The organism is Parahaliea mediterranea (assembly GCF_003402235.1).
Lineage (GTDB): Bacteria > Pseudomonadota > Gammaproteobacteria > Pseudomonadales > Halieaceae > Parahaliea > Parahaliea mediterranea.
On sequence record NZ_QEWO01000008.1, the window covers coordinates 1 to 115,343 of the forward strand.

The 115,343-nt window shown below is 65.6% G+C and carries 93 protein-coding genes, 1 tRNA gene and 1 pseudogene (1 of these 95 running past the window's edge); 48 read left to right on the forward strand and 47 right to left on the reverse strand.

The window, feature by feature from the left end; genetic code table 11:
• Positions 1–349 precede the first annotated feature (349 nt).
• Together DDZ17_RS22545 and DDZ17_RS19930 are read right to left on the reverse strand one after the other, a co-directional pair.
• The gene (locus DDZ17_RS22545) at positions 350–502 is read right to left on the reverse strand and encodes a transposase (RefSeq protein ID WP_157976756.1); all 153 of its coding nucleotides are present in this window, start codon (positions 500–502) and stop codon (positions 350–352) included.
• Positions 503–695: 193 nt separating this feature from the next.
• Positions 696–1,352, reverse strand: a complete 657-nt coding sequence (locus DDZ17_RS19930) for a PEP-CTERM sorting domain-containing protein (protein WP_116368758.1) — start codon at positions 1,350–1,352, stop codon at positions 696–698.
• 551 nt (positions 1,353–1,903) lie between these two features.
• Here DDZ17_RS19930 and DDZ17_RS19935 point away from each other — a divergent pair.
• From DDZ17_RS19935 to DDZ17_RS19955, 5 genes are all read left to right on the forward strand, one after another.
• On the forward strand, positions 1,904–2,344 hold the full coding sequence (locus DDZ17_RS19935; RefSeq protein WP_206613605.1) for a MarR family winged helix-turn-helix transcriptional regulator: 441 nt from the start codon (positions 1,904–1,906) through the stop codon (positions 2,342–2,344).
• Between the two features lie 10 nt (positions 2,345–2,354).
• Positions 2,355–3,416: an HlyD family secretion protein gene (locus DDZ17_RS19940; protein WP_116368759.1), complete on the forward strand. Its 1,062-nt coding sequence runs from the start codon at positions 2,355–2,357 to the stop codon at positions 3,414–3,416.
• Positions 3,413–4,906: a DHA2 family efflux MFS transporter permease subunit gene (locus tag DDZ17_RS19945; protein ID WP_116368760.1), complete on the forward strand. Its 1,494-nt coding sequence runs from the start codon at positions 3,413–3,415 to the stop codon at positions 4,904–4,906. The genes DDZ17_RS19940 and DDZ17_RS19945 overlap by 4 nt, the downstream gene beginning before the upstream one ends.
• Before the next feature lie 192 nt (positions 4,907–5,098).
• A complete protein-coding gene (locus tag DDZ17_RS19950; protein ID WP_116368761.1) occupies positions 5,099–7,228 on the forward strand; it encodes a TonB-dependent receptor in 2,130 nt (709 codons plus the stop codon).
• A gap of 4 nt (positions 7,229–7,232) precedes the next feature.
• A complete protein-coding gene (locus tag DDZ17_RS19955) occupies positions 7,233–8,834 on the forward strand; it encodes a BCCT family transporter (protein ID WP_116368762.1) in 1,602 nt (533 codons plus the stop codon).
• An 87-nt stretch (positions 8,835–8,921) separates the two neighbouring features.
• Here DDZ17_RS19955 and DDZ17_RS19960 read toward each other — a convergent pair whose 3' ends face one another.
• Positions 8,922–9,404 (reverse strand): thioesterase family protein, encoded by a 483-nt coding sequence (locus DDZ17_RS19960; RefSeq protein WP_116368763.1) that lies wholly within the window; start codon positions 9,402–9,404, stop codon positions 8,922–8,924.
• A 94-nt stretch (positions 9,405–9,498) separates the two neighbouring features.
• On the opposite strand from DDZ17_RS19960, the gene DDZ17_RS19965 reads away from it, so the two are divergent.
• From DDZ17_RS19965 to DDZ17_RS19980, 4 genes are all read left to right on the forward strand, one after another.
• Entirely contained in the window at positions 9,499–10,467 is a 969-nt protein-coding gene (locus DDZ17_RS19965) for a GlxA family transcriptional regulator (protein WP_116368764.1), read from the forward strand.
• Between the two features lie 874 nt (positions 10,468–11,341).
• Positions 11,342–12,223 carry a beta-keto acid cleavage family enzyme gene (locus DDZ17_RS19970; protein WP_116368765.1) on the forward strand — a complete coding sequence of 294 codons (882 nt, stop codon included), beginning with the start codon at positions 11,342–11,344 and terminating at the stop codon, positions 12,221–12,223.
• A gap of 12 nt (positions 12,224–12,235) precedes the next feature.
• A complete protein-coding gene (locus DDZ17_RS19975) occupies positions 12,236–13,207 on the forward strand; it encodes a 3-hydroxyacyl-CoA dehydrogenase NAD-binding domain-containing protein (RefSeq protein WP_116368766.1) in 972 nt (323 codons plus the stop codon).
• A 19-nt stretch (positions 13,208–13,226) separates the two neighbouring features.
• Positions 13,227–14,825, forward strand: coding sequence for an alpha/beta hydrolase family protein (locus DDZ17_RS19980; RefSeq protein ID WP_116368767.1), 1,599 nt, complete (start codon positions 13,227–13,229; stop codon positions 14,823–14,825).
• A gap of 31 nt (positions 14,826–14,856) precedes the next feature.
• On the opposite strand, the gene DDZ17_RS19985 is transcribed toward DDZ17_RS19980, so the two are convergent.
• From DDZ17_RS19985 to DDZ17_RS20000, 4 genes are read right to left on the reverse strand one after another with little or no spacing between them, the layout of a single operon-like run.
• Positions 14,857–16,086: an AI-2E family transporter gene (locus DDZ17_RS19985; RefSeq protein ID WP_241505977.1), complete on the reverse strand. Its 1,230-nt coding sequence runs from the start codon at positions 16,084–16,086 to the stop codon at positions 14,857–14,859.
• The gene (locus DDZ17_RS19990) at positions 16,083–16,346 is read right to left on the reverse strand and encodes a hypothetical protein (RefSeq protein ID WP_116368768.1); all 264 of its coding nucleotides are present in this window, start codon (positions 16,344–16,346) and stop codon (positions 16,083–16,085) included. The genes DDZ17_RS19985 and DDZ17_RS19990 overlap by 4 nt, the downstream gene beginning before the upstream one ends.
• Entirely contained in the window at positions 16,343–16,807 is a 465-nt protein-coding gene (locus DDZ17_RS22550; protein ID WP_157976757.1) for a hypothetical protein, read from the reverse strand. Before DDZ17_RS22550 ends, DDZ17_RS19990 begins: the two co-directional genes overlap by 4 nt.
• Positions 16,804–17,103, reverse strand: a complete 300-nt coding sequence (locus tag DDZ17_RS20000; protein ID WP_116368769.1) for a hypothetical protein — start codon at positions 17,101–17,103, stop codon at positions 16,804–16,806. Before DDZ17_RS20000 ends, DDZ17_RS22550 begins: the two co-directional genes overlap by 4 nt.
• 142 nt (positions 17,104–17,245) lie before the next feature.
• On the opposite strand from DDZ17_RS20000, the gene DDZ17_RS20005 reads away from it, so the two are divergent.
• Together DDZ17_RS20005 and DDZ17_RS20010 are read left to right on the forward strand one after the other, a co-directional pair.
• Positions 17,246–18,430 (forward strand): NnrS family protein, encoded by a 1,185-nt coding sequence (locus tag DDZ17_RS20005; protein WP_116368770.1) that lies wholly within the window; start codon positions 17,246–17,248, stop codon positions 18,428–18,430.
• 3 nt (positions 18,431–18,433) lie between these two features.
• Positions 18,434–18,805 (forward strand): SirB2 family protein, encoded by a 372-nt coding sequence (locus DDZ17_RS20010; protein ID WP_157976758.1) that lies wholly within the window; start codon positions 18,434–18,436, stop codon positions 18,803–18,805.
• Positions 18,806–18,832: 27 nt separating this feature from the next.
• Here DDZ17_RS20010 and DDZ17_RS20015 read toward each other — a convergent pair whose 3' ends face one another.
• From DDZ17_RS20015 to DDZ17_RS20025, 3 genes are all read right to left on the reverse strand, one after another.
• Entirely contained in the window at positions 18,833–20,119 is a 1,287-nt protein-coding gene (locus DDZ17_RS20015; protein ID WP_116368772.1) for a TetR/AcrR family transcriptional regulator, read from the reverse strand.
• 203 nt (positions 20,120–20,322) lie between these two features.
• Positions 20,323–21,390, reverse strand: coding sequence for a metallophosphoesterase family protein (locus tag DDZ17_RS20020; RefSeq protein WP_116368773.1), 1,068 nt, complete (start codon positions 21,388–21,390; stop codon positions 20,323–20,325).
• 9 nt (positions 21,391–21,399) lie between these two features.
• Positions 21,400–23,580: a TonB-dependent receptor gene (locus tag DDZ17_RS20025; protein ID WP_206613606.1), complete on the reverse strand. Its 2,181-nt coding sequence runs from the start codon at positions 23,578–23,580 to the stop codon at positions 21,400–21,402.
• 224 nt (positions 23,581–23,804) lie between these two features.
• On the opposite strand from DDZ17_RS20025, the gene DDZ17_RS20030 reads away from it, so the two are divergent.
• Positions 23,805–24,434: a TetR/AcrR family transcriptional regulator gene (locus DDZ17_RS20030; protein WP_116368774.1), complete on the forward strand. Its 630-nt coding sequence runs from the start codon at positions 23,805–23,807 to the stop codon at positions 24,432–24,434.
• A 61-nt stretch (positions 24,435–24,495) separates the two neighbouring features.
• Here the strand turns inward: DDZ17_RS20030 and DDZ17_RS20035 are convergent, their stop codons facing one another.
• Both DDZ17_RS20035 and DDZ17_RS20040 read right to left on the reverse strand, forming a co-directional pair.
• Complete coding sequence (locus DDZ17_RS20035; RefSeq protein ID WP_116368775.1) at positions 24,496–25,278, reverse strand: sulfite exporter TauE/SafE family protein; 783 nt, start codon at positions 25,276–25,278, stop codon at positions 24,496–24,498.
• Entirely contained in the window at positions 25,271–26,161 is an 891-nt protein-coding gene (locus DDZ17_RS20040; protein WP_116368776.1) for a heme-dependent oxidative N-demethylase family protein, read from the reverse strand. Before DDZ17_RS20040 ends, DDZ17_RS20035 begins: the two co-directional genes overlap by 8 nt.
• Positions 26,162–26,299: 138 nt before the next feature.
• On the opposite strand from DDZ17_RS20040, the gene DDZ17_RS20045 reads away from it, so the two are divergent.
• Entirely contained in the window at positions 26,300–28,186 is a 1,887-nt protein-coding gene (locus DDZ17_RS20045; protein ID WP_116368777.1) for an AsmA family protein, read from the forward strand.
• A gap of 5 nt (positions 28,187–28,191) precedes the next feature.
• On the opposite strand, the gene DDZ17_RS20050 is transcribed toward DDZ17_RS20045, so the two are convergent.
• Entirely contained in the window at positions 28,192–29,007 is an 816-nt protein-coding gene (locus DDZ17_RS20050) for a hypothetical protein (RefSeq protein WP_116368778.1), read from the reverse strand.
• Between the two features lie 133 nt (positions 29,008–29,140).
• Between DDZ17_RS20050 and DDZ17_RS20055 the strand changes: the two genes are divergently transcribed.
• Both DDZ17_RS20055 and DDZ17_RS20060 read left to right on the forward strand, forming a co-directional pair.
• On the forward strand, positions 29,141–29,803 hold the full coding sequence (locus tag DDZ17_RS20055) for a Fe2+-dependent dioxygenase (protein WP_116368779.1): 663 nt from the start codon (positions 29,141–29,143) through the stop codon (positions 29,801–29,803).
• A gap of 194 nt (positions 29,804–29,997) precedes the next feature.
• Entirely contained in the window at positions 29,998–31,434 is a 1,437-nt protein-coding gene (locus DDZ17_RS20060) for an autotransporter outer membrane beta-barrel domain-containing protein (protein ID WP_157976760.1), read from the forward strand.
• A 49-nt stretch (positions 31,435–31,483) separates the two neighbouring features.
• Here DDZ17_RS20060 and DDZ17_RS20065 read toward each other — a convergent pair whose 3' ends face one another.
• Positions 31,484–33,190, reverse strand: a complete 1,707-nt coding sequence (locus DDZ17_RS20065) for an acetolactate synthase large subunit (RefSeq protein ID WP_116368781.1) — start codon at positions 33,188–33,190, stop codon at positions 31,484–31,486.
• Between the two features lie 202 nt (positions 33,191–33,392).
• On the opposite strand from DDZ17_RS20065, the gene DDZ17_RS20070 reads away from it, so the two are divergent.
• The 5 genes from DDZ17_RS20070 (at position 33,393) to DDZ17_RS20090 (ending at position 41,150) form a co-directional block, all read left to right on the forward strand.
• Complete coding sequence (locus tag DDZ17_RS20070; RefSeq protein WP_116368782.1) at positions 33,393–35,348, forward strand: flavin-containing monooxygenase; 1,956 nt, start codon at positions 33,393–33,395, stop codon at positions 35,346–35,348.
• A gap of 70 nt (positions 35,349–35,418) precedes the next feature.
• Entirely contained in the window at positions 35,419–36,564 is a 1,146-nt protein-coding gene (locus DDZ17_RS20075) for a helix-turn-helix transcriptional regulator (RefSeq protein WP_116368783.1), read from the forward strand.
• A 47-nt stretch (positions 36,565–36,611) separates the two neighbouring features.
• A complete protein-coding gene (locus DDZ17_RS20080; protein WP_206613607.1) occupies positions 36,612–37,592 on the forward strand; it encodes an NADP-dependent oxidoreductase in 981 nt (326 codons plus the stop codon).
• Positions 37,593–37,798: 206 nt separating this feature from the next.
• Complete coding sequence (locus tag DDZ17_RS20085; RefSeq protein WP_116368785.1) at positions 37,799–40,288, forward strand: TonB-dependent receptor; 2,490 nt, start codon at positions 37,799–37,801, stop codon at positions 40,286–40,288.
• A gap of 13 nt (positions 40,289–40,301) precedes the next feature.
• Positions 40,302–41,150 carry an SDR family NAD(P)-dependent oxidoreductase gene (locus DDZ17_RS20090; protein WP_116368786.1) on the forward strand — a complete coding sequence of 283 codons (849 nt, stop codon included), beginning with the start codon at positions 40,302–40,304 and terminating at the stop codon, positions 41,148–41,150.
• Between the two features lie 33 nt (positions 41,151–41,183).
• On the opposite strand, the gene DDZ17_RS20095 is transcribed toward DDZ17_RS20090, so the two are convergent.
• Entirely contained in the window at positions 41,184–42,824 is a 1,641-nt protein-coding gene (locus DDZ17_RS20095; protein ID WP_116368787.1) for an amidohydrolase family protein, read from the reverse strand.
• Positions 42,825–42,932: 108 nt separating this feature from the next.
• Here DDZ17_RS20095 and DDZ17_RS20100 point away from each other — a divergent pair, with 108 nt between their 5' ends.
• From DDZ17_RS20100 to DDZ17_RS20120, 5 genes are all read left to right on the forward strand, one after another.
• A complete protein-coding gene (locus DDZ17_RS20100) occupies positions 42,933–44,102 on the forward strand; it encodes a D-2-hydroxyacid dehydrogenase (protein ID WP_157976761.1) in 1,170 nt (389 codons plus the stop codon).
• A 227-nt stretch (positions 44,103–44,329) separates the two neighbouring features.
• On the forward strand, positions 44,330–45,163 hold the full coding sequence (locus DDZ17_RS20105; RefSeq protein ID WP_116368789.1) for an extracellular medium-chain-length polyhydroxyalkanoate depolymerase: 834 nt from the start codon (positions 44,330–44,332) through the stop codon (positions 45,161–45,163).
• Positions 45,164–45,240: 77 nt separating this feature from the next.
• On the forward strand, positions 45,241–45,873 hold the full coding sequence (locus DDZ17_RS20110) for a TetR family transcriptional regulator (RefSeq protein ID WP_116368790.1): 633 nt from the start codon (positions 45,241–45,243) through the stop codon (positions 45,871–45,873).
• Positions 45,874–45,984: 111 nt separating this feature from the next.
• Positions 45,985–46,830, forward strand: a complete 846-nt coding sequence (locus DDZ17_RS20115; RefSeq protein ID WP_116368791.1) for an alpha/beta fold hydrolase — start codon at positions 45,985–45,987, stop codon at positions 46,828–46,830.
• Complete coding sequence (locus DDZ17_RS20120) at positions 46,814–49,057, forward strand: TonB-dependent receptor (RefSeq protein ID WP_116368792.1); 2,244 nt, start codon at positions 46,814–46,816, stop codon at positions 49,055–49,057. The genes DDZ17_RS20115 and DDZ17_RS20120 overlap by 17 nt, the downstream gene beginning before the upstream one ends.
• Before the next feature lie 355 nt (positions 49,058–49,412).
• On the opposite strand, the gene DDZ17_RS20125 is transcribed toward DDZ17_RS20120, so the two are convergent.
• The 4 genes from DDZ17_RS20125 to DDZ17_RS20140 all read right to left on the reverse strand — a co-directional run bounded on the left by DDZ17_RS20125 (position 49,413) and on the right by DDZ17_RS20140 (position 53,517).
• Positions 49,413–49,853, reverse strand: a complete 441-nt coding sequence (locus tag DDZ17_RS20125; RefSeq protein ID WP_157976762.1) for an IS110 family transposase — start codon at positions 49,851–49,853, stop codon at positions 49,413–49,415.
• Positions 49,854–50,014: 161 nt separating this feature from the next.
• Positions 50,015–51,433, reverse strand: a complete 1,419-nt coding sequence (locus DDZ17_RS20130) for a hypothetical protein (RefSeq protein ID WP_116368794.1) — start codon at positions 51,431–51,433, stop codon at positions 50,015–50,017.
• 27 nt (positions 51,434–51,460) lie between these two features.
• The gene (locus tag DDZ17_RS20135; protein ID WP_116368795.1) at positions 51,461–52,306 is read right to left on the reverse strand and encodes an SDR family NAD(P)-dependent oxidoreductase; all 846 of its coding nucleotides are present in this window, start codon (positions 52,304–52,306) and stop codon (positions 51,461–51,463) included.
• Positions 52,303–53,517, reverse strand: a complete 1,215-nt coding sequence (locus DDZ17_RS20140; RefSeq protein ID WP_116368796.1) for a sulfotransferase family protein — start codon at positions 53,515–53,517, stop codon at positions 52,303–52,305. Before DDZ17_RS20140 ends, DDZ17_RS20135 begins: the two co-directional genes overlap by 4 nt.
• 176 nt (positions 53,518–53,693) lie before the next feature.
• On the opposite strand from DDZ17_RS20140, the gene DDZ17_RS22735 reads away from it, so the two are divergent.
• Positions 53,694–54,332, forward strand: coding sequence for a TetR/AcrR family transcriptional regulator (locus DDZ17_RS22735; protein ID WP_206613608.1), 639 nt, complete (start codon positions 53,694–53,696; stop codon positions 54,330–54,332).
• A gap of 3 nt (positions 54,333–54,335) precedes the next feature.
• Here DDZ17_RS22735 and DDZ17_RS20150 read toward each other — a convergent pair whose 3' ends face one another.
• From DDZ17_RS20150 to DDZ17_RS20170, 5 genes are all read right to left on the reverse strand, one after another.
• Entirely contained in the window at positions 54,336–56,204 is a 1,869-nt protein-coding gene (locus tag DDZ17_RS20150) for an N-acyl-D-amino-acid deacylase family protein (RefSeq protein WP_116368797.1), read from the reverse strand.
• A gap of 65 nt (positions 56,205–56,269) precedes the next feature.
• Complete coding sequence (gene arsB / locus DDZ17_RS20155) at positions 56,270–57,298, reverse strand: ACR3 family arsenite efflux transporter (RefSeq protein WP_116368798.1); 1,029 nt, start codon at positions 57,296–57,298, stop codon at positions 56,270–56,272.
• Positions 57,299–57,312: 14 nt separating this feature from the next.
• Entirely contained in the window at positions 57,313–58,068 is a 756-nt protein-coding gene (arsH, locus tag DDZ17_RS20160; RefSeq protein WP_116368799.1) for an arsenical resistance protein ArsH, read from the reverse strand.
• A complete protein-coding gene (locus DDZ17_RS20165) occupies positions 58,068–58,538 on the reverse strand; it encodes an arsenate reductase ArsC (RefSeq protein ID WP_116368800.1) in 471 nt (156 codons plus the stop codon). Before DDZ17_RS20165 ends, arsH begins: the two co-directional genes overlap by 1 nt.
• Positions 58,539–58,547: 9 nt before the next feature.
• Positions 58,548–58,874, reverse strand: a complete 327-nt coding sequence (locus DDZ17_RS20170) for a metalloregulator ArsR/SmtB family transcription factor (protein ID WP_116368801.1) — start codon at positions 58,872–58,874, stop codon at positions 58,548–58,550.
• A 231-nt stretch (positions 58,875–59,105) separates the two neighbouring features.
• Between DDZ17_RS20170 and DDZ17_RS20175 the strand changes: the two genes are divergently transcribed.
• Positions 59,106–61,142 (forward strand): COG1361 family protein, encoded by a 2,037-nt coding sequence (locus tag DDZ17_RS20175; protein ID WP_170150246.1) that lies wholly within the window; start codon positions 59,106–59,108, stop codon positions 61,140–61,142.
• 11 nt (positions 61,143–61,153) lie between these two features.
• Here DDZ17_RS20175 and DDZ17_RS20180 read toward each other — a convergent pair whose 3' ends face one another.
• From DDZ17_RS20180 to DDZ17_RS20205, 6 genes are all read right to left on the reverse strand, one after another.
• Positions 61,154–62,227 (reverse strand): TIGR03617 family F420-dependent LLM class oxidoreductase, encoded by a 1,074-nt coding sequence (locus tag DDZ17_RS20180; RefSeq protein WP_116368883.1) that lies wholly within the window; start codon positions 62,225–62,227, stop codon positions 61,154–61,156.
• A gap of 19 nt (positions 62,228–62,246) precedes the next feature.
• A complete protein-coding gene (locus tag DDZ17_RS20185; RefSeq protein ID WP_157976763.1) occupies positions 62,247–63,077 on the reverse strand; it encodes a TIGR03619 family F420-dependent LLM class oxidoreductase in 831 nt (276 codons plus the stop codon).
• A 196-nt stretch (positions 63,078–63,273) separates the two neighbouring features.
• Positions 63,274–66,411, reverse strand: coding sequence for an efflux RND transporter permease subunit (locus DDZ17_RS20190; protein ID WP_116368804.1), 3,138 nt, complete (start codon positions 66,409–66,411; stop codon positions 63,274–63,276).
• A complete protein-coding gene (locus DDZ17_RS20195) occupies positions 66,404–67,741 on the reverse strand; it encodes an efflux RND transporter periplasmic adaptor subunit (protein ID WP_116368805.1) in 1,338 nt (445 codons plus the stop codon). The genes DDZ17_RS20190 and DDZ17_RS20195 overlap by 8 nt, the downstream gene beginning before the upstream one ends.
• A complete protein-coding gene (locus tag DDZ17_RS20200) occupies positions 67,738–69,144 on the reverse strand; it encodes a TolC family protein (protein ID WP_116368806.1) in 1,407 nt (468 codons plus the stop codon). The genes DDZ17_RS20195 and DDZ17_RS20200 overlap by 4 nt, the downstream gene beginning before the upstream one ends.
• Positions 69,145–69,281: 137 nt before the next feature.
• The gene (locus DDZ17_RS20205) at positions 69,282–69,671 is read right to left on the reverse strand and encodes a hypothetical protein (RefSeq protein ID WP_116368807.1); all 390 of its coding nucleotides are present in this window, start codon (positions 69,669–69,671) and stop codon (positions 69,282–69,284) included.
• 230 nt (positions 69,672–69,901) lie between these two features.
• Here DDZ17_RS20205 and DDZ17_RS20210 point away from each other — a divergent pair, with 230 nt between their 5' ends.
• The 5 genes from DDZ17_RS20210 (at position 69,902) to nhaA (ending at position 76,745) form a co-directional block, all read left to right on the forward strand.
• Positions 69,902–70,105: a hypothetical protein gene (locus tag DDZ17_RS20210; protein WP_157976764.1), complete on the forward strand. Its 204-nt coding sequence runs from the start codon at positions 69,902–69,904 to the stop codon at positions 70,103–70,105.
• Between the two features lie 111 nt (positions 70,106–70,216).
• Positions 70,217–71,692: a protein adenylyltransferase SelO gene (locus DDZ17_RS20215; protein ID WP_116368885.1), complete on the forward strand. Its 1,476-nt coding sequence runs from the start codon at positions 70,217–70,219 to the stop codon at positions 71,690–71,692.
• A 251-nt stretch (positions 71,693–71,943) separates the two neighbouring features.
• Entirely contained in the window at positions 71,944–73,548 is a 1,605-nt protein-coding gene (locus DDZ17_RS20220) for an AMP-binding protein (protein ID WP_116368809.1), read from the forward strand.
• 165 nt (positions 73,549–73,713) lie between these two features.
• Positions 73,714–75,333, forward strand: coding sequence for a tRNA-dihydrouridine synthase (locus tag DDZ17_RS20225; RefSeq protein WP_116368810.1), 1,620 nt, complete (start codon positions 73,714–73,716; stop codon positions 75,331–75,333).
• A gap of 68 nt (positions 75,334–75,401) precedes the next feature.
• On the forward strand, positions 75,402–76,745 hold the full coding sequence (nhaA, locus tag DDZ17_RS20230) for a Na+/H+ antiporter NhaA (RefSeq protein ID WP_116368811.1): 1,344 nt from the start codon (positions 75,402–75,404) through the stop codon (positions 76,743–76,745).
• A 7-nt stretch (positions 76,746–76,752) separates the two neighbouring features.
• Here nhaA and DDZ17_RS20235 read toward each other — a convergent pair whose 3' ends face one another.
• From DDZ17_RS20235 to DDZ17_RS20250, 4 genes are all read right to left on the reverse strand, one after another.
• Positions 76,753–78,675, reverse strand: coding sequence for a patatin-like phospholipase family protein (locus DDZ17_RS20235; protein ID WP_116368812.1), 1,923 nt, complete (start codon positions 78,673–78,675; stop codon positions 76,753–76,755).
• Between the two features lie 12 nt (positions 78,676–78,687).
• Positions 78,688–79,509, reverse strand: a complete 822-nt coding sequence (locus tag DDZ17_RS20240; RefSeq protein ID WP_116368813.1) for an acyl-CoA desaturase — start codon at positions 79,507–79,509, stop codon at positions 78,688–78,690.
• Entirely contained in the window at positions 79,506–81,056 is a 1,551-nt protein-coding gene (locus tag DDZ17_RS20245; RefSeq protein ID WP_116368814.1) for a B12-binding domain-containing radical SAM protein, read from the reverse strand. The genes DDZ17_RS20240 and DDZ17_RS20245 overlap by 4 nt, the downstream gene beginning before the upstream one ends.
• Before the next feature lie 110 nt (positions 81,057–81,166).
• Positions 81,167–84,613, reverse strand: a complete 3,447-nt coding sequence (locus DDZ17_RS20250; RefSeq protein ID WP_116368815.1) for an AAA family ATPase — start codon at positions 84,611–84,613, stop codon at positions 81,167–81,169.
• 363 nt (positions 84,614–84,976) lie between these two features.
• Between DDZ17_RS20250 and DDZ17_RS23065 the strand changes: the two are divergent.
• Positions 84,977–85,102 (forward strand): annotated as a pseudogene (locus tag DDZ17_RS23065) (hypothetical protein); the annotation flags it as partial.
• Positions 85,099–85,440 carry a type II toxin-antitoxin system HicB family antitoxin gene (locus DDZ17_RS20260; RefSeq protein ID WP_116368816.1) on the forward strand — a complete coding sequence of 114 codons (342 nt, stop codon included), beginning with the start codon at positions 85,099–85,101 and terminating at the stop codon, positions 85,438–85,440. The pseudogene DDZ17_RS23065 and the gene DDZ17_RS20260, both read left to right, overlap by 4 nt.
• Before the next feature lie 201 nt (positions 85,441–85,641).
• Here DDZ17_RS20260 and DDZ17_RS20265 read toward each other — a convergent pair.
• The 11 genes from DDZ17_RS20265 to DDZ17_RS20315 all read right to left on the reverse strand — a co-directional run bounded on the left by DDZ17_RS20265 (position 85,642) and on the right by DDZ17_RS20315 (position 96,014).
• Positions 85,642–85,718, reverse strand: a tRNA-Val gene (locus tag DDZ17_RS20265).
• A gap of 40 nt (positions 85,719–85,758) precedes the next feature.
• The gene (locus DDZ17_RS20270) at positions 85,759–86,772 is read right to left on the reverse strand and encodes a PrsW family glutamic-type intramembrane protease (RefSeq protein WP_157976765.1); all 1,014 of its coding nucleotides are present in this window, start codon (positions 86,770–86,772) and stop codon (positions 85,759–85,761) included.
• A gap of 103 nt (positions 86,773–86,875) precedes the next feature.
• Positions 86,876–87,649 carry an anti-sigma factor family protein gene (locus tag DDZ17_RS20275; RefSeq protein WP_116368818.1) on the reverse strand — a complete coding sequence of 258 codons (774 nt, stop codon included), beginning with the start codon at positions 87,647–87,649 and terminating at the stop codon, positions 86,876–86,878.
• Positions 87,642–88,196: an RNA polymerase sigma factor gene (locus tag DDZ17_RS20280; protein ID WP_116368819.1), complete on the reverse strand. Its 555-nt coding sequence runs from the start codon at positions 88,194–88,196 to the stop codon at positions 87,642–87,644. The genes DDZ17_RS20275 and DDZ17_RS20280 overlap by 8 nt, the downstream gene beginning before the upstream one ends.
• Positions 88,197–88,271: 75 nt before the next feature.
• Positions 88,272–88,571, reverse strand: coding sequence for an STAS domain-containing protein (locus DDZ17_RS20285; protein WP_116368820.1), 300 nt, complete (start codon positions 88,569–88,571; stop codon positions 88,272–88,274).
• The gene (locus tag DDZ17_RS20290; protein WP_157976766.1) at positions 88,564–88,977 is read right to left on the reverse strand and encodes an ATP-binding protein; all 414 of its coding nucleotides are present in this window, start codon (positions 88,975–88,977) and stop codon (positions 88,564–88,566) included. Before DDZ17_RS20290 ends, DDZ17_RS20285 begins: the two co-directional genes overlap by 8 nt.
• Positions 88,978–89,064: 87 nt before the next feature.
• The gene (locus DDZ17_RS20295; RefSeq protein WP_116368822.1) at positions 89,065–89,832 is read right to left on the reverse strand and encodes a PP2C family protein-serine/threonine phosphatase; all 768 of its coding nucleotides are present in this window, start codon (positions 89,830–89,832) and stop codon (positions 89,065–89,067) included.
• The gene (locus DDZ17_RS20300) at positions 89,822–91,546 is read right to left on the reverse strand and encodes an amidohydrolase (RefSeq protein WP_116368824.1); all 1,725 of its coding nucleotides are present in this window, start codon (positions 91,544–91,546) and stop codon (positions 89,822–89,824) included. Before DDZ17_RS20300 ends, DDZ17_RS20295 begins: the two co-directional genes overlap by 11 nt.
• Positions 91,547–91,638: 92 nt before the next feature.
• A complete protein-coding gene (locus DDZ17_RS20305; RefSeq protein WP_157976767.1) occupies positions 91,639–93,357 on the reverse strand; it encodes a hypothetical protein in 1,719 nt (572 codons plus the stop codon).
• A complete protein-coding gene (locus tag DDZ17_RS20310; protein ID WP_116368827.1) occupies positions 93,350–94,318 on the reverse strand; it encodes a glycosyltransferase family 2 protein in 969 nt (322 codons plus the stop codon). Before DDZ17_RS20310 ends, DDZ17_RS20305 begins: the two co-directional genes overlap by 8 nt.
• Before the next feature lie 58 nt (positions 94,319–94,376).
• Entirely contained in the window at positions 94,377–96,014 is a 1,638-nt protein-coding gene (locus tag DDZ17_RS20315; protein ID WP_157976768.1) for a hypothetical protein, read from the reverse strand.
• A 519-nt stretch (positions 96,015–96,533) separates the two neighbouring features.
• On the opposite strand from DDZ17_RS20315, the gene DDZ17_RS20320 reads away from it, so the two are divergent.
• From DDZ17_RS20320 to DDZ17_RS20350, 7 genes are all read left to right on the forward strand, one after another.
• Positions 96,534–97,088 carry an NAD/FAD-utilizing enzyme gene (locus tag DDZ17_RS20320; protein WP_116368830.1) on the forward strand — a complete coding sequence of 185 codons (555 nt, stop codon included), beginning with the start codon at positions 96,534–96,536 and terminating at the stop codon, positions 97,086–97,088.
• A 114-nt stretch (positions 97,089–97,202) separates the two neighbouring features.
• Positions 97,203–98,555, forward strand: coding sequence for a cytochrome c oxidase subunit II (gene coxB / locus DDZ17_RS20325; protein ID WP_116368832.1), 1,353 nt, complete (start codon positions 97,203–97,205; stop codon positions 98,553–98,555).
• A gap of 13 nt (positions 98,556–98,568) precedes the next feature.
• Positions 98,569–100,329, forward strand: coding sequence for a cytochrome c oxidase subunit I (locus tag DDZ17_RS20330; RefSeq protein ID WP_116368834.1), 1,761 nt, complete (start codon positions 98,569–98,571; stop codon positions 100,327–100,329).
• On the forward strand, positions 100,326–101,000 hold the full coding sequence (locus DDZ17_RS20335; RefSeq protein ID WP_116368836.1) for a cytochrome c oxidase subunit 3: 675 nt from the start codon (positions 100,326–100,328) through the stop codon (positions 100,998–101,000). Before DDZ17_RS20330 ends, DDZ17_RS20335 begins: the two co-directional genes overlap by 4 nt.
• A gap of 2 nt (positions 101,001–101,002) precedes the next feature.
• Entirely contained in the window at positions 101,003–101,680 is a 678-nt protein-coding gene (locus DDZ17_RS20340; protein WP_116368838.1) for a heme-copper oxidase subunit III family protein, read from the forward strand.
• Between the two features lie 8 nt (positions 101,681–101,688).
• Positions 101,689–102,009, forward strand: a complete 321-nt coding sequence (locus DDZ17_RS20345) for a cytochrome C oxidase subunit IV family protein (protein WP_116368840.1) — start codon at positions 101,689–101,691, stop codon at positions 102,007–102,009.
• Positions 102,010–102,017: 8 nt separating this feature from the next.
• Positions 102,018–102,710, forward strand: coding sequence for an SCO family protein (locus DDZ17_RS20350; protein WP_157976769.1), 693 nt, complete (start codon positions 102,018–102,020; stop codon positions 102,708–102,710).
• A 31-nt stretch (positions 102,711–102,741) separates the two neighbouring features.
• Here DDZ17_RS20350 and DDZ17_RS20355 read toward each other — a convergent pair whose 3' ends face one another.
• Complete coding sequence (locus tag DDZ17_RS20355; RefSeq protein WP_157976770.1) at positions 102,742–104,346, reverse strand: metallophosphoesterase family protein; 1,605 nt, start codon at positions 104,344–104,346, stop codon at positions 102,742–102,744.
• Between the two features lie 759 nt (positions 104,347–105,105).
• On the opposite strand from DDZ17_RS20355, the gene DDZ17_RS20365 reads away from it, so the two are divergent.
• The 7 genes from DDZ17_RS20365 (at position 105,106) to DDZ17_RS20395 (ending at position 114,445) form a co-directional block, all read left to right on the forward strand.
• A complete protein-coding gene (locus DDZ17_RS20365) occupies positions 105,106–106,773 on the forward strand; it encodes an HAD-IB family hydrolase (protein WP_116368846.1) in 1,668 nt (555 codons plus the stop codon).
• Positions 106,774–106,776: 3 nt separating this feature from the next.
• Positions 106,777–109,191, forward strand: coding sequence for a glycerol-3-phosphate 1-O-acyltransferase (locus tag DDZ17_RS20370; RefSeq protein WP_116368848.1), 2,415 nt, complete (start codon positions 106,777–106,779; stop codon positions 109,189–109,191).
• Positions 109,188–110,192, forward strand: coding sequence for an NAD(P)H-dependent glycerol-3-phosphate dehydrogenase (locus DDZ17_RS20375; RefSeq protein WP_193940637.1), 1,005 nt, complete (start codon positions 109,188–109,190; stop codon positions 110,190–110,192). The genes DDZ17_RS20370 and DDZ17_RS20375 overlap by 4 nt, the downstream gene beginning before the upstream one ends.
• A gap of 168 nt (positions 110,193–110,360) precedes the next feature.
• Positions 110,361–111,188, forward strand: a complete 828-nt coding sequence (gene pbpG, locus DDZ17_RS20380) for a D-alanyl-D-alanine endopeptidase (protein ID WP_116368850.1) — start codon at positions 110,361–110,363, stop codon at positions 111,186–111,188.
• Positions 111,189–111,320: 132 nt separating this feature from the next.
• Positions 111,321–112,253 (forward strand): aldo/keto reductase, encoded by a 933-nt coding sequence (locus DDZ17_RS20385; RefSeq protein ID WP_116368852.1) that lies wholly within the window; start codon positions 111,321–111,323, stop codon positions 112,251–112,253.
• On the forward strand, positions 112,250–113,566 hold the full coding sequence (locus tag DDZ17_RS20390) for an NTP/NDP exchange transporter (RefSeq protein ID WP_241505978.1): 1,317 nt from the start codon (positions 112,250–112,252) through the stop codon (positions 113,564–113,566). Before DDZ17_RS20385 ends, DDZ17_RS20390 begins: the two co-directional genes overlap by 4 nt.
• 249 nt (positions 113,567–113,815) lie before the next feature.
• Positions 113,816–114,445: a PEP-CTERM sorting domain-containing protein gene (locus DDZ17_RS20395; protein WP_116368854.1), complete on the forward strand. Its 630-nt coding sequence runs from the start codon at positions 113,816–113,818 to the stop codon at positions 114,443–114,445.
• 52 nt (positions 114,446–114,497) lie between these two features.
• On the opposite strand, the gene DDZ17_RS20400 is transcribed toward DDZ17_RS20395, so the two are convergent.
• Positions 114,498–115,343 carry the 3' portion of a TonB-dependent siderophore receptor gene (locus DDZ17_RS20400; RefSeq protein ID WP_116368856.1) on the reverse strand. It continues 1,335 nt past the right edge of the window, so the window shows 846 of its 2,181 coding nt (coding positions 1,336–2,181); its start codon lies beyond the right edge, outside the window; the stop codon is at positions 114,498–114,500.

Consider the following 115,343-nt stretch of genomic DNA (forward strand, 5'->3'; position numbering starts at 1 on the left):
CCCTGTCACCGATTGCGAAGGAGTCTGACTGACGGTAAACAGGTCGAACCGGCACTGGCAAACCCCGTGTCCCCCGAAGGGTGGTAAACCCGTCTAAACGTTTGGGAGCCAGCGCGCGAACAGCCCATCAAGGCCCCGTGGCACTCTGTGGCACGAATATGAGGCCGAATACACGTGAGCAATCGATCCTACTGCCTGACATCAAACCCCTTGCAAACGAGGAGGAGTCCATACACGGGGAACGGGCTTCCGGCTCTACCCATACACGGGGAACGGACATCCATCCGCCGGTAGGTCTCGGACAGGCCCATGACGACGATCTGCACGTTGCCGCGATCCTTCAGACCCTTCAAATAAGGGGGTAGACTCGTTCCGAGCGCCCCAGCTTGACATCGAATACCCGGCGCTTGCGCAGGTCCACGAAAGTGGTGGCATAGCCCTTCTTGAGGGTGAAAAAGTGCTCATCGATGCCCAGTACCCGGGGGCAGGGGCGGTTGGCCATCTCGTAGCGCTTCCATCCCAGGTGATGCTTATACCAGTTCCACGCTTCCTGCCCACGGTCGGTCGCCCTTCCGTAGTTGCGCTTGACTTCGTTTGCGGTGGCCAGCTTAAGGGAGGACTTTCAACTCCAGAAGTGCACCCGGCACGGGCGCACAAAGAAAGCCCGCACCTGCGGACTTCAATGCACGCCCCAATTAAGCGCGTTTGCTACGTGAACGACCGAGACCAGCGAGGCCAGCAAGGCCAAGGCCGAAGAGGGCAAGGGTGGCAGGTTCGGGTACAGCGCTAATGCTCTCACCGATTTGATACGTTATTGACTCTTGTGTGGCGGCATCTGCGATGGTGTAAGTACCGGCGGTCAACCCAAGACTGGCGAATGTCCCCGTGGTCGCCCACGACACGTTCGGCGTCCAGAGCGACCCAACGAGATCGGAAGCAGCTATACCAATACCGGGCGTGATCTCAGGGTTGCGGTAATAAGTAGCGAACTGGGTCGTCCCTGTCGAAGCCCAATCACCAAAGAAGTCATTGGTACTTATAGTGAAAGGGTTGTCGACAACCCAAGCGCTCAAATCGGTGCCTGCGCTGAATCCAAACCAAGTATCTACTTGCCCCATGGATGTGTCGCCCATGACGTCAGACTCAACGGTGGAGTCCAAGCCCGTGCCTCCCCAAGTTGAGAATCCTTGCGGTACCACGCTGACCAAGTTCGCAGTGTTCAGCACCCCTGAAGAACTCATGAGGACGTTTCCACTTGACTCTGTAAAAGAAAAAATAACACCTGCACGCGCCTGCCCTACAGCCGCTGTGAGCACCACCACGATGCTTACCAATTTAACGAATTTGCGCATTTTCAATCCCTTGGTTAGGCAGTCTAGCTAACGGAGCAATTAACATGCCACAAAAAAAAGCTTTGAAAAAACAACAAGTTTTATGTATTCCGAGAATTATCACATCTGCACATGGCCCTGGATGTAAAAATTTCTGACACATGGCTAGGGTTTCCTCGCTAGCGGCATGCGGTGCAACAGTATGAACACTCAGTGATGTATTTTTTGCTCTTCAGCAGGCAGAAGTGGACGAGAACTTTGTTCTCCAGACTGCTGACAAACCCCGGTTATTTAGCCGGGGTTTGTCGTTTTGGGGATCGTAGATAAAGTGCCGTCGTTTGAATCGGCCGGCCACTGCAATGGCATCACCCAAGCGGAATAGATGGGCACATACGACGGACTCTTTCCGAGTCAGCTTGAAGTGGCACGCAATATAGGACGCAGAGGGTAGCTCCCAAGCAGACCTTTCTTTGAGGATCACCACATCCCAATGCCAAAAACTGCTACTCCCCACCCTTGCTTATTTAATAAGCATACTTATAATACGCCAGCACAAATTACGGAACCTTCCTATGATCAAGAGCGACGTCGAAGCCCAGATGAGCTTCGAGCTGCATTCGGCCGCCCGCCTGCTGCGCCGCAATTTCGATCGCCGCGCCCGTGAGCACGGCCTGACCCGCTCGCGCTGGCAGGTGCTGTGGCACCTGGCCCAGCGCGAGGGAGTGAAGCAGGCGGAGCTGGCGGAGAGTATGGATGTGGCCCCCATCAGCCTGACGCGGCAACTGGACAACCTCGAGCAGGAGGGGCTGGTGGAGCGGCGCCGGGACGATAACGACCGGCGCTGTTTTCGTATTTATCTCACCGAGGCGGCGCGGCCGGCACTGGCGGTACTGCGGGATCTGGCCCAGGCAACGCGGGCGCAGGCGCTGGACGGGCTGTCTGCCCGGGAAGTGGATCAATTACAGAAACTGCTGGGTCGGGTTCGCCAGAACCTGAGCCGCGACGAGAAGTAAGGTGGTAACGATGAATCATGGCACAAGACGCCGGCTCGGTTTTGGCGCCGGCATACTCACCGCGGCGGCGGTGGTGGCCTGGCTGGTTTTTGGTGGCCAGGGCAGCGTGCACAGCGACAATGCCTATGTGAAAGCCGACAAGTTGGCCCTGGCCACGGATGTGGGCGGCATTGTGGCGGAGGTAGGGGTGCGCGCCAATCAGCCGGTGCAGCGCGGGCAGTTGCTGGTGCGCCTGGATGACACGCCTTTTCGCCTGGCGGTAGAGGAAGCCGAGGCCCACCTGGGCCAGGTGCGCAACCAGTTGCAGTCGCGCATTGCCGATTACGCCGAGGCGGAAGCGGCCCTGGAGCAGGCCCAGCGCGACGCCGATTATTACCAGCGCCAATTGCAGCGCAACGAAAAGATGGGGCCGGTGGCAATTTCTGAATCGCAGCTGGATGAGGCCCGCCAGGCCCTCAGCCGCGCCCGCTCGCAGATCGCCATCAACCGCCAGAAGCTGTCCAGCCTGGCGGCGGAGCTGGGTGGGGGCATCGACGCCCCGCTGGCGTTGCACGCCGACATCAAGGTGGCCCAGGCCCAGCTCGACCGCGCCCGCTATCAGCTCTCGCGCACTGCGGTGTATGCGCCGGTGGATGGCATTGTGGCCAACGAGGTGCCCCAAGTGGGCGAGATGGTGCCCTCCGGCATGACGCTGGTGTCCATGCTCAGCAGCGAGGGCACCTGGGTGGAGGTGAACCTGAAGGAAACCCAGCTCGCCGGCGTGCAGCCCGGCCAGCGCGCGCGGGTGGAGGTGGATGCCTACCCCGGCGTGGAGTGGGAGGCGGTGGTCGACAGCCTGAGCCCCGCCAGCGGCTCTGAATTTGCGCTGATTCCGGCCCAGAATGCCAGCGGCAACTGGGTGAAGGTGGTGCAGCGTGTTCCGGTGCGCCTGCACCTGACCGCCACCCGAGCGGATCAGCCGGTCCTGCGCGCGGGCATGAGTGCCGAAGTACACATCGATACCGTCCCCACGCCCCAGGCCGGCGCCACGGTGGTGGCCGGCGGCCCCGGCGCGAATAACACCGCGCAATGAGAGAACGCGGCGGCAGCATTCTGATGGTGACCGCCAGCACCATGCTGGCCACCATCATCCAGGTACTGGACACCACCATCGCCAATGTGGCCCTGCCCCATATGCAGGGCAGCCTCGGCGCGGGCAGCGACCAGATCACCTGGGTGCTCACGTCCTATATTGTTGCCACCGCCATCATGACCCTGCCGGTGGGTTATTTGTCCCAGCGCTTTGGCAGGCGCAACATTTTCCTCTGGTCGGTGGCCGGCTTTACTATTTCCTCCATGCTGTGTGGCCAGGCCAGCTCGCTACCGGAGATGGTGCTGTGGCGCATGCTGCAGGGCGTGTTCGGGGCGTCACTGGTGCCGCTGTCGCAGGCCACGCTGCTGGACACCTTCCCCCGGGAAAAGCTCGCTTCGGCCATGAGCATCTGGGGCATGGGTGTGATGCTCGGCCCCATTCTCGGGCCCTCGCTTGGGGGTTGGCTCACCGATAACTACTCCTGGCGCTGGGTGTTTTACATTAATGTGCCGCTGGGCATTGCCTCGCTGGTGGGTATTTATCTGTACCTGCCCGACACGCCACTGCGCAAACAGCGCTTTGACAGCTGGGGCTTCGCCTTTATTGCCCTTGCCGTGGCCTGCCTGCAGTTGCTGCTGGATCGCGGCGAGCACGTGGAGTGGTTTGAGTCACTGGAAATCCAGCTGTACGCCGTGATCGGGCTGCTGGGGCTGTACCTGTTTATCAACCACTCCGTGGGACGCGAGGATAAGTTCTTTTCGCCGGCCCTGTTCCGCGACCGTAACTTTCTGGCCGGCACTATCTTCATTTTTATTGTGGGCATTGTGCTGCTGGCCACCATGGCCCTGCTGCCGCCCTTCCTGCAGCAGTGGAAGGGCTACCCCGCCGTCACCACCGGCCTGGTGCTGATGCCGCGCGGCGTTGGCACCATGGTGTCCATGCTGCTGGTGGGGCGCCTTCTGAAGTTCATCGACCCGCGCACGGCCATCCTCACCGGCATGGGGCTGGTAACCCTGTCGCTGCACATGATGGCCGGCTTTAACATGGAAGTGGGGCAGCGGGAGCTGGTGATTACCGGCGTGTTGCAGGGGCTGGGCCTTGGGCTGGTGATGGTGCCAACGTCCACCCTGGCCTACGTCACGCTGCCCCCCAATCTGCGCGACGAGGCCACCGGCCTGTTCAGCCTGGCGCGCAACCTGGGTTCCAGCATCGGGGTGTCCATTGTAATGGCAGTGCTGTCGCGCAGCCTGTGGATCAACCAGCAGGAGATTGGCGCCCGGGTGCAAATGTCGCCGGACCTGGCCGGCGCCCTGCACAATACTGGCAGCTTGATGGCCATGCCGGCATCGGTGCTGCAGGAGGTGAGCCGCCAGGCGGCGGAGATCGCCTACGTGAATGACTTCCATCTGTTGATGCTGATCAACATGGCCGCCATGCCGCTGGTGCTGCTACTCAGCAACCCCGACTTCAAGGCCAGCGCCAAAGCCTGAGTTGGCAGCGGCCAGGGTGCCCTGGCCGGCGAGGGCAATTACTATTAGTGTTCAAAACCTTTTATGCTTCGGTTTTTGAGCATTTTTGTTCGTATTTTGGCAAATAAAGGCTGATCCACTCCGTATCATACGCGTCATTCATTTTGAGTTCTGTCTATTTGGCACTGAAACGAGAAGGAGTGAAGAGACGTGATGGAAACGACCCGCAACCGACAGCCCCGCCCCAAATACCCCCTGCTGCGCCTGGCCGGCGCCGGCCTGCTGGCCACTAGCGCCCTGCCCGCGACGGCCGCACTGGAAGAGGTGATTGTCACCGCCCAGAAGAAGGCCGAGAACCTGCAACAGGTGGCCGTGGCGGTTTCCGCCTTCAGCGAAGACACCATCCGCAACACCGGCATTCTGGACATTGGCGATGTTACCGCCCAGACGCCGAGCTTCTCCATCTCCAGCTACAACCCCACCACCCCGGCACCCTATGTGCGCGGCGTGGGCACCAACTCCAGCAGCGTTGGCGACGATGCCTCCGTTGGCGTGTTCATCGACGAGGTGTACGCCGGGCGCGCCGGCGGCTACAGCGCCGACATGTTCGACGTGCAACGCATTGAGGTGCTGCGCGGCCCCCAGGGCACCCTGTACGGCCGCAACGTGGCCGGCGGCGCCATGAACATCATCACCAACAACCCCAGCAATGAGCTGGAGGGCCGCGCGGAGGTGACCGTGGGCAACTACAACCTGCTGGGCATCAACGGCATGTTGAGCGGCCCCCTGAGCGACGACGGCGGCGTGCGCGGCCGCATCGCCGTCTCCAGCCGCGAGCGCGATGGCTGGGTGGACAACGTGAACACCGGCAACGAGCTGAAAAACGTGGACAACATCAGCGGCCGCGCCAAACTGGCCATTGACCTTGGCAGCAGCGCCGAGCTGCTGCTGTCCGCCGACTACGGCAAGGACGACGACCTGCGCGGCCCCGCCGCGCGCAGCACCATCAATGTGCTGCCGCCCTTCCCCGGCGAGCCCAATGACAAGGTATCGCTGGATTTCGACGGCTTTACTGAACGCGAGCTGTGGGGCACCTCCGCCACCCTCAACTGGGACCTGGGCCCCGGTACGCTCACCTCCATCACCGCCTATCGCGCCAATGAATATTCGTTCCTCGATGACCTCACCGGCACCTGGCCGGTGCTGTCGCTGACCAACGACGCCGAGGAGGACTCCTCCCAGTTCTCCCAGGAATTGCGCTACGCAGCCGAAGCAGAGCGCTTTGGCTACACCGTGGGGGCCTACTACTTCAACGAGGAAGTAGACCGCCTTGAGTCCTTCGACTCCTCCGGCAACCTCGGCGTGCCCGGCACCTCCCGCCCCCTGTGGGACGCCGAGATGGACAGCACCAGCGCATCGCTGTTCGGCGAGGCCACCTGGTATGTCACCAGCCAGCTCAGCCTGATCGCCGGCGGCCGGTACACCTGGGATGAAAAACAGTTCAGCAATGTCACCAACAACCCGGACCTGCTGGGCTACCTGCTGGAAGCCTACCGCGTTGACGAGGAAGAAACCTGGAGCCGCTTTACGCCCAAGCTGGGCGTGGAATACCAGCTGAACGACGACATCATGCTCTACGCCACCTGGGCCGAGGGCTACAAGGCCGGCGGCTACAACGGCCTGGCGGCCACCCTGGCGGAGGCGCAAAAGCCCTTTGACCAGGAGATCGTGTCCAGCTACGAGGCCGGCTTCAAATCCGACCTGCTGGACAAGACCCTGCGCATCAACGCCAACGTGTTCTACAGCGACTACCAGGACCTGCAGAATTTCTTTGTGGATGTGGCCACGTCCGAGGTGATCACCGCCACCGCCGATGCCGAAATGCAGGGCCTGGAGCTGGAAATCTGGTGGACCCCGCTGGAGCGCCTGGACATCTTCCTGGCCGGCAGTGTGATGGATACCGAGTACACCAAGTTCCCGGCCAACCCCGCGGTGGAGGGCAACCAGCTGATGCGCGCGCCCGAGACCAGCGGCTCGCTGGGTGTGCAGTATGTGCAGCCGGTGAGCGACTGGGGCGACCTGCTGCTGCGCACCGACGTAACCTACACCGACGAGATGTACTTCAGCACCGCCAACGATATCAACAGCGGCGCCGAGAGCTATTCGCTGGTTAACGCCCGCGCCGCCCTGCGCATGTACAACGGCTGGGAATTTGCCCTGTGGGGCAAAAACCTCACCGACGAGGACTACGTGGTGCACAGTTTCAGCGCTGGTGCTGGCGACGGCCACCCGATCTACGGCAACCCCGCCATGTGGGGCCTGACTGCCTCCTACGCGTTCTGAACGCATGACTGAGGTGCCCCCCACACTGCCCGCCGGCAGCCCGCGCATCGACTGGGCCGTTTTTTTGCCCTCGCTCGTTGTGGTGCTGCTGGCGGGCGGTTATTTGAGCCTGTTTCCGGAGCAGGCTGAAGCCAGCGCCCGCGCCGCCATGCACTTCGTCACCAGCCGTTTTGGCTGGCTGTTTGTACTGGTAGGCTTTTGCGCCTTTGTGTTCGCCCTGTGGCTGGCCTTTGGCCGCTATGGCCAGGTCAAGCTCGGCAAGGCCGGCGATACGCCGGAATTTCGCGAGATTCCCTGGGCGGCGATGATGTTCAGCGCCGGCATCGGCATTGGCCTGGTGAGCTGGGCCTTTGTGGAGCCGCTGTACTACCTGTCTGCACCGCCCCTTGGCATTGCCGCGCACTCCAGTGCGGCGGTGGAATGGGGCCACATGTACGGGCAGTTCCACTGGGGCTTTATCCCCTGGGCGCTGTACGCCATCCCCTCGGTACCGGTGGCCTACATGCTCTACGTGAAGGAGCGCCACGCCCTGCGTATATCCGAAGCCTGCGAGAGCGTGCTCAACACCCCGGCGCGCCAGCGCTTAAAGCCAGTGATCGACACCCTGGTGATCATCGGCCTGATCGGCGGCGCCGGCACCTCCCTGGGTCTTGGCGTACCGCTGGTGTCGGCCTTTGTCGGCGAACTGTTTGGCATAGCCGACAACCTGCTGACCCGCCTCGGCGTGCTGGCCTTCTGGACGCTGCTGTTTGGCGCCAGTGTCTACCGCGGCCTGCACAGGGGCATCAGTATTCTCAGCGACATCAACATTGGCCTTGCCATGGCCATCCTGCTGTTCATCCTGTTCGCCGGGCCCACGGTGTTCATCCTGTCGCTGAGCGCCAACAGCCTGGGCCTGATGCTGGACAACTTCACCCGCATGTCCTTCTGGCTGGACCCGGTCGATCGCGGCGGCTTCCCCGAGGCGTGGACCCTGTTCTACTGGGCCTGGTGGGTCAGCTATGCCCCCATGATGGGCCTGTTTTTTGGCCGCATCTCCCGCGGCCGCACCATCCGCCACCTGGTGCTGGGGGTGATCGGCTGGGGCAGCCTGGGTTGCTGCTCCTTCCTGGCCATTTGCGGCGCCTTTGCGCTGGATTTGCAGCTGAGCGGCACCCTGCCCGCGGTGGACCTGCTGGCCGAGCAGGGCATTCCCGCCACCGTGGTGGATATCGTGGGCCAGATGCCGCTGGGCGGGCTGATGATTGCGGTGTACACCTTCCTCAGCTTTATCTTCCTGGCCACCACGCTGGATTCCGCCGCCTATGTGCTGGCCAGCATCAGCAGCCACGCCCTGCGCGGCGACCAGGAGCCGGCGCGCCGCAACCGCCTCACCTGGGCCTTTGCCCTGGCATTCATCGCGGTGGGTTTGCTGATTGTGGGCGGGCTGAAAACAGTGCAGTCGCTGACCATCATCACCGCCCTGCCCCTGATTCCTGTGCTGCTGTTGCTGTGCGTGGCGCTGTTGCGCTGGCTGAAGCAGGACTTTGGCGCGGCGGTACAACAGCCGGTGCTCACCCTGCCGGCCGGGGATGACCAGGCACAAGCAGAGCGCCGCGAATCCTAGCGGCGCCTGCGCCTTGGCTGGGACTGGGACTGGGACTGGGACTGGGGGCGTGCGGTAACCGGGCAGCGCTTTCAGCGCGGCCGCGCGCTAGCGGCGGGGAATGGCGATGCGCCGCCCCAGATCATCCGCCTCGGGGCGGGCGCTCCAGCGGTCCTTGAAGCGGGCGATCTGTGCGCCCACCGCCGCCGGGAAGTCGGCCGAGCGGCCGCTGGCGGTATCGATGAACATCAGCATCAATTCGCTGCTGGCCAACACCTCGCCGCTCTCTTCGTGGCGCATGGCGTGGTACACATGCAGACGCTTGTGATCGGAGTCCACCACACTGGTGTGCACCGTCAGCGGCGCTCCCTCGCCCACTTCACGCAGATAACGCACATGGGCTTCCAGCGTATACAGCGAGCAATCGTGGCGTGCGCGCCAGGTCTCGTCGATGCCGATGGCGTCCATCAGGGCATCGGTGGCGTAGCCAAACACCAGCACGTAGAAGGCCTCGCTCATGTGGCCGTTGTAGTCGATCCACTCCTCCCGCACCGGGGTGCGATAGGCGGAAAAGGCATTGCTGAAATCCATGGCGAGCTCCGGTATCGATACTGCCGCCCCATAGTAAGCGAGAAGCGTGTAGACTTATGCGCATTTCCGACGGGAATATGCCGGAATTCGCCTGATGTTTGGAGATGCACCGTCCACCAGCCCCCAGCGTATCGGTTTTCTGATCCTGCCGGGCTTTTCCATGATCGGCCTGTCGGCCATGGTAGACCCCCTGCGCTGGGCCAACACCCTGGCGCGGGAGGCGCTTTACGACTGGCAGATGCTGTCACTGGGCGGGCGCCCCGTGCGCTCCAGCAACGACATCAGCCTGATGGCCGACAAAGCCGTGGAGACCGTAAAGGGCATCGACACCCTCATCGTGTGCGCCGGCTTTCACCCCCAGAAACACTTCAACAGCAAGCTGGCCAGCGCCCTGCGCCGGCTGGCCGCCGTGGGTGTCGACCTGGGCGGCCAGGATACCGGCAGCTACCTGCTGGCGGCGGCAGGCCTGCTGGAAGGCTACAGCGCCACCATCCACTGGGAAAACCACGACAGTTACCGCGAGGCATTTCGCAACGTGCGCGTGGTGCCGGAGCTGTTCGAGATCGACCGCAACCGGTTTTCCTGCTCGGGCGGGCTGTCTGGCCTGGACATGATGCTCTACCTGGTACAACAGCAGCACGGCGCCGACCTGGCAGCGGCCATCTCTGACCAGTTGATTTACCATCAGGTTCGCGAGGGCAGCGACCCCCAGCGCCTGTCGTTGCAGTCGCGCTACGGGGTGTCCAACGCCAAGCTGCTGGAGACGATTGAGAATATGCAACGGCATTTTGAGCACCCGCTGCCGATACCGGAGCTGGCGCGGCGGGTGCATGTGTCGGAACGTGAGCTGGAGCGCTTGTTTCGCAGCCATATGCAGACCACGCCGCTGACGTTTTATCGCCGGCTGCGGCTGGAGAAGGCCCAGCTGTTGCTGCAGCAGACGAGTTTCAGTGTGACGAATATTGCACTGCGCTGTGGCTTTGGCTCGACTTCGCATTTTTCCCGCAGTTATCACCGGCATTTTGGGTATCCGCCGCGGGAGGAGCGGCAGCGGCCTGGGTGACGGGCTGGTGCTCTGGCCTTTTCGCTCTGGCCTTTTCGCTCTGGTTTGAGGCGGCCTTGCGGCCGCTGCATCGCCGCCGTCATGTGAAACCCTTTTGCTACATTCCAGGCGTTCGGTGTGCCTTCCTGTTGTTGTTTTTACCTCGTTAGTTGCAAACGGCTTTGGTCTAGGCATAGGTGTGCACAGTATCTGCGGCACGTTGATCGGCCTTAAGTTCGGCAGTGCCCTTCGCGATGCTTGGAGACGGGGTAAGCGCAGACCGAGCCCACAGCCGCCGCCTTCCAAGTCCGCAAAAGGGTTTCACCTGTCGACGTCCATGCGGGTGCCAGGGGCAGGGGCGTCACTGCGGGCGGAGAGAGTCGATGCTGTGGGCTTAGTGAGCTTAGTGGCCTTTGTAATCTCCTATACGTTCCACCCGCCTTGCTTCGACTCCCCACCAAAAACAAACCCGTGTGACGCTGCATCGCCTACCCGACGCGTTGCCGGTGAACAGGTGAGTCTTTTACGGACTTGGAGGGCGTCGGATGCGAACTCGGTCTTCACTTACCTCGTCTCGCGGCATCGCGAAGGGCACTACCGAACTTCAGAACGATCAACGTGCCGCAGATACTGTGCACTCATATGCCACAACCAAAGCCGGCTGCAACTAACGAGGTAAAAAACAACAACAGGAACGCGCACCGCATGCGCCCGTAATGGAGTAAAAGAGCTCACCTGATCGCCGGCAGCGCAGCGGCCGTAAGGCCGCACGACGAGCGAGCCGCGCAACAAACCCCCACCCCCACCCGTCGCATTCCGACAAACACTCTTCGCATAAGCTCAAAACCTTTTCCCGCACTCCGGTACCGTGGGCCGCAACCGTCAAGGAGAGCCCATGAACAAAGACACCATCATCACCTGCGCCGTCACCGGCGCCGGCAACCCCGGCAAACACCCCAACTTCCCCATTACCCCACAGCAGATCGCCGACGCCGCCGTCGAGGCCGGCCGCGCCGGGGCCGCAGTGGCCCATGTTCACGTGCGCGACCCAAACACCGCCGCCCCGTCCCGCGACATCGCCCTGTACCGCGAAGTGGTGGAACGCATTCGCGCAAGCGACTGCGACATCATCATCAACATCACCGCCGGCATGGGCGGCGATTTTGTGCCCGGGGACGACAATCCCGGCATTGGCGGCGAGGGCACGGACATGATCAGCGCCGCCGAGCGCATTGCCCACATCGAAGAACTCAAGCCGGAAATCTGCACCCTGGATTGCGGCAGCATCAACTTCGGCGACGATTACGTGTACATCTCCACCCCGCCGATCCTGCGGGAGATGGCCGAGCGGGTGAAAGCCGCGGGTGTTAAACCGGAGCTGGAAGTGTTTGAGCTGGGCCACCTGGCCTTTGCCAACCAGATGCACGCCGACGGCCTGCTGGAAGCGCCGGCCCTGTACCAGCTGTGCCTGGGCATTCCCTGGGGGGCGCCCGCCAACACCACGGCCATGAAGGCCATGGTCGACATGCTGCCGGCGGGCTGCAACTGGGCCGGCTTTGGCATCGGCCGCCTGCAAATGCCCATGGTGGCCCAGGCCACGCTGCTGGGCGGCAATGTGCGGGTGGGGCTGGAGGACAACCTCTACCTGGAGCGCGGTGTATTCGCCAGCAACGGTGAGCTGGTGGAAAAAGCCGCCGGCCTGATTTGCGCCATGGGCGGCAGCATCGCCACCCCCGAGCGGGCCCGCGACATTCTCGGCCTGCGCGGCACCCAGTAAGGAGACACACCAATGAGCACACAACGCCCCCAACCTGAACACGTGCAAACGGTCGGCATTCTCGGCACCGGTGTGATCGGCGGCGCCTGGGCGCTGCACTTCCTGCGCATGGGCAAGGACGTGCTGGTGTGGGACAGCGCTCCCGGCGCCGAACAGCGCCTGCGCGACAAAGCGGCCGAAAAGTGGCCCCTGCTGGAGCAGCTTGGCCTGCGCGAGGGCGCAGACCTGCGCCGCTTGCAGTTTGCCGACTCACTGGAGAACTTCTGCCAGAGCGTCGATATCATCCAGGAGAGCACGCCGGAAGACCTGGCCCAAAAGCAGGCCCTGTTCGCCCAGCTCGATGCCCTGACCCCGGCCCACGTGGTGATTTCCTCCAGCACCTCCGGCCTTTTGATGACCGACATCCAGAAGGACTGCGCCAACCCCGGGCGCACGGTGGTGTGCCACCCCTTCAACCCGCCCTACATGATTCCCTTCTGCGAAGTGGTGGGCGGCGAGCAATCCGACGACGACGCCGTGGACTGGGCCGCCGCGTTCTTTCAATACAACGGCAAGCAGGTGGCGCGCATGCAGCGGGAGCTGCCGGGCTTTATCGGCAACCGCCTGCAAGACGCTATCTGGCGCGAAGCCCTGCACATGGTGGACAACGGCGAGTGCAGCGTAGCGGACATCGACAAGGCCATCAGCTACGGCCCCGGTTTGCGCTGGGCCATCATGGGCCCCTGTGCCAACATGGCCCTGTGCGGCGGCGAAGGCGGCATGCAGCGCATGCTGGACCACTTCGGCCCCTCGCTGAAAGAGCCCTGGACCCGGCTGGAAGCGCCGGAGCTGACGGACACGCTGTACCGCGACATGATCGACGGCTTCAACGCTTCAACCGGCGGGCGCAGCATGGCCCAACTGGCCGAAGAGCTGGATGACTGCCTGATCCGCATCCAGCAGGTGCTGCGGGAATACCGCGAAACCCACGGCATCGAACGATAACCCGAGAAAAGGACGCCCCATGCCCACACACTCTCTCCGCCACACCCGCATGGCCAGTCTGCGACTGCGCCTGCCGTTGCTATTGGGCCTGTTGCTGGGCCTGGCCGCCTGCCAGTCGGACGCGCCGCCGGCCGCCCAGGCGGCGGGCCAGGCCGCAGCGAACACCGCCGATAAAACAGCCGACACGGGCCGAACCAGCGACGAGCCAGGCGAGTACGCGGTGGGCTCCAGTACCTTTTTCATTCACGACGACAGCCGCCCCTTCGATGCCGTGGCCGGCGTTGACAGTGGTGTGCGCAGCCTGATCACCGAGATCTGGTATCCGGTTGACCCGCAAACGCTGGACGAGAGCAGCCGCCACCCCACCTGGGGCGACTACGTGTTTGGCGACCGCGACATACACCAGCGCATGATGACCGCCACCACCTTCTTTCACCTGACGCCGGATTCGGTGCGCGAGGGCGTCAGCCAGGCGCAGATCGATGATGCCATCGACGAGCTGTTTGCCCGCGAGCGCCCCAGCTACCGCAACGCGGCACCGGCTGAAGGCGATGCCCCCTGGCCGGTGGTGGTGATGTCCCACGGCGACGCCGGCAGCCGCTACAACATGGCAACCACCGCCCTGGCGCTGGTGCGCCGGGGGTATTTTGTGATTGCCGCCGACCACACCGGCAACTCGCCCTACGCCATGGTGGGCCGCGACCCGGCCCTGGCCCGGGACAGTGGCGACGCGGACAAGGGCGACGCCAGCTTCCGCGCGGCCATGCAGGAAGTGCTGCCGCTGCTGGATGAACACGGCGTTTACGGCCGTGCTGAAACCTACGGGCAGTCCTACGCGCCCTCCGGCGGCGGCTTTTCGCCGGCGGGTTTTGGCAAGCTGGATCAATCCCTGGTGCAGCGGGTGAATGACCTGCGCGCGGTGCTGGCAGAACTGGAGGCCATGAACCGCAGCGGTCGCTTTGCCCAGCGCCTGGACCTGTCGCGCATCGGGCTGATGGGGCGCTCCTTTGGCGGCGCCACAACCCTGGCGGGGCTGATGCTGGAGGACCGTTTTGTCGCCGGGTTTGCCGTGGTGCCGCCGTCCATGCCGGATGTGCGCGCCGGCCTGCCCCCCGAGTTGCTGGTGAGCGCGCCGGGCGAATCCGCCATTCTCGCCGCCGAGGGGCCCTTTGCCCTCAACAGCCTGCACAAGCCCACCTTCATCCTGAGCGGGGGCGAAGACCGGCTGATACTGGGCCTGGGCGTGCAACTGGCCAAGGCCACCGGCGCCCAGGCGCCCTCGGCCGACAACCCCTACCCGGTGCTGGGCAGCGCCGTGCAACAAGCGACGGTGCCCGCCGCCCTGGCCGTGGTGCAAAACACCAACCACGGCAGCTTCGGTGTATCCGGCCCCTACTGGTGGCCACAGTTAAAGCCGGATACCTTCCCGCGCTTTTTTGACCCGCAGACAAACTACACCCTGCTGGAAGCCGATACCGCGCACCGGGTGCAGGCAGAGATGGCCACGGCCTTTTTCGACCTGACCCTGCGCGGCGACAGCGACGCACTGGCGACCCTCAAGGCCAACCCCTGGGCGGCGTTTGGCACGACGTTATCGATGCAGGGTTTTGAGCAGTAACACGAAGCGCCAGGCCTGAATGCCCGGGCATTCAGGCCCGGGTCTCAATCAGGCGCACCCAGTATTCCATCACCCCCAGCTGCTGGGCGGCCAGCTTCAGGCACACCAGCAACGGCACCGCCAGCAGCACGCCGGCGGCGCCCCACAACCAGCCCCAGACGATCAGCCACAGCACCAGCACCAGCGGGTTCAGGCGCATATTGCGCCCCAGCACCAGGGGCGTGATCAGCTGGGCCTCCAGCAGGTTGATGGTGAAATAGGCCAGCACCGGAATCAGCGCGGCGCCCTCCAGCCCGTACTGCACCAGCCCCGCCAGCGCCAGCACGCACACCGCCACCAGCGGGCCCACGTAGGGGGCAAAGTTCAACAGGCCCACCAGGGCACCCCACAGCAGGGCATCTTCCACCTGCAGCAACCACAGCGCCGCCGCGGTGGTCACACCGAGCCCGATGTTGATCAGGCTGACGGTGAGGATGTAGCGCGACAGCTCCCGCTGCACCCGGGCCACAATCAGGCTGGCCTGGCGCTTGTCCCGCACCCGGGGGAAGATCTCAATGGCGCTCTCCCACAGGCGCGGGCCAAAGCTGAGCTGGAACAGCACCAGAATGACAAAGGTCAGCAGCTGCACCAGCACAAAAGGCGCCGCACTGACAAAGGAAATCACCAGCTCCAGCCCGCCCTGCATCAGGCGCTCGGTGACCGCGCCCTGGGCCTGCTGTTGCTCCTGCGGGGTCGGTGCCGGGGAGGTGGCCTTTGCCGGCTCGTCGTCATCGAACCAGCCAAACCAGTTAAAACCCCTGGCCTCGGGGGCCGGGGCGGGCGCTGGCAGGGGGGCCTGGGCGGGCTGCTGTGGTGGTTTCAGGGATTCGGTGAGGGAGTCCAGCTCCTCGGTGAGCTCCATGCCGATTTCCGGCAGGCGCTTGGCCCACTTCTGGGCCGGTTCGGCCAGCTCCATGCCGAGCAACGCGATGGGCCCGCCAATGCAGGCCAGCAACACCATGGCGGAAATACTGCGCGGCACGTGAAAGCGCTTCAAGGTGTTGACCAGCGGGCTCAGCAGCAGCGAAAACAGCAGCGCCACCACCACCGGAATCAGCAGGCTGCTGGCGAAGTACAGGGTGTACAGCACAGCCAGCGACGCCAGCACGGCCAGTGCAACACCCCCCGGGCTATGGTTGTGGGTGCGGGCAGTGGCCGTGTTACGGGTGCGCGGGCGGCCCAGCAGCGATGGCGCCGCGGGCTCTTCAGGGGGTGCGTTCACAGTTCCGGTACCTGGGGCTCCAGCAGGCCGCGCAGCAGGGTCATGACGGTCAGGCTGCGGCGCGCCGCGCGCAGGCTTTGCAGGCCCCCGCCACGGCCGGCCAGCACGCCGGCGGCAAAGCCGCCCAGCGGCCAGGCCCAGGGGGGCAGGCCCGCCATCTGCCGGGCCACCTGGCGATGGGCCCGGTGCACCGCCGGCTGGCGGGCTTGCAGCCGGGCCTCTAACGCGGCGATGTTCGCCTGTAGTTCGGCGCGGCTCATGCGGCAGGCCCTCGCTCCAGAGCCGCTCCCAGGGCTTTTACCTGCTCCCGCGTGCGCGGCAGGCTCAGGCTGCGCCGGTAACGCAGCCACAACAGGCACAGCAGGGCCAGCGCGGCGAGCTGGATACACAGAAACACCGCCGCCGCCTGCACCAGCGAGCCACTGGCCTGATACAGCGCCAGGGCCGGCAGCAGGCTGAACCCCAGCCAGATCAGCAACGCCAGCGGCAAAAACAGCAGGGCCAGCACCACCATGCGCCCCAGGTTCTGCGCCGCCAGGCGCAGCTCCAGCAGGGTCAGCTGGCCGAGGTCGGCGCCGGTGTCCGCCAGTAGTTGGAACAGCTCCAGCGGGGACTGATCGCGCGGCTGTGGCGGCGACGAGTCCGGCGGCGCACCGGGGCCCGTGGCCGCATCAGGGCCTGTAGCGGCGTCGCTGTGCGCGGTTATCGACTGGGGGTTCATCGTCGGCCGAAGACCACCGCCAGGATATATCCCGCCAGGAATGCCATGCCCAGGCTGGCCAGCGGCTTTTCGCGGGTGTAGCGCGTGGCCTCATCGGCCAGCTCAGTGGCGCGGGCCTTGCCGTGTTCCAGTTGCTGCATGGCCTCGTCTTTCAGGTCCATGCCGGCGGCTTCTGCCGCCTGGCGAAAATGCTGGCGCGCTTCCAGCAGCTTTTCATAGGCCGCAAGAGCCGCCTCTTTGCTGGCGGCCAGTTCATCTTCCCGCTTTTTGCCCTGTGCATCTGTTGCTGCCGACATCACTTACCTCCAGCTACAAAACCGTCGCTTGCCACTAGCCTAGTTCATGTTTCGCCGCGAACCAAACCCGCGAAGCAAACTCATTGCCAGGGCGGAAGGCCGCTGGCTATCATGGTTTGCCTCGTGAAACTGGAGACCCTGCATGGAACGACAAGTTCACAGCAGCGCCCTGTTTGCCTTCCCCTTCCGCCCCTTTTTCCTGCTGTGCGCTGCCTACGGTGCGCTCTCGGTCGGCCTGTGGGTGGCGGCGGTGACCGGCCTTGGCAACCCCCTGCCCGCCCTGCCAAGCCCGCAGTGGCACGCCCACGAAATGCTCTACGGCTTTGTGCCCGCCGCCATTGCCGGCTTTTTGCTGACCGCCATGTGCAACTGGACCGGGGCCCGCCCGCTGGCCGGGCCGGGCCTGGTGGCGCTGGTGCTGCTGTGGCTGGCCGGGCGCCTGGCCATGTGCCTGCAGGGGGCGCTGCCCTACGCCCTGGTGGCAGCGCTGGACGGCGCCTTTCTGCCGCTGCTGGCGCTGTACGCCGGCACCGTGTTGTGGCGCTCGCGCAACCAGCGCAATTACGGCCTGGTGGCGGTGCTGCTGGCGCTGGCTGTTGGCAACGGCCTGATGCACGCCGCCGTTGTCGCCCGGCAGCCCGCGCTGGCCGCCACCGGCCTGGCCCTGGGGCTGGACCTGATCGCGCTGCTGATGGTGGTTGTGGCGGGCCGCATCACACCGGCCTTCAGCGCCAACTGGCTGCGCGGCCGGGGAGGCAGCACACCGGCGCCGGCGCCGGCCTGGGTTGCCTATGCCGCCATCGGCAGCCTGGCGGCCATGGCCCTGGCAGACCTGCTGCGGGCACCGGCGGCCATCACGGGCACCCTCGCCCTGCTGGCCGGGCTGGCCAATGCCCTGCGCCTGCTGTACTGGGCCGGCTGGCGCACGGTGCGCGAGCCCCTGCTGTGGATACTGCACCTGGCCTACGGGTTTATTGCCCTCGCCCTGCTGCTGCGCGCGGCCTTGCAGTTCGGCCTGCTGCACAACCCCTCGCTGTGGCACCACAGCCTGGGGGCCGGTGCCATCGGCATCCTGATTCTGGGGGTAATGACGCGGGTCAGCATGGGCCACACCGGCCGCCCCCTGCGCCTGCTGCCGGGCGGGCTGCTGATTTTTATGAGCGTGATTCTGGCCGCCCTGCTGCGCCTGGCGGTGGCCGCCGGCTGGTTGCCCTACCAGGGTGGCCTGTGGGCCTCGGCGCTGGCCTGGATTGGCGCCTATGTGCTGTTTGTGCTGCTGTACGGCCCGGTGCTGTGGGCACCGCGCCCCGACGGCAAGCCAGGCTAGGTGATGGCTCACCTCTACCCCTGGCTGAAACTTGCCCACATGGCGCTGGCCGCCACGTCGGTGGGCCTGTTCACCCTGCGCCTGTTGCTGTGGGAATGGCAGGGCGCCCGGCCCGGCGGCTGGCTGCGGGTAGCGCCCCATGTGGTGGACACCGCCCTGCTGCTGACCGGCATAGCCCTGGCGGTGCTGTGGCAACTGTCGCCCTTTGCCCTCAACTGGTTTGGCGTGAAGCTGCTGCTGGTGCTGCTGTACATCGCCCTGGGCTTTGCCGCGCTGCGCTTCAGCCGCAGTGCCGCCGGGCGCCGGGCCGCGGGCGCCGCCGCCCTGCTGACGGTGGCGGCGGTGGCCGCCCTGGCGCGCTTCAAGCCTTTCTAACCCGGCTTTCAAACCCGGCTCGGCAGATCATGCGGCGCGGAAGAAGCCCTGGCATACGGTGGCGGCATACAGCTCCACCGCGTCTTCCATGTCCTGGCGCGCCGCCCAGTCGCGCAATTCAAAGGCGGCGTTGAGCATGCACATCAGCACCTGGCTGGCGATCAATGGATCCACGGCGCGCACGCTGCCTTCGCTGATGCCGTCAATCAGCATGCCGGCAAAGCGCCGGGCCATGCGGTCGGAGCGGGCCAGCACATCGCCGCGCACCTCGTTGGGCAGGGCCTGCAGGGCGGTGGTGCGCAGCAAAGGGTCCTCGCCGCGCAACTGGCTGTGCAGCAGGGCCGCCATGGTGGACTGCAACTGCTGCCAGTGGCTGCCGCCGGATGCCCGGGCCGCCCGCTGCAGGCGGGATACGCGGCCGTAACTGCGGCTGAAGCACTCCAGCACCAGATCGTCCTTGGCTTCCAGGTGGTGATAAAAGCTGCCCTTGGTGACGTTCAGCTCGGCGGCAATGCGCTCCACCGACACCCCGCGGTAGCCCAGTTGGTTGATCAGCCGGGTGGCCACGCGCATGAAGTTGTCCGGCATGCCAGCGCCGTCGCTGCCAAGCCCGTTGCTGCCAGCGCCCTGCGGTGCCAGGGGCCGTGGCTGCCAGGCGGGGCTGTCGTCCGGCGCCAGCCCCTGGGCCAGCACTTCCCACAGGCGCTCGCCCACCCGCGGGTAGTCGCCCACCGAGTACTGGCGCAGCCACACCGGCAGCCAGAACAGGCTCTCGGACAGCACATGGGTCTGGGCGGTCTGGCGCAGTTTGTCCCGCGTGGAGCCTGGCGGGCCAAAAAAATGCCGAACGGCGCGAAACAGGTTGTTGTAGCGCTCGATCAACGCCTCCCGGTGCGGGGAGGCCAGGGCGCGGATATCCGACAGGGAGGCCAGCGGCCGCTCTTCACCCAGGCGGCGGCCGGCAAAGTGGCGAAAGTGCAGCTCAATGTAATGGCGCACCCGCAGCTCGGCAGACCCCTGCGCGGCGGCCTCGGCCACCATTGCTTCCAGGCGCTCGATGGAGCGCTCCAGCACGGCCGCCGCAAGCTGTTCCTTGCGCTTGAAGTAGTAGGTGACGCTGGTGGTGTTGAGGCCGACGATGTCCGCCACGCCCACAAAGGTCATGCCCTTCAGGCCATGGCGGTTGATCAGCACGGTGGCGGCATCGAGGATGCGGTCGCGCTTTTCTTCAAAGCGCCGGGTGCGCTTGTCGAGGGCGGCTTTGTCAGCCTTGTCGGCTTTGTCGGTTTTGTGAGATGTGTCGGCTGGGGCCACTGCAGGTACCGGTTGGAATCGTTGGCGCTGCGGGGCAGCGTTCAGGAGCAACCAGCGCCTTCCCGCCGCCGCGGGGCATGCGCAGGTTACGCGAGAGTAGCGTGAAAGGCGAACCCCGCTCAAGCCGGTTGCCTTCGCCCGCCTAGCCCTTGCTGTGCCCGCGCTGCCCTCGCCGCCGCCCTCGCCGCCGCCCCGGCCGTCGGTCACGGCGCCGGCTGGCGCACCTGCTGCGGGCCGCTGCGATCGAACAGGCCATCCAGCGCGATATTGGCAATGTGCGGGCCGTCGGCGCCCATGGTCACCCACATCAGGTGGTCGAGGGTGCCCGGCCCCGGAGGGTGGGTGCGCTGGGTGCCGCCGGTGGTGCCCATCTGGATGTAGTCGCGGCCAAAACGCTGCTCGCGGCTGTAGTAGTGAAAATGCCCGGCCAGCACGGTGTAGGGCCGCGACTGCAACTGCGCCTCGATGCGCGCAAAGCCAGGGGCGTCGTACTTCCAGGCCGGCTTGTGCATCAGCACAAAGGTCCAGCGCACATCCGCGTTGGCTGCCAGGGCGTCGCTCATATAGCTCACCTGGGCATCGCTCAGGGTGGCGCTGTCGCCGCCGGCCAGCGCGGCGGCAATGGTAGCCAAGCGCGGGTTGGCGGCCACCGCCGCGGCCACCTGGGCCGGCTCGCCCTGCAGGGTCTTCACGGCCTGGCGGTATTCATCGGCGCTCACCCCAAGCTCTTCCATCAAGCGCTTTTTGTTGCTGGCGGTGGGTGGGTCTTCGGTGGACAGCACCAGAAACAGCACATCGCGGTAGCGGAAGTGATAGTAGTCGCGCCCCAACTGCGCGCGCCACGCCGCCAGCATCACCGGGTTGGAGATGTCGTGGTTGCCCGGCACGTAAAAATACGGCAGTTGCAGGGTGTCGATATGGCTCTGCACGTCGCGCCAGCGCGCGGCAATGGCGTCTTTATCGTCGCTGTAGCCTTCGATGTGGTCGCCAACACTGAGCACAAACTCCGGCTGCAGCAGGTTAAGTTGCCCCATGGCGCGCGCGAACACGCCGGGGCGGTGGCCGCCGGTGCGATCGCCCACCACGGCGAACTGGAAGTGCTCGGGGCGATTGGCGAAGGGCTTGTTGCTCACCGCCACGCCCTGGGCGCGCAACGCAGCGGCATCGGCAGGCGCCGCCGGCAGCGGCGCCTGACTGGTGGTGCCACTGCAGGCACCCAGACCGGCCGCCAGCAACGCGGCCGTAATGCAGTGTTGCCAGCGAAAGGTCATGGCGCTTCCTCAGTACTCGTAGATCACGTCGATGCCGTAGGTGCGCGGCTCGCCGAACATGGCCGTGGGCACCCCGCCGTTGAAGTGGGCGATATAGTACACCTTGTCTTCGAGGTTCTTGGCCCACAGGGCAACGCGCAGGTCGCCGGTGGGGATGAACGGGATGTCGGACAGGGACAGGCGCGCATTCAACAGGCCGTAGTCACCCACGATAAATTCGCCGGACTCCGCGGTGGAGCCGGTGAACTTGTCGTCCTGCCAACTGTAGCCGACATTCGCCCGCAGGGTGCCGATGGGCAGTGCCGGCAGGGTGTAGTCCAGGTCGGCGGTGACGGTGTGGCGCGGGCTCTGGGTGAAGCGGAAGATGTCCTTGATGTCGTTGCCGGTGGCATCGACGATCTCATCGTAGGACGCGTCCAGGTAGCCGTAGCGCACGCTGGCGCTGAAACCCTCGAACAACAGGGCAGTGGTATCCAGCTCAAAGCCGCTGATGGTCGCCTGGCCGGCGTTCAGCACATCGGTGACGGAGACGTCATTGGGGTCGGACTGAACGTTGATCTGGATGTCGTCGTAGTCCGCCTGGAAGGCAGCGGCGTTGACGCGCAGGCGGCGGTTCCACAATTCCATCTTGGCGCCCACTTCGTAGGACACCAGGGTCTCTTCGCCAAAGCCGCGCTCGAAGGACTCAATGCTGCTGGAGCGGGTGTTGTAGCCGCCGGTTTTGTAGCCGTCCACGATCTTGGCGTACACATTGATGTCGTCACTCAGGTCGTAGGCCACAATCAGCGAGGGGCTGGTGTTGGTGTAAGTGTTGTCACCGGCGCCGGCGCCACGGGGAATCACCAGCTCGGTGCCGATCGGGGTGATGCTCTCGGCCTTGGACGCCTTGCGCTGGTCTTCAGACCAGCGCAGGCCGAGGGTCAGGTGCAGGCGCTGCGCCAGCGCGTCCGGGGTCCAGGTCACCTGGCCGAAGGCGGCGATGGCCTCGTTGCTGATATCGCCTTCGTTCAGGCTGTGGATGCCGCTGGAGGGCACCAGGGTGTCGCTGTAATAGCTGCCGTCCTCGTCAAAGTAGTACAGGCCGGCAATGTACTGCAGGCCGCCATCGGCGGTCTCGCCCAGCAACTGCAGCTCCTGACTCCACTGCTCCTGCTCAATGTCGCTGCTGGTGCGGAAGATCGGGAAGGGGCCATACACGCCGGTGTGGTAATCCATGTTCTGGAAGTTTTCCAGCGAACGGTAGGCGGTGATGGATTTCAGGCTCAACAGGGGGTTGATCGCCCAGTTGGCGATCAGGCTGTGGCCGTCGGACACCACGTCGTTGGCCTGCACATTGCGCACATCGGGGCTGCCCGCGCTGGGGCGATCCGCCATTTGCGGGTACAGGGGCACCGCGGCGGAGTACACCGGGGTATCGTTGATGCCGGAGCGGTCGTAGGCGTAGCGCACATCCAGGCTGTCGAGCGCCTGCCACAGCACATCCACCCGCCATGCATCGCGGTCGCGGTCGCCGAAGCGGTCCTCGCCGGTGCCGAGGTTGTCGACAAAGCCGTCCTGGCGGGCGGTCACATAACCCAGCCGGGCCGCCACGCTGTCACCCAGCGGCACGTTGACGGTGGTTTTGCTGCGCAACAGGTCGCGGCTGCCGGCGGTGAACTGCTGCTTGAACTCCCACTCGCCGATGGCCGGGTCGGTGGTGATGTAGTTGATGGCCCCGCCGGTGGCATTGCGGCCGTAAAGCGTGCCCTGGGGGCCGCGCAGCACTTCGATGCGGGCGATGTCCGCCGCCTCCATGGCCAGACCCTGGGTGCGCGCCAGGTAGACGCCATCCATGTACACCGCCACGCTCGGGTCCTGGGTGATCTGGTCGTCGCTGTTGCCGATACCGCGCACGTAAATGCGCGCCGTGGCGGCGCTGTTGGGGTGCGGCGTCAGCTGCAGGTTGGGCACCACGCTGCGCAGGTCGGTGAGGTCCTCGATGCCGCGGGCCTCAAGTTCATTGCTGCCGAGGGCGGCCAGGGAGATGGGCGTATCCTGCAGGGATTCCACCCGCTTCTGGGCGGTCACGACAACTTCTTCCAGCATCGGCTGGGCCAGGGTAACCGATGGAGCGACCGGAGCGAGCGCCAGGCAGGCACAGGCCAGCGGCTTCATACGCGCGATAAGGGGCAGCTTGCGGGCTGTGTTCATGGGGCTAATCCTCACTTGTGGTGTCGGGGCCAGGCGCGGGTACTGCGCAACCCACCCCGATGGCGGAACCGGTGTTGTTATCTGCTGCGCTCATTTATCTACCTTCGCGCAGGTAGGCAAAAAACTACCTGCAAGCAGGTAGGAAAACAAGCCAGCAAGCGTTACAGTTCTGTCCAGTTAGCGGACCTGAGTGCGCGCAAACCGTCGAAACCAGGGGACAATCCATGGATAACAAGACCCACCGCCGGGGCGAACAGACCCGCCAGCGCATTCTCGATGCCGCCGAGGCGCTGTTCGCCGAGAAGGACTACTCCGCCGCCCGGCTGGAGGACGTGGCCCAGGCCGTGGGCATCCGGCGGGCCTCCATCGTCTATTATTTTGCCGGCAAGCAGGAGCTGTACGAGGCGATGGAGCAGCGCATTTTCAGCGCCATGATGGCCCACACCCAGCGCGCCGAGCGCCCCGACGCCCCCGCCATGGACCAGTTGCTGGCCCTGCTGGACGGCTGGCTGGACTTCCTGGTGGGGCGCCCCACCGCCGCCCGCATCCTGCTGCGCATCAGCGCCAACAGCTACAGCGACAGCAGCGCCCCGGTACGCAATTCTTTCGTTGCCCTGGGGGCCTGGGAAGACATCATCCGCCGCGGCCAGGCCAGCGGCGAGTTTGTCGCCGCCAGCTCCGCCCACCTGCTGCACCTGCTGGGGGCTGGCACCATCTACTACAGCGCCACCGGCCAGCTGCTGGGCGATGAGCGCAACTACAACCCGGCGGCCCCGGATCAACTGCAGGCCTTCCGCCGCCTGATGCACCGCAGCGCCCGGGCCCTGCTGAGCCCCGGCCAGGGCAGAAGCTAACGCCGCTCACCACTGATAGAGCCTGGGGCGCCTAGACAGAGCCTGGGGCGCTCCAGCCGCCTCAGGCGCCCGTGCCGGCCACCAGCAGCCGCAGCAGGCCCGCCAGGCTCACCACCAGCAGGCCGCCGCCCAGCACCCGGAAGAACACACCGGTATCGGCGCGCAGGGTATAGCGATGGAAGCGCAGGCCCAGCAGATGGCCAATGGCGGCGCAGGGCAGCAGCAACAGAGCCCCGCGCCACTGCAGGTCGACGCCGGTCCAGGCGAAGGCCGCCAGCTTGATGGCCACCAGCACAAACCACAGCACAAACAGGGTGTCGCGCAGCTCGTGCTTTTGTACCCGGCTCGCCGCCACCGGCACCACCAGCGGCGCGGCCACCAGCGAGGTGCCGCTGACATAGCCCCCGAGCAGCATGAACAGGGCGTCCACCGTGCGGCTGTTGCTCTTGAAGGGCTTTTGCAGCAGGTAACTCACCGCGTAGATGGACACCACCACAAAAATGAACCCGCTCACCACGTTGGTGGGCAGCGTGAGCACGCCGGCCACCCCAATCAGCTTGGGCACCAGCATCAGCGCAAAGGCATAGCGCAAAAAGGGCCAGTTGACGGTGTTGTCACCGTGTCCCTCGCGGGCGCGAAAGTGCGCGGTGGCAATGGTCAGGAAGGAGAAGAACAGCAGGTGCATGGCGATAATGGGCAAAAACACCAGCGGCGCGTTATCCACCATCAACAGAAAAGGCAGGGTGAGCACCGCGCCGCCAAAACCCAGCCCCGAGCGCACAAAACCACTCCACACAAACAGCAGGGCAATGGCAAGGTACTGCCAGGTGTGCAAGTCAGCCATTGCGGCCCTCCGCTGCCTGCTGCCGATAGGCGGCCAGCGCCGCGGCAAAGCGCTCAAAGCCCTTGTACTGTTGCATGCCAACCGGATTGGCATCGATGGCCCGCAGCAGCGCCGGCAGCGCGCCATCGACATCCGCCAGCTGGGTGAGCGGATGCAGGTAGACGCGAATGGTGAACACCACCGCGCCGGTTTGCGGCAGCCGCCGCAGGGACTGGCGCTCAACCCGGTAGTACAGCGGCTCGCCGGCGCCGCCTTCGCTGCCCGGGCGCCGGTTCAGGGTGTGGCCGTGCTGCAGGCTCCAGTTGAAGCGCACCACCGGGTGGGCGGGCTTGAGGTGGTGAAAAAAGCGCTCGACCCTGGGCAGCAGGGCCTGGTCAAAACCCGGAATCACCGCATGGATGGCCGCCAGCGAGCCCCCGAACTTGTCTTCCAGGCGCCACTGGCTGGCGGCGCAGAGGCTGGCGGCGGTCAGCGCATAGCTGTCGCCGCGCGGCTCCATGATCACCAGATCGTCCGCCACCCACAGGGAGGCATTCCACAGCACCTCTTCATGGGCCAGCGGCACACGAAAGCCACCTGGCATGCAATACAGCTGCTGGGCCTGACGCTGGCTATGACGTTGAAAGACATCCGGATGACTGTGCAGCAGGTGCTCCAGCAGCAGGCTGGCCAGCTCCCGCTGCGCCGGTAGCGAGGCCGGCAGCGCCCGGTACACACAATCGCCCAGGCGGGCGCGCTGGGCCAGCTTGTTCAGGTGATAGCGCCCGGCCTCCCGGTCCGGCTCTATCCACTGCGCCGGGGGCATGGGCGCCAGGCCCATCTGCAACAGCTCGGCGTGGTCCAGGTGAGGGAAATATCGCGGCTGGCGGTGGTCGAAGAGCATCACAGGGCATTCGAACGACGGGCCGCTCACCTTACCGCAAAGCCGCCGCGGCGCAAGCGTCCGGTGGCCCGCACCTAACACCGGTGGTGCCGTCGCTCTGCTACCCTAGTAAGCCCATTCGCTGACCAAGGAGCCTCCATGCGCCGATTTCTGCTCTTTCTTCTACTCACCCCAATCCTGCTGATAGCGGCTGCGGCCCTGCTGGTGCCGTTGTTGGTCGATGAGGAGCGCCTACTGGCCATTGCCGCAGAAGCGTTGGAAGAGAAAACCGGCGCCACCCTGTCGGTCGGCGGCGAGGCCAGCCTGCGCCTGCTGCCGCGTATCGCCCTCAGCATGGAACAGGTGGAGCTGACCCTGCCCGGAGAGGGCCAGCCGGATCTCAGCGCCGGCCGCCTGGATATCGGCGTCAAACCGCTGCCGCTGCTGTCTGGCGAGGTGCAAATCCAGCGCCTGGCCCTGGAGCGCCTGCTGGTGACCGTGCCCGCCGGCCCGCCAGCGCCGAGCGTGGATACCAGCGACCTGAGCGACGCCCAGCTGGACGCCTTCTACCGGGAGCGACGCAAGGCCATTAAAGCCGCTGGCGAAGGGGCGGGCCTGGCCCTGGCCGCGCCCATGGCCCTGGAGGTGGCCGAACTGAACCTGCGCGATTCGCGCCTGGTGTTGATGGCGGATGCAGGCCAGCCGGATCGCATTGTCGAGATTAAATCCTTGAACGCCACGGATCTGAACCTGGCCGGGCGCCCGGTGCCCCTGTCGCTGGCCCTTGCGCTGCCGGCCAACGAACCCGGGGGCACTCCCGTGGCCCTGCAACTCAATGCCACCCTGCGCCTGGACCAAAACAGCCAGCAACTCGCGCTGGATCAGTTCCAGGCCCAGGTGCGCGGCGCCACCGCCAAGCCCCTCGACCTCACCGCCACCGGCACTGTTGACCTGCAGCGGGTGGTGGCCGACCTGGACCTGGGCCTGACCCTGGGCAGCGCCCGCGGCGAGGGCACACTGCGCTTTGCCAGCTTCGAAAGCCCCCAGATCGACGCCGACCTGCACCTGAATGAATTCACCCCCGCCCTGCTGGCACTGGCCGGCCCCGAGGCGGCGGCCACCAAACCTGCCAGCAGTGATGGAGCCACCAGCGAGGGCGAGCGCGAAGATGCGGGCGATGCGCCCCTGCCCCTGGCCCCGCTGCGCGCCATCGACACCCGCGCGAAGCTTGCCATCGACAGCGCCCGCTTTGGCAATCACGAGGTGAGCGAGCTGCGCGCCCAGCTGCGGGCCGTGGATGGCGTGCTCACCCTCAACCGCCTCTCGGGCCAGGTACACGGGGGCACGTTAAGCGCCAGCGCCACCCTGGACGCGGCCCACAACCAGGCCCGACTGATCACCAGCGGCAAGCTGGACGGTGTGGACCTGCCACAACTGCTGGCGGCGCTGGAGGCCGAGCCCAAGCTCAGCGGGCAGGCATCGCTGAACTGGCAGCTGGCCACCGAGGGGCGCAGCAGCAACGCCCTGCGCGATGCCCTGAACGGGCCGGTGAAGATCCACACCCAGGATCTGGTGCTGAAGGGCTTGGGGATTGAGCGCATGCTGTGCCAGACGGTGGCGCTGGTGAACCGGGAGCAACTGGCGGCGGAACTGCCCGCCGACAGCGCCTTTGAGGCGCTGACCGTGGATGTGCAGCTGGCCGACGGCAAGGCCCGGCTGGCGCCCCTGCGCGCGGAGCTGGCCAACATACAGCTCACCGGCAAGGGTGCCGCCCAGCTCGACAGCCTGGATTTCAAGGCGGATTTTGCCGCCCGCCTGGACCCGGGACTGGCCGAGGTAGACCCGGCCTGCCGGGTGAACGAGCGCTACACCGCCATCGACTGGCCGCTGGAGTGCAAAGGCAACCTGAACGGCGACGCCGGCGACTGGTGCCGTGTGGACAGCGGCGAGATTCTGGAGGACCTCGGCAAAAACGAGGTCCAGCGCAAGGTGAAGGAAGAGGCGGGGCGCCTCTTCGACAGGCTACTGAAAAAGCAGGACGATTAGGCCAGTTACAGGCTCAGCGCGGCAATTTCAATCCGCGCCGCGGCGCCGTAGAGCGACGACGCGTCGGCGCTGACCGTATCCGGCGGCATGATGCCGGGCCACAGGTTGGCGTCGAACAGGCCCTGGATGAGGGCGTTCACGCGGTCCTGGGTGGCCGCCAGGTCGGCGTCATCGCCGGCATCCATGTTGGCCACCAGGCTCTGGGCGGTGCGGGTGAAACCGTAGGCATCCTGGTATTCGTGGCCGTTCACCACCTTGCCATCCACCACGCCAATGGCGTACTCCTCACCAGCGGTGCGCAGCAATTTAACCACTACGCCCAGGCGCGTGGCCGGCGGCAGGGCGCCCACCCGGGCCTCGGCGGCGCTGATGCCCTCCAGCACTGCGGCGTAGGCGGCCTCCACCGCCTCGGCGCTGCTGTCATCGCTCTCCACGGCCTTGGCCAGGGTAGTCAGCTGATCGGCAAAGCCGGCGCTGCCACGGGCCTTGAAGGCCGGTTCCATGTCGGCGTACAGCTCGCTCTTGGGGTGCTTCATGTGCATGCGGGCGTGGTCGATATGGCCCTCCCGGTACAGGGCCAGCCCCACCAGCAGGTGGCCGCGCATCAGCCCGAGCTGAGCCAGGTAGGCCACGTTGTCGGTGGCCGGGTCGACGTTCTGGGCCAGACCCTCGCCCTCGCCTTCGCCGCCAGCGGCCGTTGCCTGCCCGGCATCGGCAGCCGCGGCGGCCTGCAGTTCGTCAGCGGCGGCCGCGCCGAGGGTGGTGCCGCCAACCAGGGCGGCCAGGCTCAGGCTGGACCACAATTTGGTGCGTTTGTGCATGTTGGCAAATTCCTTGTGTCATCATGAGGCTGGCCAGTTATAGCAAAGCAGAGAGCTTTTTGAAAATGATTCTTATTAAGCAGCCGCCCAGCCAAGGCGGCCAACAGCCCCCTTACGCCACCGGAACCGGCCCGTGCTGACCTGCATCGACGGCCTGCTGGACGCCCCCACCCTTGGCGCGGTGCGCGAGCAACTGGCCGCCAGTGACGACTTTGCCCCGGGCGAGGCCACCGCCGCCGGGCGCGCCCGGGCGGTGAAGTACAACCTGCAGGGCATCAGCGCCGCCCCGGCCATTCGCGGCATCACCCGCCTGCTGGAGCAGCAGCTGATGGCGCACCCGGTGTTTCGCGCCGCCGCCCGCCCGCGCCAGTTCGCGCGCCTGCTGATCAGCCGCTACGAGGCGGGCATGGGCTACGGCACCCACATTGATGCCCCGGCTATCGACGGCGTGCGCACAGACGTTTCCTTTACCCTCTTCCTCAGCGAGCCGGGCGATTACGAAGGCGGCGAGTTGGTGATTGAATCCGGCGCCGGCGAAGATGCGGTAAAACTGCCCGCCGGCGCGCTGGTGTGCTACCCCGCCAGCTACCTGCACCGGGTGAACCCGGTGCGCAGCGGTTCGCGGCTGGTGACAGTGGGCTGGCTGCAGAGCGAGGTGCGCTCCACCGAGCAGCGCAGCCTGCTGTTTGCCCTGGACAGTGCCCTGGCCACCCTGCAACAGGAGCCTGGCAACCGCGCCGCCCTGGACCAACTGGCCAACGCCCGCGCCAACCTGCAGCGCATGTGGATGGATTGATTTCCCACCTGCCGCTGGCGCGTTGCGGGCGGCGGGTCTATGCTCGCGGAGCTACACAGCAGTACTAACAACACCAACAACATTGATCTGCGGGCCGGTAGCCCGGCGCTGCCACCGCCCGCCTGTGTATTAGGGGACATGACATGCTCGGGGCTTGTAACAGGGGCGCTCGCCGCCTATGGGTGGGAGCGGCTGTGGTAGTGCCGTTGTATCTGGCGCCCTGCCATCTGGCCGGCGCATCACTGCTGGATTTGGCCGGCCAGTACGCCAACAGCGTGGAAGAATCCGCCGCCGTGGCCAACCAGGCCACCTACGAGGCTCTGCTGGATGACAACGGCGGCCCCTGCGCCGCCCTCCAGCGTCAGGCCAGTGCCCGTTGCAGCGGCCAGACATTTCAGCTGTTCGACAATGCCCGGGAGCTGGTGCACACCGCCAATGAACTGACCGGACAGGGCCCCACGGCCTTCAGCCTGGGCACCGACCTTGCCGGCCTTGGCACCTCACTGCGCTGGACGGCGGGCGAAGAGTTTGCCGCCCAGGAATCGCTGACCAGCGAGTTTGTGGGCGGTCAGCTCGCCTCCCTGGCCAGCCGCATTTCAGCCCTGCGCGGCGGCGCCACCGGCTTTTTCCTGGCAGGCACACCCGCCGCGCCCCTGGGCCTTGGCGCCAGCGCCGACAGCACAGGCGGCGAGCGCTACAGCCCCTGGGGTGGTTTTTTTAACGGCAGCTATGGCAGTGGCGACAAGGACGGCACAGGCAACGAGGACGCCTTTGAATTTGACGGCTATGCCGTCAACGCCGGCATCGACTACCGCTTCAGTCCACACTGGGTGGGCGGCCTTCTCGCGGGCACCACCCAGCGCGACGTTGACTTCCAGCAGGAGGGTGCGCTGGTTGTGGACGGCGACATCGAGACCGACGGCTACAGCCTGATGGCCTTCGCCCTGTACTTTCACGACCAGTGGTACGCAAGCCTAGGGGGCGGCTTCCAGCGCCTGGATTTCGCTATTGACCGAGCCATTCAATATCCCTCGCTGAACCCGGCGGTGCAGCGCACCGACACCCGCACGCTCAGCGACACCCGCGGCGATACCTGGACCCTGAACGCGGCGGCCGGCTACAACCTCGCCTTGACCCCCGCGCTGAACCTGGAGCCCTACGGCCGCCTGGACTTTGCCGATACCCGTATCGACGCCTTCCGCGAACGGGACATCAACAACGACGCGTTTGAACTGCGGGTGGACCGGCAGGACTTCCGCTCGCTGGAGGCCATTGCCGGCCTCAGCCTGCAATACACGGCCACCCCATCCTTCGCCGTGCTGATTCCCTTTGCCAGCGCGGAATACCACCACCAGTTTGAAGACGATGCCCGGGAGATCAGCGCCGCCTACGGTGCCGTCTCCGCCGACCTGGGCCCAAACGCGCGCTTTCGCGTTGCCACCGACCCACTGGATGAAGGCTACGCAGTGCTGTCAGTGGGCCTGTCGGCGGTGCTGCGCGGCGGCCGCCAGCGCACAGTCGATGGCGAGATTCACGGCGGCCTGCAGGGTTTCGTCAGCTACCGTTCCATCCAGGGGCTTGAGGATTACAGCCACAACGTGTTCAGCGCGGGGCTGCGCTACGAATTCTAGGGCCGGCGCGGACTTGCCCGGCGCCGCCCGTGTTTTGGCAGCCTGACGCTCAGATCGCCGCGCTCAAGCGGCGAATGGTGTTGTTCAGGATTTCGTCGTTCTCGGAGTAATCCACCGGGCAGTCGATCAGGTGCACGCCCTCGCTGTTCAGGCACTGCGCCAGCAGCGGCGCCAGGCCGGCGCTGCTTTCTACCCGGTGGCCGTTGGCCCCGTAGGCCTCGGCGTATTTCACAAAGTCCGGGTTGCCGTATTCCAGCCCCCAGTCATTAAAGCCCATGTTGGCCTGCTTCCAGCGGATCATGCCGTAGGCAGAGTCGTTGAGGATGAGGCAGGTCAGGTTCATCTTCAGGCGCACGGCGGTTTCCAGCTCCTGGCTGTTCATCATGAAGCCGCCGTCGCCGCAGATGGCCATGACCTTGCGCCCGGGGTTGACCAGGTGCACCGCCATGGCCGAGGGCAGGCCCGCCCCCATGGTGGCCAGGGCGTTATCCAGCAGGACGGTGTTGGAGCCGTAGGCCCGGTAATTGCGGGCAAACCAGATTTTGTACACGCCGTTATCGAGGCAGATGGTGCCATCGTCCGGCATGGCCTTGCGCACCTCGGCCACCAGGCGCTGGGGGTAGATGGGGTAGCGCTCGTCATCGCTGCCCTCGGCGATATTGGCGTCGTGGTGTTCCTTCACCGCCATCATGCGCGAGAAGTCCCAGTTCGGGCGCTCGCGCTCGGCCAGGCCGTTGTTCATCTGCCAAATGGCGTTGGCGATATCGCCGATCACTTCCAGCTGGGGGAAGTAAACCGGGTCCACCTCCGCCGAGCGGAAGGACACATGGATGACCTGGGTGCCGGCGGAGACTTCCACCGGGTTGGTCTCGTGGTGGTCTGTGCCCTCGTTCATGCGCCCGTGCTGCATGAAGAAGGGCGGCTTCTCGATCACGTCGTGGCCGACGTTGATGATGAGGTCCGCCGCCTCAATGGCCCGGTGCACAAAGTCGCCGGCGGAGAGGGCGGCACAGCCCAGGTACAGCGGGTGCCGCTCGTCGATCACCCCCTTGCCGAGCTGGGTGGTAACAAAGGGAATGCCGTAGTCGTTCACCATCTGGGTCAGCATTTTGCTGGTGAGCTTGCGGTTGGCGCCGGCGCCAATCACCAGGATGGGCGATTTGGCCTCAGTGATGCGATCCACCGCAAAGCGGATGGCCTTCTCCTCCGCCACCGGACGGCGCACGATGGACGCGGGAATGGGGTACTGGGCGGTTTCCTCGTCGGCAATGTCCTCGGGCAGCTCCAGGTGCACCGCGCCGGGCTTTTCCTCCTCCGCCAGGCGCAGGGCCTCGCGCACCCGGCTGGGGATGTTGTCCGCCGACACCAGCTGGTGGGCGTACTTGGTGATGGGGTTCATCATCTCCACCACGTCAAGAATCTGGAAGCGCCCCTGCTTGGACTTTTTCACCGGCTTCTGGCCGGTGATCATCATCATCGGCATGCCGCCAAGCTGGGCATAGGCGGCGGCAGTGGTGAAGTTGGTGGCGCCGGGGCCGAGGGTGGACAGGCACACACCGGCCTTGCCGGTCAGGCGGCCGTAGGTGGCGGCCATAAAGCCCGCCGCCTGCTCGTGGCGGGTCAGGATGAGCTGGATCTGGTTCGAGCGCGACAGGGAGTCCAGGAAATCCAGGTTCTCCTCGCCGGGAATACCAAATACATAGCGCACGCCCTCGCGCTCCAGTGCCTGTACAAAAAGATCCGACGCCTTGGTCATGTCCCCGCCCCCGATTCCTTGGATAGTTCAAGGATGCTAGCACAGGCTGAAAAAATGACACGCCCCCGGCGCGGTTCATCTATTTGGAGGATGTGAGCCGGCGCACGGCCCGACACTATCCCCCCCACGATTACCAGCTCGCAGTTGGCCAATGACTGTGGGATAAGTAGCACCATAACAAAAGAACACTGGAGACATTGCCATGCTCGACCACCTGAAAGCCTCGGTGGAACCCATCACCGAAAGCGATGCGGATATCCGCGAAAAACTGTGGGAACTGAACGTGCCCGCCCTGCTGATGAGCATTGTGCACATGAGCGGCGACACCAGCGTGCTGTCGCGCTACCCGGCGCCGCGCATGATGGATGTGGTGGCGGCCGGCGCCAGCGGCGAACAGCTGCTGGAGGGCGGCTACACCCGCGAGCAGGCCGCGCAGATTCACGAAGAAGTGCTGGCCGCCATTGCCGCCTACCAGGCCCGGGGCAACCAGCTGCCGGAACTGGATGACACCGTGGTCAGCGAGCTTTACACCTTTATGTGCGGCCACGAGCTGGACGAACGCTACGAAAACTTCATCCGCGAGGAAATCGCCCTGGACGGGGTGGACCATCGCGGCCTGAACCTGGACAGCGAGGCACTGAAGGCCGCCGGGGCCGACTTCCCGGTGGTGATCATCGGCGGCGGCATGGGCGGTGTGCTGGCCGGCATCCGCCTGGGGGAGGCCGGCGTTCCCTACACCCTGATCGAGAAAAACCCCGGCCTTGGCGGCACCTGGTTCGAGAACCACTACCCCGGCTGCCGGGTGGATGTGCCCGGCCACAGCTACAGCTATTCCTTCGAGCCCAACCACGAGTGGACCTGCCACTTCCCGCTGGCGGACGAGATTCGCGCCTACTTCGACCGCTGCGCCGCCGACTACGGCGTCAAGGCCCACACCCGCTTCAATACCGAGGTGGAAAGCGCCCAGTGGGATGACGCCAGCGCCACCTGGCGCGTTACCGTGGTGGATGCCAACGGCCAGCGCGACACCCTCACCGCCCGCGCCGTGATCAGTGCCGTGGGCCAGCTCAACCGGCCCAAACTGCCGGAGATCGAAGGCATCGACAGCTTTGCCGGCCCCCTGTTCCACTCCGGCGCCTGGCCCGAGGGGCTGGACTTGGCTGGCAAAAAAGTGGCGGTGATCGGCTCCGGCGCCAGCGCCTTCCAGATCATTCCCGAGATGGCCGACACCGCCGGCGAACTCACCGTGTTCCAGCGTTCGCCAGCGTGGATGTTCCCCAACCCCGGCTACCACGTGGAAGTGGGCGAGGGCCAGCGCTGGGCGCTGAAGAAGCTGCCCTACTACAGCAAGTGGTACCGCTTCTGGCTGTTCTACACCTCCATTGAAGGGGTGTACGACAAAACCCTGGTGGACCCCACCTGGCAGGACAGCCGTTCGGTGAGCGCCGCCAACGACGAAATGCGCCAGGCCCTGACCGCGTGGATTGAATCCCAGGTGCAGGACCCGGCCCTGCTGGAAAAAGTGCTGCCCACCTACCCGCCCTTTGGCAAGCGCATCCTGCAGGACAACGGCTCCTACCTGGCCGCCCTGCAAAAAGACAACGTGACGCTGGTCACCGAGGGCATTACCGCCATTGAGCCCGCCGGCGTGCGCACTGCCGACGGCGTGCTGCATCAGGTGGACGCCATCGCCTGCGCCACCGGCTTTTACGCCGACCGCTTCCTGTTCCCCATGCAGGTTACCGGCCGCGACGGCGTCAACCTCAACGACCAGTGGGGCGACACCAACGGCCGCGCCTACCTCGGCATCACCGTGCCCAACTTCCCCAACCTGTTCTGCATCTACGGCCCCAACACCAACCTGGTGGTGGCCGGCAGCATCGCCCACAACGCGGAGTCGCAGGTGAATTACATCCTGCGCAGCATTCGCCTGCTGCTGGAAGGCGGCCACGCCAGCATGGACGTGCGCCAGGACGTGCACGATGCCTACAACAACGAGGTGGATCGCATCAACGCCGACACCGCCTGGGGCTGGGAAGGGGTGAGCAACTGGTACAAAAACGACGCCGGTCGGGTAACCGCCAACCTGCCCTTTCGCATTATCGACTACTGGCAAATGACCAAGCAGCCGAAGCCGGAGGATTATCGCTTCGGCTGAGGCCGCCGGCTCCAGCGCGAGCCAGTGGCTAGGGTATCCTTGGGCGATACCCCCAGCAACGAGACCCGCCATGTTACCGAGCCTGGATGACTTCAATCGCCTGGTGGCCGCCCTGTACCACGGCCACCAGGAAGACGCACCCTGGGAGAATTTTCTGGAACAGCTGTGCGCCATGAGCGCCGCCCGGCTCACCGTGCTGGGCTTTACCCGCCCGCGCCCGGGTGACCCCGGCGTGTTGTTTATCGGCGGCATGCAGTTTGACGCGGCCAACCAGCGGCAGTACGCGGACCGCTTTGGCGCCTTCGATCCTTTCGTCAACCTGCCGGATCGGCAGGCGGTGACACTGGAGGAGATGCTGCCCCTCACCCAGCTGCGGGAGACCGTGTACTACCAGGAGTTCATGCAGCCCTACGACTGCGTGCAGGTGCTGGGCGTGGACGTGCAGCGCCAGGGCCGTACCGGTGCCTTCCTGCGCGCCCTGCGCGGCGAGCAGGAAGCGCCCTTCAACGATCACGACAAGGCGCTGTTCAACCTGCTGGTGAGCCACCTGCCACAGCTGCTGGACTTGCTCGACCACGACACCCACCACGCCTTTGAAAGCCGTCTGTACAACGACATTGCCCAGCGCCTGGAAATGGGCACCATCCTGCTGGATGCCGAGCAGCGCATCGTGCACAGCAACCCGGTGGCCCGCCACCTGCTGGAGCAGGGCCTGGGCCTGCGCGAGCGCAACCACACCCTGGTGGCCACCCACCCGGGTGATAACCGCCGCCTGCAGGCACTGCTGCGGCAGTACCAGGGTGACACCCCGAACCAGCCAGCCATCACCAGCGCCATGCCCCTGACCGGCGACGACCCGGCGGCGCGGCGCATGCTGCTGATCAAGCCCCTCACCAGCGCCGCCGGCATCATTTTGCCGGCCACGCCCCAGGGCAGCGACCGCCGCCCCACCCTGGCCATTTACATCAGCACGCCGGAAAACCTGAGCGGCGAGCAGCAGGGCTTGCTGCAGCAACTGTTCGACTTCACCCCCAGCGAAGCGCGCCTGGCCATTGCCCTGGCCAATGGCCGCAGCCTGGAAGAAATCGCCGAAGACCTTTCCGTCAGCCGCAATACCCTGCGCACCCACCTGCGCGGCGCCTTCCAGAAAACCGGGGTGAACCAGCAATCGGCCCTGGTCAGCCTGGTGCTGCGCAGCGTGGCGGGGCTCGGCTGACGCGCGATTTGACACCCCAATTTGCCAACCCAACCTGAGGAAACACCATGCACGCGATGCTCATTCGCCAGACCGGCGGCCCGGAAGTGTTTGAATACGCCGAGATCGACACCCCCGAACCCGGCCCGGGAGAGGTGCTGATCAAGGTCAGCTATGCGGGCGTCAACCCCGCCGACTGGAAGAACCGCCAGGGCTACCTGGAGCAGTACCGGCCCTACGTCTTCCCCTACATTATCGGGTTTGACGCCGCCGGCACCGTGGCTGGTGTGGGCGCGGGCGTGAGCGGCTTTGCCATTGGCGATCGGGTGTTCACCCCCACCAACCACGGCCAGGGCGGCCAGGGCAGCTACGCCCAGTACACCCTGGCCAACGCCGACCGGGTGGCCCACATTCCCGCTGGACTGGACGAGCGCGACGCCGCCGCCCTGCCGGTGGCGGCGCTGACCGCCTGGCAGGGCCTGTTTGATCGCGGCGGCCTGCAGAGCGGGCAGACCGCCATGATCCACGGCGGCTCCGGTGGCCTCGGCAGCTTTGCCGTGCAGTTTGCGCGCTGGGCCGGCGCGCGGGTGGCCGCCACCTGCTCCAGTGCCAATGTCGACTACCTGCGCGAACTGGGCGTGGAGCGCGTCATCGACTACCGCAAGGAAAACATCGCCCAGGCCATTGCCGAGTGGGCGCCAGGCGGGCTGGACTACCTGATGGACGCGGTGGGGGTCAGCACCCTGCCCAACGGCCTGGACCTGGTGCGCACCGGCGGCACCTTCGTCAGCATTCCCACCCTGGTGGACGATGGCGATATTCCCGGGGCCATGGGCGCCGCTGCAGAAAAAGGTGTGAACCGCGTGTTCTCGGTGATGGACGATAACGACTGCGCCACCACCCTGGCAAAAATTGCCGGCCTGCTGGCGGCGGGCGACATCCGCCTGCCGCCGGTGCGCGAATACCCCCTGCAGGATGTTGCCGAGGTTCACCGCCAGCTGCAGGAAGGGCACAACCGCGGCAAGATGGTGTTGAAGGTGGACGCTTAAGCGCGGGCGCCCAACACCCGGCCATTCGCTAGCCACCCCGCACCCGCGCCGCCCGGCGCGTTCTCCCCCGCAACCGGCAACGGTTCAACAAGCCAACCGGCGCCCCGGCGCCGGTTGCGATTCATCCATATGCATGAAGCTTGCGGCGAAACCGCTCTCCTAGAATCCCGGGCCCGAACATAACAATACCCATTAGAGGTTCCGCCATGAAAGCACGCCCGGCCCCAACCGGATTCCCCCTGACTGCCCTGTCCCTTGCCGTTGCGCTGGCCAGCGCGCCCGCCCTGGCCCAGGACGGCAGCCGCGCCACCGCCCTGGAAGAAGTGGTGGTCACCGCGCAGAAGCGGGAGGAATCCCTGCAGGATGCGCCCATCGCAATCTCCGCGTTTTCCCCCGCGGCCATTGAGAGCATGGGCATCGAGCAGGTAACGGATGTCACCCACTTCACCCCGAATATGTCCATGCACCGCCAGTCGGCCTCCAACGCCACGGTGAACTTCGCCATTCGCGGCATTACCGAGCCGGAGCCCTCCATGAGTGTGGACCCGGCGGTGGGCGTTTACATGGACGGTATCTACATGGCGCGCAACAACGGCCTGGCCTTCGACGTGGTGGACCTGGAGCGCATTGAAGTGCTGCGCGGCCCCCAGGGTACCCTGTACGGCCGCAACAGCACCGGCGGCGCCATCAACATTGTGACCGCCAAGCCCAGCGGCGAATTTGAATTCCAGCAAAGCCTGAGCGTGGGCAACTACGATCGCCTGAAGGCCCACACCATTGTGGATTTGCCCACCTTCGCCGGTGTCTCCGCCAAGCTGTCCTACCTGTACGACACCCGCGGCGGCTGGGTGGACAACGACACCACCAACTTCCAGCAGGGCAAGGCCGACGACTTCGGCGAGCAGGACAACGACGCTTGGCACGTGGCCCTGAACTGGGCGCCCACCGACACCCTGAGCTTTGACTACAGCTACGACGGCACCAAGGGCACCGGCACCCCGGCGGCCTTCCAGCTGAGCCACGCCGAAGCAATGCCGGCCTCGGTGTTTGGCGCCAACTTCGACCCGACCCTGACCTTCGGCCCCGGCGCCAACGACGGCGGCATTGCCGACTCGGTGCTGCTTGGCACCTACGCTGCCTTTGGCAACCAGCCGGTATCCGGCGCCTGCTCTACCGACCCGTCCTGCGTGGCCTTTGCCAACACCGCCAACCCGGCCTTTGGCGGCGCCAGCCCGGCCCAGGCCCAGCTGGGCACCTTCCTCGGCGTGTACAGCAATGCCGTGGCGGCGGCCGACGAAGACCGCAAGGACGCCCTGAACATTCCCTACGCCGGCGAAGAGGAGATGGACATCCAGGGCCACAGCCTGACTGGTGCCTGGGACATCACCGACTACCTCACCGTGAAGTCCCTCACCGGTTACCGCGAAATGGAACTGCGCCACCGCACCGGCCTGTCCGGCGGCGGTTTCCTGGACACCGGCAACAGCGTGGTAACCCTGTTTGCCGCCGGCGCGCCCAACCGCAAGTCCCACGAACAGTTCTCCCAGGAACTGCAGTTTCTGGGCGACGTAGGCCAGTTCCAGTACCTGGCGGGCCTGTACTACTTCAATGAAAAGGCCACCGAAGTCACCCGCGAGCAGACGCCCTTTGTGTTCGGCAGCTTCGGCACCGCCCGCAGCTACGACACCGACAACTCCGCCTGGGCGGCCTTCGGCCAGCTCACCTGGACCCCAGCTGCCCTGGACGAGCGCCTGGATGTCACCCTGGGCCTGCGCTACACCGAGGACGAGCGTGAGATTGTCATTGAAGAAACCCTGGCGGGCATGCCGGCCAGCGGCAGCTTCGATACCTCCTTCGAGAACACCAGCGGCAGCCTGACCGTGGACTACGCCTTCACCATCGACACCACCGGCTACTTCCGCATTGCCACCGGCTACAAGGCGGGGGGCTTCCTGTCGCGCACCTCCATCGCCAACCAGCGTCCCTTTGATGCCGAGACGCTCACCTCCTACGAGCTGGGGCTGAAGTCCCAGTGGCTGGACAACCGCCTGCGCCTGAACGGCGCGGTGTTCTACAGCGAATACGACGACAAGCAGGTAACCCAGTTTGTGCCCACCGCCACTGGCGCCGAAAGCACCGTGCAGAACGCCGCCGCGGCCAGCTACCAGGGCCTGGAACTGGAACTGCTCGCCATTCCGCTGGAGGGCCTGACCCTGAATGTGAGCTACGGCTACCTGGACCCGGAGTACGACGAGTACACCTTCTTCGACCCCACCGGCCAGTTCTGCGGCGCCCCCGGCACCACCTGCGATGTGAGCGACCGCGGCGTGTTCGCCAACGCGCCGGAAAACACCGCCTCCGCCGGTGTGCAGTACGACTTCCCCTACTTTGGCGTTGGCCAGCTCAGCGCCCGGGTGGACGTTGCCTACAGCGACGGCTACACCTATGGCACGGTGAAAGGTCGCTTCGACGAGTACGTGCGCAACGACCCCTTCACCCTGGTGAACGCGCGGATGATTCTCTCCGACATCAGCCTGGGCGACGCCGGCGACCTCACCGCCACTCTCTGGGGCAAGAACCTGACCGACGAGTTCTACCGCCAGAGCGGCATCGGCGCCTTTGAATCGCTGGGCTTTGCCGGTGTGGTCTACAACCCACCGCGGATGTACGGTATCGACCTCGACTACCGCTTCTGAGGGGGCAGCTGCCATGACAGACAAGCAATCGCTTCAGGGCCAGTCGGCCCTGGTGACCGGCGGCGCCGGCGGCATTGGCGCCGCCTGTGCCGCGCGCTTGGTGGCCGATGGCGCCGCGGTGACCCTGATGGGCCGCCGGCAGGACAAGCTCGAAGCCGCCCGCGCGGCCATTCTGGCCAGTCATCCAGACGCCGAGGTTGCCCTCTGCGTGGGCGATGCCCAGGTAGAGGCGGACGTAAAGCGCGCCGCCCAGCAGGCCTTCGAGGTGCGCCAGCGGCTGGATATCGTGGTGCCCACGGTGGGCGGCGGTGGTTTCATGCCGCTGATGATGCAGAGCCTGGACGGGTTGATGCAGGAGCTGCAGATCAACATCGGCACGGCCTTTCTTGCCATTCGCCACTGCGCGCCGCTGATGGAAAAGGGCGGCGCCATCGTCTGCATTTCCTCCACCACCGCGGCCATGCCCTTTCCCTGGCTGTCGGCCTACTGCGCCGGCAAGGCGGGGCTGGAGGGGCTGATCAAGTCAGCGGCGGACGAGCTGGCCAGCGCCGGTATCCGCATTAACGCCGTGCGCCCAGGCCTGACCCGCAGCGAGGCCACCGGCCCCATGTTTGCCAGCGAAGACACCCTGGCCGCCTTCGACGAGCAGATCCCCCTGCGCCGCACCGGCGAGGGGGAGGATATCGCCGAGGGCGTGCGCTACCTGGCGGGCCCCGAGTCCAGCTGGGTGACGGGCCAGTGCTACAACATCGATGGCGGCCAGGGCCTGCGCCGCCACCCCGATATGACCGAGGCGCTGGCGGCGGCCTTCGGCGAGGACGCCCTGGCGGCGATCACGGCGGGCAAGCCCTTTCCCGCCTGATTTGTTTTCCCTCTTTCGGCGAGCCGGCCCTGTTCAGGGGCCGGTTTTCGCCGCCTTTTCCGCAGCTTTCTGCGCTGCCACCAGCTCGCGCACATCCTCCAGCAGCTTGTTCTTGTCGAACACAATGCCGTCGCGAATGACATAGCGAATACCCTCGGTGCGCTCCAGGGTGTGCGTGTCGTCGTTCAGTTTGAGGTGGCCAGTGCCGTAGAGCACTTTGAAGTTGGCGACGGGGTTTTCGTTGACGATCACCAGGTCGGCCTTCTTGCCGATCTCCACGCTGCCGATGTCCTCGGCCATGCCCAGTAGCTCGGCACCGTTCAGGGTGGCGGACTTCAGCACCTCCAGCGGGTGAAAGCCGGCCTCCTGCAGCAACTCCAGCTCGCGCACGTAGGCAAAGCCGTAGATTTTGTAGATAAAGCCCGCGTCGGAGCCCGCGGTCACCCGGCCGCCGGCGTTTTTGTAGTCGTTCACGAACTGCATCCAGCGCTGGTAGTTGCGCTTCCAGGCCACCTCGTCGGCGGTGGTCCAGTCGAAGAAGAACGACCCGTGCACCTCGGGGCTCGGCTCGAAGGCGCGCAGGATGTAGGGCATGGTGTAGTCGGCGTGCCAGGGGGCGTTGCGCGCGCGCATTACATCCCGGGCGGCCTCGTAAATGGTGAAGGTGGGGTCGAGGGTGAAGTCCAGGGCGATCAGCTCGTCGATGGTGGCCTGCCAGCGTTCTGAGCCGGGGGCCGCCGCCTGCAGCCACAGCCGGCCGGCCTCGCCGAAGCGGTCCTGTTCGTTGCTGTAGTTGTAGTCGTAGGGGTAGTCCTGGATCACCCGGTCCTCGAACATGGCCTCGGGCAGGCCGTACCAGTGCTCCATGCTGTCCAGGCCCATGCGCGCGCTGTCCAACACGTTGGTGCCGGTCACAGAGAGCTGGGCGTGGTGGTAGGCGGTTTTCATGTCCAGCTTTTGCGCCTCATCCATGGCCGCTTCGATCAGCGCCGGCGATGCGCCGAGAAACTTGACCCCGTCCGCGCCGCGCTTGTTGACCGCACGCACCCATTTACGCGCGGCCTCGGGCGAGGCCATGCTCTCGGGGAACATGGAATGCACCACCATGCGCGGGGCGCTGATCTCCCCTTTTGCGCTGCGCTGCTTGTGCTGCACCGTCCAGCCCAGCCCCATCATGGCGCCCACATCGCGCACGGTGGTCACCCCGTGGGCCAGCCACAGCTTGAGCACATACTCCGGGTCGGTGAGGGCGCCGGCGGCGGCGTGGGAGGGCGTGCCCAGGTGGGCGTGGGCGTCAATCAGCCCGGGCAACACGTACTGGCCGCTGGCGTCGATCACCCGCGTATTGCTGCCCCAGGAGTTGTCGCCGCCGTGGATGCCGGCGGTGCCGCCGCCGCGAATGTCCACAATGCGGTCGTTCTCGATCACGATGCTGACCGGCCCCCGGGGTGGCGCGCCGGTGCCATCCACCAGGTTGGCGTTGGCGATCACCAGGCGCTGGAAAGGCCCCTCGGCCTCATCGCCCCGGGGCGGCGCCATGCGCGGTGGGGCGATGCCCCGGGCCAGCACGGTACTGATCGCCTCCTCCCCCGGGGTGACATCGGCCGCCTGCACGGTGCAGGCCAGAAGGGCGCCAAGGCCCGCGTGCAGAAGGAAGGAGGGGCGAAGTGTCATGGTGGTGGTCCCGCTGGAATGTGGCCCTGACTATAGCACTGCCCCTCGCGCTAGCGGCAACGAGTGCCTATGCTTTACATCAACGCCGTCAATTGCCAGGGAGTTGCCATGCTGCGCCGCCTTCCATACCTGTTACGCACAGGCTGCCTGTGCCTGATCGCCACGGCCAGCGCCATTGCCAGCGCAGCCAGCCCCGCAGCCAATCCCGACACTATCAGCAACGAGGTGGCGGCCGTTGTGGCCGCGCAGGGCCTGGAGGGCGCCGCCCGCGCCCTTCGCGAGCAGCCCGGCTGGCAACCGCGCAAAGTGGTGGTGGCCCTGCCCCCCGCCTTTGCCGACGCCCTGCCCAACATGGAACAGCGCCTGCACGAGGCGGCGGGAGAGGTGGAACTGGTGCTGGACCGCTCCGGCGGCTGGCAGATCGACCCGGCCCTGCTGCCCGGCGCCGATGGCGTGATCGGCTTTTGCACCGCCGCCACACTGGCAGCGGCCAAGGACCTGTTCTGGCTGCACAGCTACACCGTCGGCGTAGACCGCTGCTCCGATGCAGACCCGGTTTTGTTCCAGGGCCGGGTATTTTCCAACAGCAAGCGGCTGTCTGGCCCCACCATCGCCGAGCACAGCATTGCCATGCTGATGAGCATTGCCCGGGCGCTGCCCGCCTACCAGCGCGCGCAGGACAGCAGCGATTGGAACCGCGCCATTGCCGGGCAGGAACGCTTTGGCGAGCTGGCCGGCAAAACCCTGCTGGTGGTGGGCCTTGGCGGCATTGGCACCGAGGTGGCCCAGCGCGCCCACGGCCTGGGCATGCGGGTGATCGCCACCCGCAACTCATCGCGCAGCGGGCCGGACTACGTGGACTACGTGGGCCTGGCGGATGAGCTGGGCGCGCTGTCCAAGCAGGCCCACGTCATCGTGAACGCCCTGCCCCTGACCGACGACACCCGCGGCCTGTTCGACAGGGACTTTTTCGCCGGCGCCCGCCCCGGGGCCATTTTCATCAGCGTGGGCCGCGGCGCCAGCACCGTTACCGACGACCTGGTGGCGGCGCTGCAGTCCGGCCAGTTGTACGGCGCCGGCTTGGATGTCACCGACCCCGAGCCCCTGCCCGCCGACCACCCACTGTGGCAGATGGAGCGGGTTGTCATCACTCCCCATGTCGCCGCCAGCGGCGGCGATGCCCGCTATCGCTCGGCCCTGATTGCGGTGGAGAACCTGCGCCGCTACGTGGCCGGGGAGGCCCTGCTGAACCCGGTGGATATGGCGCGGGGCTATTAAGGGGCACTTATAGGGTGCACTTGTAGGCACGCGCTTATAGGGGCCGCACTGCGCTGTAAACCCCCGTTCGGCTGAGGGAAAACCACACCCTGCTCCGCCGACACAAACCACGTTATTCAGGCCTGCCACGTGTTGCTGCGGCGAGCCCAACTTGACGCATTAACGGAATCGGAATATATATACCGATAGGGAAGCACCCACCGACAATAACAACAGGAGGTTCCACCATGCGCATTCGCACCCTAATCACCCTGTGCAGCCTGCTCTTTTTGCCGTCCACCTGGGCCGATGCCAACTCGCGCTGCACCGAGCAGGCCCGGTCGTGGTTCTCCCCGGCCAGCATCAGTTGCAGCTATCGCAGCCTGTCGCTGCCTTCGGGGCCGCACACCAGCCGGGAAATACACTACGAACTGCCCCTGGGCACGCCGCCGCCGGGGGGGTGGCCGGTGGCCCTGCTGTACCAGGGCTCCATCTTCCCGGTGGCGTTCACGCGTGATGGCAACGCGCCTTTTGGCGGCCTGTACGAAGCCAAAACGATCAAGACCCTGCTAGATGCGGGCTACGCCGTGCTGGCGCCCCGGGCGCCCCTGGAACTGGCCTGGCTGACCAACTCCGCCGGGCCTGCCACGGTCTATAACATCACCACCGACTACACCTTCCTCAGCAACGTATTCGCCCATATTGCTAGCGGCGGCTTTGGCCCCCTCAACCCAAACCGCAAATACGCCACCGGCATTTCCAGCGGCGGCTACAACACCAGCCGCATGGCGGTCTCCTTTCCCGGTGAATTTCGCGCGCTGGTGGTGCATTCCGGCAGCTACGCCACCTGCCTGGGCCCCGCCTGCGTGGTGCCGCTGAGCCTGCCGACGGATCACCCGCCAACCTACTTCATCCACGGCTTTGCCGACCTCATTGTGCCCTGGTGGAGCATGGACAATTACTACGACCGCCTGCTGTGGCACGGCATTGAAACCGGCCGCCACACCGACCTGACGGCCGGCCACGAATGGCTGCCGCAGTCCGCGCAATTGGTGCTGAACTGGTTTAACGCCCACCCCTGAGCCACCGGCAGGCGGGCATCCAGCAGGCACCCGATGGCGTGCTATGATCAGCCGCTCTCATTCGGGGCAACAAGCACATGGATGTATTCAAACCTCTGGTCAGCGTGCCCATGCCGGCCCAGGCGCGCAGCCAGCAGGCACTGGAGCGCTTCCTTGCCGCCGGCGAGGGCCTGCTGGCGGCCAACCGTTTTGAAGAGGCCGGCGTGGCGGAGATCGCCCGGGAGGCAAAGTCCTCCGTGGGCACCTTCTACCGGCTGCTGGAAGACAAGGAACGGCTGCTGCTGCTGTTATTGCAGCGCTTTTTGATGAATGTCGAGCAGATTGTGGACGAGAAGTTCGACCCCGACGCCTGGGCGGGCGATTCCCTTGAGGCCGTTGCCGAAGGGCTGGTCGGGTTTTTCGTGCAATTGTATCGCGGCCGCCGCGGAGTACTGCGCGCGCTGATTCTGCGCGCCTCCCGCGATACCCTGGTGCGCGACCGCATCCATGTCACCAACGATTTTGTGTCACGCAAAACCGCCGCCGTGCTCCAGCGCCACCTGAGCGAGATTCACCACCCCCGCCCGGAAAAGGCCGCCCGTTTCATCTCGCACATTGTGCTGGGCGCGCTCAACCAGCACACCGTGACCGGCAGCCTGGGCAACACCAGCCAGCGGGAACTGGTGGAAGAACTGAGCCGCGTCTTTCTGTCCTACCTCAGCCTGAAATAGCCCTCGAGCGGCACAGCCGGGCCAGCCGCTGCTTTTACGCTCACCCCTATTGTAATCGGAATTCGGATTCCATAATATGGCGCCATTACAAGCCATAAGAACCCCAGCGCCATGCCCCACCGCCAGCCGCCGAGCATCCACTTCCAGCGCCATGGCACGGGCGCGCCCGTACTGCTGATTCACGGCCTGGGCTCGCGCGGCAGCGACTGGGATTTCCAGATACCCGCCCTCAGCGCCGACTACCAGGTGATCACCGTCGACCTGCGCGGGCACGGCGCCAGCCCCCTGGGGCCTACCCCGATGAGCATTCCCGCTATGGCGGCGGAGCTGACCGCCCTGCTGGATACGCTGGCGCTGGCGCCGGTGCATGTGGTGGGGTTTTCCCTCGGTGGCATGGTGGCGCAGGAAATGGCGCTACAGGCACCCGGGCGGCTGCGCAGTCTGTGCCTGATCAATTCCGGGCCCTGCGCTTTGCCGGGCCGGCTGCGCCGCCACATTGAGCTATGCACGCGCACCGCGCTGATACGGCTGCTGGGCATGCGCTGGCTGGGCAGGCTGCTGGCCCGGCGCCTGTTCCCCCGGGCCAGCCAGCGCAGCCTGGCCACACGCTTCGGGCAGCAGCTGGCGGCAATGCCAAGGGCCTCTTATCTCGCCGCCCTCCAGGCCCTGCGCCACTGGGACATTACCCCGCGCCTTGGCGACATCCACACCCCCACCCTGATCCTTGCCGCCGACCGGGACTACACCCCCGTGCCCCTGCGCCGGGCACTGGCCGGGCGCATGCCGCGCTGCGAGTTTGCCGTTGTCGGCGACTCCGGGCACGCATCGCCCATGGACCAGCCCGACACCGTCAATCGCCTGCTGCGCGATTTTCTCGCGCGCCAGCAGGCGCCACAGCAACCCACCGAAACAATAACAACCCTCCCCGCAGGAGATCGTCATGCACAAGCCCACTAAGCCCTTTACCCTCGCCGCGCTGGCACTGGCGGTGGCCACCACCAGCCAGGCCGAGCCCGCATCGCCCGCGCCCCAGGCAATGCTGGAGGAAGTCATCGTAACGGCGCAGCGCCGCGACCAGTCGCTGCAGGATGTCCCCCTGTCGGTCAGCGCCTTTGGCGCCGACCAGCTGCAACAGGCCGGCGTGTCCACCCTGGTCGACCTGCAGCAAAGCGCGCCCAATGTCACGCTGGCGCCCAGCCGCGGCACCAATTCAACGCTCACCGCCTTCATTCGCGGGGTCGGGCAGCAGGACCCACTGTGGGGCTTCGAACCGGGCGTGGGGCTCTACCTGGACGATGTCTATATCGCGCGCCCCCAGGGCGCGGTGCTGGATGTGTACGATGTGGAGCGGGTGGAAATTCTGCGCGGCCCCCAGGGCACGCTGTACGGCAAAAACACCATTGGCGGGGCGGTCAAATACGTCACCCGGCGCCTCAGCGGCGAACCGGAGCTGGCCCTGGGCGCACAGCTTGGCAACTACAACCAGCGCGATGTCACCGGGTCGGGCAGCATTGCCCTTGGCGACAACCTGTACCTTGGCGCGGCGCTGGCGTCGTTCAAGCGCGACGGCTATGGCGAGCTGCTTACCTTCGATGCCCCCAACTACGACAAGGAGGTACTCAGCGGCCGGCTGAGCCTGGAATGGCAGCCGGTGGATGCGCTGTTTGTCCGCCTGCAGTACGACCGCACCAGCGACCAGTCCAATGCCAAGGGCGGCCACCGCATGACCGTTGGCGCCATTGGCGGCGCGCCGGTGCTCGACGATGTCTACGACTCGCGCGCCGGCCTGGACCCGGCCACCGAGGTGAACACCGAGGGCGCCGCCCTGAATGTGGAGTACGACCTCGACAGCCAGTGGACGCTGAAGTCGATCACCGCCTACCGCGAGGGTGACAGCATTGGCCCGATCGATTTCGACAACCTGGAAGTCAACGATTTCGACGTGCCGGCCCGGGTGAACGACCACCAGTTCAGCCAGGAGCTGCAGTTGCTGTACAGCGCCGAGCGCTGGCACATGGTGTCGGGGCTTTACTACTTCACAGGCAGCTCCGGCGGCCGCTTCGACGCCATCCTCGGGCAGACCGTGCCCGGCGCACTGATCGGCCTGCCCCTGCCGTGGATTCCGCTGATCCAGACCACCTATGGCGATGCCGACACTGAGAGCTACTCCGCCTTTGTCGATGTCGACTACAACCTCAGCGAGCGCTGGTCGGTGACCCTTGGCGGGCGCTACACCGAAGACCGCAAGGATGCCTTGGTGTTCTTCGAGCAATTCGGCAACTTCAGTGGCGACCCGGATGACCCGGTGCGCATTCCCGTTGCCGTGCTGTCGGACTATGAAAACAGCAAAACCTTCGCCGAGTTCTCGCCCCGGGTCAGCGCCCGCTACCAGCTTGACGATGGCACGATGCTGTATGCGAGTTACAGCGAAGGCTTCAAGAGCGGCGGCTTTGATATGCGCGGCAACCAGGCCGCCAACCCGCAGACGGTGGAAGGCTTCGACCCGGAAACCGTCGACAGCTGGGAGCTTGGCCTGAAGGGCGAATTCCTTGAGCGCCGCCTGCGCCTGAACCTGGCCGCCTTCTACGCCAGCTACCAGGATATGCAGGTGGTCACTTCCGTGGGGTTTGCCAACAACGCGCTGGGCTTTTTAGTGCCAGTACAGAATGTGGAGAACGTCGGCGAGGCCACCCTGCAGGGGGTGGAGCTGGAATCCGAGGTGCAACTGGGCGGCAGCCTTCGCCTGGCGGCCAACGTGGGCTACATCGACACCCGGATCGATGAATGGCTGACGGCGGACCCGTCCGGCGCCACCGTGGATGTCGCCGACCAGCGCGATATCCAGAACACCCCGCGCTGGACCGGCCAGCTGGCCCTCAGCAGTGATATCGAGCTCGGCGCATACGGCCATATGACGGGGACCGTCTCGGTGGCCTACCGCGACGCGGTGCAGATGTTCGAGGTGCCATCACCCATTGATGAAGACGGCTACACCCTGTGGAATGCCAGCCTGCTGTGGTACTCCCCCAGCGAGCAGTGGTCACTCGGCCTGCACGGTCGCAACCTTGGCGACACCGAATACCGGGTGGCCGGCTACAACTTCCCGACCACCGGCGAAGGCGAGGTGATCGGGTACTACGGGGCGCCGCGCACGGTTTCTGTGGCGCTCGATTACCGCTTTTGATATGGCCTTTTCTGTCAACAGGCACGAAGCCGTTTCTCGTTGAGTCACGAAGAGATGAAGGGTGTGGATCGGGATGTCCGAATAACACGGGATGAGCAAGGCGACGCGAGGGCGACCTTCGCGACGATGGATCATTCTGATATCCGCGGGTTGGCTACCGCACTTCATCTCTTCTTCGCGGGGCTGCCTCGGTCTAGGGACGGGGATCATCGGGGAAGATGCCCACATAAAAGCGTCGAGGATTCCCCTCGTCGTTCCCTCGCATCGCCTTGCCGATCCAGTGTTCAGCGGTGTGGCGCTGTCAGCTCATGGCGGCACCTCCACGCGACGTCGACGGTCGACAGTGATTCACTGTTCAGCCAGTTCGACATGACGCCCGATATCCCAGATGAAGCCCGCCAGCTCGCGTGCGAGCGAGGTCTCGGATTGCCTCGTCGCGCGCATCGGGCACGACAATGCTGACCAGGTTGCCGGCACGGGATTCCTTCGCCAGCAGCAGGGCGTCGCGCCGGTCGGTCTTAATCCGTTTGTCGGCTGCACAGCGGTTGATGTGCGAGGGAGCGATAACGTCACAATCCCAGCCTTGGCTGCGCAGGTAGCGCGCCCAGCCGTAGCCGCAAACGATGTGTGCGTGGGCCTTATCGGCCACATGCAGCAACGATTTGGTAAGGGAAGATGGCACCGTTGTCACGGTGCCCACGAACCGCGGCGGTTTGCGCCCGGGCTCTGCCACGGCGACGGCGATGGAGTCCTTGTGAACATCAAGTCCGATGTAGGAAGTGCTATGCTTATTCATGGTCTGCCTCCACAGATGGCTTGCAGAAATACACCTCGGTGCACTCTGCATGTGGCAAGGCGCGCCTCGGTGCGTAATCCACGATACCGGGAGGCAGACCCCTCCCTCAAATTATCTCGGTGCCTGATGCAGAGCGCGTCAGGCCATGATGTCTAGGGCGCTCAGAACACCCGGAACCGCCGCTGCACATGCTGCTGGCGTACCGCGATCGCCTGCCGCCGCTGGGCGGGTGTGACCGCTGGCGTGTCCGCCGGAAAGCAGTCGCGCACCGCGGCAAAGGGCACCACCCTGGCGCTGATGGTGGGCCATTTGTCCTCGGGCGGCAGGGTGCTGTAGGCCCAGCGGTGTGACAGGTAGCCGCGCCGCAGGCCGGTGGTGTCCACCCAGTTGGGCACCCCCGGGTCGCGGTGGGCCACCACCCAGCGCTGCACGCCGTCCTCGCCCATATGCATCTGGAAGCCGTTGAGGCTGCTCTGGTGGTTGGCGTAATCCGGCGATTCGCCCCACAGGTTGCCCAGGTGCATGCCGATGTAGTTCGGCTCGCCGTGGTAGCGGGCCTCGATGTACAGGGCCTCGTCTTCGGCTAGGTCGAAGATGCCGCCGGCGTAGATGTTGGTGCTCATGCCACCGCCGGTATCGCCCGATGCGGCGTTGGGCTGGTTGTAGCCGTTCACCGGCATGAAGTAACGCCCCTCACCCTCATGGCGGCCGTTACAGTTGAGAATGCGATCGTAAAAGGCCAGCCAGAAATGCATCTGTCCGCGCACGATGCCACCCAGCTTGCGCAGCTGGTTGGCGGTGTGGGCGCTGTTCAGCGCCGGCGGCTGCTGGCCCTCGGTATCCAGGCAGGTGATGGACAGGTGCACCGGCTGCTCCCGCGCCCAGTCATGGAACAGCTGCCGGCCGCTCACGGTGGTGGCGTAGCGCTCGCCCGCTTCCGGGTGCTGCCTGGAGGGCGGCTTGCGGGTGCAGATGAAGTTGCCGCTGTAGCCCGCTGGCCGCTCGGGGCCCAGGTGCAGCTCCAGCACCCCGTCGGGGCCCACGGCCAGCTGTGAGCTGTCCAGGGTGCCAAAGCCGGTGCGCCCGCCCGGCATCAGCTCGCGCAGGTCACCGGTATCGCCCGCCATGGGGCCGCCGGCCACCTCGAAAATCAGGTACTGGGGCGCCAGCGGCCCGCTGGCGGCCGGCGGCTCGCCCGTCCAGTGGCCGTGGGGCGGCAGCTGGGCCCGCACCCGGTAGTGCTTGCGGCCATCCAGGGGGGCGTAAAAATAAATCGCGTCGGCATTGTCGATGGTGGATTTGTTGTACACCGACAACGCATTGCGAAAGGCGGGAAAGTCCGGGTCTTCGTGGAAGGCCCGCTCCACCGCATGGTGGATAAAACCGGCCAGGTAGCGGTAGCCCTCCGCCAGGTTGCGGTCGGTGGCCGGTGGCGCAAAGCAGTCGGGGCTGTCGATCACATTCCGGGCGGCCTGCAAATCGTCGATCAGGTCGTCCCAGGCGGCTTTCAGCTGTTCACGGGCTGCTTCGTTGCTGTTGCTGTTGCTGTTGCTGTTGGTGCTGGTATTGGTATCGTTCACGCCCTTCTCCTTATTCGTCGGTAGCCGCTATTCATCGATATCCGCTGGCAAAAACGCATCGCCCAGCCGGGTGGTGCCATCCAGGCTGTACACCGCCTGCCCGGTGGCCTGCAGCCAGTGGCGGCTGTAGGCCACCTGGCCAACGTGGTGCCCACGGCACAGTGACAGGGCCGCCTCCACCATGGTTTCCAGCGGCTCGGCCATGTCGGGGTTGCGCCGGGCGATCTCGCGCACCTGCTCGGCCCCGGGGGTGAGCACAATGCTCACCGGCGCCAGGGCGTTCACCCACACACCGTCGGCGGCCACCTCGTGGGCCAGGCCCTCGGTGTAGCGATTCAGGGCCGCCTTGGTGGCGCCGTAGGCGGCAATCATGTGCGCCGCCATGGCCCCGGCCCGGTAGGGCACCGCAGGCTGTTCGCAGCTGGATGAGGAGATGTTCAGTATCCAGCCCTGCCCGCGCTGGCGCATGCCGGGCAGCGCCTGCTGGGCCAGGTCGATGGGGGCGTTCAGGTTCAGCTCGTACATGGTGCTGCGCTGGGCGGTGCTCACCTGGCTGGGCAGGCCCATGGTGGCGCCGGCGGCGTTGTTCACCAGTATGTCCAGCGGCCCGAGGGCGGCCTCTGCCCGGCTCACCAGATCGGCCCGGGCCTCGGCGCTGCTGAGGTCACAGGCCAGGGCCACGGCCCGGCCACCGGCCGCCTCGATCTCCGCCACCGCGCCTTCCAGCGTGCCCGGCAGCGAGCCGTGGGCGCCCAGGCGCGAGGCCACCATGGCCACCGCCGCACCCTCGGCGGCAAAGCGCCGGGCCATGGCCAGGCCAATACCGCGGCTGGCGCCGGTGATCAGTGCGGTTTTTCCCTGTAACTGCGTCATGCGGAGACTCCTTTTATTGGCGTTGTTGTCGTAGCCGGTGTAGCTGTTGAATCGCCAGCCGCAGACGCGCTATCAGTCACGGCTGCCTGGCGGGGCCAGTCGTACAGGGTGAACAGCTCGTCCAGTTCCTGCTCGATGCGCGCCGGCGACAGCTCGTAGTCGTCGATGCTGTATTCAAAGCGCCCCTGGTGAGAGCGCTCCCGCTCTTCCTGCTGCTGCAGCCAGGCGTCGAAGGCCAGTGTCATCGGTAGCTGCAGAGCCTGGTACATGGCCTGCACGGTGGCCCGCGGCTGGGCGGTAATGTCGCGGTAGTCCACAAAAATCTGCGGCGTATCCGGGTGGGCCGCCAGCACCTGGCGCGGATGGTGAAAGGACTCGAAGGCAATCTCGGTCATGGCGCGCAGGGATTCGTCGTACTGCGCCCGGGTCCAGCCCTTGCCCTTCCAGGTAACCTCCAGCAGCCTGAGGGTGCTGGGTATGCACTGGTGGGGGTTGCGCACCATCACCGCAATGCGCGCATCGGGGAAGGTCTCGATCAGTGCCCCCACCCAGCCGCACATCAGGGGGTTTTTGGACAGGTGGATGCCATCGCCGCCGTTCAGCAGCAGCTGGCGCTTGACGCACTCGCGGTAGTGGCGCAGCCAGCGGCGGCGCTTGCGCTCGGGCATGGCATCCACATGGAACTGGTCGATCTTGTGCATCAACGGCACGTCCAGCGCCCACTGCTGGGTAACGAAGGCGGCGCGCATTACAAACTGGTCTTCCTCGGCGTTCCACAGGCTCATGTTGTGGATATGCCGGTAGCGGCCGAAGGTTTTGTCGTCCCAGGCCACCAGCTTTTTCTTACAGTGGCCGCCCAGCCAGGCGTCCACCCGGCCCAGGGCGCGAATCACCTTTTTTTGCAGCAGCGAGGGGAAGAACAGCTCCCAGTACAGGAAGTAACTGAAGGTGTCCCCATCGCCCGCCAGCAGGCGGTGGGCCAACGTGGTGCCGGAGCGGGCGTGGCCCACAATAAACACCGGGCGCTGCACCTGCTGGCGCCACAGGCGCGGGAACAGCACATAGTCCAGCAGGAAGCAGAGGGTGTGAAACACCGTGGCCAGCGGCACCAGCACCAGCAGGCGCAACAGCATGCGCGGCCGCCCCTTCCAGCCCTTGAGGGACCACACATGGGCCAGCACCCGGCCGTAATACTGTAGATCGAAATACACTGCTGCCCCCGGCTCTGCACAGTTGAGTGATAGCAGCCTAAAACCACGGTGCGGCCGCGGCAATTCACATTCGCGCCCCCGCGCACCGCACGCAAGCCCTTGAAACAGCACTGGTTTTTGGCTGCACGCCGGGGCAAACTGGGGCCCACTTACTTTTTTGCACGCAAGCCGCGCCCATGAGCGACAAGCAACCCCCCAGGGCCCGCAAGCGCCCGCGCCAGAGCCGCGCCCGCCACACCCTGCGGGCCATCCAGGAGGCCTGCCTGAACATTCTCAATACTGAAGGCGCCGACAAGCTCACCACTGCGCGCATCGCCGAGGTGGCCGGGGTGAACATTGCCTCGCTGTATCAGTACTTTCCCAACAAAGAGGCCATTCTCTCTGACGTGTACGAGGCGCGCATAGCGGAGCTGCTGCAACAGGCCGCCCTGCGCTTCCAGCAGATCCAGGCGCTGGCGGACCGCTCCCTGGCCGACACCCTGGCCGCCATCATCGCGCAGGAGTGCGAGCAGTGGCTGGCTCTGCAGCAGCTGGAGCCGGCCTTCTTCCGCCAGTACCAGGGCAGTTTCGACATACACCAGCGGGTGGACGAGCTGACCCAGTCGCTGGATAACCCCTCTTGGGAGCAGTGGCTGGAGCAGTGGCTCGCCGACAAGGGGGCGGGCGGCGACCCGCGCTACCGCGCCCTGCTACTGCGCCAGACCCTGCGCAGCAACCTCGGCCAGGCCATGCACGAGCAGCCCGCCCTGCTGGCCGACGAGCACTACCGCGCCGAGTTGCTACAGCTGCTGCTGCGCTATCTGGAGCACCACTGAGCCTCAGGCGGCGCGCAGCGCCCGGCCAAGGGCAGTGCTGCCAAGGGCAGCGCCAAAGTCGCCGTCGCGCCACACCACCTGGCCGTTGATCAGCACCAGCGGCACCACGCCCTGGGGGCGATTGACCATCTGCTGGTGCTCGAACAGGTCGCGGTAGATGAATTCGCGGGTGTCGTTGGTATCCCAGCCGGCGAGTTTTTCCGGGTCCACCAGGGTGATGTCCGCCTGGGCACCCGGCTCGATGGTGCCCACATCCAGCCCGAAAAAAGCGGCCGGCTCCCGGGTCAGGCGGTGCACAATGGCCGCCACGGTGCCCTCGCCCTGGCGCTGGGCAAGCTTGAGGGACATCAGATTGGAGTCGTAAAAGGCCATGTTGGTGATGTGGGCGCCGGAGTCGTTAAAGCCCGGCATGGCCTGGGGATGCAGCAGAAAATCCAGGGTGGCGCGATTGCCGTCGTTGCTGACATCAATCCAGTAGCGGAAGTTGCGGTCGTACTGGCGCAGCAGGCCGAGCATGAAGTCGGCGTCGTCCTCAGCGCGCAGGGGGAAGCTGTCGAAGGCGGCGCGCTCGGCATCGGAGCGCGCCTCGCCGGCGGCCCCGCGCTGATAGCGCTGCAGGCGCTCGAACACGGCCTGCAGGGTTTGCCCGTCCCAGTCGGGCACCGGCGCGCCGTCAAACACCATGCGCTGCAGGTCGCGAATCACCAAGTTGTCGGGCATGCCGAGCTTGGCCTTCAGGTGCGCCCAGTTGCGCCCGCGGCGACCGTGATGCCAGTCGGCACGAAAACGCGCCACCCAGTCCGCATCGTTGAGCAGGGCGCGGCGCCCCTCCAGGTCATCGTACTCCAGGGCGATCAGCTCGCAGGTGGAGTCCAGCTCTTCGTACAGGGGGCTGACAATGCCGTCGGACCACACCCGGAAGTTGGTGCCCAGGGCCTGGAAGTGAATGTCGCCCTTGAACAGACGGCTGTTCATCAGGCGGGCAAAGCCGAGGAAGGCATTGGACGCCTTGGGCGCCAGCACAAACTCCATCACCGACAGGGCCGAGGTTTTCAGCGTTTTGCCGAACAGGCGGCCGCTGGTGAGGGCAAAGTAGCCGAAGGCCTTCAGGCGGTTTTCGATGATGGGCGTGGTCTGCCACACCCGGTCGTATTTGCGCACCACCGCCAGCAGGCGCTTCATTTCCTTGAAGGTGGCGAACTGGGTGGGGATGCGCTTGTCGGTATTGGGCGCGTTGGCCAGGTAGTGAAAGGGCAGGCCGTCAGTGGACAGGCCCAGGTAGCCCTGCTGCAGGGCCTGCTCCAGCAGGCGCTCCATCTCGCCAAGCTCCGCCTCGGTGGGCTCGCGGGTCACGCTGGCCTGTAGCCCCATCACTTCCACCCGCAGCATGGAATGCGGCACAAAGGCCGCCACATTGGGCCCCAGGGGAATGTTGCCGAAGTGATCCAGGTAGTCGCCGGTGTTGTCCCAGGTGACGGCCTCTACACTTTTGGCCAGCACCTTTTTGGGGATGTTCTCCACCCGGGTGAAGCAATCGACGATGGGGTTCTGCTCGCCTTCGAGCTGCTTGCCAAAACAGTTGCCCAGGCTGCAGTTGCCGAACAGCACGGTGGTGGTGCCGTGGCGCACCACTTCCGGCAGGGCCGGTTCCAGGTCCACCTCCAGGTCAAGGTGGGTGTGGATATCCAGCAGCCCCGGCATCAGCCACTGGCCGCTGGCGTCGATCACCTCGGCTGCCTGGGAGGCTGGCAGCTGGATGCCCCGGGCGGCGATTTTGCCGCCGCTGATGGCAATGTCTTCCCGGCGCGGCGGGCTGCCGCTACCGTCAAATACCGTGGCGCCGGTGATCAGGGTGTCCCAGGCGGTGCTCATATGCTGCCCTCTTATTCGCGTTATGGGCCACCGAGTGTAGGGCAGGGGCTACGACAGCGAAAGGCTCAGCGGGCTGCACCGCTGAACCAGCCCCGGGTGCGGTTGGCAAAGGCCACCAGCGAGAGCATCACCGGCACCTCCACCAGCACCCCCACCACCGTGGCCAGGGCGGCCCCGGAATGCAGGCCAAACAGGGAGATGGCCACCGCCACTGCCAGCTCAAAGAAGTTGGAGGTACCAATCAGGCAGGCCGGCGCCGCCACGTTGTGGGGCAGCTTCATTTTGAGCGCCATGGCATAGGTGATAGCGAAGATGCCGTAGGTCTGGATCAGCAGCGGTATGGCTATCAGCACAATGGCCAGCGGACTGGCGAGGATGGTTTGCGCCTGGAAGCCAAACAGCAGCACCACGGTGGCCAGCAGCCCGATCACCGACCAGGGCTTCATGCGCGCCAGAAAGGCGTTGAGGCGGCTGTGGTCGTCGGCGCGGTCTAGGCGATGGCGGGTGTAGATGCCCGCAAGCAGCGGCACCAGCACATACAGAATGACCGACAGCAGCAGGGTGTCCCATGGCACGTGAATATCGCTGATGCCCAGCAGCAGGCCGGCAATGGGCGCAAAGGCGAAGATCATAATCACGTCGTTGATCGACACCTGCACCAGGGTGTAGTTGGCGTCGCCGCGGGTGAGCTGGCTCCACACAAACACCATGGCGGTGCAGGGCGCCACCCCCAGCAGGATCATGCCGGCGATGTATTCGCTGGCGGTTTGCGCATCCACCAGGTCGGCAAAAATCACCCGGAAGAACAGCCAGCCGAGGAAGGCCATGCTGAAGGGCTTGATCAGCCAGTTGATCACCAGCGTCAGCACCAAGCCCCGGGGGTTGCGGCCCACATCGCGAATGGAGCTGAAATCCACCTGCACCATCATCGGGTAGATCATCAGCCAGATGAGCACCGCCACCGCCAGGTTCACGTGGGCAAATTCCCAGCCGGCCACCACCGCGAACATGCCGGGCGCCACGCTGCCGGCCACCATCCCGGCGATGATCGCCAGCCCTACCCACACACTCAGGTAGCGTTCAAAACTGCCCATGGTCAACTCCCCCTTCAGATGGCGCGCTGGTTGACGCGCTGGCTCACTTGCTCTGCCGACTCCACCCGCTCGGAGTAGCGATCCACCAGATAATCCTTGTTGGTGCGCAGTAGCAGGGTGAACTTCACCAGTTCCTCCACCACGTCCACAATGCGGTGGTAGTAGGGCGAGGGCTTCATGCGGCCATCCTCGTCAAACTCCATGAAGGCCTTGGCCACCGACGACTGGTTGGGAATAGTGAACATGCGCATCCAGCGCCCGAGAATGCGCATCTGGTTCACCGCGTTAAAAGACTGCGAACCGCCGCTCACCTGCATGACGGCCAGGGTTTTGCCCTGGGTGGGGCGCACGCCGCCGAGGTTCAGCGGCACCCAGTCGATCTGGCTTTTCAGGATGCCGGTCATGGCGCCGTGGCGCTCGGGCGAGCACCAGATCTGGCCCTCGGACCACAGCATCAGCTCGCGCAATTCCTGTACCTTGGGATGGGCCTCTTCGCCGCTGTCTGGCTGGGGCAGGCCGCGGGGGTCAAAAATGCGCGGCTCGGCGCCCATGGCCAGCAACAGGCGGGCTGCCTCTTCCACCACCTTGCGACTGTAGGACACCTCGCGCAGCGAGCCATACAGCAGCAGAATACGCGGCGGATGACCACCGTCGGGGGCGGTAAAATCGGCCACCGCCGGACGGTGCAGTTGCCCAGGGTCAATGTTGGGCAGGGCGCTATCTGCGGCCGTATCGGCGGTGGTGTTAGTGAGGCTTTCCTCCGTGCTCATCAACTTGCCCCCTGAGCCAGCAGGGCATCGCGCAGCGCGGCGCCCTGCACGCCGTCCCGCGCCAGCGCCGCCAGCACCGCAACACGCCGCTCAATCTCGTCGATGCAGGCCCTGAAAGCCGCGCCCTGCGCTGCCTCGTCACCGTGCATTGCCGAGGGGTCGCTGAGGCCCCAGTGCACCTTGAGGGATTGCCCGAGATACAGCGGGCAGGCCTCGCCGGCGGTAGCGTCGCACACGGTGATCACCAGATCCGGGGCAAAGTCGGCGAACGCGTCCCAGGACTGGCTGCGCAGGCCGTCCACGGGATAGCCCGCCTCTGCCAGGTAGTGCAGGGTCAGGGGGTGCACCACCTCCGCCGGCTGGCTGCCGGCGCTGCGCACATCGAGCACATCGCCGGCCCGGTGCCGGGCAACGGCCTCGGACAGCACGCTGCGACAGCGGTTGTGGGTGCAGACAAACAGTATTTTCACGGGAGTTCCTCAGGCAGGGGTGCAAGTCGAGGCCGCCAGGCGGCGGCGCGCCGTTTTCAAATAGCCGGGCGCTGCCGCCGCAGTGGTCAGCAGCACCTCCCGCGCCCAGTCCGGCAGCCCGGGCGCCAGGCAGTAGTACACCCAGCGCCCGCGCCGCTCGCCCTGCACAATGCCGCATTCGCGCAGCTCCGCCAGATGGCGCGACACTTTGGGTTGGCTGAGCTGCAGTGCATCCATCAACTCACAAACGCACAGCTGCCGGCCATCGGCCAGCAGCAGCAGGGACTGGAGCCGGGTGTCATCGGCCAGGCATTTGTAGAAGGCGAGTGGGTTCATATCAATATACGAAAATTCATATATATGGAGTTTCGTATATTTGGTGGCCACCGACAAGCCCCCGTAGTCAATCCATTGGCCATGCGCGCGGCCAATAAATTGACCACGGGCGAACAGGAAACGCCTATTTGCCGCTGTCTTGCCGCATTCTCGCCACGGCAACAGCGCTTGGCAGGCCCCGGGCATTTTTTTATATTGCCACCCCCATGCTTTAACTTTCCGGGGACAACATTGCCCAAGCTAACCTCACCGAACCTGCGGCTGCCCAGCGTTGTAGCAGGCCTGCTGCTGTTGCTGTTGCCCCTTGCCCTGCTGTTGCCACACACCGCCTTCGCCCAGGGCCCCGAGCTTACGCTGAACAAGTCGGCCTCCAAGTCCTCGGTATCCCCCGGCGGGACGGTGGTATACACAATCAGCATCGCCAATACCGGCTTTGCCACTGCAACCAACGTGGTGCTGGAAGACCTGCTGCCGGTGCCGCGCCTCAACTTTGTCTCCGCCACCGGCGGCGGGCTGCTGGTTGGCGGCGATACAGTGGAGTGGCGCTTCGCCAGCATCGCACCCGGGCAGACGGGCTCCGTAACCCTGACGGCCGAGGCCGGCAATTTTGTCGGCACCACCATCCTCAACGAGGCCACCATCAGCAGCGACCAGACACCGCCCACCACGTCCAACAGCGTGCCAACCAAAATCACCGACCTGGCCGAGCTGACTCTCACCAAAACCGTAAACACAACACTGGCCAGGCCCGGCGACGCCCTGCAGTACACCCTGGCCTTCGCCAACACCGGCAGCGATGCCGCAGCCAATGTCACCCTTACCGACGACTTGCCGGCCGGTATACAGTTCGTGTCCGCCAGTGGTGGTGGCGTGGAGAGCGCGGGCACCGTGAGCTGGAACATCGGCACCCTGGCAGCAGGCCAGAGTGGCTCGGTGGTGCTGAGCGGCACGGTGAACAGCGGTATTGTCGACGGCGCGCTGATCACCAACGCCGCCACCATCGACAGCAGCACAGTGGATGTGGGCCCGGTTACCAGCAACAGCGTGCAAACAGAAATCGACAACGCGGCACTGCTGGCAGCCAGCATTTCCGCCACCCCCAGCCCGGCGCTGGCTGGCGATGTCCTCACCTTCACCGTGACGGTGCGCAACGATGCCAGCCCCGCTACCGGCGTTACGGTGCGCGCGAACGTGCCCGCCCAAACAAGCTACCTGAGCCATTCCCCCGGCGGCAACTACGATGGCAGCGGCCAGGTGACCTGGGCCGTGGGCGAACTGGCCACCGGCGCGTCCGCCCAGGTGAGCCTCACCGTGCAGGTGGATGCCCCGCTGCCGGATGACAGCCAGCTCTCCTTTGGCGCCAGTGTCAGCGCCGACAATGCCACAACGGCAGGCGCCGGCGTGATCGTCTTCGTCAGCAGTCGGCCCGCGCTCAATCTGCAAAAAACCGCCGCCGTCAGGGCGGTCACCCCCGGCGAACTGCTGACCTACACGCTGAGCTACAGCAACACCGGCACCGACCGCGAGGCGCAAGCCACCCTTGAGGACAACCTGCCACCTGAGACCACCTACCAATCCAGCACCGGCGGCGGCACCCATGCCGGCGGCGTGGTGACCTGGAACCTGGGCGAAGTGGCGGCCGGGGCAAGCGGCAGTGTTGCTGTCACCGTGCGTGTGAACGATGGCGTTCCGGGTGGCACTGTGCTGCACAATGCCGCCACCCTCAGCGGCCTGAGCGGCCTGCCGGTGAGCGCGCCGGTGGTGGATGTGCTGGTTAGCGACCTGCCAGACCTGCGCCTGGACAAAACCACCAGCGCCAGCACAGTCCAGGCGGGTGGCGAAATTACCTACACCCTGGCCTACGAAAACCGCGGCGCGAGCCCGGCCACCAACGTAACCCTGGGCGACCCACTGCCCCAGGGCACCCGCTTTGTGGCGGCCAGCGACGGTGGCACGGCCAGCGGCGGCGCCGTCATCTGGCGCCTTGGCACCCTGGCGCCGGGGGCCAGCGGCAGCGTGAGCCTGACCCTGGGCACCGAGCCCGGCCTGGCGGACGGCACCGTGATTGCCAACAGTGCCTCCATCGACAGCAACGAGACGCCCCCGGCGGCCACCAGCCGGGTGACCACCCTGGTGGAGGCCGATGTGATTGCGCCCACAGCGCCGGTGGCGGTGCCCGCCGTGCCGGGCCCGCTGCTGCTTCTGGTGGGGCTAGTGTTGCTGATGCTGAGCTGGCGGGCCCTGCACGCTGTCCGGGCGCTACGCTAGCGCCGGACCGCTCACACGCCACGCTGCAGCGCCCGCACCACCTCGCTCACCTGGGCGTCCTCGTCCTCACGCTCCGGCAGGGGGAAGATAATCTCCTGCCCAAGGCCGCCAAAGCGCCGGCACAGCTCGCCGGCAATCTCGGGGTAGGTGGCGCCGGCCACAAAGGTGTGCAGCAACTCGTCGGTTACCACGGCGGGCAGGTCCTGCCAGCGGTTGTTGCGGGTCATTTCGCGCAGCTGTTCGCCGCGGTCCTGCCAGCCAAAGCATTCCAGGCTGCGCCAGTAGGCCGGGGTGGAAAACAAAAAGGCCAGCAGGCGGCGCTGCTGCTCGTAGGCGGTTTGCACCGCTGTTGCATCCACCCCGGTGGCCACCAGGGGCGACAGCAGGGTGGTGAACTCGCCAGCGGCGCGTCCGGCTTGTTCTACCCCCGCCTTGTCTACCCCCGCATTGTCCACCCCCGCTTTGTCCAGCCCTGCCTGCACATTGGGCCAGAAGGCCTGGCGCAGCACGGCACGCTCAGTACTGGTGGGGTGGGTAATCACGCCATCGGCCACCCGGCCCACCATGCGCGACATGGCCGGCCCCACCGCGCCACACAATATCGGCGGCTCGCCGCAGTCGCTGGGCCCCGGGTTGAAGAAGGGCTGCAGGCGCGAGAACTGGTAGTGCTCCCCCGCAAAGGCCAGCGGCTTGCCGGTTTGGAAGGTGTGGAAAATCGCCTTCAGCGCCTGCACGTACTCGCGCAGTTGCGGCACCGGCGAGCCCCACCGCGCCGAGTAGCGCTGCTCGATGTTCTGCTGGATCTGGGTGCCAACCCCGAGCCGGAAGCGCCCGCCGGACAGGCGCTGCAAATCCCAGGCGGCCACCGCCGTTACCATGGGGCTGCGGGCAAAGGCCACCAGCACCCCGGTGGTCACACACAGGCGTTGGGTGGCATTGAGGGCCAGTGCCGAGAGCACCAGGGCATCGTGAATGGCATCCGGTATCAGCAGGCCGTCAAAGCCCATTGCCTCGGCGCGCCGGGCATGCCGGGCGATGGCCTCGGCGCCCATCGATTCCGGCGTGCTGGCGAGTACCCTGAACATTGCGCCGGGCACCCCCACCCTATGCGCGCCAGAAGGCGGCGGCCTTCTGCATGGCGGTTATCTGTTGCTCCAGCGCAACCGGCGCGCTACCGGCCCAGGGCATGAGCACAACACCCTTCACACCCAGCGCCTGCAGCTGGCCCAGGTAACGATCGCTAAGCGGCTCAGCGGCAATCACGTACTTTTCGGCCCGCCCGCCGGACTGCGCATCCAGCGACGCCAGCAAGGGTTCCAGTTCGGCGATCGAGTGGTTCATGCCAATCCAGCCCGCGTTGGCGGCGGCGCGGCGGATGGCGATGGGCGAATTGCCACCGATGTAGATGGCAGGCGCCTGCGCCGGCCGTGGCGCCAGCCCCACGTCGCGGAAGTGGTAGTGCTCGCCCTGGTAGCTGAACAGTTCGTTGTGCCACAGGCCCTGCATCACCTCGATGGACTCCAGCAGGCGCTTGCCGCGGGTGGCCGGGTTGTGCCCCAGCAGGCTGATCTCGTCGGTATTCCAGCCCGGGGTGATGCCAAGTGCAAAGCGGTTGTCGCTCAAATCGGCCAGCGCCGCGGCCTGCTTGGCCACGGTGAAGGGGTCGCGCATGCCCATCACATAGGCGTAAGTCATGAATTTCAGCTGCGAGGTGACCGCCGCCATCGTCGCCGCCGTGGTCATCGGTTCGATATTGGGGGTGCGCGGATCGTAGGGAATACCGCGCACCGGATGCCGGCTCACCTGCTCAAGGGGCAGGGCCACGTGGTCGGACAGGGCCACCCCGCTGTAGCCCAGACGCTCTGCCTCGGTGGCAATGGCGCGCACCTGCGCGCCCTTGTTGGACTCGTGAAACCAGGCTAGCCAGAACTCCATAACCTCCCCTCCGTACCTTCCCCGCCAAACCTTCCCCGCCATACCCGGGATCGCTTCTGTTGCGCGCACCAACCACAGCGGGCGCATTGCGCGCGTCGCAAACGCCCAATCTACGCGCTTGCGCGGCAGCCTTGCAGCCCGCCGGGGGCAATAACCCCCTTTCCCTGCGGCAAAAACCGGCCTGGTTTGATAAGTGCTACCTCGCCGCGTCAGTGCCGGGGGATGGCCGGGCCTGGCCGCGCGATCGCCACAGCAGGTAGATCACCGGCAGAATCAGCAGGGTCAGCAACACCGAACTCACCATGCCACCCACCATCGGCGCCGCCAGCCGGCTCATCACTTCCGACCCGGTGCCACTGCCGTACAGAATCGGCAGCAGGCCAACGATGGTTGCCGCGGCGGTCATTACCACCGGGCGCACCCGGCGCACCGCGCCGTGCAGCACGGCATTGCGCAGGTCATCGGCGTCCGGCTGGGCGTTGTCCCGCTTGAGCTGCACCCAGGCCTGGTCGAGGTAAACCAGCATGATGACGCCGGTTTCCACCGCAATGCCGGCCAGGGCGATCACCCCCACGCCCACGGCAATGGAGAAGTTGAACTCGAGCAGGTACATCAACCACAGGCTGCCCACCAGTGCCAGTGGCAGCGCGCCCATGAGGATGGCCACCTGGGCCAGGTTGCGGAAGTTCATGTACAGCAGCACCACGATAATGGCCAGGGTGAGTGGCACCACCACCCGCAGGCGGGCCTTGGCGCGCTCCATGTATTCGTACTGCCCGGCCCAGTTGAGGGAATAGCCGGGCGGCAGGTCGAGATCGCGCGCCACCACCGCCCGGGCCTGCGCAACGTAGGTGCCCACGTCCACCCCGTCGATATCGACAAAGGTCCAGCCGTTCAGGCGCGCATTCTCGCTCTTGATGCCGGGGGGGCCGTCTTCCACCCGCACTTCGGCCACGTCGGCCAGGGCGATGCGCTGGCCGGTGGGGGTCACAATGGGCAGCAGCGCCAGCTGCTCCGGCGAATCGCGATAGGCCTGCGGGTAGCGCAGGTTGACAGGATAGCGCTCCAGCCCTTCCACCGTCAGGGTGACGTTGGTGCCGCCAATGGCGGTGGCAATCACCTGCTGCACCTGGGCGATGTTCAGGGCATAGCGCGCGGCCTTTTCGCGGTCGATGTCCACGTTGATGTAACGCCCGCCGACAACGCGCTCGGAGTACACCGACGCGGTGCCAGGCACCTTCGCCAGCACCTGCTCCAGCTGCTGGCCAATGCCCTGGATGGTGTCCAGGTCCGGCCCTGCCACCTTAATGCCCACCGGCGTCTTGATGCCGGTGGCCAGCATGTCGATGCGGGTTTTGATGGGCATCACCCAGGCGTTGGTCACCCCCGGCAGCTTCACCAGGGCGTCCATTTCCTGCTTCAGCTTTTCGGTGGTCATGCCGGAGCGCCACTCACTGCGCGGCTTGAGCTGGATAAAGGTTTCGATCATGGTCAGCGGCGCCGGGTCGGTGGCGGTTTCGGCGCGGCCGATTTTGCCGAACACCGTTTGCACCTCCGGCACGGTGCGAATCAGCTTGTCGGTGTGCTGCAGCAGGCGCCGGGCCTCGCCGATGGAAATACCCGGGTAGGTGGTGGGCATGTACATCAGGTCGCCCTCATCCAGCGGCGGAATGAACTCGCTGCCGATATGCTGAAGCGGCCACAGGGCGCTGAGGGTGAGCAGCCCCGCCAGCACCAGCGCGGTTTTGGGGCGGTTCAGCGCCGCGTTCAGGGCCGGCAGGTACAGGCGCACCAGGGCGCGGTTGACCGGGTTCGTCTCTTCCGGGCGCACCTTGCCGCGAATGAAGTAGCCCATCAGCACCGGCACCAGGGTAATGGCCAGGGCAGCCGCTGCGCCCATGGCGTAGGTTTTGGTGAAGGCCAGCGGCGAGAACATGCGGCCCTCCTGGGCCTCCAGGCTAAACACCGGAATAAAGCTCACGGTGATAATCAGCAGGCTGAAAAACAGGGCCGGGCCAACTTCCACCGCGCTTTCGGCCACCACCTGCCAGCGATTGCTGTCGGTCAGGGGGCGGCGCTCCATGTGCTTGTGCATGTTCTCGATCATGACGATGGCGCCATCGATCATGGCGCCGATGGCAATCGCAATGCCACCCAGCGACATGATGTTGGCGTTCAAGCCCTGCAGGTACATCACCACAAAGGCCGCCAGAATCCCCACCGGCAGGCTGATCATGGCCACCAGCGAAGAGCGCAGGTGGAACAGGAACAGGGCGCACACCAGCGCCACCATGAGCAGCTCTTCCCCCAGTTTGTGCCAGAGGTTTTCCACCGCGCGGTCGATCAGGCCGGAGCGGTCATACACCGTCACCAGCTCCACCCCGGACGGCAGGCTGTCTTGCAGGCTTGCCAGGCGCGCTTTCACGCCCTCGATGGTGGCCCGGGCGTTTTCCCCGAAGCGCATCACCACAATGCCGCCGGCCACTTCGCCTTCGCCGTTTAAGTCCGCCACGCCGCGGCGCATTTGCGGGCCCAGCACAATGTCCGCCACATCCTTGAGCAGCAGCGGGGTGCCGTTCTCGCTGGCCCCCAGGGGCACGTTGCCAATGTCCTCGGCGCTTTGCAGATAGCCGGAGGCGCGCACCATGTATTCGGCCTCGGCCATTTCCACCACCGAGGCCCCCACTTCCTGGTTGGCTTCGCGGATGGCGGTCTGGATCAGCGACAGGGGAATACCGAAGGCGCGCAGCTTGTCCGGGTTCACCTGCACCTGGTACTGCTTGACCATGCCGCCCACCGAGGCCACCTCCGACACCCCGGGCACGGTTTGCAGCTCGTAGCGCAGGAACCAGTCCTGCAGGGCGCGCAGTTCACTGATGTCGTGCTGGCCGCTGCGGTCCACCAGCGCATAGAGGTAAACCCAGCCCACGCCGGTGGCATCGGGCCCCAGTTGGGGCCGGGCGTTCTCGGGCAGCGAGGGCGCCACCTGGCTCAGGTATTCCAGCACGCGGGAGCGGGCCCAGTAGAGGTCGGTATCCTCGTCGAAAATGACATAGACGTAGGAGTCACCGAAGAAGGAATAACCGCGCACGGTAACGGCCCCCGGCACCGACAGCATGGCGGTGGTGAGGGGGTAGGTCACCTGGTCCTGCACCACCTGGGGTGCCTGGCCGGGATAGCTGGTTTTGATAATCACCTGCACATCGGAAAGATCGGGCAGGGCATCCACCGGCGTATTGCGCACGGCGTACAGCCCAAGCCCCACCAGAATGACGGTGGCCAGCAACACGAAGAAGCGGTTGCCCACCGACCAGCGAATCACGGCTTCAATCATGCTGGCGTACTCCTTCGCCGGTGGTGCCGGCGTCGCCGGGCGCGCCGTTTTTCGCCGGCATTGCGGGGTCTTTCGCGGTGTGGCCCATGGCAGCGTGGTCCATGGTTGAATGATCCATGGTTGAGTGATCCGCCGCCGGCGCGGATTGCATGCGCTGGAAGTCCGAGCGCTTGCTGGATTCAGAATCAATCAGGAACTGGGCCGACACCACAATGCGATCGCCCGCTTCAAGCCCCTCAAGAATCTCCACCGACTGCGGGTCCAGGCGCCCCGGGCGCACTGCCACCGACTTGAAGCGACCCTCACCCAGGGCCAGCACAACCCGGTCCTGGCGCCCGGTGCGTATCAGGGCCTCCCGCGGGATAACCAGCGCTTTAGCGCCCGCCTCGCCGTGAATGGTGACCTGGGCGAACATGTTGGGCCTTAACAGGCCATCCGGGTTGGAAAACCTCAGCCGCACCCGCACGGTACGCAGTTTTGGGTCCAGGTCCGGGTAGACGTAATCCACCTGCCCCTTCCACTCGCGCCCGGGCAGGTAGTCCAGGCGCATGGTTACCGGCAGGCCGGCGCGCAGCCCCACCACCTGGCGCTCGAACACCTCGGCCTCCACCCACACTTCATCCAACTGGCCGATGGACAGCATGGTGGTGCCGGGCTGCACGTAAAAACCTTCGCGGATGGCCAGTTCGTCCACCACCCCACCCTGCACGGCGTAAAAGGTCACCGTTTGCACCGCGGTGCCGCGCTGGCGCAGCTGGCGAATGAATTCATCGCTAAGATGCAGGGCCCGCAGGCGCGCCGAGGCCGCCTCAATGAGCGCGCTGTTGCTGCGCTTGAGGGCCACCAGCAGCTCTTCCTGGGCGCTGACCAGTTCCGGCGAGTACAACTCGTACAGGGGCTGGCCCTGGATCACCGGGTCACCGGCGGCCTTCACATACAACCGCTCCACCCAGCCGGACACCCGGGGGTGAATGTGGATCAGGCGATCCTCGTCGTAGCGCACGTAGCCCACGGTGTGGATATCGCTCTGCCACGGCTGGCGGCGCGCCTGGGCAATGCGCACCCCGAGGTTGTTCACCACTTCGGGCGCAATGCTGACAGTGCCCGGGCCTGAGTCGCTGGCGCCGTCTTCGTACACGGGTATCAGGTCCATGCCCATGGGCGATTTGCCCGGCTGGTCGCGGCGGTAGTTGGGGTCCATGGGCGCCACCCAGTACAGGGGCTTGCGCTGTGCCTGCGCGGCATCGTTCGCCGGCTCGCCAGCGGGCCACAGGCCCACCAGCAAAGCGCCCAGGGCGGCAGCCGCCGCGATGATGAGTCCCTGTTTCATGGTGCGCTCTCCTGTGTGTTGCCCTGATCTGGGCCTGGGCCTGGGTCTGGGTCTGGGTCTGGGTCTGGGCCTGGGCCTGAGTCTGGGCCTACCGCTGCGGCGGGGGCGTCGAGTCCCGCCAGAAAATAGTTGAGCCGGGCCACGCTGCGCTGGCGCTCGGCGCGAATGTCCAGGGCTTCCACCCGGGCGTTGAGTTCATCGATACGGGCGCGCACCACTTCGGCAAAGTCGCCGTCGTTGCTGGTGTAGGCGCTAAGGGCGGCCTCGGCCTGCTCGTGCATCTGGCCCAGCAGGCGCTCGCTGTACAGGGCGTCGCGCCGCTTGAGTTCGCGAAGGCGCGCCCGCTCGGCTTCAAAGCCGGCCCGCAGGCGACGTAGGGCCAGCGCCCGGTCGGTACGGCTGGCTTCGGCCTGGGCGGTGGCCGACTGCAGTTCCTGATCCTGCCGGTTGCCGGTGAACAGGGGCAGGTCGAAGCTCACCCCGACCGAGAAGAAGTCCGGGCGCTCCATGCCGTTGGGCGCATCGTCCCGATAGCCGTAGCTGGCGTTCAGGCCCCACTGGGGCTTGAACTTCTGCCGCGCCAGTTCAACATCCAGCTCGCTGGCGGCAATGGTCTGCTGCAGGCTGGTAACGGCCGGGTGGGCAGACAGCACCTGCCCCAGCCAGTCGGTATCCAGCGCACCGTCGCTAGCCAGCACCCGGGCATCTCGGGGCGCAAGCGCTGGCAGCGCCCCGCTCACCGCATACCCTGCCCCCAGCCACTCGGCCAGCTGGCCCAGGGCCGTGTCGCGCTGCTGGCGCAGCCCGGTGATACGATCGTCCAGCCGGGTCAGCTCCAACTGGGCGCGAATCACATCCTGCTGGCGGGTCTGGCCGTAGGCGCTGGCGTAGCTGTTCTGGGTGACTTCCACCAGGTTCTCGAACAGGGCGCGGTCGGCCTCAATCAGGCGGATGCTCTGGTCGGCGCGCCAGGCGTCCAGCCACAGGCCCGCCACGCTGACCGCCAGCTGTTCACGGCGGTCGCGGCGCAGGTGACCTTGCTGCTCGCCCAGCACCGCAAAACGCTGCTGGGACAGGGCCAGCGAATCGCCCCGGGGCAGGGTCTGAGTGACCCCCACCTTGAACTGGGTCATGGCTTCCTGGTTGAAGTCGAAGGTGTCGGTGGGCAGGTTGCCGGCGCCCAGCGACACCATCGGGTCCGGCAGAGTGCCGGCGGCAATTTCACTGGCCGCCAGGGCCTGCTGGCGCAGGCGGCTGCCCTCCAGCCAGGGGTCCTGCTGGCGAGCCAGCTCAATGGCCTGTTGCAGCGACAGCTGGGCCTGGGCCTGCAAGGGTGCAGCGGCCAGTGCCAATGACAGCGGCCACGCCACCAGCGCGGCGCGAAGCAGATTTTGTATGAACATCGTTTTGTCCCGTGAAGGGCGCTGGCGAACCAGCGGACACATCACCCGCCGGCAGGCGAGTGCACTTTACGCAGCTAGGCTGTTAAGCAGATAGACAACAGCGCAGTTACGCAGGGGACAGGCGCACCTGTCCTGTGTCAGGCAACGATGGGGGGACGTTCGAAGCGGGAACAGGCCGGTGTGGCCGCTTTCACCGGGGCCAGCGGCAACTGGCTCGCCAGGGGGGGAAGTTGCAGGCTCTCGGACTGGCAGGGCAGGGCCGCGCCGGTAAAGCAGGCCTGCATGGGGCAGCGCTCACCGTCGCTGTTGCAGCAATCCGGATCGGCGGGCAAGTCGGGCAGGTCCAGGCTCATCGAGGCGCCGTGCTGGGCGTGCGCCGCAACCCCGCTTGCTGCTTCGCTTTCTACCTCGCTACTCGCGTCGCCAGCGGCCATGCCGCCGGCACAGGCGCTCGCCGCCCCGGCCTGAACCAGCAGGCCCAGGGCGAAGAAGAAGGCAGTCAGCAGTGTCGTGAGCTGTTTGGACATGGGGCGGGATTATAGAGCGATCGCGGGGTGGGATAAAGCGCTGCTTTTCCCTGCTTTGTTGCTGCTTTGTTGCTGCTTTCACACCTGCTGCTCGCCACCATTAACCGCTTTCTTAGCCAATGTAGGCGCCAATATAGTCACCATTGCCGTAGCCAGTGCCGTAGCCAGTGCCGTAGCCATTATTGTCGTAAATGTCTCGTCATATACCGCCATTGGATTTACCCGCGCCGATGGCCGCGCCTATGCTGGCGGCCCTCCCCGTGGTGTGCGAGAGCGTGAAATTCCGCCTGAAAACCCAGCATATCGGCTTTATCGCCTCGGCCCTGATCGGCACCCTGGGCTACGCGGTGGGTGCGCCGCTTGAAGCAGTGCTGGCGCTGGTAGGGGTGGGCACCGTGCTGGAGCTGCTGCTGTTTCCGCCACGGCGGGGCTGAAAGCGCCGCAGCCACTCACGCCGCCGCGCAGGGCAACAGCCACCCGCACAGGCTGCAGCCCGGCACCGGCAGTGATACAGTCCCCGTCACACCCCCACCACGCCGATGCCCATGCCCACCTGGCCCTTTGATAACAGCTACGCCGCGCTCCCGGACACCTTCTACGCCCGCCTGTCCCCCACGCCGGTGGCAGCCCCCGGGCCAATCCGGGTGAACCGGGCACTGGCGGCGCAACTGGGCCTGGACGCCGACTGGCTGGCCTCCCCCGAGGGCACCCAGGTGCTGGCCGGCAATGCGCTGCCAGAGGGTGCCGAACCGCTGGCGGCGGCCTACGCCGGCCACCAGTTTGGCGGGTTCAACCCCCAGCTGGGCGATGGCCGGGCCGTGTTGCTGGGCGAGCTGCTGGATACGCGGGGCGAGCGCTATGACATCCAGCTCAAGGGCGCCGGCCGCACCCCCTGGTCGCGCGGTGGTGATGGCCGTGCACCGCTGGGCCCGGTGCTCAGGGAATACCTGGTCAGTGAGGCCATGCACATCCTTGGCGTCCCCACCAGCCGGGCGCTGGCGGCGGTCACCACCGGCGAGACGGTGTACCGCGACCGGGCCCTGCCCGGCGCCGTGCTGACCCGGGTGGCCCGCAGCCATATCCGCATCGGCACCTTTGAGTATTTTGCCGCCCGTAAAGACACCAGCGCCCTGCGCCAGCTGGCCGACCATGTGATTGCCCGCCACTACCCGGAGGCGGCGCACAGCGACAACCCGGCGCTGGCCCTGCTGCAGGGCGCCATTGCGCGCCAGGCGCAACTGGTGTCCCAGTGGCAGCTGCTCGGCTTCATCCACGGGGTGATGAACACCGACAACATGCTGCTGTCCGGCGAGACCATCGACTACGGCCCCTGCGCCTTTATGGACGACTTTCACCCCGAGGCGGTGTTCAGCTCCATCGACCACAATGGCCGCTACGCCTGGTGCAACCAGCCCTCCATCGCCCACTGGAATCTGTCGGTGCTGGCCCAGTGCCTGGTGCCCCTACTACACGACAACCAGGCCCAGGCCGTGGCGCTGGCCCAAGCGGCGGTGGATGCCTTCCCCGAACGCTTCCTGGCCGCCCACCAGCAGGGCATTGCCCGCAAGCTGGGCTGGCAGGGCAGTGCCGAGGGAGACCGCGAGCTGGTGGAGGAACTGTTCGACCTGATGGCCGCCGAGCGGGTGGACTTCACCCTGTGCTTTCGCAGCCTGGCGGACTTTGCCGACCCGGGCAGCCCCGCTCCGAAAGTGGACGGGCTGTTTTCGCCGCCGGCCAGCTTGCTGCCCTGGATACAGCGCTGGCAGGGCCGCTGCGAACAGGACGGCCGCTCCGCCGCCGAGCGCCAGGGGGCCATGTACCGGGCCAACCCGGTGTTTATCCCCCGCAACCACTTGGTGGAGGACGCCATCGCCGCCGCGGTGGACAGGGCCGATTTTGGCCCCTTCGAGGCGCTGCTGGCGCGGCTGTCTGAGCCCTTTGACTACGACCCGCAAGCCAGGCGCTACGCCCTGCCGCCACAGTCCGGGGAGGTGGTGCACCAGACTTTTTGTGGCACTTGAACCGTGGCACTTGAACCGTGGCACTTGAACCGTGGCACTTGAACCGTGGCACTTGAACCGTGGCACTTGAACCGTGGCACCAGAACTGTGGCACCTGACTGTGACACCTGAAACGGCAGCATCTGAACAGCGGCTCCGGCAACTGCCACACCAATCACCCCACCCTGTCGCAACTGCGAGCTTGCCGCCGGGCGGCTGGCCTTCTACGCTCGGGCCATCCCGCGTTAAAGCAATAACAAGGTAAGGTTGTCATGAAGCTATCCCACGCCATTGGGCCCACCGAGCCCGCCATCCGCGACATCACCCTGGGCGAGCTGCTGGCCGAAGCCGCCGCCGAGTGCCCCGACAAAGCCGCGCTGATCGCCGGCGTGCCCGACCCCGCCGCCCGCCGCCAGTGGACCTACGCCGAGCTGTACGCCGACGCCCAGGCGGTGGCGCGCGCCCTGGGGGAAGACTTTGAACAGGGAGAGCGCATTGCCCTGTGGGCCGGCAACATTCCCGAGTGGGTGGTGATCGAATTTGGCGCCGCCCTGGCCGGCCTGGTGCTGGTGACCGTCAACCCCTCGTTCCAGGCCCGGGAGCTGCAGTACGTGCTCACCCAGTCCCGCGCCAGCGGCCTGCTGGTGCAGCGCAACTGCCGCGGCAATCCCCTGCTGGCCATTGCCGAGAGCGTGCGCGGGGAATGCCCGGATTTGCGCAGCGTGACCTGCCTGGATGGCTTCGACACCCTGCTGGCCCGGGGCCGCGCCAGCGACGCCGCGCTGCCCTCGGTGCGCCCCGGCGACCCGGTAATGATCCAATACACCTCCGGTACCACCGGCTTTCCCAAGGGCGCCCTACTGCACCACCGGGGACTGATCAACGTGGCCCTGTTCAGCGCCCATCGCCAGCGTGCCAAAACCGGCGGGGTGATCGTCAACCCCATGCCCCTGTTCCACACCAGCGGCTGCGCCCTGGGCGTGCTGGGCACGGTGGGCGCCAAGGCCACCCTGGTGCTGCCTGAGCTGTTCGACCCCGGCCTGATACTGGAGTTGATCGAAACCTACCGCGCCCGCAACCTTACCGGCGTACCCACCATGCTGGTGGCGATTCTGGAGCACCCGGACTACGCCAGGCGCGACCTGTCCTCGGTGGAGGTGGTCGGCTCTGGCGCCTCCACCGTGCCCCAGGCCCTGGTCAAGCGGCTGGAGAGCGAGCTGAATGCGCCCTTCATGATTGCCTTCGGCCAGACCGAATGCTCCCCCACCGCCACCCACACCTGCCCCGACGACAGCATTGAAGACAAGGCCAACACCGTGGGGCCGCCCATGCCCCACACCGAGGCCAAAATCATCGACCCCGAAACCGGCGAAACCGTGCCGGTGGGCACCCTTGGCGAGTTCTGCACCCGCGGCTACCACGTCATGCTGGAGTACTTCGACATGCCCGAGGCCACCGAAAAAACCATCGACGCCGAGGGCTGGCTGCACACCGGCGACCTGTGCACCATGGACGAGCGCGGCTACTGCACGGTGGAGGGCCGCCTCAAGGACATGATCATCCGCGGCGGCGAGAACATCTACCCGCGGGAAATCGAAGAGGCCCTGTTCCGCCACCCCAGCGTGGGCGAGGTGGCCGTGGTGGGCCTGCCCCACGACCGCTGGGGCGAGGAAATCGCCTGCTTCCTGCGCCCGGCGCCGGGGCAAACCCTGGACCAGGGGGCCCTGTTCAGCTACCTGCGCGAACACCTGTCGCCGCAGAAAACCCCGCGCCTGTGGTACGAGGTGGAGGCCTTCCCCCTGACCGGCTCCGGTAAAATCCAGAAGTTCCGGCTGCGCGAGCTGTGGCAGAGCGGGGAATACCAACCGCTGGCGTGAAGCCTGCCGTCTGCTCGGTGGTGAGGCCACGTCATCCGCGCGCCTGTCTTCTGCGCGCTTGCTTTCTGCGCGCTTAGACTCCCCCGGGGCCAGGCAGTATAATTGCCGCCGGCCCCGGCCCGCTGCGGGGCGCCCCATCCAACCAGACCCCGACCGAGCTGCGCTTTGACTATCGAATTCTTCGGCAAGACCCTGTCCGGCCCCTTCACCGTACCCTCCGGCATCGTGACCACCGCAGTGCCCATCATCCAGTACGTTTTCGACCACATGCCCGAGGTCGGGGTGGTCACCACCAAGAGCATCGGCCTTGAGCCGCGCCTGGGTTACCGCGAACCGGTGCTTAGCCAGTACGCGCCGGGCTGCTTCGTCAACGCGGTGGGGCTGACCAACCCCGGGGCCCATAAGTCCGCCGAGCTGATGGCGGCCTTGAAGGTGCCCGAGGACCGCTTCCTGCTCACCTCCATCTTCGGCGGCAGCGTGGAGGAGTTCGTCGAGGTGGCGAAAATTCTCGCGCCGGTCTCAGACGGGCTGGAGCTGAACCTGTCCTGCCCCCACGCCAAGGGCTACGGCATGGCCATGGGCCAGGATCCGGATATGGTGCGCGCCATCGTCAGCGCGGTGAAGGCGGTAGTGGACATTCCGGTGATCCCCAAGCTGACCCCCAACGCCCCCAACATCGGCGAGATTGCCCAGGCCGCCGCCGAGGGTGGCGCCGATGGCTTCTGCGCCATCAACACCGTGGGGCCGGGCTACACCTCCGCCCACGGGCACCCGGTGCTGAGTAACGGCGCCGGCGGCATGTCCGGCAAGGGGGTGCTGCCCATCGGCCTGAAGTGCGTGCGCGAAGTGGCCGCGGCCACCGGCGCGCCCATCATCGGCTGCGGCGGTGTCAGCAGCGCCGATGACGTGCGCGCCTTCTTCGACGCCGGCGCCACCGTGGTGGGCGTGGGCTCCGCCCTGATCGGCCTCACCACCGACGAGATTGCCGACTACTTCCGCACTCTGGCGGCAGACCTGGACAGCGGCAACAACCGCGCCGAGGCGCAGGTGCGCTACGACATCGACATGAACTTCCGCCCCGTCACCCTGGTGGACAACCAGCGCGTGTGCGCGGACATCTGCGTGCTCACCTTCGACCGCAAGATCAACGTGCAGGCCGGCGAGTTCGTCTTCCTGTGGATTCCGGGCCTCGGCGAGAAGCCCTTCTCGGCCCTGACCGACGACCCTTTCTCCCTGGCGGTGATCGACGTGGGCGAGTTCACCCACGCCCTGATGGACCTGCCTCCCGGTACCCAGGCCTATGTGCGCGGCCCCCACGGTATTCCGGTGGCCCCGCCGGAAGACGGCAAGATTGTCGCCGTGGCCGGCGGCACCGGGCTGGCGGCGGTGTACCAGATTGCCCGCGACTTTGGCGATGCCACCGTGTTCACCGGGGCGCGCAGCGCCGAACGCCTGTATTTTGTGGATGAATGCGCCCAGATCGCCGAGGTACACATTGCCACCGACGATGGCAGCGCCGGCTACCACGGGGTGGTGACCGAATTGCTGCGGGAACACCTGGCAGCGATGGACGCGGACGAACGGAAGAAGCTGGTGTTCTATAACTGCGGCCCGGCACCCATGGTACACGCGGCGGTTAAGGTGCAGCGCGCGTTCTGCACTGACGAGCAGATCTTCAGCTCCATCGACTACCTGACCAAGTGCGGCGTGGGCATCTGCGGCGCCTGCGCGGCGCCGGACGGCCGCCGCCTGTGTGTGGACGGGCCTTTTCTCAGCACGGTGTAACACACCAGGGCCACCTGGACTGTTATCCTAGCGGCCCAGTCACAAGCCAGTCACAAGATAGCGGAACCATGTCAGACGGAATCCACCACGCCCCTTGGGAGCGCGCCTTCGAGCGGCTGATGACGCCGCTGGAAGAATTCATCCACCGCCAGACCACCAGCGGCATCCTGCTGATGATCTGCGCGGTCATCGCCCTGGTAGTGGCCAACAGCCCCCTGCGCGACACCTACGAGCACTTCCTGCACACCGACATCAGCCTGGGCTTTGGCGAGGGCCTGTTCTCCCTGTCCATCCATCACTGGATCAACGAACTGCTGATGGCCTTTTTCTTCCTGGTGATGGGCCTGGAACTCAAGCGCGAGCTGCTTGTTGGCGAGCTGTCCTCCCCCAGCCAGGCCCTGCTGCCGATTGTCGCGGCAGTGGGCGGCATGCTGATTCCCGCGCTGGGCTACTGGATTTTCAACACCAGCGGGCCGGGTGTTGCTGGCTGGGGCATCCCCATGGCCACAGACATCGCCTTTGCCATCGGCGCCCTCAGCCTGCTGGGGGCGCGGGTGCCCAAAACGCTGGTGACCTTCCTGATCGCCCTGGCCATTGTCGATGACCTGGGGGCTGTGCTGGTCATCGCCCTGTTCTACACCAACAAGCTGGACCTGACCGCCCTGCTCTACGCCGGCGCCTGCACCGGCCTACTGGTGCTGCTGAACGCCGTGGGCATACGCCGCACCCTGCCCTACGCCATTGCCGGCGCCCTGCTGTGGATGGCCATGCTGGCCAGCGGCATCCACGCCACCATTGCCGGGGTCATCATTGCCTTTACCATTCCCATCCGCCCCAAGTTCGAACCGGAGGTGTTCATCGACAAGGTGGAGGACTCCTCAAAGAAAATGCGCAAGGCGGTGTGGGACAACCCGGACATCATCCACAACAACCGCTTCCGCGCCCTGGTGAGCGCGCTGGAAGACGGCGTGCATCTGGTGCAGGCCCCGGCCCAGCGGGCGGAACACGCCCTGCACCTGCCGGTGGCCTATATTGTGATCCCCATCTTTGCCCTGGCCAACGCCGGCATTCCCATTAACTTCAGCGACGTTGGCGCCACCCTCGGCAACCCGATTACCCTCGGCGTGATCTGCGGCCTGCTGCTGGGCAAGCCGCTGGGCATTGCCGGCTTTACCTGGCTGGCGCTCAAGCTGAACTGGGCCACCCTGCCGGCCGGCCTGAGCATGGCCCACGTGGTCGGCGTCGGCCTGCTGGGTGGCATCGGCTTTACCATGTCGATCTTTATTGCCGACCTCGGTTTTGCCGGCAACGCCGATCACCTGCTGATGGCCAAAACCGGCATTCTGCTGGCCTCGCTGCTGGCGGGCCTGAGCGGCTTTTTCCTGCTGCGCGCCCTCGGCCGGCGGGGCTGAGCGCGCCTCAGCCCTGGGCCAGGCGGCCGCTCTCGCGGCGCTGTTCCACCAGTGCCATCGGGTCGTCGCGCAGCTCCTCCCACAGGGCCAGGGCGCGCTGGTACAGGGCATCGGCCCGGCTGCCCGGGGGAATCTGGCCGCCACCACCGGCGCCATAGCGCTTGCGCAAATGCCGCATCAGGTTGTAGCAGGTGGTCATCTGCCCGGCGCTCACCAGCACATCCAGCTCGCCAAAGCCGCGGTACTGTACCGACGGGTTCAGCCACAGGGCCGTCTTGGTGTTGGCCGCCATGGTGATAATGGTGCACATCTCCTCGCTGGGGGGCGCCACATCCGGCAGCTGCTTGTAGTCATCCAGCAGGGTAAAAATCTCGTTGGTCATCACCCGCTCACCCAGGGAGTGCTCGTCCAGGCTGGTGGAGAACACCGTGCTGTAACTGAGCTGGCGAATGCGGTTCATAAAGATTTTTGAGGTCAGCGCCACGGTGGAGCCCACCCGCAGGTTGATCATGGACAGCGCCTCGCCCAGGCGCAGCCGCTTCAGGTAGTGCCAGGGCGTCTGGCGAAAGGGCGGCATGACCTTGGCCATCTCCTTGTTGAGCTGGCGGATGCCCAGACGCACCTTGATCACCAGCGCCGCCAGCAGGGCCATGACGGCCGCCGGGAACACAAAAGACAGGAACTTGCGCCAGGTGGGCCATTCGTGCAGCGCCAGCTGGTCGCGGTACGCCCACAAATCCACCAGGCTGTCGCCGGCGCTGAACACCATGAGGCCGGTCAGCACCCAGGTGAAGGCATCGTACTGGCCGAGGGTGCGGCGGGTCAGGAAGCCGCCGCTTGCGGGCAGGGGCTTGCTGGGGTAGAAGGTTTCGCTGCGCACCGGCGTATCGGAGATGATAAACAGCCGCAGGTGACTGAGATCGACACCGCTGTCGCAGTCCTCAATATCCAGCCGCGTGCTGGAGGCCCGCGAAAAGCGCTGCAGCCACTCGCTCCAGCCCTCCATGGCAGTGGGCTCCACCACGCATTCCGGCTCGTCTTCCAGGCAGCCGTTGCGCAGCTGGCGGGCTCGGTCGCGGCGCATCATGGCCAGCAGGATGCTGGTCACCCCCTGGTTGTCGTACACCCCGCCATCCATCAGGGCGATATTGCGGTTCTCGCCGTTGGTCTGGCGCTCGATGGCGTCCGCCACCGCGGTACACACCGGCCGCCCCGGCTCGTCGTCCCGGGGCCAGTGGAAGTCATCCGGAAAGAACAGCGGTTCCATGCCAGCCGGAATGCAGGCGGATGCCGCCATCACATCGGCCATGCGCATGAGGCGGGCGTGCTCATCGCTGATGCTCACATTGCCGTTGCCGATCTTGCAGGGGAACTGGCTCTTCTGGAAGCGAAAGGCAATGCCGGTCTTGAACTCGGTGGCGTTGAACATCACCTCGGTGAGGTGGGCCCCGGTGCTGTCCCAGAACTGGCCAAAGGTATGTGACTGGTAAAACCGCGTGAAATACTGCTCGTGCAGCACATTGGCCATGGCGGTAATCAGGTCGCGGCGCCCGGACGGGAACAGCTCCCGCCGGTTGCGCTTCACCTTGCGGAAGATCTCCTCCATGGTGTTGAGCCCGGGCAGGAACTCGTAGAGGTTATCGAAACAGGCCTGGTAGCCCTTGCCCTCCGCCTGGCACAGGGCGTAGCTGGTGCCGGTCAGGCTGCCACCGGACACCGACGACAGAATGTGCACATTGTGCAGCAGATCGACACGGTCCAGCAGATCCAGCGCGCCCAGGTGAAAGCCGGTGGCGCGCAGCCCGCCACCGGAGAGGGAGATGGCAATGTGCGACAGCAGCTTGGCGTCGTTGGGATCATCGCAGCACTCGTCCGGATGATCGCCGTGGTGCCCCTGGGTATGTGTTTGTGAATGGTCGTGAACTTCCATATTCAGCCTCCCTCATGATTGCAGCGCCAGGCTCGCGCGGCGCAGGCGCTGGGCGTCGATGCGCTGCACCTCCCACACCAGGCCCAGCCACTCGAAAATGCAGATAACCCCGTAGAACAGATCCGGTTGCCACCAGTGCAACCCGGCCCGGGCCGAGCGCGGAAAGCGGTGGTGGTTGTTGTGCCAGCCCTCGCCGTAGGTCAGCAGGGCGACAAGGACGTTGTTGGTGGAGGCGTCGCGGGTGGCAAAGTCGCGCCGGCCGCGGCAGTGGCAGAAGTAGTTCACCGCCGAGCTCTGGTGCAACAGCAGCACCGCCGGCAGGCAGCCACCGATGACCATCATCGAAAACCCGCCGGTGGCGTACAGCACAGCGCACACACACAACGCCGGCAGGCTCCCGTGGCGGTAGAGAAAGGCCAGCTCCGGCCACTGCAGCCAGTGGCTGGCTTCGCGGCGGATGGCCGTGTCGCTGTAGCCGCAGTCGATCAGGCTGCCAAACCAGCACTGCCACCAGCCCTGGCGCGGCGCGTGCACATCGCCCTCGGCATCGGAATGGCGGTGGTGCAGGCGGTGCTTGCCGGCAAAGTGCACGGCATTGCCAAACGACAGGGCCGCCATCAGCGCCAGCACCCACTGGAAGGCGCGGCTGGTGGCAAAGGCGCGGTGGGCGAAGTAGCGGTGCATGGCCACGCCAACGCCGATGGCCGCCAGCGGGTAAATAACAGCAAAGGCCAGCCAATCGGCCCGCGCCGTGCCGCCGAGCACCGCCGCCAGCACCAGCAGGTGCAGCGCGGCTATGCCACCGGCCCGGTAGGCGCGCTGCCATTGCGTCATCGCAGTTGCACCACGTCCGCCGTGACCTGTTGCTGCGGCGGTGGCAACACGTCGTCCGCCAGTGCCGGGTTCACCTCGCCACCCCAGTCCACCAGGTTGGTGGGCAGGAAGTAATGCCGGTAGGCCTCGGCCACCGGCAGGCGCGGGGTGTACACGCTATCGAGCACTTCTGTGGTGGACACATGCGTGCGCTGCACCTTGCGGCGCAGGATGGCGCCGGGGCCCAACACCGCCGTTGGCGCCATGATGGCTGCGGTGGCAATGCTGGACAGCAGCATCTGGTCGCGGTTCAGGCTGTGCCGGTAGCGCTTCAGGAATTTGGCCTGGTGGCGCAAAAAGCGCCCGCGAAAGCCGGCAAAGCGGCGCCCGCTGCGGATAAAGTCCACCACCTCGGGCTGTGGGTCCAGGGTGGGCTTGAGGCTGAGGGTGGAGCCCTCCATGTGCCGCATGTGGGTGTTGGGCAATAGCAGGCCCTGCTCCAGGCTGTCCCGGAAGAAGGGCGTGCCGGGAAAGGGGATAGCGGTAAAGATGAAGTTCGGCGGCGGGATTTCCGGGTTGTCGCAGATAATCGCCAGTTCCTTGCGCATCTGCGCCAGGCTGTGCCGGGTGGGGTCGTAAACCAGCCCGTACTGCACCAGCACGCCGCCATCGCAGGCCCGGCGCAGCAGGTCCGCCTGGTTGTAGCGGCTGTTCTGCTTTTTGTTCTGCTCGCCCAGCCACTGCTCGTCGTCGAAGGATTCCACCCCGACGAACACCGAGATACAGCCGGTGTCCCGGGCAAAGTCGATGTTGGCGTCTTCCCAGAAGAAGGTGTCGGTGACAAAGCCGCTCCAGTACTTGAACTGGCCGGCCCGGCGCCGCTGGTCAAAGCGCTGCACCCGCTCGCGGAAGCTGTCCGGGCCGGAGCCCATGATCTGGTTGTCCTGGAAGAAGAAAATCGGCCGCTTGCCCAGGGCGTCCATCTGCGCGTCGAGGTAGTCCATGGGCGGCACCTCGTACTTGCGCCCGACACCGGTCAGGCTGCAGAAGCCGCACTTGAAGTTGCAGTTGCGCGACGACTCGGCGTAACCCAGGCGGTGTATCCAGTAGGCTAGGTCGTAGCGCGGCTGGAACACCCGCGCCACGTACTCGGGCCCCAGGGCCTCGCGGGCCACCTCGGCAATTTCATCCACGTCGCCAAGGCAAGTGTAGTCAAAAAAGGCGCGGGAATAGGTGGGCAGTGCGCGCACACCGTGCCCACCCGCCGCAACAATAACCCCCGGGTTGGCGGTTTTGGCGTAGGCGGTAAGGTGCAGCAGGCGGTCGAAGGCCGCCGTCAGTCCGGTCAGCACCAGCAGATCCGGCCAGCCGAGCAACGCCGGCTCAAAAACCTCCAGAAACCCGCTGTTCACCTCGTTGTAGAGGCGCACCTCGCAGGTATCGGCATTGAAATAGCCCCCCAGCAGGGCCGGTGCCACGGCGTTGGGCACCTGGTTGGAACGCTTGATCGCCATGCGTTCGTCGGGAAAGAAAACATTGACGATCAGAACCTTCTTGCGCTGCCCCATACTGCCCCCCATTTGCCGGCCCATCGCAACGCCGGCGTTGTCATCCCTGACCCTCACCGCCAGTCATCGCCAGCGCGCAAGTTAAGCACAAAAGCTTAGCGGGAATCCGGCTAGGCCGACAGACCGTGTTTAGTGCCCTCGTTCACAATTGCTAAAGCCCGCTGATAGTCTTCGCTACTGTCGGCGCTGGCAAAGCGGGCCAGCAGGGCGTCTATCAGGCGGCGGGCCTTGGCCGTACAGCCCGGCAGCTCGTACAGGCTGAGCGCGCAGGTCAGGGCAAAGGGCAGGTTGTTGACCTCCCGCGCCTGGTTGATGGCATCGATCAGCAAAGCTTCGCTGCGCTGGGCATTCCCCTCGCGCAACAGGGCAATGCGCGCCTGCATGCGCTGGTTCTCGCTGCTGTAGAGCCATTCACCCTGGGCGTCGATGTAGGCGGCGTTCTCGCTGGCCAGGGCATCGGCCTCGGCCAGCTGCTGCTGGTCAATCAACTCGGCCACTATGGCAGCGCGCAGATAGGCACAGCCCGAACGCGCGCCAGCTGCCAGTGCCACCCCCAGGTATTCGCGCATGCAGGCCAGGCGCTCGGCCGGGTCCTCCAGCACCGCGGCACGGAAAAACAAGCCAAGCGGAATAAAAAACGAGAAGCCCCGCGCCTGGCAGATATCAATGAGTTCACCGGCATACAGGGCCGCCTCGTCTTTTTTGCCGCGCATGTGCTGCAACCAGGTCGAGAAAAACAGCACCCACACCAGGCAGTAAGGCTGGCCGTGGCGCCGCGCCCAGGACAGGGCACGAGCCAGGTGGTCGTCGGCGGCCTGTGGATCCCCGTGGGACCACAATGCCAGCGCGTGCATGCACAGCAAGTGGGGCCGGGTATCGTCGCGGCTTGGGGTCTGGCGGCTGAAGTCGGCGTCGGCGTCCATATAAGACAGGGCGCGCTGGAAGTACTCCAGGGTGGTGGGTATCTGCCCGCGGTAATAGTGGGAGTAGCCGGCGCAGTAGTTGGCCTGTAACCACTCCGGCGGCTCATCGATGGCCGCCGCCAGCCGCAGCAGCTGGTCCGCCAGTTCCAGGGCCCGATCGTACTCACCCCGAATCAGGTAGTACATCCACAGCCCGACGATCATCTTGAACAGCGCCGGGGTCTGCTCCACCTTGTCGCTGAGTTCCAGCGCCCGCTCAAAGGCCACCCGCACCTCAGGGTTGGTGTAGCCCTGGGTAGCCAGGCGAATCATGCCCATCAGGTTCTGCAGGGTGATTTCATACTGGTTGCGCTGTTCGGCATCGGGCACATCCTTGAGAGAGGCCAGGCCCCGCTGAACCTGGGCCACTGCCTCTTCGTTGGCGAACTTGGCCTGGGACAACTGGGCCGCGCGAATCCAGTAGCTGATGGCGCAGGGCGCATTGCCGGCTCGGCTGCAGTGGTGAGCCACCAGCATGGGCTGCTGCTGGCAGATATGGGGGAAGTCCGACTCCAGCTTGTCGGCAATGGCCTGGTGCAGGCGCTGACGGGTGCGCCGCAGCAGGGACTGGCTGGCCACTTCCATGATGAGGCGGTGCTTGAACTTGAAGGTCGCCTCGGGAAAGGCTCCCTTCTGGTAGATAAGCCCGGCGTTGACGATGGCGCTGAGCACCCGGCGCAGCAGCTTCTCATCGCTGTCGGCACACACCGCCCGCAGCAGTTCGTAGCTGAACTCGAAGCCGATCACCGAGCACAGCTGCAGCAGGGGCTTGGCCGCGCCGAGGTGGTCGATACGCGCCGCCAGCGACGCCTTCAGGGTGGCGGGGATGGACAGCCCCTCCTCCCCGGCCCCGGCCTCGCGGCTCTCCAGCAGGTTGCGGGTGAGTTGTTCCAAATACAGCGGTATGCCCCCGGCATGCTCGACAATCTGCTGCACCAGCGGTTCCGGCAGGGCGTTCTCCCCGGCCTGGCGCTGCACCAGGTCCCCGGCCACCCGCGCCGGCAGTTTGTTGAGGTTAAGCTCAATCACATCCGGCAGGTTGACCCAGCTCGGTTCAAATTCCGGCCGGGCGGTAAACAGCCCAAAGATGGGAGTGGATGGGTCGTAGGCCAACAGGCTTTCTATCAGGTCGCGTGTGGAAGGGTCCGCCCAGTGCAAATCCTCCACCGCCAACACCAACGGCTTGCGGGCGGAGAAGCGCTCCATCAGCGACACCAGCAGCGCCAGGGTCTTTTCGCGCACCCGCTTGCTGCTGTTGTCGGTAGCCAGGCCGAGCTCATCGTCACCGTTGGACAGCAGCGCCGCCAGCAGGGGCACAGCCTCCTCGTCGCCGTCTTTGAGCACGTTGCCAACAAAGTCCTGCAGGCGCTCCAGCCGCTGGGCCGGGTTCAGGCGCTCGCCCTGGAAAACGCTGCTTTCAAAGAAGTTCAGCAGGGGCCGAAAGGGGGATTCGCGGTAGTAGGGCTCGCAGGTCAGCAGCATCAGCTGGGCCTTGTCCTGCACCATCAGTTCCCTGACCACGTCGAACAGCAGGCTGGTCTTGCCCATGCCCGGCTCGCCCTTGATCAGCACGTATTCCGATTCGCCCTCCAGTACCGTGTGCCACTGCTGCATGACCAGCGAACGCTCGTGTTCCCGCCCAAACAGCTGCCCGTGATCTGCCATCACGTTGGCGAGGTCGGCCGTCAGTTCGCGGCCCAGCTGGTATACCGCCACCCCCTGCCCCAGGCGCGGGTGGGATTGCCGGGCCACTTCATCCACATAAAAGCCCGCGCGCAACAGGGTGCGCGTGTCTTCGCTGATGGCGGTCTCACCCTCTGCCGCGGCGGCCTGCAGGAAGGCGGCCACGCTCACCGTGTCGCCAAGCAGTGACATGACATCCGCATCACCGGCGCCTTCATCAATGATGATGGTGGATGAATGCAGCCCGGCACGGCTGATCACCCGGGTATCCGGCCCGTCGGCAATATCGTGGGTGCGCACCAGCTCCAACAATTCCTGCGACAGGCGCGCCGCGCGGCGGGCGTCGTCCTCATGGGCCAGCGGAAAACCAAAGGCCACCACGATTTCATTGCGCCCGCTGGGCATGCGGGTGCCCTCATAGCCCGCCACCGCCTGGGCGATGTCCTGCTCAATGCTGGCCACAAAGCCCAGCAGGGTTTCCGGGTCTTCACGCCCGCGCAGCAGGCCCTGCAGGGATACCACCAGCGTAGTCACCTGGCGGGATTCAGAGAGATCCATCGGCACTGCCAGGCTGGCGGATTTCAGCCGCAGAATATCGCCGGCTTCCTGCACCGGGTCGGGGCGAACCTGGAACTGCACCGGGCTCGGCACCGGCTCGGCCAGCCCGACAAGGCTGGGCAGGCGGGTAAAGCGAGCCAGCACCAGCACCACCGGCAGGCCCGCCACCAGCGCGGCAATCAGCGTCTGCATGATCCAGGCGGGGGCATCAAAGCTGGGCAGCACAATCTCGCCTATCTGCATCAGCAGCCAGGCGACCACGCAATAGGCACCCCCCACCCGGATAACCGGATGGTTGCGCAACTCCCGCCGCCACTTGCCCGCGGCCGGCTCAGCCTGTTGCGGGTCTGCCATGACCTGCGTCCCCTCCCCGCCCGATGGGCTTGTTCTGTTATTGGCGGGGAGTGTACCAGACGCAGGCGATGGGAATGGAGGTGGGGGAAGTTATGGCTGATTGTGCTTTGGCGGGCTCGGGCGCTGGCGCGCCTTGATGCAGGCGCTCTCGCAGGGAGCGCAGTTCCCGCCCTCCAATCGGGTTGGTCACATTGGCTTGTATTTGGTGGTACTATTTTGTGGCAGTATTTTCAGATGAACAAAAAGCAACAACAAACCCTGGCAAAGGTGTTTGACCGCCCTGTTAGCGGCACCATACCGTGGAAGGACATTGAGTTTTTATTCCAGGCGCTTGGGGCCGAATAGGAAGAACGCAAAGGTAGCCGCGTGGCCATTGTCTGGCGGGAGCAAGTCAGGGTATTCCACCGGCCCCATCCCAGCCCTGATACCGACAAGGGTGCCGTAGCCAGCGTGCGGAAGTGGCTGGAAGATAATGGAGTAGCGCCGTGATTGATGTGCTGAACGTGAACGGTTACCGGGCAACCGTAAAATACGACCCGGAAATTGACATGTTCCGTGGCGAGTTCCTTGGCCTCAACGGCGGTGCGGACTTTTACGCGGATACCGTAAAGGGCTTAAAGCGCGAAGCTGAGCGTTCACTAAACGCGTTTATTTCCGTTTGTAAGGAACGCGGCCTGCCTGTAAAGAGGGACTACTCCGGCCGCTTCAACGTGCGTGTTGCCCCACAGCTGCACGAAAAAGCCGTTCTGGTTGCAAAGGCTCGCAAGGTCAGCCTGAACAAGCTGGTTGAACAGGCCCTGGAAGCACAATTAAGCGAGGCCAGTTGAACGGCTGCCGCAAGAGGTCGGCGCGGCAGATGAATCGTTGCAGCCGTGGGGCTGCAACGACCCCTGCGGGGCTCAAGCGCTGGCGCGCCTCGTTGCAAACTCTCCCTCAGGGAGGGTTTGTCGATGGTTAGTTCGGATCGGGGGAATAATCCTCCAAACAAAAAACCCCGCTCAACCTGCGGCTGAGCGGGGTTTTTTGTTTGGTAGGACTACCCAGATTCGAACTGGGGACCTCTACCATGTCAAGGTAGCGCTCTAACCAACTGAGCTATAGTCCTGTAAAGAGGGTGGCGATTATAAGGAGGTCGGGGACAATCCTCAACCGGGATTTTTGCGCTTCTCCAGCTCGCTCACCAGGCGAATCTGCCAGCGGTCGCGGCGGTCGCCGGCAAGCAGTGGGCGCAGGGCGAGCATGCCGGTGCGGCCTACGCTTTTTTCCAGATAGGCCAGCTCCTGCAGGTGCCCTTCCAGGCCTTCGCCCCCCGGCACGTCAAACCCCTGCTCGCGCATCATCAGCACGCCCTTGGCGCGCAGGCTCAGTTCGGTGTACAGGCGCAGGTAGCAGAGCATGTCCACCACGACGATGGGGTCGAAGCGCTGGCCCAGGTCGTTGAGGAAGTTGCCAAGGCGGGAGTGACCGAATTCACCGCTGCGGATCAGCTCAAGCAGAGCCATGTCGCCATCCAGCCCCTGTTGCAGCCAGCGCTGCATGGCTAGGGCGCTGCGCTGGAAGACAAACAGCAGCAGGGCGGGCAGTACGCTCACTACCAGCAGGGTGTGGACCAGCGGCGACAGGTAGAATCGATTGAACAGCCAGTGCAGGCCCACGGCCATGGCCAGCCCCGGCAGGCAGTAGTGCAGGCCACGGTGGTTGCGCTCGGTAAGCAGCTGGGTGAGCAGGGCAAAGATGGCGCTGACGCCGCCGTGCATCAGGGCGGTACCAAAGCCGCGCACCAGCCATACCCCCGCCGGCAGGGGTTTAAGCACCGCGGCGTAATACAGGTTTTCGACGATGGAGAAGCCGGCGCCCACGGCAAAGCCGAGGATGGCGGCATCCACCAGAAAGCCAATGCGATGAAAGCGAAACAGCAGCAGGATGACCAGGGCCTTGGCCAGCTCTTCGGCCAGGGGCAGCAGCCAGTAGGTGGAAAGGCTGCCCTCCCGGGCCAGCCACCACAGCTGGCGGCTGAGCCAGAGGCAGGCCAGGGCGGCAAGGCCACCGGCGGCGATAACCCGCAGCACCCGCCAGCGGGACACCAGGCGATAGGCATCCAGCAGGTGCAGCGCCGCCAGCAGCAGCAGTACCGGGGCCAGGCCCAGCAGAAGGTTCACAGGTGGTCTCGCACTTCGCAGCCGCGCAAAGGGCGCATTGTGCCACAGACATAAAGAAGCGGCCCGAAGGCCGCCAAGGGGGATCGCCTGGTAAACCGTCCCGTCAATCAGGCGCTATGGTGCCCCGGTCGAGACTTTGGCCATCGCGTTCCATGCGCAGGTGGATGCGCGGTGCGCTCAGGGTTCCCTGCGCTGCTTCACCGTCCCTGGTGTCCGGCTCGAGTTCGAGTCGGTAGCGCTGCTCTCCTGCTACGGCCAGTCGCATTTCGGCGGCTGGGCGTTTGACCTCTGTGTTGCTGCGCGAGGCGGCATCCTGCCGCCAGCGCCATTGTTCACCGTCCAGGCTGAGTACCAGTTCGGCCGCGGGCTGCGCAGCCAGTTCCAGCTCCAGTACCAGGCCGGTGTCGTCGCGTACCAGCAGGGCGCGAGCTTCCATGCCCGGCCACTGCCAGTGGCGCTGCGCTTCCATCGCAGCCGCGTCAAAAAGGGTGCCGGTCATCCTTGACCGAAGCTGGCTGTCCATGCCCAGCTCTGAGACACCCCAAAACTGCATACCTGCCCCCACTGCCACCACCAGGCTGGCCGCCAGTGCCAAGCCACCCCACAGGGGGCGGTGGCTGCGCCGTGCGGCAAAGTCCACTTGCCGCACGTTGCTCTGGCCGGCCGGAATGCGGGCCTTGATCGCCGCCGCCAGGTCCTCTGGCACCGGTACATCGGGCACCCCGTCCAGGGTGTTGCGCAGGTCTTCCAGTTCCGCCAGCCATTCCCGGGCCTCGGCGTTATCCTTGAACGTGTCCTGCAGCTGACGCCACTCCGTCGGCGTCAATTCTCCGTCGAATCCGGCTTGCAGGCGCTGTCTGTCAAAATCGCTAAGCATGGTCGGACTCTCGTTCCAGCAGATTGCGCAGTGCGCGTCGGGCTTCAAACAAGCGGGATTTCACGGTTTTTTCCGGCAGCGCCAGGATGTCGCCAATCTCGCTGTAGGAGCACTCTGAATAATGCCGCAGCACCACCACTGCCCTCTGTTCATCATTCAGGCCCATCATTGCAGCCTGGATTTGTGCCTGTAGCTGACCGTGCCGGGCAACCAGCTCCGGACCAGGGCCCTGATCTGGTAACGACTCGTCCAGACATTCACCGCCCTGTCGCCGGCGCCGGAAGTCGAGGGCTTCGTTGACCCCGATCCGGTAGATCCAGCTGAAAAACCGGTGTTCCGGGCGATAGGTGTGCAGGCTTTCGAAGGCGCTGAGAAATGTTGACTGTGTAACATCTGCTGCATCCTCGCGACTTCCCAACATTCGAAAAGCCAGCCTGAAAATGGCGCCGTGGTAATGATCAACCAACTCACCCAGCGCCTGCCTGTCGCCGCTCTGGCCCCGCAGGACCAGTTGGCCATCCCTGGCCGTTTCCAACTCCTTATCCATAACTACTGCGCAACGGACAAAAAGTTGGAAAAAAACTGAAAAAAGTTTTCGCGGGCATGGGAGGGGGCTTCAGCCTCAGGCGGAATCGCCGGCGGGAACAACCTCGAACAGCATGTCGAAACCGGAAAAATGCAGGATTTCGGCAATATGGGGGCTTACCTGCACCAGGCGCAGGCCGGCGCCCTGGGCGCTTAAGCGCTTATGGGCCTTGAGCAGCACGCCCAGGCCGGCGCTGGAGATGTACTCCAGCTCCGCCATATCCACTTCCGCCGCAGCACAGAGGGCCTCGAAGTGAGGCTCGGCCAGGGGCGCCGCGGCGGCATCCAGGCGGCCGGCCAGGCGCAGGCCGTTATTATCGGGATGGACTTCAAACATCGGCTGGCTCCTCCCGGGCCATAAAGGACAGTGTGTTGCAGCGGTCACGGTGGTGGTAGTGCACCGCCCCCACCAGCTGGCGCACCAGGTGCAGGCCAAGGCCGCCTACCTGGCGTTCACTCAATGGCAGCGCGGTATCCACCGGCGGCACCGAGGCGGGATCAAAGGGCTCGGCATCGGTATCGGCCAGGCTCACTCGCACCCCGCCGGCCATAGCCTCAAGCTCCAGGGCAATGGGCCCCCGGCCCTGTGGGTTGTGACGCAGCATATTGACGAACAACTCTTCGGTGGCCAGATCGACCGGGTAGGCCAGGCTGGCGGGCAGGTTGCTGGCGGCGAACAGTGCCCGGCGCGCTGCCACGATGCGCTCGATCTCTCCCAGCTCCCTGCGCAGTGACAGTTTCACGGCGCCTCCGATTGGTTTGGATGCATCCCGCCCGCACTTACCCGCCGAGTGTAGAACAGCCCCCGGCAAAGCAAAAGGCGGCAGGGCTCAGGGCGCCGGGCGCTTGACCAGCACAAGGGTGAGATCATCCTGCTGTTCCCGGGGGCCGGCAAAGTCCTCCAGCGCCGCCATCAGGTGCGCCGCCAGTGTCTCGGTGGAGGCCTGCCGCTGCGCATGCAGCACGGCGGCCACCCGCTCGCGGCCGAACAGGCCCACCTCGCCCTCGCATTCGTAAACGCCGTCAGACAGCACCGCCAGAATGTCCCCCGGCGCCAGGTCCAGGTCGCGAATGGGGGCCGCCCGGGATACCGCCATGGTGCCCAGGGGAAAGGTGGTGGGCCCGTGCCAGTCGCAGTCGCCGCTGGCGGCGCGGTAGTGCAGGATGGGGCCCTGCCCGGCGGAAAAATAGCTGACCCGGTGCGCCAGCGGATCGAGAAAGCCGGCGAAGGCGGTCACGAAGCGGTCGTCCGGCAGGTCTTCGTCGAGCTGGTTGTTGACGTGGATGTAGGCCTCGCCCAGCTGCGCGCCCACCCGGAAGGCGACCCGGAACATGGCCTGCATCTGGGTGGCGCACAGGGCCGGGCCAAAGCCGTGGCCGGTGGCGTCCCCCAGCAGCACGAATACGCCCTGCTCCAGCTCCACCAGGTCGAACATGTCGCCGCCGGTTTCCGCTGCGGGGCGCAGGCAGCCGTAAAAGTCGTAGCCGGGTACGCGGGGCATCTCCGGCGGCAGGATGCTCATCTGGATGTCGCGCGCGGCGGCGATGTCGTCGGCGCGCAGGCCAGCGGCGCCGGTCAGTGGTGCTTCAGCGGTCATTGCGGCTCCCGGCGGGATACACCTGTTCACCGGCCACGTAGGTGGCCTTTACCGAAAGCTGCCACAGGCGGGCCTCCGGCAGGTTGAAGTAGTCACCGTCCACCAGAATGAAATCCGCGTAGTAGCCGGGCTGCAGCCGGCCCAGCACCGTCTCCTGGTGGGCGGCGTAGGCAGCGCCGCCGGTGAACAGGGCCAGCGCCGCGGCGCGGTTCATCTTCTCGTTGGGCAGCCAGCCGCCGGGCGGGTGGCCGGCGGTGTCCTGGCGGGTAACGGCGGCGTACAGGCCATGGAAGGGGTTGGGGGATTCCACCGGAAAGTCCGAGCCGCCGGCCATGCGGGCGCCACTCTCCAGCAGGGACTCCCAGGCATAGGCGCCGTGAAGGCGCGCCTCGCCGAGGCGGTCGCCGGCCATGTTTTTGTCGCTGGTGGCGTGCACGGGCTGCACCGAGGCAATCACGTTGAGGGCGGGAAAGCGGGCGATATCCTGCGGCCGCAGGATCTGGGCGTGCTCCACCCGGTGGCGCAGGGCAGCACTGTCCGGGTTGCTGTTGATGGTTTCCAGTAAATCCAGCACCAGGGCGTTGGCGCGGTCGCCAATGGCGTGGGTGTTGACCTGGTAGCCCGCCGCCACGGCCCGGTGCATGTGATGGGCCAGCGCCTCGCGGCTGTGCAGCAGCAGGCCCCGGTTGCCGGCGTCGTCGCTGTAGTCATCAACCAGCGCGGCACCGCGGGAGCCCAGGGCGCCGTCGGCAGAGAGTTTGACGCTGCGAATGTCCAGTCGGTGCCGCTCGTCAATCATCGGCCCCTGGGCCAGGTAGCGATCGTTGTCGGGGTCGCGCGCATCCAGCATGGCGTACACGCGGATGGGCAGGCGGCCCTGCGCCAGCAACTGCTGGTAGGCCGCCACCTCCCGGGCGGCAATGCCGGCATCGTGCACCCCGGTCAGGCCGTAGCGGGCAAGGTCGACAAGGGCCCGGTGCTGCAGATCCGCCAGGGTGGCCACGTCGGGCTTTGGCATCACGGCCGCCACCAGGTCCATGGCGTTGTCGATCAGCACGCCGGTGGGCTGGCCTGTGGCATCGCGCACAATCTGCCCGCCGGCGGGGTCCTCGGTGGCGGCGGTAATGCCGGCCAGGGCCAGGGCGCGGGAATTCACCCACAGGGCGTGGCCATCCACCCGCCCCAGCACCACGGCGTGCTCGCCGCTGAGTGCATCCAGCGTGGCCCGGGTGGGGAAGGCCTGGCCCGGCCACAGCACCTGATTCCAGCCGCGACCCGCTATCCAGCCCTGCTGGGCCTGGGTGTTGCTATTCGCCTGGGCATTGTTTTTCGCCTGGGCGTTGCTGTTGGTCTGGGCGTTGCGATTGGCCTGAATAAACGCCGCCACGCGCCGGGCGGCCTCGGCTTCGCTGGGGCTACCCACTAGATCCACGCTGGCCAGGGCCTGCCCGTGGGCGCTGACATGGCCGTGGGCGTCAATCAGCCCCGGCAGCAGGGTGGCGCCGCGGCCGTCGATGCGGCGGTCGGCACCGCTGGCCTCCGCCGCGGCCGCATCCCGGTACAGGCGGGTGACAAGCCCGTCATCAAATTCCAGCGCCACAAAGGTTTGCACCTGCTCGCCATCGACGGTGTAGCCACGAATGTTGTGTACCAGGGTTGCCGCCTGGCTGGCGCCGGCGGCAAGGGCCAGGACGGCACAGAGCAGTGTTTTCATTGTTGAGGCTCCAGGCGTCGCCGCACTACGGCGGTGATTTGCCCGCCATCATAAAGCCTGCATTCGCAGGCGTAAAAGCGCTGCCGCTCGCGCTAGCGCAGGAAGATCGAGGGGAACCAGGTGCGGCAGTCCGCTAGGTTGCGCACCGCCCCCGCCTCGTCGCCCGCCGCCCGCAGCGCGGCGCTCATCAGGTTACAGGCGCCCTGCTGGTAGGGAGAGCGCTCCAGCACCGCCCGGGCGTTGCGCTGGGCAGCCGCCGGGTCGCCCTGCAGCAGCAGGCGCCAACCCTCGCTCTGCAGCCACCACAACGAATCCGCCGGCACTCCCACCGAGAGCTGCACGGGCACCTCCTGGCGCGCCAGCAAAATGGCGGCGGAAGAGCGAAACACCAGCTTCCAGCGCCCGCTGGCCAGCAGTTCCTTCATCATCTGGGGGCCGTTGGCATGGCCGGACGGCCACAGGAAGTACTCGGCCCCGGACTGCTCAATGATTGTCTTCCAGCCCGGCTCGCCCCGCAGCACCCGCACATAGTTGATGTAGGTGTCATCCCCGTAGAGGGTGTTGGCGCGCCCGTCGATGTACACCGCCAGGGCGCCGTCGCTGCGCCAGTGCAGGAAACCGCCCCAGTTGTAGTAGGCAAACACCTTGCCCTGCATCTGGTTGCGCAGCATCACGTCCACCGTCAAATGGGGGTAGCTGTACTCCGCCGTCAGGTAGTGAAAGGCCGGTGCCGCCTGCAGGGGATAGGGCGCCAGGCGCAACAGGGCCACCAGCAGCAGTGCCACCAGCACCGGCCAGTGCAGCCATCCTTTAAGGCGCACCTGCAGCGCACCCAGCAGGGCACCCAGCACCGGCGCGGCGAACACCGCCTGGGCAATGGCAAACAGCGGGATGAAGCGCCGGCTGGTGAGGGCCATGGCCAGGGTGAGCAGGGCAACCCCCAGGGACCACCAGGGCAGGGCCACCTGGCGGCGCACCGCCGGCAGGGCGTAGGCCAGCAGCGCCAGCGGCAGCAGCGGCAGGGCCCAGAAAAACAGCGGCGACTGGATGCCCCCCGGCTGCCAGGGCGGCAGCCACTCGGCAATCTGGCGGAAGGGCGAGGCCGCCTGCAGGGCGTAGGTCAGGGGGTAAATCACCACCTTGGCGCCATCCGGGTTGATCAGGCACACCGCGATGCAGCCCAGCTCCCACAAGGCCACCCGCCACACGGCCGCCCAGCTCGGCTGGCGGAAGGGGAACAGCAGCAGGGGCAGCACCAGCAGGCCCAGCATAAAGCCGCCATGCAGGTTTACCCACACCAGAAACAGCAGGGCAAATTGCCAGAACGGCGCCCGGCGCACGCCCAGGTACAGCAGCAGCACAAAGGCCAGCAGGCTGTAAAGGTGGGGCCGCATGTCGATGAAGGGGGCGGCGATGGCCAGCGCCAGCGCGCTGAGCAGCAGGGCCGCCGGCGGCGACTGCCCAATGCGCATCAGCAGCGCCTGCAGCAGGCCGAAGCAGGCGATGATCACCCCCCACTTCCAGTACACCAGCGAGTGCAGGCCAAACAGCTGGTACCAGCCGTAGAACACCAGGTCCGCCAGCCATTCGTGGTTGCGCCAGCGCTCGCCGGCGGCGCTGTAGGACCAGGTATCGCGCAGCCACAGGGTGCCCTGCTCCAGAATCTCCCGGCCGCCGGCCAGGTGCCACCACAGGTCTGAGCCGGCCATTTCGGTAAAGCCGAAACTGAGAAACAGCAGCGCGCCCACCAGGTACCAGCAGGCGTTTTGCCAGCAGCCGGTCTGCATATTAGGGTGGGTCGGTTCAGTCATGGTGTTGTTGTTCCCGACGCGGGTGCAGGCCCCGCAGGTAGTAGAGCTGGCGCTGCTTGCTCTCGACATAGGTGCGCCCCAGGTATTCGCCGATAATGCCGAGGCAGATCAGCTGCACGCCCCCCAGGAACAGCATCACCACAATCAGCGAGGGATAGCCCGGCACCGGGTTGCCAAACAGCAGGGTGCGCAGCAGGAAGTACACGCCATACAGGAAGGCGGCGCCGGCGGTGACCACCCCCAGCAGGGTGGCCAGCTTCAGCGGCACGGTGGAAAAGGAGGTAATGCCCTCCAGCGCCAGCCCCCACAGGCGCCAGTAGTTCCACTTGGTGCGCCCGCTATGGCGCGGGTGACGGTGGTAGGGCAGGGCCTTTTGCGGGTAGCCGATCCAAGCATAAAGACCGGACATGTAGCGGTGTTTTTCGCGCAGGGCCTTGACCGCCTCCACCGCGCGCCGGCTGAGCAGGCGAAAATCCCCGGCGTCCGCCGGAATCGGCACGTCGCTCAGTACATTGATCACCCGGTAGAACCAGTGGGAGGTTTTGATCTTGAGCCAGGTTTCCCCCTCGCGGCTCAGGCGCTGGCCGTACACCATGTCGTAGCCCTCGCGCCAGGCGGCGATGAAGTCGGGGATCAGTTCCGGCGGGTCCTGCAGGTCGGCATCCAGCAGCATGACCACGTCGCCACTGGCATGGTCCAGGCCGGCGGACACGGCCACCTCCTTGCCGAAGTTGCGGCTGAGTTCGATCACCCCCACCCGCGCATCCCGCTCGCGCAGCGCCAGCAGCCAGGCGGCACTGCCATCGCTGGAGCCGTCGTCCACAAACAGGAATTCAAAGGCTTCCGCGCACTGTCCGGCCACCGCGTCCAGGCGGCGATAGCACTCGGCGAGCCCGTCCTCTTCGTTGTAGACCGGGATCAGCACGGTCACTGTGATTGTCGCCGCCTCAGCTGCTGCCATCGTCAAGAATTGTCCCCTGTGTTATTGGTGCATGCCGCACGGCTGGCGCTGCCAAGGCTCACGGCACAATCCGCAGGATATGGATGTCCCCCACGAACAGCTGGAAGGTGCCGTACCAGCGTTTGTGCAGAACCAGCTCCGGCATGAAATTGGTTACCGGCAGCACCCGCTCCGGCCGCAGGTAGTCTATCTCCCCCGCCAGCGCCTGGCGGTAAAACTGCGCGTTGAAGGGCGTGGTTTTCACCAGCCGCTGCAAATCGCCGGTCAGCGGGCCGTTCAGTTCGTTGGCAAAGGCTGTGTCGTACCAGTTCTCACTGAGCAGCAGGTACTGGCCCTGGCGCAGCACGCCCCCGTCGGCCCGGGCGTAGCTCTCGCGGAACAGGCCCTGGGCAACACCCGGCAGACGCGGCGGCTGCACATAGTAGCTGAAGAACAGGCGCTCGGGGCGCGCCTGCGGGTACCACTGGCGCAATGCAATGCGGGGGTCGTGGTGGTAATCGCCCACAAAATCCCAGGCCAGCAGGGCGGGCCAGGCCAAAAACAGGGGCAAACCCATGCGCGCCCAGCGCCGGGGCAGGCGCCAGTAGCCCATGGCCGCCAGCAGGGCGGCAGCGGGCAGCAGCACCAGGTAGTGGCGGTAGTAGGTGACCGGCGCCGGCACCAGCATAAACAGCAGGAACACCACCAGTGGCAGCAGGCACAGCCAGCCCCGCCAGGGCCCACCCTGGCGCAGCAGTGCCCGCACCCCGAAGGGGATGCACAGCGCCGCCGGCAGGCCGAGGCCCACCACCAGCACCAGCGGTACATTGAGGGCGTTGCGCAGCCATTTATGCCAGCCGATGGCGGCATAACCGCTGCCAAAACGGCCCTCCATATCACCGGTGGTGTAGCCGGCGATCACCTCCACCTGCAGCAGGGCCAGGCCAACAAAGGGCGCCGCCAGCCACAGGGGTATCATGGCCGGGGCAATTCGGCGCCAGGGCACGGTGAGGTAGCACAGCGCCAGCAGCGGCCAGGCGCCCGGGGGGAAGTCCGCATTGCTGAGGCAGCCAAAGGCAATCACCACCGCCAGCACCGCCAGGCAGAAGCGCCAGCGGCTCCAGCCGCGCACCACCACCTGCCCCAGCCGGGCGGGCAGGGCCGCCGCCAGGGTAAACAGGGCAAACACCCAGTACTTGGCCCACACCGCCGCCACCAGCAACGGAGGCAGCGCCCACAGAGCGCGGCGCCAGCGGGTGGCGGCAACGGCCGCCAGCAGCAGTGCATAGACAAAAAACACCGAGGGCGCATCCACGGTGCCGCTGTGAGACTCGCTGATATGAAAGCCGGACAGGGCCAGCAGGGCCCCAGCAGTCAGCCCCACCGCCGGTTGCGAGGGCAGCAGGCAAAAGGCCAGCAGGGTCAGCAGCACCGGTGTCAGCGCGCCGGCAATGGCCGAGTAGAAGCGCGCCACCCGGATGTGCTCGGCACCGTGGCAGTAGGCGCCGACGGCGGCGGCATCACCGCTGATGCCCGGCGGCGGCCCGGCGTCCAGCCAGGTGGCAATGGCAATGGCCTGGCGGCCGATAAAGGTGGAGTAGTCAAAACCCCGCAGCGTTGCCCGGCAGGAGCCGCCCTCGTCAAAATTCACCAAATTGAAGGTGCCCGGGCCATCCCAGCCCCAGCCGAGGACGGCGGCACTGTACAGCCTTGGCACCAGGCCCAGCAGAAAAATACACAGCAGTAAAATCAGCGGGAGCCTCCACCCGCCCCGCATTTTGGATTCCATCACCCAGAGCCCCTGTCAATCTGGGCGAAGTATCGCCCAGCGGGGTCCGCAAGGAAACCGGTGCCCGGCAGCGCGCGAATTTGAAGGTAGATGGTATGGCTGTCTAAGCGCTGGCGTTTTTAACGCAAAATAATCTTAAAGCAGGCGGCCAGAGCAGCATGGGGGGATTGCAACTGCCCTGTCTGGCCAGAAAACACCCGATTTTTAGCGCCATCCGCGCTAAGCGAATGGCGGCTTAGATGCCAGTGTTTTAAGGCCCTCGCTGGCGCGGGCGGCAGCGCTGGCCGGCGTTTTTGCCGGTGCTATACTCGGTGAAAACGTCGTGCCCCTGCTGCCGACGCTTTATCAGACAGCTGCGGCCCGACGGTGGTTGAACACCCGGGCCGGCGTTTTGCCGTCACTTCCTCCCCGCCGTGTTCAACTGGTGGATTCACAGGGAGGCTCCATATGAAACGCCACTACTTCATCAGCAGCGACCTCGACGATCTCGAACGGGTAGAACTCGACCTGACCGAGGCCGGGCTGGTCAAACCCCAGATTCACGTGCTCAGCGAAGACGACGCCGGCGTCAAGGAACACCATCTTCACGAGGTGGAGGCGGTGCTGAAAAAAGACGTAGTGCACGGCACCGAGATGGGCGCCGTGGTCGGTGTGCTGGGGGCCGCCGCCGTGCTGGCGCTGGCCTGGTTCTCCGGGCTGACGGAAACCTACACCTGGGTGCCCGCCATCTTCCTGGCAGTGGTGGTGCTTGGCTTTTGCACCTGGGAGGGCGGCCTTATCGGCATTGGCGAAACCCATACCGACTTCCGCCGCTTCCAGGACGACCTGCGCGCCGGGCGCCACATTCTGTTCGTGGACGTGGACCGCAGCCAGAAAGCCATCCTTGACGCGGTGGTGCAGCGCCACCCGGGCCTGAAGCCCGCCGGCGATGGCAGCTCCACCCCCCGCTGGGTGGTGGGCCTGCAGCAGCGCTGGGCCAACTTTATGCGCGTGGCGCCCTAGCGCCGCGCCATCGCCACAGGCGGCCAGCGGGCCGCGAGCGCCGGCGCAGTGCGCCGGACATTCACAGGGGACACCGGCGCGGCGAGACAACAATAAGCGCCGGTTGGAGTAACTATGAAGCTGGTTATCGCGTTAGTGGTGCTGGTTGTGGGGTCCCTGCTCTTTCACCTGTGGAGCCCCTGGTGGTTCACCCCGCTGGCTTCCAACTGGCACACCGTCGACACCACCGTCGACATCACCCTGTACATCACCGGTGCGGTGTTTGTCATCGTCAACCTGTTCATGGCCTGGGCGGTGTACCGCTACCGCCACCGCCCCGAGCAGCGCGCCCGCTACGAGCCGGAAAACAAACGCCTGGAAACCTGGCTCACCGTGATCACCGCGGTGGGTGTGGCCGCCATGCTGGCGCCGGGCCTGGTGGTGTGGGCCGACTTCACCCAGGTACCAGAAGACGCCGCCCCGGTGGAAGTGGTGGGCGAGCAGTGGCAGTGGAGCTACCGCTTCCCGGGTGAGGACGGCGTGCTTGGCGAAGTGGCCGCCAGGCACGTGGGCCCGGACAACCCCTTTGGCATGAACCCCGCCGACCCGGCGGGGGCTGACGACATTCTGGTATCGAGCAACGAGTTGCACCTGCCCATCGACCGCCCGGTGAAACTGCTGCTGCGCTCCAAGGACGTGCTGCACAACTTCGCCGTGCCCCAGTTCCGGGTGAAGATGGATCTGGTGCCCGGCTCGGTGAGCTTTGTGTGGTTCACCCCCACCCGCAGCGGCCGCTTTGATGTGCTGTGCATGGAACTGTGTGGCATTGCCCACTACGCCATGCGGGGGCAGGTGATTGTGGATTCGCAGGCGGACTTTGATGCCTGGCTGGCGCAGCAGACCACCTGGGCGGATATCAGTAGCCAGCCGGCCGGCGACCCGTCCGCCGGGCAGCAGCTGTACGCCACCTGCAGCGCCTGCCATGGCCCCGAGGGCCAGGGCAACGCGGCCATGAACAGCCCGGCCCTGGCCGGCCTGGAGCCCTGGTACATCCAGCGCCAGCTGCGCTACTACCAGCAGGGCATTCGCGGCACCCACGACGACGATGAATACGGCAAGCAGATGGCGGCCATGGCCGCCACGGTGGCGACGGATACGGCGCTGCGCGACCTCAGCGCCTACATCGCCAGCCTACCCGCCGCAAACAGCGACGCCACGGTAGAGGGAGACCCGGCCCGCGGCGCCGCCCACTACAACACCTGCGGCGCCTGCCACGGGGTGCGCGCCCAGGGCAACTACGCCCTGCAGGCGCCGCGCCTGGCCGGGCAGCAGGACTGGTACCTCAAGCGGCAGCTGGCGCATTTTCGCCACGGTATTCGCGGCGCCCACAGCGACGACAACTACGGCCACCAGATGGTGCTGATGGCGCGCTCGCTGCAGAACGAACAATCCATTAACGATTTGCTGGCCTACGTGAACACCCTGTAGGAAGGAAGACGCCATGCAACACACAGCACTGGCCGACCAGACCCTGGAGCTGCACGATCCGCACAGCTTTGTCACCAAGTACATCTGGAGCCAGGACCACAAGGTGATCGCCATCCAGTACGGCCTGACGGCGGTGTTTGTCGGCCTGGTGGCGCTGGTGCTGTCGGCCCTGATGCGCCTGCAGCTCGGCTTTCCCGACACCTTCGACTTCATTACCCCCGGCGCCTACCTGCAGTTTGTCACCATGCACGGCATGATCATGGTGATCTACCTGCTCACCGCCCTGCTGCTGGGGGGCTTTGGCAACTACCTGATTCCGCTGATGGTGGGCGCCAGGGACATGGTGTTTCCCTACATGAACATGCTCAGCTACTGGATGTACCTGCTGTCGGTAATCATCCTGCTGGCGAGCTTTTTTGTGCCGGGCGGGCCGACGGGTGCGGGCTGGACCCTGTACCCGCCCCAGGCCATTCTGCAGGGCACCCCGGGCTACGACTGGGGCATCATTCTGATGCTGGTGTCGCTGGCGGTGTTCATCATTGCCTTTACCATGGGCGGTTTGAACTACGTCACCACCGTGCTGCAGGCACGCACCCGGGGCATGACCCTGATGCGCATGCCGCTCACCATCTGGGGCATTTTCACCGCCACCGTGCTCGGCCTGCTGGCCTTCCCCGCCCTGCTGGTGAGCGCCATCATGATGCTGCTGGACAAGACCATCGGCACCAGCTTCTTCATGCCGGCCCTGGTATCGCTGGGGGAGAACCTCGACTACACCGGCGGCAGCCCGGTGCTGTTCCAGCACCTGTTCTGGTTCTTCGGCCACCCGGAGGTGTATATCGTCGCCCTGCCCGCCTTCGGCATGGTGTCCGACGTGCTGGCCTGCCACGCGCGCAAGAACATCTTCGGCTACCGCATGATGGTGTGGGCCATCGTCGCCATCGGCGGCCTCAGCTTTGTGGTGTGGGCCCACCACATGTACGTCAGCGGCATGCACCCGGCTTTCGGCTTCTTCTTTGCCACCACCACCCTGATTATCGCGGTGCCAACGGCCATCAAGGTCTACAACTGGGTGCTGACCCTGTGGCAGGGCAACATCCACCTGCGGGTGCCGATGCTGTTCGCCATCGGCTTTATTTTCACTTTCATTCACGGCGGGCTCACCGGCCTGTTCCTGGGCAACGTCACCATCGACCTGCCGCTGTCGGACACCTACTTTGTGGTGGCCCATTTCCACATGGTAATGGGCGTGTCGCCCATCATGGTGCTGTTCGCCGCCATCTATCACTGGTATCCGCTGATCACCGGGCGCATGCTCAACGACGCCCTGGGCAAGGCCCACTTCTGGCTGACCTTCCTCGGCACCTACGCCATCTACCTGCCCATGCACTACCTGGGCTTTCTGGGTGTGCCGCGGCGCTATTTCGCCATGGGCAGCACCGACTTTATCCCCGAGTCGGCCCTGTCGCTGAACGCTTCCATCACCGTATCGGCACTGATTGTGGGCGCCAGCCAGCTGATCTTCCTGTTCAACGTGTTCTGGAGCCTGCGCCACGGCGAGAAGGCGCCACACAACCCCTGGGGCGCCACCAGCCTGGAATGGCAGACACCGGATGTGCCGCCAAAACACGGCAACTGGGGGCCCGAGTTGCCCACGGTATACCGCTGGGCCTATGACTTCAGCGTGCCCGGCGCCGAACGCGACTTTATCGCCCAGAACGAGCCACCCGACGCTGCCCACCCCACCAGCGGCGAGCTCGGAGGTGCATCATGAGCCTGTTCAGCACGCTGCGCGAAAAGCCCTGGGAGCCGCAGCCGGCCCTGGCCGGCCACCCCACCCCGGCAGACCCGCTGGCCACCCCGCGCACCGCCCTGCGCTTTATCATGGCCATCGTCGGGGTGCTGTTCTTCCTCTTTATCATCACCTTCCTGTCACGCTCCCAGTACCCGGACTTCCAGGCCCTGGCCGGCCAGCCCTGGCAGCCCTTCTCCGATACCTCGCGACTGTGGTTCAACACCGCCCTGCTCGCCGCCAGCAGCCTCGCCATGCACATTGCGGTGCTGGTTGCGCAGCGCGAACACCTCAACCGGGCGGTGCTGGGTATCAGCCTGGCCGTGTTCTTCGCCATCGGCTTTCTGCTGGCCCAGCTGGATTTGTGGCAGCGCCTGATGGCGGCGGGCTATTACATCAACAGCAACCCGGCCAACAGTTACTTCTACCTGCTGACCGCGGTGCACGGCCTGCACCTGCTGGGAGGCATGGTGGTGCTGGCCAACCTGCTGTTTCGGGTGTGGTACGACGACAGCCTGGCCACACTCAGCGGGCCGCTGTCGCTGTGCGCCCAGTACTGGCACTTTCTGCTGGCGGTGTGGCTGCTGCTGTTTGCCCTGCTGGCCAGCTCGCCAGACACCATCAACACCCTCGCGGCCCTGTGCGGATTCTGACCATGGATACGGGCAGCCACGACGACAGCTACACCGCGCCCGGCGTGCGCGGCATGGTGGCCGACTGGGCCGCCGACAAGCAGGCCTTCGACATGCCCTGGGGCAAGTTGATGATGTGGATCTTCCTGCTCTCGGACACCTTTATTTTCAGTATTTTCCTCACCAGCTACATGAACGTGCGGCTGTCGGCCACCGACAGCTGGCCCAATGCCAGCGAGGTGTTTGCGCTGGAGATTTTCGGCCACCACCTGCCGCTGATCCTGATTGCCATCATGACCTTTGTGCTCATCACCAGCAGCGGCACCATGGCCATGGCGGTGAACTTCGCCTACCGCCGCGACCGGCGCAAAACCGTGTGGCTGATGGCGGCCACGGCCCTGCTGGGGGCCTCTTTCGTGGGCATGCAGGCCTTTGAGTGGACCAAGCTGATCGAGGACGGGGTGCGACCCTGGGGCAATCCCTGGGGCGCGGCCCAGTTCGGCTCGGCCTTTTTCATGATCACCGGCTTCCACGGCCTGCATGTCAGCGCCGGGGTGATTTACCTGGCCATCGTCGCCCGCAAGGTGGCCCGTGGCGACTACGAGCAGAAGGGCTATGCCATTGTCGAGATCGCCGGCCTGTACTGGCACTTTGTCGATCTGGTGTGGGTCTTTATCTTCGCGTTTTTCTACCTGTGGTGAGGTGACTCATGAGTGAAGCCGCCACCGGCCAGCAGCATCCCATCGGCATCTACCTGAAGATCTGGGCGCTGCTGTTTGTCCTGTCGTTTTTTTCCTACCTGGTGGACTATTTCCATCTGCAGGGCTTCTGGCGCTGGTCGCTGATCCTGCTGTTCATGTTCCTCAAGGCCGGTTTTATTGTGGCCATCTTCATGCACCTTGGCTGGGAGCGCCTGTCGCTGAAATATGTGCTGCTGCTGCCGCTGGTGGCGATTCTGGTGCTCATCGCCCTGATGGCGATTGAGGGGGACTACACCTTTCTCACCCGGCAGCAATTTTTCGACACCTGAGGCGCGCCGTGTCGCTATCGCCAAAAGCACGCATGCTGGCGGGCATCGCCATCGCCAACCTGGTCCTGCTGGGCGCGGCGGCCTGGGCCTACCTGCAGCGCCCGCCGACACCGCCGCAAATCCAGGGCGCGCTGCTGCAACAGCCCCGGGCGCTGGATGACTTCCGGCTGATCGACCAGCACGGCAAAGCCTTCTCGCGCAGCGACCTGCTGGGCCAGTGGCACCTGGTGAGCTATGGCTTTACCACCTGCCCGGACATCTGCCCCACCACCCTCAACCAGCTGGTGGCCTTTGACACCCTGCTGGCGCAGGACGGCGCCGTGCCCGCGCCGCAGGTGCTGTTCTACAGCATTGACCACCGGCGCGACACGCCGCAGCAGCTATCGGCCTACCTGCCCTATTTTGACCAGCGTTTTATTGGCCTGACCCACCGCGACGACCCGGCCAACCCGCACCTGCCCTTTGAACAGGGCCTGGGCCTGGTTGCCCGGCTGGAACCCATCGGCAACGATGACGCTGCCATTGCACGCAACGACTACCGCGTCAGCCACGGCGTGGCCCTGTACCTGCTGAACCCACAAGGGGAATTACAGGCGGTGTTCCAGCCGGACCAGGCCGGATCAGCGCTGCCTGGGTTTTCCCCGCAGACGCTGGCGGCGGATTACCGCGCCGTGCGCCGCTACCTGGCGTCGCTGGACTGACACCGGCTCAATCAGCGGTTCAGTTATCCGTTCAGGCGGGCAGCGCGAACTGCTGCAGCGTGGCCAGCTGCAGTGACGCCGGCTCCACATAACCCGCCGGGCAGCCCAGCAGCTGCACGGCGCAACCGGCGCGGGTGAAGTCCATCAGCGTAAAACCGTTGCGCTCCACCGGGGCCATAATGTCCTCGCGCCGCAGTGTGGCCGGGGTCTGGGCGCTGAGCCCCCGCGCCCGCGACAACCAGCCCAAATCGCCAATGCCCACCGGGCCGCTGAGTATGCTGGTAACCGGCCGCGCGCCAAAGTCCAGCTCGCCGCTGCCCAGGATACGCCCGGCCCCCAGCAGGTGCAGGTCGCCAGACACCATCAAGGGCTGGCGCCGCTGCTGGGCGGCAAGGGCGGCCAGCAGGCGCTGGTGCTGCTGCCACCAGCCCGGCTGCCACAGGTATTTGCCGCCCTGCTTATCGCGTGGCACCTCCGCCACCAGGGCACCGTCGCTGTGCAGGATATCCGGGTACCACTCCCGCCACTTGCCCGCCGTCCAGCCCATGGGGTGGGAGGGGCAGTGCATGAAGTGGCGGGTGTTTTCCTCGGCGGTCTGCTGCAACAGCCACTGCTCCACTGGGGCGGGCACCAGGCCGGCCTGCTCGCCGTCCAGGCTGAGCTGGCCGCCGCAGTCGTAGAGCACCGCCGAGAGCAGGTCGCCGTACTGCAGGCGGCCAAAATGGGTGGCAAGGCGCAGCTCGCCGGCCTCCGCCAAACCGGGCATGGCAGGCACCGCGGCATCGGCAATAAACTCCGGGAAATACAGCGCCTGCAGGGTGTTGCGCAGGGACTGGTGAAAGCCGCCCGGCGGAAAGGTTACCCGCTCCGGTGTGGCGTCGTCGTTCTCGAAATAGTCGTGATCGTCGGTGATGAAGAACACTGGCGTGGAGCGAAAGCGCACGCCATAGCTGCGGGCAATCTGCTCGTCGGCAATGGTTTTGAGGGTCTGCTCATTGGCAGTGCCCGGCACCGGCAGGGTCTCGTCAAAACGGCCGTAGCTGGCCAGGTACAAATCCACCGCCATGCGCCCCAGGGCGCTGTCGCGGTTGTCCACCCAGGAGCGGTAATCCCAGTACACATGGTCGCCGTTGGCAATCACCAGGTCCGGTTGATAATCGAGGATCAGGTCGTTCAGGCGCTGGCGGTAGGGCACCGGCTTGAAGGCGTGGCGGCCGCCGGGAAATACCGGCAGGTCCGGCCCGCCGGCGCAGGTGAAGGCGGCCACGCGAAGCCTATCGGCAGCCTCGCCCGGGGCGGGGAAGGTGCGCAGGGGCCAGGGGTCGCACAGGGGCGCCCCGCCCGGCTCGCGCAATTGCAGCCGGTACTCGGTGTTGGGCGCCAGGCCCCCAACGCGAAAGGCCCAGAAGCGGCCGTCGCTGTCGCTGGGCACGCCCGCCACCTGCCGAGCGCCAATTGCCAGCTGCGGCGCCGTGGCCCGCGGGCTGGCAAAAGACAGCTTGATGTTTATGCCGTTGTGGGACACCAGCGGCAGCAGGTGGCGCAGCTCGCCCTGATCCCAGCTATCGGGGCGGGGGTGATCCCGGTTGCTGCAGGCAGCCAGCGACAGGAAGGGCAAACCCAGGCCGGCCCGCATCAGCGCACGGCGGGAGACACCTGACCGAGTCGCGCCTGACCGAGTCGCGCCTGACCGGGTCGCGCCTGACCGGGTCGCGCCTGACCGGGTAACACCTGACTTGGCAACACCCGGCCTAGGCATGTGGGCACACTCCGCGGCGGTTATGGCGGGCTATTTTTATTCTCAGCATGGCAGTCTCCAGATAACGCAAACAGGCCGGCCCCCGCAAGAGCGGGCCCAGTGCGCATATCAGCACGATCGCCGGCGGCACACTGTCACTCCGGCGACAGTAGCGCGGCCGATGCGGCCGGCCTGTGGCAACTCGCCGCGGGTCGCTGTTCCTTGGCCGCGCATCTCTTGGTAGGCCCCCTGCAAGAACCAAGAAATAACCACTGGCTATTTCTTGTAATAATTTATTTTCATGCAGTTATTTCTTGTTGCACCGCCCCACCTCCCTATACTGAAAATGAACAGCGGTGGATCGGGCGCATGCATGGGGTGACTCCCGGTCTTTTTTAGTCGCTGTTCTTTCGGGGGAGGCGGTGGCGCGTGGTCAGAGGCGCGCCCAGGCTGGGGGACGTAACTCCAGGAGGCTGGAGTCCCGGACGTGTAAGCACCTGTGCTTTACCCCTTCTGCGCCACCCTCCCGGTGGCGCTTTTTTCTCTTGTCATCACTATTGCGCTCTCACACGCAGTTTGCGTTATGCTCCCAGAACGGGCCCCGGCGACGGAACCAGCCAGACGGGCACCGGCATAACAGCACTGGGCAGGGAACGAATGGCAACACTCCAGGATTTACTGCGGGATATTGAGTCCGCACCTGAGGGCCCGCAAATTGCGGCAATTTTTGATTTCGACGGCACCATCATCGCCGGCTACTCCGCCACCGTCTTCATCCGCGAACAGATACGCAGGGGCGACATCTCGCCCCGCCAACTTGTAGAACTCACCACCGCCATGACCAGCTTCGGCATGGGCAACCTGGGGTTTTCCGCCATGATGGCGGTCAGCACCCAGTTCATGCGTGGCATCGAGGAATCGGTCTACGAAGAGGTGGGTGAAAAACTCTTCCGCGAGCAGATCGCCCGGCGCATCTACCCGGAATCGCGCGCGCTGATCCAGGCCCACCAGGCCAGGGGTCACACAGTAGCGGTGATTTCCTCCGCCACCCCCTACCAGGTAGAACCGGCCGCCCGTGATCTTGGCATTCCAAACGTACTGTGTACCCAGCTGGAGGTGAAAAAGGGCCGCTTTACCGGCCAGGTGCTCTCTCCCACCTGCTTTGGCCAGGGCAAGGTGGACGCCGCCGAGCAACTTGCCGCCGAGTACGGGGCGAATCTCGACAAGAGCTTCTTCTACAGCGACAGCACCGACGACCTGCAATTGCTGGAGCGGGTGGGCAAACCGCGCGCCCTGAACCCCAGCGCGCGACTTGCCGGGGTGGCCAGCGACCGCCAGTGGCCGGTGGGGCGTTTTGGCAGCCGCGGGCGCCCAACGGTGTCCCAGTGGGTGCGCTCGGTGGCGGCCACGGTGAGCCTGGTACCGAGCTTTGCCGCGGGCCTGCCCATCTACGCCCTGACCGGCTCGCGCCGCGACTCCCTCAACTTTTCCTTCTCCCTGTTTGCCGACACCGCCAGTGCCCTGATCGGCCTGCACCTGAACGTCACCGGCGAGGAACACCTGTGGAGCCACCGCCCCGCGGTGTTCATCTTCAACCACCAGAGCAAGGCGGATGTGGTGATCATGGCCAGCCTGCTACGACGCGACATTGCCGGCGTCGGCAAGAAGGAGATCAAAAAACTGCCGGTGATTGGCAAGGTGCTGGAAATGGGCGGCGTGGTGATGATCGACCGCGCCAACGCCAGGAGCGCCATTGAAGCCATGGCGCCGCTGGTGGACGCTATGCGCGACGAAGGCAAGTCGGTGGCACTGGCCCCCGAGGGCACCCGCAGCGTCGGCCCGCGCCTGCAACCCTTCAAAAAGGGCGCCTTTCACCTTGCCATGCAGGCCGGCGTGCCCATTGTGCCAGTGGTGATTCGCAATGCCGGCGATGTGGCGCCCAAGGGCGACTTTGTGTTCCGCTCGGCCACCGTGGATGTGGAAGTGCTGCCGCCGGTGGACACCAGCGAATGGCGCCGGGAAGACATCGACGAGCACGTTCGCGATGTGCGCAACCGCTTCCTGGCGGCCCTGCAACAGCCACTGGAAGACGCGCCGGCCCGGCAACAACGCCGGCGCGCGCCCACCAGGAAAAAGGCCGCGGGCGCCACCGCCGGGAGCGGCAAAACCAGGGCGCCAGCCAAGAAGAAAACACCGGCAAAAAAAAAGGCCGCAGCAAAAACTAAAAAAACCTCAACAAGCGCGGGGGGGCGCACCACCAGCAAGGCACGTCGCAGGGTAAGGCCCAAGGGCAGCGGCGGCAGTGCGACCAATCAGGGAGCGTGACCCATGGATCTGGCGCAAAAACTGCAAAAAGCCAGTGCCTGGCCGGCCATCGACGGCCAGGCAGTGGTCTTCGTACTGGACGCCCGCAACCGCTTTGAACTGGATTTACTGCGGATGTGGATCAGCAGCAAGGCCGGCAGCACAACCTGCAACGCCACCCAGGTCACCCTATCCCTGGCGGACGATAGCAAGGGCCTTGATGCCAGCCCGCTGCAGCCCGAACTGGACGCCGCGGATGACACCGTCATCGCCCCGCTGCGGGTGGCCTGGACCCTCAGCCAGGCCGTGATCGAATCGGGCCCGCGCCTGCGCGACCTGGTGCTGGGCGACCCGCGCCAGCCCAACGCCCGGCGGGCGCGCAAGATTCTCGCCTCCCACCCCGAGCGCATGCACCTGGTGGCTGGCGCGCCGGACACCCTGGCCAACCTGCGCAGCCGTTACGAGCACAAATACCAGCGCCAGAGCCGCGATAACCGCGCCTCCTTCGCCATTTTCGTGGCGCGCCAGGCGGCCATTGTGCTGGACATTGCCGAGCGGCGCCTGCAGGGCAGCCGCTACAAGGTGCCGCGCTATGTGGCCGAGAGCCTGCGCGCCAACCGCTCCTACAACGAGGCGGTGGAACAGCTGGCCAGTGAGTCCAACAAGAGCAAGGCCGAGCTGATGAAAGAAGCGGCGGGCTACATGAAGGAGATGATCTCCACCCCCAGCACCTTCTGGCTGGATGTGTATGCCCGCTTCAACAACTTCTGCCTGCGCCTGGGCTACGAAGACCGCATCGTCTACGACCAGCAGGCCGTGGAGCAGATGAAAGCCCTGGTGCGCGACAACCCCACCATGCTGCTGTGGACCCACAAGACTTACCTGGACGGCATGGTGGTGCCCAAGGTTTTGTACGACAACGACTTCCCCATGCCCCACATGTTCGGCGGCGCCAACATCAACTTTGCCGGCATCGGCTACCTGGTGCACCGCTCCGGCGGCATCTTCATCAAACGCAGCTTCCAGGACAACCAGCTCTACAAGCTGACCCTGCGCCACTACATCGGCTACCTGATGGAAAAGCGCTTCCCGATGAACTGGTCCTTCGAAGGCACCCGCTCGCGCCTTGGCAAGCTGATGCCGCCGCGCTATGGCCTGCTCAAGTACGTGCTGGAATCCTGCCACGCCAACGACCTGGGCAATATCCACATCATCCCGGTCACCATCAGTTACGACCTGATCCGCGATGTGGAGGAATACGCCACCGAACAGACCGGGCGCGGCAAGGGGGCCGAAAGCCTGCGCTGGTTTGTGGGCTACGTGCGCAGCCTGGCGCGCCCCATGGGCAAGGTGTACATGGATATTGGCAAGCCGGTCGTACTGGAAAAAGCCCCCAATCCCGACGACAGCCTGGCCCTGTCCAAGATTGCCTTCGAGGTGGCGGTGGAAGCCAACCGCGTCACCCCCATTACCTTTCCCTCCCTGGTGGCCATGAGCCTGCTGGGGGCCGCCCCCCGGGCCCTGACCGAAACCGAGGTCACCGAAGATTTGAACCGCCTGCTTGGCTGGGCTGAGGCGCGCGGCCTGCGCATCTCCCCCGACTTCGACCGCGCCTACGCAGACCAGATGGACGGCCTGCTGGGCATCATGATCGACGAGGGCATTGTCACCCACTTCGACGAGGGGCCGGAGATTGTCTACGGCGTGGCCCCCGAACAGCAGCCGGTGGCCAGCTACTACCGCAACACCATCATTCACTTCTTCGTGAACAAGGCCATCATCGAACTGGCGCTGGTGAAGGCCAGCGAGAATGCCCGCAGCGCCCCGGTGGAAAACTTCTGGGCCGAGGTGGACAACCTGCGCGACCTGTTCAAGTTCGAGTTTTTCTACTCGCCCACCGCGCAGTTCCACCAGCAGATTCGCCAGGAACTGGAAAGCTACGACCCGCACTGGGAAGACACCGTGCGCCTGGGGCGCAGCGGCTTTACCCGGCTGCTGGTGAACATGCGGCCATTGGTAGGGCACATGTCACTGCTGACCTATGCCGAAGCCTACTCGGTGGTGGCCGACCTCACCGCCCACCTGGAACCCGGCGACACCCTGGATGAGCAGGACTGCGTCAACCGCGCCCTCAAGCTCGGCCGCCAGGCCTACCTGCAGCGGCGCATCAGCAGCGAATCCTCCATCGGCAAGATCCTGTTCAAGAACGGCTACCAGCTGCTCAAATCGCGCCAGCTGACGGAGGGCGACGGCGCTGAGCTGGCCAGCCGGCGCCGGGCCCTGGCCCGGGAGCTGCGCGATATCCTGCGTCGGCTGGACATGATCCGCGCCATCAGCATGGCCAACCGCGCCACCACCGAATACGAAACCAACGAAGCGGACGCCACCCTGCTGGCCTCCGCCGGCCGCGCCACCGCCAGCGGCAAGGGGGCAGTATGATCAGCCTGAAAGTCGGCCTGCTGGGCGGCGGGTCCTGGGGCACCACCGTGGCCAGCCTGGTGGCACGCAACGCCCCCATCACCCTGTGGGCGCGCAACCCCGACACCGTCACCGACATCAACAGCCACCACCGCAACCGCAAATACCTGGGGAGCGCCCCGCTGCCCGAACGCCTGCGGGCGAGTGCGGATATCGAGGAAACCGTGGCCGACGCCGACGTGGTGGTGATGGCCATTCCCTCGCAGAACTTCCGCCCGGTGCTGGAAGAAGTGAAGCAGCACATTCGGCCCTGGGTACCGGTGATCAGCCTGACCAAAGGGCTGGAGCTGGACACCCGTATGCGCATGACCCAGATCATCAACGACGTGCTGCCCGGCCATCCGGTCGGGGTGCTCACCGGCCCCAACCTGGCGCGGGAAATCATGGCCGGGCAGGCTGCCGCCAGCGTTGTCGCCATGACTGACAAGGTCATCCTCTGCGAGCTGCAGAAGCTGTTTAAAAGCGGCCTGTTCCGCGTGTACACCAACGATGACGTGATCGGCTGTGAACTGGGCGGGGTGCTGAAGAACATCATCGCCATCGCCGTGGGCATGGGCGACGGCCAGGGCGCCGGCGACAACACCCGCGCCGCCCTCATCACCCGTGGGCTGGCGGAGGTCACCCGCCTGGGCGTGGCCATGGGCGGGCGTCCGGAGACCTTTGCCGGCCTGGCCGGCATGGGCGACATGATCGCCACCTGCACCAGCCCCCAGAGCCGCAACCGGCACGTGGGCATTGAGCTGGCCAAGGGCCGCAGCATGGAGGCCATAGCGGCCGAGATGTTCATGGTGGCCGAGGGTGCCAAAAGCGCCCCCGCGGTGATGGCGCTGGCGCAGGAATACGGCGTGGAAATGCCCATCGCCCAGGACGTGTACCGGGTGGTCAGCGGCGACTCCACCGCCCTGCGGGCCTACCGCGGCCTGCTCCGGGTTGACCCGGGGGCCGAGCACGAACCCGGCTGAGGGCGCCGTATCATCACTACCATCGCCGCGTCAGCTGGGGCAGAATGGGCGGCACAGGGGTGGTAGGGCACCCCTGACCGGCACCTCCGACAGTGACGACCGAATGATAACGATGTCGCCTGAAACCAAGCCTGCCCGCGGGCAGCCTGACCTGAAGAGAGTGAGACCATGCGAATTGCTTGCGCGTTGGCGCTGGCCCTGCTGTGCTCAAGTGCAGCCCAGGCCGGCGCATCGAAGTTTAGTGGCCTGAATGGCAACCCCGGGTTGCGCTCTGCCTCGGCGCTGATTCTCGATGCCGAGGGCAACATCATCTACGGCAAAGACACCGACACCGTGCGCTCCATTGCCTCCATCACCAAGCTGATGACGGCAATGGTGGTGCTGGACGCCGGCCTGGACCTGAACGAGCCCATCACCATTACCCGCGACGACCGCGACGCTGTGCGACTGACCGGCTCGCGACTGGACTACGGCGCCACCCTGCCCCGGCGCGAGATGATCCTGCTGGCGGTGATGTCGTCGGAAAACCGCGCCGCCAGCGCCCTGGGGCGCAACTACCCCGGCGGCCTTGGTGCCTTTGTCGAGGCCATGAACGCCAAGGCCAAGTCGCTTGGCATGACGCACAGCCATTTTGCCGACCCGGCTGGCCTTAGAACCGAGAATGTCTCCACCGCCGCCGACCTGGCGCGCATGGTGGCCGCCGCCGACGACTACGACCTAATCACCGAGGCCAGCACCACCCAGCGCATGGAAGTGCGCCCCTTCCGCAACCGCGGCCCGCTGACCTACGGCAACACCAACCGCCTGCTGAAAAACGCCAACTGGGATATCGCCCTTTCCAAAACCGGTTACATCAACGAAGCCGGCCGCTGCCTGGTGATGAAGGCCAACATCGACGGCGAGGAGCTGTCCATTGTGCTGCTCAACTCCTTTGGCAAGCTCACGCCCTTCGGCGACTCCAACCGCCTGCGCAAGTGGCTGCTGGCCGGCACCTGACCGGCAGTACCTTGCCGTTGTGGCCGGCCGCACCTAGCCGGCCGCACCTGGCCGGCCGCACCTGAACCCGCTTGACCCCATCACCGGAGGCTGAAACACTGGGCCACCATTTGCACTGTGAGGGTTCGGGTCATGCTTAAACGGCGTCAGCTTCTGCAACTCAGTGCCACCGCGGCGGCGGCCGCTGGCCTCGGCCTCTCCATCCAGGGCCGGGCCAATACACCAGCCCTGATCACCAAAACCATTCCCAGCTCCGGCGAGGCCATTCCGGTGATCGGCATGGGCACCTCCCGCACCTTCGACGTGGACGCCTCCGACGAGGCCATTGCCCCCCTGCAGGACGTGCTGGCGGCCTTCTTTAAGGCCCAGGGCAGCGTGATCGACTCCTCCCCCATGTATGGCAAGGCCGAATCCCGGGTGGGCGACATCCTGCGCAACATGGCGGCGCGCCCGCCAGTGTTTGCCGCCACCAAGGTCTGGACAGAGGGCCGCGAGGCCGGCATTACCCAGATGGAAGAATCCGCCCGGCGCATGGCGGTGGAGAAATTCGACCTGATCGCCGTGCACAACCTCACCGACTGGCAGACCCAGCTGGACACCCTCAAGCGCTGGAAGGCCGAGGGCAAGGTGCGCTACATCGGCATTACCACCTCCCACGGCCGCGACCACGACGAGTTCCTGGAGGTCATGCGCTCGGAGCCCCTGGACTTTGTGCAGTTCAGCTACAACATCGACGACCGCGCGGCCGAGGAGGCCCTGCTGCCCACCGCCGCCGAACGCGGCATTGCCACCATGATCAACCGCCCCTTCCAGCGCGGCTCCCTGTTCGGCATCACCCGCGACAAGGCGCTGCCGGAGGTGGCCGCGGACATCGACTGCAACAGCTGGGGGCAGTTCTTCCTCAAGTTCATCCTCAGCCACCCGGCGGCCACCTGCGTGATTCCCGCCACCTCCAAGCTGCACCACATGGAAGACAACATGCAGGCCAACTTCGGGCGCCTGCCGGATGCCGCCCAGCGGGAGGAAATGCTGCGCGCCTTTGCCGCGTTGCAGGCTGATGCGTGAGTAACACCCGGCCCGGCCCGCTGCAGCGGCTGTTGTCGCTGGCCTGCGACATTGAGCCCCGGGAAGTCACCGCCACCCTGACCTCCTTCGCCCTGGTGCTGGTGCTGATGGGCGCCTACTACCTGCTGCGCCCGCTGCGCGATGCCATGGCCAGCGACTGGTCCGACGCTGAGGTGAGCTGGTTGTGGACCTTCACTTTCTTCTTCAGCGTGGTGGCCGTGTCCCTCTACGGCTGGGCGGTGACGCGCCTCAAATTCCACACTCTGGTGCCGGCGGTGTACGGCTTTTTTGCCGCCACCTTTGTGCTGTTCTACCTGGCCGCCGCCGGCGACAACCACCCGGTGCTGATCGACAAAGCCTTCTACGTATGGATCAGCGTGTTCAGCCTGTTCCATATCTCGGTGTTCTGGAGCTTCATGGCAGACACCTTCTCCAAGCCCCAGTCCAAGCGCCTGTTCGGTTTTATTGGCGCTGGCGCCAGCGTGGGCGCCATCGCTGGCCCGGCCGCCGTTACCCTGCTGGCCGGCTCCGCCGGCACCGAGCCCCTGCTGCTGGTGGCCGCGGTGCTGCTGGTGCTGACCCTGCCCATCGTCGCCCTGCTGCAGCGGCTGAAAAACAGCGCCCTGCACAACACCGCCGTGGAGGTGGGCCGGGGCGATTTCGACTACGTGGGCGGCAACCCCCTGTCCGGCTTTGTGGCCTTCGTTAAAGACCCATACCTGCTTGGCATCGGTGTGTTTATCTTCCTGTACACCGCCCTCAGTTCGTTTGTGTACTTCCAGCTCAAGAACCTGCTGGCCGACTACGACGAAGCCACCCGCGCACAGATCTGGGCCAGCATGGACCTGGTGGTCAATACCCTCACCATTGTCATTGCCGCCTTTGCCACCGGCCGTATCGCCAAGCACCTGGGCCTGCCCTTTACCCTGGCCTGTGTGCCGGTGTTTATCGGCGCCGGCATGCTGCTGCTGGCCGCGGCGCCCATGGTGCCGGTGGTGGTGGCCATCCAGATCGCCCGCCGGGCGGGCAATTACGCAATTTCCCGCCCGGCGCGGGAAATGCTGTTCACGGCGGTGGACCGGGAAACCCGCTTCAAGGCCAAGCCGGTGATCGACATTGTGGTGTACCGGGGCGGTGACATGATCAACGCCTGGGGCTTTACGGCGCTGACCCAGGGGCTGGGGCTTGGCATGGCCGCGGTGGCGGGGGTGGGCGCGGTGATTGCCGGCGTGTGGGCGGCGGTGGGCATCTATCTCGGCCGGCGATTTAATGACGGGCGGGATGCCATGGCACCCGGCGAAAGTGTGACCTAGATCACTGTTGGTCTCCTTTACAGATTTGTGAAAGCCTTGGCAAACCCGCCGCAAAGTTCCAGACCTGAACCACAAACCCTAGCCACAACTCTCAGAAAACACTAGAAAAATCCTCATCTGGCACAGTCCTGGCTTGGTACTCACTGCAGCTCGCAGTGATGCGCCTGTTTACCTAGTTGCCAACTTCCCGGGCGCAACTCGCCAACTCTGACATGACAGTGCGCCTGGCTTTTAAAAAAGGAACGACAGATGAAGAAAATAACCCCATGGATTGCTGGCATAGCGGCGTCGATATTCGCCTTCGCGGTCAACGCGGCGCCCATCAATGTATTTGCCAGCTACGAAAACAGCGCCAACGCGCAACTTCGCTCCGGCGTCATGGCCGGGCTCTATGAACTGAAGGTCGATGGCATCACCATTCTGGCCATGTGCGATGACTTCAACACCCATGTAACCCCCGGCCAAACCTGGGATGCCCTGCTCAACGACTTTTCCGACATCCAGGCGGGTGGCGGCAAGTTCAACCCGGGCAATAACGTTAAATACAGCCAGGCTGGCTATTTGATGTCCCTGGCCCCGAGCATGAACTACACCCAGCAGGCCGACATGAACCTGGCGATCTGGAATATCTTCACCCCCAATGCCATCGCCATGAACACCCAGGCCCAGACCTACTTCAACACCGCGACCAGCGGCAGCTACGACACGTTTAACTGGTCCGGCATTATGCAGGTTTTGACCCCCAACCCGCTGGGTGCCTCCCAGGAGTTCCTGGTCCTGGGCACCATCAACAAAGTGCCTGAGCCCGGCACACTGGCCCTGGTGGCCCTTGGCCTGGTGGGCGCCTCCCTGCGCATCCGCAAAAAGGCAGCTGCTTAACCGCGCCGCCCGCCCGGCCGCCTGGCCGAGCGGGCGTTCATGCAGCAGCGCATCAGAACCGATACCGCACCCGCCCGACAATCGTACGCTCGTCACCCGGGAAGCAATCGCCCCGCGCCAGGCAGCTGCCGTAGTACTCGCGATCACCCGCGTTGCGCACATTCAGGCTCAAGTCCCACTGGCTGAACTCGTAGCCCACCATCAAATCCACCAGGGTGATGGACGGTGTTTCGATCACATCCCGCCCGCCGTAGCGCTTGCCCAGGTAGCGCAGGCCGGCGCCGGCCTTGAAGCCCGCCAGCACACCCTCCGGCCGGTAGCCCAGCCAGGTTGAGGCCTGCTTCTCCGGCACGCTGTCCACGCGATAACCGTTGGCGGTTTCGGTATCGATGCGGCTGACGTTCAGCTCCCAGGTGACCGGGCCAAAGTCCATCATCGCCTCCACCTCCAGGCCCTTGAAGGTCGCCACGCCGCTTTGCTGCTGCACCAGGCCGGGGCGGGCCGCGGGGTCGTTCAGGTTGCTCTGCTCAATGTCGAAGTAGGCCACGGTGACCATGCCCGGGAAATCGTCCGGCTGGTATTTCACCCCGTACTCCCACTGCTCTCCCTCCTGCGGGTCGAGGGGCTGGGGGTTGTCCGGGTCGTTGTTGCTGCCGATCACCGGCTCGAAGGACTGGGCCCAGCTAACATAGGGCGCAAAACCGCTGTCGAACTGGTAGAGCACGCCGACTGCGCCGCTCAGGGCATCGTCCTGCTGGCTGCGGCCAGCCGTCTCGGTTTCGGTGTCGTCGTAGCGCAGACCCAGGGTAATGCGCCAGTCGTCGAGGCTGATCTGGTCGTTGATGTACACGCCGTAGTCCACGCTATCGGTGTCGGGCCGCACGGCGTACCGGCTGTT

Bases quoted from the DNA above. Each gene is read 5' to 3' on its own strand.
- DDZ17_RS22545 (WP_157976756.1), bottom strand. From the start codon at position 502: ATGGCCAACCGCCCCTGCCCCCGGGTACTGGGCATCGATGAGCACTTT.
- DDZ17_RS19930 (WP_116368758.1), bottom strand. From the start codon at position 1,352: ATGCGCAAATTCGTTAAATTGGTAAGCATCGTGGTGGTGCTCACAGCG.
- DDZ17_RS19935 (WP_206613605.1), top strand. From the start codon at position 1,904: ATGATCAAGAGCGACGTCGAAGCCCAGATGAGCTTCGAGCTGCATTCG.
- DDZ17_RS19940 (WP_116368759.1), top strand. From the start codon at position 2,355: ATGAATCATGGCACAAGACGCCGGCTCGGTTTTGGCGCCGGCATACTC.
- DDZ17_RS19945 (WP_116368760.1), top strand. From the start codon at position 3,413: ATGAGAGAACGCGGCGGCAGCATTCTGATGGTGACCGCCAGCACCATG.
- DDZ17_RS19950 (WP_116368761.1), top strand. From the start codon at position 5,099: ATGGAAACGACCCGCAACCGACAGCCCCGCCCCAAATACCCCCTGCTG.
- DDZ17_RS19955 (WP_116368762.1), top strand. From the start codon at position 7,233: ATGACTGAGGTGCCCCCCACACTGCCCGCCGGCAGCCCGCGCATCGAC.
- DDZ17_RS19960 (WP_116368763.1), bottom strand. From the start codon at position 9,404: ATGGATTTCAGCAATGCCTTTTCCGCCTATCGCACCCCGGTGCGGGAG.
- DDZ17_RS19965 (WP_116368764.1), top strand. From the start codon at position 9,499: ATGTTTGGAGATGCACCGTCCACCAGCCCCCAGCGTATCGGTTTTCTG.
- DDZ17_RS19970 (WP_116368765.1), top strand. From the start codon at position 11,342: ATGAACAAAGACACCATCATCACCTGCGCCGTCACCGGCGCCGGCAAC.
- DDZ17_RS19975 (WP_116368766.1), top strand. From the start codon at position 12,236: ATGAGCACACAACGCCCCCAACCTGAACACGTGCAAACGGTCGGCATT.
- DDZ17_RS19980 (WP_116368767.1), top strand. From the start codon at position 13,227: ATGCCCACACACTCTCTCCGCCACACCCGCATGGCCAGTCTGCGACTG.
- DDZ17_RS19990 (WP_116368768.1), bottom strand. From the start codon at position 16,346: ATGAGCCGCGCCGAACTACAGGCGAACATCGCCGCGTTAGAGGCCCGG.
- DDZ17_RS22550 (WP_157976757.1), bottom strand. From the start codon at position 16,807: ATGAACCCCCAGTCGATAACCGCGCACAGCGACGCCGCTACAGGCCCT.
- DDZ17_RS20000 (WP_116368769.1), bottom strand. From the start codon at position 17,103: ATGTCGGCAGCAACAGATGCACAGGGCAAAAAGCGGGAAGATGAACTG.
- DDZ17_RS20005 (WP_116368770.1), top strand. From the start codon at position 17,246: ATGGAACGACAAGTTCACAGCAGCGCCCTGTTTGCCTTCCCCTTCCGC.
- DDZ17_RS20010 (WP_157976758.1), top strand. From the start codon at position 18,434: ATGGCTCACCTCTACCCCTGGCTGAAACTTGCCCACATGGCGCTGGCC.
- DDZ17_RS20020 (WP_116368773.1), bottom strand. From the start codon at position 21,390: ATGACCTTTCGCTGGCAACACTGCATTACGGCCGCGTTGCTGGCGGCC.
- DDZ17_RS20025 (WP_206613606.1), bottom strand. From the start codon at position 23,580: ATGAACACAGCCCGCAAGCTGCCCCTTATCGCGCGTATGAAGCCGCTG.
- DDZ17_RS20030 (WP_116368774.1), top strand. From the start codon at position 23,805: ATGGATAACAAGACCCACCGCCGGGGCGAACAGACCCGCCAGCGCATT.
- DDZ17_RS20035 (WP_116368775.1), bottom strand. From the start codon at position 25,278: ATGGCTGACTTGCACACCTGGCAGTACCTTGCCATTGCCCTGCTGTTT.
- DDZ17_RS20040 (WP_116368776.1), bottom strand. From the start codon at position 26,161: ATGCTCTTCGACCACCGCCAGCCGCGATATTTCCCTCACCTGGACCAC.
- DDZ17_RS20045 (WP_116368777.1), top strand. From the start codon at position 26,300: ATGCGCCGATTTCTGCTCTTTCTTCTACTCACCCCAATCCTGCTGATA.
- DDZ17_RS20050 (WP_116368778.1), bottom strand. From the start codon at position 29,007: ATGCACAAACGCACCAAATTGTGGTCCAGCCTGAGCCTGGCCGCCCTG.
- DDZ17_RS20065 (WP_116368781.1), bottom strand. From the start codon at position 33,190: ATGACCAAGGCGTCGGATCTTTTTGTACAGGCACTGGAGCGCGAGGGC.
- DDZ17_RS20070 (WP_116368782.1), top strand. From the start codon at position 33,393: ATGCTCGACCACCTGAAAGCCTCGGTGGAACCCATCACCGAAAGCGAT.
- DDZ17_RS20075 (WP_116368783.1), top strand. From the start codon at position 35,419: ATGTTACCGAGCCTGGATGACTTCAATCGCCTGGTGGCCGCCCTGTAC.
- DDZ17_RS20080 (WP_206613607.1), top strand. From the start codon at position 36,612: ATGCACGCGATGCTCATTCGCCAGACCGGCGGCCCGGAAGTGTTTGAA.
- DDZ17_RS20085 (WP_116368785.1), top strand. From the start codon at position 37,799: ATGAAAGCACGCCCGGCCCCAACCGGATTCCCCCTGACTGCCCTGTCC.
- DDZ17_RS20090 (WP_116368786.1), top strand. From the start codon at position 40,302: ATGACAGACAAGCAATCGCTTCAGGGCCAGTCGGCCCTGGTGACCGGC.
- DDZ17_RS20095 (WP_116368787.1), bottom strand. From the start codon at position 42,824: ATGACACTTCGCCCCTCCTTCCTTCTGCACGCGGGCCTTGGCGCCCTT.
- DDZ17_RS20100 (WP_157976761.1), top strand. From the start codon at position 42,933: ATGCTGCGCCGCCTTCCATACCTGTTACGCACAGGCTGCCTGTGCCTG.
- DDZ17_RS20105 (WP_116368789.1), top strand. From the start codon at position 44,330: ATGCGCATTCGCACCCTAATCACCCTGTGCAGCCTGCTCTTTTTGCCG.
- DDZ17_RS20110 (WP_116368790.1), top strand. From the start codon at position 45,241: ATGGATGTATTCAAACCTCTGGTCAGCGTGCCCATGCCGGCCCAGGCG.
- DDZ17_RS20115 (WP_116368791.1), top strand. From the start codon at position 45,985: ATGCCCCACCGCCAGCCGCCGAGCATCCACTTCCAGCGCCATGGCACG.
- DDZ17_RS20120 (WP_116368792.1), top strand. From the start codon at position 46,814: ATGCACAAGCCCACTAAGCCCTTTACCCTCGCCGCGCTGGCACTGGCG.
- DDZ17_RS20125 (WP_157976762.1), bottom strand. From the start codon at position 49,853: ATGAATAAGCATAGCACTTCCTACATCGGACTTGATGTTCACAAGGAC.
- DDZ17_RS20135 (WP_116368795.1), bottom strand. From the start codon at position 52,306: ATGACGCAGTTACAGGGAAAAACCGCACTGATCACCGGCGCCAGCCGC.
- DDZ17_RS22735 (WP_206613608.1), top strand. From the start codon at position 53,694: ATGAGCGACAAGCAACCCCCCAGGGCCCGCAAGCGCCCGCGCCAGAGC.
- DDZ17_RS20150 (WP_116368797.1), bottom strand. From the start codon at position 56,204: ATGAGCACCGCCTGGGACACCCTGATCACCGGCGCCACGGTATTTGAC.
- arsB (WP_116368798.1), bottom strand. From the start codon at position 57,298: ATGGGCAGTTTTGAACGCTACCTGAGTGTGTGGGTAGGGCTGGCGATC.
- arsH (WP_116368799.1), bottom strand. From the start codon at position 58,068: ATGAGCACGGAGGAAAGCCTCACTAACACCACCGCCGATACGGCCGCA.
- DDZ17_RS20170 (WP_116368801.1), bottom strand. From the start codon at position 58,874: ATGAACCCACTCGCCTTCTACAAATGCCTGGCCGATGACACCCGGCTC.
- DDZ17_RS20180 (WP_116368883.1), bottom strand. From the start codon at position 62,227: ATGTTCAGGGTACTCGCCAGCACGCCGGAATCGATGGGCGCCGAGGCC.
- DDZ17_RS20185 (WP_157976763.1), bottom strand. From the start codon at position 63,077: ATGGAGTTCTGGCTAGCCTGGTTTCACGAGTCCAACAAGGGCGCGCAG.
- DDZ17_RS20190 (WP_116368804.1), bottom strand. From the start codon at position 66,411: ATGATTGAAGCCGTGATTCGCTGGTCGGTGGGCAACCGCTTCTTCGTG.
- DDZ17_RS20195 (WP_116368805.1), bottom strand. From the start codon at position 67,741: ATGAAACAGGGACTCATCATCGCGGCGGCTGCCGCCCTGGGCGCTTTG.
- DDZ17_RS20200 (WP_116368806.1), bottom strand. From the start codon at position 69,144: ATGTTCATACAAAATCTGCTTCGCGCCGCGCTGGTGGCGTGGCCGCTG.
- DDZ17_RS20205 (WP_116368807.1), bottom strand. From the start codon at position 69,671: ATGTCCAAACAGCTCACGACACTGCTGACTGCCTTCTTCTTCGCCCTG.
- DDZ17_RS20210 (WP_157976764.1), top strand. From the start codon at position 69,902: ATGGCCGCGCCTATGCTGGCGGCCCTCCCCGTGGTGTGCGAGAGCGTG.
- DDZ17_RS20215 (WP_116368885.1), top strand. From the start codon at position 70,217: ATGCCCACCTGGCCCTTTGATAACAGCTACGCCGCGCTCCCGGACACC.
- DDZ17_RS20220 (WP_116368809.1), top strand. From the start codon at position 71,944: ATGAAGCTATCCCACGCCATTGGGCCCACCGAGCCCGCCATCCGCGAC.
- nhaA (WP_116368811.1), top strand. From the start codon at position 75,402: ATGTCAGACGGAATCCACCACGCCCCTTGGGAGCGCGCCTTCGAGCGG.
- DDZ17_RS20235 (WP_116368812.1), bottom strand. From the start codon at position 78,675: ATGGAAGTTCACGACCATTCACAAACACATACCCAGGGGCACCACGGC.
- DDZ17_RS20240 (WP_116368813.1), bottom strand. From the start codon at position 79,509: ATGACGCAATGGCAGCGCGCCTACCGGGCCGGTGGCATAGCCGCGCTG.
- DDZ17_RS20245 (WP_116368814.1), bottom strand. From the start codon at position 81,056: ATGGGGCAGCGCAAGAAGGTTCTGATCGTCAATGTTTTCTTTCCCGAC.
- DDZ17_RS20250 (WP_116368815.1), bottom strand. From the start codon at position 84,613: ATGGCAGACCCGCAACAGGCTGAGCCGGCCGCGGGCAAGTGGCGGCGG.
- DDZ17_RS20275 (WP_116368818.1), bottom strand. From the start codon at position 87,649: ATGCTTAGCGATTTTGACAGACAGCGCCTGCAAGCCGGATTCGACGGA.
- DDZ17_RS20280 (WP_116368819.1), bottom strand. From the start codon at position 88,196: ATGGATAAGGAGTTGGAAACGGCCAGGGATGGCCAACTGGTCCTGCGG.
- DDZ17_RS20285 (WP_116368820.1), bottom strand. From the start codon at position 88,571: ATGTTTGAAGTCCATCCCGATAATAACGGCCTGCGCCTGGCCGGCCGC.
- DDZ17_RS20295 (WP_116368822.1), bottom strand. From the start codon at position 89,832: ATGACCGCTGAAGCACCACTGACCGGCGCCGCTGGCCTGCGCGCCGAC.
- DDZ17_RS20300 (WP_116368824.1), bottom strand. From the start codon at position 91,546: ATGAAAACACTGCTCTGTGCCGTCCTGGCCCTTGCCGCCGGCGCCAGC.
- DDZ17_RS20305 (WP_157976767.1), bottom strand. From the start codon at position 93,357: ATGACTGAACCGACCCACCCTAATATGCAGACCGGCTGCTGGCAAAAC.
- DDZ17_RS20310 (WP_116368827.1), bottom strand. From the start codon at position 94,318: ATGGCAGCAGCTGAGGCGGCGACAATCACAGTGACCGTGCTGATCCCG.
- DDZ17_RS20320 (WP_116368830.1), top strand. From the start codon at position 96,534: ATGAAACGCCACTACTTCATCAGCAGCGACCTCGACGATCTCGAACGG.
- coxB (WP_116368832.1), top strand. From the start codon at position 97,203: ATGAAGCTGGTTATCGCGTTAGTGGTGCTGGTTGTGGGGTCCCTGCTC.
- DDZ17_RS20330 (WP_116368834.1), top strand. From the start codon at position 98,569: ATGCAACACACAGCACTGGCCGACCAGACCCTGGAGCTGCACGATCCG.
- DDZ17_RS20335 (WP_116368836.1), top strand. From the start codon at position 100,326: ATGAGCCTGTTCAGCACGCTGCGCGAAAAGCCCTGGGAGCCGCAGCCG.
- DDZ17_RS20340 (WP_116368838.1), top strand. From the start codon at position 101,003: ATGGATACGGGCAGCCACGACGACAGCTACACCGCGCCCGGCGTGCGC.
- DDZ17_RS20345 (WP_116368840.1), top strand. From the start codon at position 101,689: ATGAGTGAAGCCGCCACCGGCCAGCAGCATCCCATCGGCATCTACCTG.
- DDZ17_RS20355 (WP_157976770.1), bottom strand. From the start codon at position 104,346: ATGCGGGCCGGCCTGGGTTTGCCCTTCCTGTCGCTGGCTGCCTGCAGC.
- DDZ17_RS20365 (WP_116368846.1), top strand. From the start codon at position 105,106: ATGGCAACACTCCAGGATTTACTGCGGGATATTGAGTCCGCACCTGAG.
- DDZ17_RS20370 (WP_116368848.1), top strand. From the start codon at position 106,777: ATGGATCTGGCGCAAAAACTGCAAAAAGCCAGTGCCTGGCCGGCCATC.
- DDZ17_RS20375 (WP_193940637.1), top strand. From the start codon at position 109,188: ATGATCAGCCTGAAAGTCGGCCTGCTGGGCGGCGGGTCCTGGGGCACC.
- pbpG (WP_116368850.1), top strand. From the start codon at position 110,361: ATGCGAATTGCTTGCGCGTTGGCGCTGGCCCTGCTGTGCTCAAGTGCA.
- DDZ17_RS20385 (WP_116368852.1), top strand. From the start codon at position 111,321: ATGCTTAAACGGCGTCAGCTTCTGCAACTCAGTGCCACCGCGGCGGCG.
- DDZ17_RS20395 (WP_116368854.1), top strand. From the start codon at position 113,816: ATGAAGAAAATAACCCCATGGATTGCTGGCATAGCGGCGTCGATATTC.